Genomic DNA, 115343 nt, shown 5'->3' with positions numbered 1-115343 from the left:
AATGTAAGTGGAATCTTATCAGTTAACTGGAGCGAAGAAACCTATAGAAAGATGTCCACCACAGTGACTATCCTTGGATCAAAAGGGAAAATCATTTCTGATGCCAATGAGTTAAAACTATATCTAAAAGACGAGAATAAAGAAGACTATACAAAGGGATGGAATGTAAAATACATCACTGACTTAACGGAGCAGGTAAACTTCAATTTAAGAGGAGAAGAATATTCTGCGCAGATAGATTATTTCGTAGATGCAGTGATGAATAGAAAACCTAATACAATCAATACATTCCAACAAGCATGGGAAACCGATAAAGTGATCGAATTACTTAAACGACATAAATAACATGATAGATAGAATATTATTTGGAGACAACCAGTTTTTCGCAGTCAACCACATTTCAGATGAAAAATCACGTGCACAATCGATTCAATTTAAAAATGATGATGCCATTTTAAAAACGTTAGATCATGCTCGCGAAGCTGGATTAAGTACATTTATGTGTACCACACACGATAGAATTAGTAGTGTATGTGATGTAATAAGGAAAAATCCGATAAAATACGAAAACTATAAAATTTTCCCTTGCATGCCATATGCCCATAAGTATGCCAATGCCGTAACTGAATTAGGAATCACCGGAACGATTAAACAATATGTTCCTGGTAATTTGTTTGGATCTTTATTTAAAGGAGGCATGGCTGTCTTATCAAAGGATTATATTTCTCTTATCGAACTAATGATTGATGCAGAAATGAAAATGTTTAAGGGCATTAAAACACCGGTAATTTTCCTTCAAAATGTTATCACCGATTTATTAATTGGTCTTAAAGCCGATGAGATTCTGATGGCCTTCTACAATCACGTTAGGAAAAAACATAATGCCGAACCAGGCTTCATTACTATGAATATGCCAAAACTCTATGAAATCCTAGAGCGAAATGGAGTTGAAAATCCAATTATATGTTCATCTATTAACAAAGTTGGATTTAGGATGTCAGGAAAAGTTGAAGCATATGAAGAAGTTCTCCGGACTAAAAGGGGAAGGTTTATTGCCATGCAGGTTTTAGCCGGTGGTGCCATTCCACCTGAAGAAGCGATAGAATATATATGTAGCCTGCCGAACATAGAATCAGTACTTTTTGGGGCCTCTTCTAAAAGAAATATTGAAAGTACAGTTTCTTACATAAACAAATTTGATGAAAAACATCTAACAACTGCCATGGCTAGCTAATTAGCATATAATTCATTCGTTTTAAGAACAACAAAAGGGCTATTGCCCTTTTGTTGTTACTAATCGTTTTATCTTTTTAATCGGTGATCCAATTTCCCGTAATAAATGATAGGACTTAGATAGCTTAAATAATATAGATTTTTTAGAATCAGTTTGATAAATACCAATTCTTCTTAATGAGAATTCATGTTGTGATGGTGAATAAATAGACAGTCCAAACTTGTAACCTGCCTTCTTCAAGGCAGATTTAAACCTTTTAGGAATCTCTCCATAAGGATAAGCTATCGAATAAATAGGCTTTGACAAAATCCTTTCTAGAATTTTTTTTGACTGACTAATTTCATCAAATCCATTCTCTCCACTTATTTTAGACAACAAAATATGGTGATGACTGTGGCTTCCAATTTCCATTCCCAAATCCATAAGTGTTTTTATCTCCGATACGTCCATAATTGGTGTTTTTATGGTGCCATGTTCTTCAACATCCCATAAATTATATTTACCAATATATGCAGTTGGCACATAAAATACTGCCTTCATACCTCTTTTGAGCAATTCTGGAATCGCAAAATCGAAAAGTGATTTGGGGCAATCATCAAACGTAATTACAACCTTATTTCTCAATTGCCTGTCAGATAATCCTCTGGTAACGATTTCTTCAAATGTAGTAACCTCCAAATGCATTTTATCAATGCAATCAAGCATTTCAACAAATTTTCGAGGTGTTATAGACCACTTAGCAATGCTCTCATGAGGGTCATCTAGCACATAATGCAACATGATTACGGGGAAATACATTGAGCGTTATTCTATTTTAATAAATGTTTTAGCTAATTTAATTGTTCCCTCGTTAAAAAGCAAGATAAATGTTCCTGGTGGTAAATTAATTACATCTATTTCTGTTTCTAATATTCCCTTATTAACGATAATAGATTTTAATTTTTGTCCGCTTACAGATATTATAATGATTACCCCAACCGTAGTTACTTCTGGATGCTTTACATGCAGCATACTTTGCACTGGATTTGGATATAAAACTAAATCTTTTGATAAATTTAATGAAATCCCATTAAATTGAGGACTATTTACAATAGTACTCTCTTTCCTATTTACTCCAGCCACTATCTTAAAACGCCAATAACCACTTGGTCTTTGCAATTTGCCCACACTAATTTGAGAAGTATATGGTATGAAATCACCATAATTTTCACTATACACTATGTTTTCTGGAAATAGGTCATGGGTGGCAGTAAGGGTATTTGCAATATTGTCGGTAACAATTACTGGCGGCAGTGTTTCCTTAATTAATGTAAAAGCTGGACTGGATACTATATCGCTTTCCAACCTGTTTATTGAAGCCTCAATTTTAAACTTCCAGTATCCTTCAGCCCTGTTTATATCTCCAACGTTTATCACGCCGGTGTAGCTTTTATAATTTCCGCCATTTTCACTCACTAAAATATCATTGTTATAAAGGTCATGAGTTGCCACCAGGGTATTTAAAATATCATTAGCCAAAAGTTTAGGTACGCTTGGCTTATCAGGAATAGTGAAAACCGGACTACTTACAATAGGGCTTTCTACATTAGTTGCCGAAGCACTTATTTTAAATTTCCAGTAACCTTGAGCCCTATAAATGTTCCCAACATTAATTGTACCTGTGTAAGGCTGATAGCTGCCGTTATTTTCACTCACCACTATTTTAGTTGGATAGGTTGCATGACTGGCTATTAAAGTATTGGCAACATCATCGGCAAAAAGATCTGGTGAAGTAACCAATTCGGTTGGATAAAAGTTAGGACTCTTTACTACACTACTTTCAATTCTATAATCCCCTGCCCGTATCTTAAATTTCCAATACCCTTCTGGCCGGGCGACATTGCCCACTTGAATTGTTCCCGAGTACAATTGGTAACTCCCGCCATTTTCGCTTACCACGATATCCCCTGCATAGGTATCATGACTGGCTGATAAGGTATTGGCAACATCATCAGCGGAAAGAACAGGAACACTCGGTGTAATAACCGCTGTAAAAGCCGGACTGGAGACTACGGCACTTTCTGCTCGGTTAGCGCCAGACTTTACCTTAAATTTCCAATAGCCTGCCGCTCTGGAAACATTACCCACACTGATTATTCCGGTGTAGCTTTGATAGCTTCCGTCGTTCTCACTAAATACAATCTCAGATGAATATTGGTCGTGGGTGGCAGTAAGGGTATTGGCAATATCGTCAGCGGTAATCTTTGGAGATGTTGGTGTCCCGGTAACGCTAAAGGCTGGACTTGGAACCACGGCACTTTCACCATGGTTCGTACCCGTTCGGAGTTTGAATTTCCAATACCCTTCTGGCCGGGCGACATTGCCCACTTGAATTGTTCCCGAGTACAATTGGTAACTCCCGCCATTTTCGCTTACCACGATATCCCCTGCATAGGTATCATGACTGGCTGATAAGGTATTGGCAACATCATCAGCGGAAAGAACAGGAACACTCGGTGTAATAACCGCTGTAAAAGCCGGACTGGAGACTACGGCACTTTCAGCTCGGTTAGCGCCAGACTTTACCTTAAATTTCCAATAGCCTGCCGCTCTGGAAACATTACCCACATTGATTATTCCGGCGTAGCTTTGATAGCTTCCGTCGTTCTCACTAAATACAATCTCAGATGAATATTGGTCGTGGGTGGCAGTAAGGGTGTTGGCAATATCGTCAGCGTTTAAAATCGGGGTCGTAGGAGTAACTATAGTGGTGATCGTAAATGCGGGGCTTCCCACTTCATCACTTTCGTTTCTTTCCTTCGCTGCCTTTATTTTAAACTTCCAATAGCCTGCTGCTCTAGCAACCTCACCTACCTTTATTGTATCAGTATAGGCTTTAAACCCACCACCATTTTCACTGTAAACTATTTCTGACTGGAATTGACCATGCGTACTGATTAAAGTTTTCCTATCATTATCGCCAGTTACCACCGGAGGTGAAGGTGTTGAGGTTGGAGAAGTCTTAATTAACACAATAGATGAATATGATGGAATGCTAACAGATCCCGAATAGACTCTATTTTTATGATCTTTATACGAACCGGATAAATTAACGCTTTTGGTAGTTGGCGTTGCATTGTATTCAAATAAAATATAGTCATCCGGATTGTGGCTTGTTACGCTTGCTTCGTAAAATTCAATATTATCAAGCCAATAAGTAAAGTCATTATTTTGCGAACTAAAGGTGATACAAGCATTTGCTTCAGTTTTAGGAAAAGAAAATAAACACTCATATGTTTTTGATGTAGTAAGTACTTTTACTGTACTAACACTCGAAATTTCAGCATGTGGACTATTAAATTGTCGGATAAATGCAGAGATGTTTACTTCTTTATTCCCAACAACTTTAAATCGGAGAATGTATTTTTTAGATACGTCAACCGCCCCAAAATTTATTAAAAGAAAGGATGGACTTGGGCTAGTCAACTTCAGAGAACCTCCACTACCTAACTTATTTGTATTATCCCATCCTGATGTTGGTGATCCCGATGAAGCATAAAACATAACCCCGTTAGCATTAGTATCGAAATTACCGTTTTCAAGCTTATTGCCACCAACATAATTATTTAATTTAAACTGAGGCAAAATAACAGGACTCGGGCTAGTTGCACCATCCTGCTTAAAGCTATATTTCCAGCTTTCAAGATCATAGAGTTTGGAAGTATAAGATGATGATTGCGCAAATTGTTCAGTTTGGATAATATTCCCTTGATCGAAAGGACGAACATAAAAGTTATTGTCAAACTTACCCATGCCTGCAATATCTGCATCTTTGTTTGAAAATTTACCTATAAGCTGATCGGATGTTTTTGAAAAGAAAATATTTTCTGTAGAGGAAACATTGGTAATTGCTTCGCCTAGTTCATCATGTGCTAAAGCAAGTTGAACAGTATTATTAAAGACAGTGTTCGCACGTAAATTGATATCCCTCCCATTATGGATGAAAATTCCATGGTCGCTGATTTTCGAGATCGTATTGCTTTCCAGTAAAATTCCTGTAGCGTTATCATCAGCATAAAATCCCTTTGCCGGTGCAGATTTTGAATCAATAGCGACGTCACTCCCCTCTCGTGCTCCAATACCATTTAAAATAATGTTACCAATAACTTTTCTGTTTGAATATTTAGTATTTGCGCTACCCGTAAATGTATATATACCACTGCCATCATCTTTTAATAAACAAAAATTGTCAACTAAATTATTTTTTACAGTAATGGATTCTCCGGCAAAATATATACCTGTGTAACCAGTATTTAATACATTATTATATTCTACAAGCATATTATCTCCGCCAACATATACGCCCAGCCCTTTATGATCTCCATTCTGTCCTAATCCAGGAAAATTCATTGTATTAGAGATGGTATTATTTGAAACTTTTGAGTTGTGGCATTTTTCATTCAGATATACTCCATTGTTCTGAGCGCCTTTGATTATACATTTCTCAACCGTTGTGTATGTGGATTGGTATGCACTGATTGCGCTATTGCCTGAAGATTCAAGATTACAGTTTCGAATGACTATATTGCTTCCATAGCTTAAAGAAAAAGCATGGGCATTTGCGCCACTGAAGGTTAAATTTTCAAAAGTAAGATAACCGTTTTGTCCATTAGCTTTATTAGCATAAACGATATTATCAATTGTGCTTGCCTGCACTACGAAAGAAGAAGGTAAATTTGTTCCAAAATAAATATACATTTTCTTGGTAGCTGGGTTATAATACCATTCACCCATTGCATCAAGCGTACGCAAATCATTCTGAATAAAATATCCATATCCATCTGTTGGATAATAGTGTGTATCATTAGTCTGTATGTATGTAATTGTATTTCCTGATTGATTACTTATAATGTGCCTATCAATTATCCAGTGATTTTTCCTTATCACAATTTCTGCACCTTTCCAGTTAATCCCTGAAGTATTATTAGGATCTGTTATGGAATTGTTATGGTGTGATTTAATTGTTAGCCACCCTTTATTCGTTGCTGATGCATTAGGGTATCGGCCCATCTCCTGGGCTTGATTATTAAGAACCAAAACATTCACATTGCTACCTAACAAATTGTTCTGACTTTCATAAACTCCATTTCCAACAGGTTGCCACTCTGTAAGCGTAACAAATGCGGTAATGATGGGATTATTTCCGACACCAAATGCAGAGAAGATAATTGGGTTGCCTGCCGATCCATGGCCATTTACAATAATGGAACCATAAAACGTTTCTCCTCTCTTAAACATTACTGCATCGCCTGCCTTTAAACTGGGAAAAAAAACATTTAATTTTTCAATACTTTTCCAGGGAGTATTGGGGTTTTGGGCTTCGACAGCAGACCTGCGGTCATCTCCTGAAACGGATGAAAAATAATAAGTATCTGCAAAGCAAAAATGATAAGACAGCACAAACACCGCACCTAAAAAAGTTCTTAGGAAAAATAATTTGAGAGTACAGAAATTTACAAAATGATTTACGGGACGATTAATCATTTATAAAGGTTAAATTGTTTGATTTAGCTAAAACTAATAAAAATTAACCTTATGAACAGACACTTATGGGAATTTATTGCATTAGATATAAAAATTGTTTTAGAAATCCCTAAATAATACAATACAATGACATAATTGACATTATTGATAATAACCGCTTGATTTATTGTAAATTACACAACACCTTTTAGGAATTGTATTTAAAATAATACAATTATAACTAAATTTGAAAAGATTGTTTAGCAGCGAAACCGATCACTTGAGATATATTTTGCTCGAATTTGTCAATCGTAAAATATTCTTCAAACCGTAGCTTACCCTTTAGCCCCATCGCTTCGGCATGTTCCGGGTGTTCAGCAAAAAACACAATTTTTTCAGCAATAGCTTCAGGTGTATTCTTGGGAACTAAAAACCCGGTATTTCCGTCTGAGATTACATCAGGTATCCCGCCCTCATGGGTTGAGATAATTGGCAAGCTATGTTGCATAGCTTCCAGATTAACCAGACCAAATGTTTCATAATGATAAAATGTTGGAAAAATAAAAACATCGGCATGATTAAAAAAGTTGAGTTTCTCTGTTGCGTATTTTGGGCCATGAGCAAATACTTGCATCGAAAGATCATTTTCTTCAACAAACTTGTCGAACTCTTCAGGAGTGATATCGGTCCAGCCCCCCACAAAATTACATACAAACGGAATATTTCGATTCTTTAATAATACGCAAGCATGCAATAAATCGTAAACACCTTTTTCTATCATCATATTTGATAGATACAATAGTGAAATGGCATTAATGGAAGATTTTTCTTTAGGCTTTTTCTGTGTACATACAGTGCTTACAGGAATTCCATATGGGCAATAAAAAACATCGGTCTCCTTAACAAACCTTTGAATATCCGAATATAGATATTTTGACAATAATATAGACTTGGTACCTTTAAAAGCAAATCGGTATAAAGCATCATTAACTTTATTTTGCTTAGCTAGTGCGACACCTTTATTATGGAAATGGTATAGAATTTTTTTATTTGCAAGTTTAAGTAGTGCAACAACTATTAAATCTTTGTAAAAAGCTGGCCCACTTGCAGTAAGGGAAAGATAGCATAAATCATAATTTTTAGTAGAAATAAGTTTAAGTATTTTCCCTAGAATAGATAAAAACTTAAATGCTTTTCTAATACTCCCTTTTCCAGTTTGAGATAAAACTGTATTTGTAGCTAAGCTAATGTAATCGGTATTATGTTCACTGTTAATAATTTTACTCTCTTTGATATATGTATTGGCGATTGAGGCTCCGTGTATTGGTGGAGGTAAATGCAAAATAAATAAAACGTTAAGTTTTTTAGATTCAGTAACTAACATTTTCAAGAAATTATAGGGTTAGCTTGTGGTAATCTGTTTTTATCGCCTATAGCATAATTTACAGCATCAATAAGCCCATCAGCAGCTTGTTGATGATTATATTGTTTAACAAGGTTAATGGACTGATTGGAGAAGTTACTTAAAAGTTGCTGATCATGAAGTAAATTTAAAATATGACTGACCCAAGCACTTACATCATAAGGAAGCACATAGCCATTTCTATTATGAACAACCAGTTCTCCTGCTACCCCTGCATCCTTACTTGTAATAACCGGGGTACCACTCGCACATGCTTCATTCGCAACAATCCCCCAAACATCATCCATGGTGGTAAATAAAAACAATTTGGATTTTGCATAATATTCGAACAGAGCATTTTGATCAAGAAAACCTGCAAAGTGAAAATCTACATGATTATTCTCAAGTTTAGTCAAAAGTTGATCTTTTAATATACCGTCGCCTACAACAAGTACTTTCAGTTTCGGAAAAAGTTTATTTAAAGCAATGGCCACATCAGCAAAAAAAAGCGGCAATTTTCGCTCTGTTATCTGTCCAGAGTACATGATATGAAACTCCCTCTCCTGTAGTGGCTGGTATTTAAGTTTGGAGTTATCAACACATAAACAACTTCGAAAAATCTTTTCACTTGCTACGCCATAACTTTCATATAGTGCCACCGTGCCGTTTCCCGGGGCCATAAATGAGCTAGTAAGCTTATAGACAAACTTTCTGATTAATTTCTGAACAAATGATAAATGTAATTCCGAATCATAGGTACCATCATTGTATACAATGAGTTTTCTGCCATTAAGAATACACCATAATACACCATAAAGCATAGTGGGTTTAAATGCTGTGATAATTAATACCGAGGGTTTTGTTTTATTTAACAATTTCCAAACATTAGTATTATTATGCCTGAAAGTTTTCGCTACCTCGGCTAAAAAATACATGGGATAATTGCCGTAGGAGAGCTTCCAGTTGCGGTTTGGCTCTAACTTGGCACAATAAATAACATCGTAGGTAAAATCTGCCGATTCATGCACCAACTCATGCATTCTTTCTCGGTAGGGGCCAGGAACCTGCGTTAAATACGAAACATGAATTTTTGATTTTTTCATCTATATAAATAGGTTATACTTTGAACTTGTCCCAAATTACGGGGAAAAATGTTTTAAGCCACAGTTTAACAAATGTTTCCGGTAATGAAATAGGAAAAAATTTTCTTGTAAGATGAAGATATTCTTTATAAGCTAAGCCTTTCGGACTTTTTAAATACTTAATCCGTTCAGATAACGTTGTTTTTTGTGATTTCCAATTATTGCCATGATCATCTGTACAAATGCCTAGCACTCCCGGAGCCACATGTACTCCAAAACCTTTTCGCTTAGCGTATAGTGTATAGTCAAAATCAGCAATTCCATGACTGTACGCTTGAGAGAGTATGCCAATGCTTTTAACTATTTTATCTGGAACGAGCATAATATTTGCATTTCCTAGGTCGCAAGCTAATATCTCTTTTTCACTAAATACATCTGCATATTTAATTTTATACTTCGAGATAAGTTTTTTCCCACCGTATGAGATGGAATTATTTTCAAATTCAGAGGTGCTACCTATTAAAATTGACTGGAGGTTCTCATTAGCATAAATTTTGTCATAACTATCTAATAAAACTTGTATAGCATTTACATTTAGAACAGTATCATCATTTAAAAGAAGATAGAAATCAGCTCCCTTTTTCAAAGCTTCACTCCAGGAGTTGCGCATACCTCCTGCCCAAAATAATTTTCCATTTCCATGAAGAATGTGTGCATATGGCCAGATTTCTGCCACCGCCTCTGCAGTTCCATCTGATGAACAATCGTCTGTTAAGAAAATTTCGAACTGAACGTTGCTCTTAATCTCTTGTGCTAGCAGGCTTTTGATACAGGCGATTGTTTTCTCTTTTCGATTAAATGTGGCGAGTAATACTGCTATTTTCATATGCTTTTAAATTTTCAGTTGGTATGACAACAATTTTTTGAGATAATAGGTATATTAAGGAATTATAAATTGAGAGTAAAATCAAGATGAGCATAAAATAATTCGCATCTCTTATAAATTGAATTTTGAATTGATTAATCATAAAAAACATGAAAAGGAGGTTAAATCCAAGTAAAAAATCTATAAGGAAGAATTGGTGTTTTTTTAGCTTAAAATAGAGCTTAAAGCCACGATACATGCTGAAGAAAAACAATAACAGAAGCATGAGTGCCCCCAAATATCCCCATAATACTATTGCACTCATGTAAAGATTGTGATAATCCGGGATTTCATCTGGTCTAATTTTATCAAAATGAGATATCGTATACATCCTTCTATTTGTAAAGTAACCACTTCCAAGTAATCCGCTAGTCTTTTCAATTTTTTTAAATCCATATTCGAAAATCTCGCCACGATTCATGTCCTTACCACTCATTATACTTTTCAGCGATACGTGCTTCATATCAACTTCCTCACTTCTCTTGGTAAAAATGGAAAAATCAACAATGGTGTGAACTGAATTGATAACAAAAAACAAAGCTGCAACTGATGCCCCGATCAGCACAATTTTGATACTGAGCCTTCGATAGAGAAAAAGCATTGTAAGCAAAACAAGGAATGGCAATAGCAACATTGATGATCGTGTACCAGATAAAACAATAGCTAGTGCCCCTAAGCCACATAAACCTATTGAGAAAAGAAAAAATCTTTTACTCACCGCTCTAAACGAACCACTCATAACTCCTGGTAAGCAAATTGCGATGATTGAAATTGAATATTCAGCATAATACTCAAAATTACCCAACGTTCCGGCAGCCCTCGGTATGCCTAATTCCCATTCCGCATTTGGCCCAACGTTAGGAAAAAAGTCAACTGGAGAGACAAAGTAATCATAGCGTTGATTAATTGCATTAACGAACATATATAAAAAGAATATCCCTGTTATATATATAAACTGTATATATTTTTGGGCATCTAGATTAACTTTAGAACAGTAATAAAACAGAAAGAAAAAATTTAGAAAGCAAATGGTGGAAAAGATTTTTAAACCAGTTGGTATGCTCCCGCTAATTAAACTTAGAACCTGGATAATAACCAGTGCTATAAATAAAAAAATAGTACTCTTTTTAAGCATTACTCCGGTAAAAAACTCATTTCCATACCGCAATAGGTAACCAACCAATGCAATGGACGCTACAAAGTTAAATGTGCCGCCAATTTCATATCCATAAGTATAATGATTACAGATGAACAGTTGCATTAAGAAACCAAAGAAATCTTTTTTATATAGCGTGATAAAAAAAATTAAGGTAATTAAAGATAATGCAAGCAAAACAACAGGAATGGGAAATTTTGAATAGGTAAACTGGCCAATAACTGCGAGAGCGACTATTTTCAGCAAAATGGAGGACACAGATGAATTTTTAGTTTCCATAATCAGTTTATTTAAATTGTAATTTCTTGATACATCTGGGTATAAGCTTTTGCCTGTACCTGTATATTATAATTGTTTCCAATAGTTTGTGCAATCTGTTTTCTATTAAACATATTAAGTTCATTGGCACAACATAAAAGTGATTCTTTTAACCCTTTGGTTGACATTTCATCGGAGAGATAACCATTTTGTCCATTCACAATCAAATCTTTTAGTCCACCAATATTAAAACCTACCACAGGTGTTCCTGAAGCCAGACTTTCGAGCATAACATTTGGGAAATTATCTTCTCTGCTCGGTAAAAGATAGATATCTGCTGCACTATATATTTCACTAATTTCCTCTTCCGAATGAATGCTCCCCAGATATAAAACTTTTTTATTTCTTTGAGATTTCTTAATACGCCCTACAGCTACAAATTGAAATCTTGAAGAAACTTCATCATCCTCGATAAGTTCAAGAATATGCTTAAAACCTTTACGTATGCTTTTTACGGTTTCTGAAATAAATAAAACCGTGATTTTATTTGTATCTAATTTAAATTTAGCTTTTAAGGGCTGTTGCTTTTTGAAGTTGAAAACACTGCTATCTAAGCCATTAGGGATATGAAAATGTCTAAAACCCCTTAAAATCTCAGAAGATCGGGCCTCATTCATGAGCCATTTTGAGGGTGATACCACAATCATCTTCGATGAAGGCAAATTTGTTATCGAACCGAGTTTGCATAAGTATTGTACATGATTGATTGCAAAAAGGTGTGGATTTCTTATATTATCCTCTCTATAGTGAAATCCGCCTTGGAAAGCATTCATATCATGCTGCGTCCATACAATTGGTTTCTCCAATTTTTCGAAAAAAGTAGGATAGTCAACAAAATTCGGAATCCAATGTAAATTAACAACATCGCATTCTTTAACAAGAGGATGTTCGGCTAAATTAATGAATGAGGTTCTGGCAAAGGAAAAATATTCAAATTCACCATCAAAGCTTTTATATAAATTATCATTTCTATGCTCAAGCGTTTGCGGCAATCGCATTTTTTTTAGCACTCTCAAAAACAAAATAAAATACCTATTTTTCTTGGGGTACTCGAAAACGCCAGTAGTTTGAGTTCTCTTTTCAAGCACTAAAATTTTACTTTGCAAACCAATACCATTAAGCCCCTTATGCAATCTCAACGCCGCGGTGCCTGCGCCCCCGCTATCAGAAAAAGTAATATGTAAAATCTTTAAAGCCATTATGCCGGAGTACCGCGTGTTAATCTAAATATCATTTTCGAGATCGTTGAATCATATAAAAGTTTTAGCCTGCTACGTCCGTTAAGATAAAATGTGCGCCCATGATAACGGTCAAATTGGTAATCACAATGAAAAAATAGTGGATCAATCAATAATTCTTCAACATCCTCACGATCACGGTGATGAGCTGAGGTTTTTTCCTTAAAGTGTACACCTACATCCCCAATGTTGGTGACTAAATTTTTTATTGGAGTAATACACAAACCATTGTTCTTAAAAATGGCATATTGCCATTGATAATCCCAGGTATGCTTTCTCGACTGACTGTAAACACTACGAAACATATATTCCCATCTCTTGTAAAGAGGAAAATAGTTTTCTACAAGATTATTTAACAGGCCTGTTTTTTTGAAATCTGGCCAATCTTTCATCATAAAATCATATTTCTCCCATGATCTTTTCCATGTTGCCCAACCCCATATATGAGCATATCTGCTAAAAAAGTAACTCTCGTGGTTAACTTCAAACTCTTTATTCCAACGTGTACCTGCAATATGCATTACTCGTGTGTCCAAAGCATATTTGTAAAGAAGTTTGTTGCAAAACCCAAAAAACGACTGTGATGGCACGCAATCATCCTCTAGGATAATGAGTTGCTCTTCAGTCTCAAATGCCCAGCTTATGGCACCTGAAACTCCAAGCCCGCAGCCTTGATTAGTTTCCATAAATCTTGTGTACAAACTGCCTTCCCAATTTATTGATTTCACCATGTTTCTGGTTTCCATAATCAATTTATTATCATCCATTTCATTACTTTCCCTCGGACCATCAGAAAACACAAACAATTTCTCAGGATTGTATTTTACAATGGCCTCCAAAACTAATTTTGTAGTTTCAGGCCGGTTAAAAGTTATAAGCAATATGGGTGTTGACATCTTGGTTATTTTAAATTGATAAATTTGGTCGCAGTTTGATTACTCTAATAACAACGATTGATTGTAGAACGACCAGGAATACATATGTGATAATTGTAGCGAAGGCAACCCCAAGCTGATTAAAATATTTTCCACAGATTATGTAAGTGATGATACAGAAACAGGCAGTGACAGAATTAATGTATAAATGTTTTTTAGTTTCTTGGAGCGCATTTATAATTGCATCTAAGAACGAAAATATAATCATTAAACCACTGGTTAAAGCAAGTACATTAGCATATTTCACAGCATTAAGGTATTTACCAGCTGTTAAATATTTTATTATATATGGAGAAACTATCCAAAACGCAATAAAACTTATTATGATTAAGCTAATTAAACTTATAGCAGTAATTTTAAGCGATCTAAAATTACCTTGTACAGTATTTTTATAAATATTTGGTTCAAATGTTTGGTAAAAAGGAAAAAGCCCAACATACAGGTAACTTGCTATACCTTTTCCAATGTTGTACAAACCCATTTCTGCACTATTGTTCATACTTTCTAAAACCATATTGTCAAAACTCCCTAGCGGTAATAGTAAAAAAGAGGCAGGAAATAATGGTAAAATGATTTTAAAAGCTTTCTTAAGCACCCCCCATTCAATTTTAATTCTTTGCCCTTTTAAAATGATATGAAGAGATACGGCAAAAAACAACAATTCAATAATAAACGCTCCCAAAAACCTGCCAGTAAGTCCCATTTGGGCATACACTACAAAATAAATGGAAGCAAAAGTAGATAAAACTCGGTAACCGGCTACCAGAAACACAAATGCTATAGGTCGATTAGATAAGCGGTAATTAACTTGTATAAACCCTTTGTAGGTCCCGAAAACGCCTCCAGCGAGGCTTAATATTGCAAAAGGATAAAAAGGGATTTGTGAATGTGATAATTGAAAATATAAATATAAACCTAAATATGATATTGGAAAGAAAAGTACGTTCCACAATATATTGAATAAAGTGAGTGTAGATAATATCTCTTTCCTTCGTTCTTCGGTTTCCCTAAAGTAAATAGACATATAATAGGTCTGAAACAACAAACCGTAAAAACACAATATAAATGTTGATAGGGAATTGAAGTATCCAAAATATCCAAATTCTTGAGCAGATAAATGTCTTGCAAAAATTGGCGAAGTAAATATAGAAACACTGAAATTTATTATAGGAACCAGTAGATATAAGCCTGTAGACCTCATTTTAACCCAAAGCTGATTCTTTCTGGTCAAAGCCTTCAATGCTACAAATTTACGAATCATAATATCCATCCTAAGCTGAAGTATTTTTAAGAGACAATATTTCTAGTTTAGATTTGTTCATTCTCCCAGCCCTATCAGAAAAACTACTTTGATCCGAACCCCAAATTTCACTACAACGTCCAAGGCAGTGTAGATCTATTAGCGCAGATCTAATTCCTTCAGCTGAATTTCTATCACGATTTGTTATTCCTGTAATAATATGAGAATTAAAATGTTCTTGCAGATAGTTAACAACATCTTTAGCATCAGTTGAGAGGTAAAATTTGGCGTTTGGATATGAATTTAGTCTTTCATTAATTTTAGTTATAAAAAGATGAATGGGTGAATTACTAATCGCATCCACATGGTCTGTTCTTCTAATATGAATTCCAATATCACATTGGTGATCATCTATAATTTTATTGCCAAGCTTTTGCACTTCAGAATCAATTTCAATCATAAAATTTGTCAGGTTAGGATAAAATTCATAACAGGATTTAATATAAATTCCATTGGCACTTTCAGCAATAGCATCCAACGAAAACCCAACCTTAATTAAATTATTTTTATGTCGATTCAAAAGCATCTCCATTTCAGTATCGAAAAAATATCTAGCTTGGTGATATATTTTAAGCCAATATTTAAACCCATTCAAAATGCGCCTTTTAACTTTCGAGATAAAACCTGTTCCCTGATAATCCAATTGAATAACCTTTACACTACTAATTGGACGAAAGCAATCGAAAAAATCTGCATTAAGAAAAACATTTTTTTCCCATATAATTATTAATTTTCTATTATGGAATTTGCTGTAATTTACAGCCGATTCTATTGCACGCATTCTATTTGCTATTCCACCAAGGGGTTCTAGTATCAAGTATTTCATGTTAATCTCACTACCTTGAATTGCTATGCATTTTAATCTATCTAAAATCTACTTTTGAAATCACCAAAAACTGGCTTCAGGAAGCTAGAGCTATTATTACTATAATATGAATCATCATACTGATAACCATATCCGTATTTTACCCGCTGTAAAGAATTAAAAACAATACCTATATTGTTTATCTGGCTTTGATTTTGTAATTGCTTTAGAAACTGAAGCTCCTTTTTATCTGTATAGCCCTGTCTTACCACATATAGTGTCAAGTCACTTAATCTAGACAATATGATGGCATCAGGCACCAAGTGTGCGGGTGGACTATCAATAATAATATCGTCAAAATCCTCTTTTAACTTATCAATCAATTTGGCAAGTTCTCGTTTTTCAAGTAATTCGGAAGGATTATCGACAATACTACCGCAGCTAATTAAACTGAGATTACTATTTTTATCAACCTGCTGAATAATATCAGCGATGTTTGCTTTACCGTTTAAGTATTCGCTTAAACCCTTGTGCGTAGCGCTAAGACCAAAATATTCAGCAACTTTAGGTTTTCTCATATCTAACTCAAGTATCACTGTCTTTTTGAAAGCTAAAGACAAGGCCTTGCTAATGTTAGCGCTGATAAAACTTTTCCCTTCTTTCGATACACTTGAAGTTACCAATGTGACTCTTCCGGTTTCTCTCTTACCGTGTAGATAGTGAAGTTTTATTCTTAAAGCCCGTAATTCTTCACTTATGGCATTTTGTTTATTAGAACTAATCGTTGTCGATTCTGCTGACTTCTCGTATGGAAGTTCACCTACAACCGGAATCTCCACTACGTCAGAAATATCCTGAGCCGAGATTATTTTTGTTGATAAAGCACCTCTTCCATAAATAACGCCAATAGGTAAACCTAAACCAAAAACAAACGCTATGGCGTAAGTTAATGCTTTAGGGTCTTTTGGTTCTTCAGAATAAGCATTATCCACTATTCGATTATTTGATAAATTCGAGGCGTATTTAACTGCAACCTCTTCTCTTTTTTGAAGAAGATAGGTATACGTATTTTCCTTACTGGATTGCTGCCTCTTAATGTTTACAAACTGGCGTTCATCAGTCGGAATGTCTCTGATAGAAGATTCAAATTTGTTGTTATAGGATTGTAGTTTATTTCGGGTATCAAGCAAATTACTTTTGATATTTTTAACACTTTCCTTAATCATGGCCCTTGTTGTTTTAATCTGTCTGTTAATTGGATCAAACTCGGGATTACTTTCAGGCATGTCTGCAGCCATTTTATCATGAGTTAATTGCAGGTTTGCTAATTTTTCGATTGAACTAGATAAAGCAGCATCACTGATACCAATCGCAGATGGAATTTTATTACTGTTCGCTCCTGAATTAACGTAACTTTCAATTCCATTAATGACACTTAACTGTAGATTCGCTTCGTTAAGTTTGGCATCATTTGCCTGCAAATTCTCCAAACTGATTTTTGTTTGAGAACTGATGTCGGTTAATCCTTTACTACTTTTAAAGTTTTCGATACCAGATTCTGCCGTTGACAGATCGCCATTTAAAGAGGCAAGCCGTTGATCGAGAAAGTCTAAAGTATTTTTTAACTCTCTGTTTTTCTCATCAGATGAAGAAGCATAATAGCCTGAAATCAAACCATTCAAAATATCTCTTCCCCGTTTATCATTGATATCAGAAACGGTTAAATCGATAGCAGTTCCTAACTTGCTTGACAAACTTGCATCTATGGATTGCTGGAGTTCTAAAGTTTTTGTTTCTGGTTCAGAAATAGCCATAAATAAAATCTTATCTTTCGATTGAAGGATATTTCGTGATGGAATCAGCTTCCATGTACCAAACGAGTTTGTAAAAACCTCGTTAAAACTTGCAATCTTGGTAGATTTATCTGGTAGGTAAAGGGTAAATGATTTGGCATCTATTATCCTAATCTTTACACCTTCATTATCTAATTTTCCAGTTTTCTTTAGAAGTACAAATTTAACAGGAGCGTCTTTGTACATATCAAGAGTGGCTAAGCCATCACTGTTACTAAATAAGCCATCCTTTCTGTAATATGTTACCCAGAGTCCTAAATCATTCACAATTTCATTTACCAATTGTCTTGACTTTAAGACTTTAATTTCATTATCTATTAATTGGGCATTATTGGTTAATCCTATATCATCAAGTGGTTGTCCCTTCGAATTTGTCGACTTGCTATCATCTTTGACAATTAATGTCGCCTTAATATCGTAAACTGGCTTGTAACGTTTTAAATAAACGAACGCTAAGGCAATAGTAAATACTAATGCAATTAGAAATAATGGCCAGTGAAACAAATACCTTCCCAAAATTTCTTTCCAGTTTTCATCACTCTTTTTTGTTTCTCCTATTATATAGGTTGTAAACTGTGCCTGTTGAGTACTCATAGGGTTTATCTATAAATATTTGAGAGAACAATAGCTATAATTGATAGGCCAGATAATACTAGTGTCGCAGTTCTATAGCCACGATCTACTGTGGCGTATTTAGTACGATCTGGCTGCACATATATTTCATCATTATTGCGAACGTAGTAATATGGCGATTCAAATATTTTCTTTGAGGTGAGGTCAATAGGAATAAACTGTCGTTTACCGTCTTCTTCTCTAACCAAAATAACCGTTTTACGCATGGCTGTAATATTTAAATCGCCGGCCATACTTAATGCTTGGGTAATTGTTGTGCGTTCGTTTTGCAAACTATATACATTCGGACGCTCTACATCTCCATATACACTTACTTTAAAATTGAGTATTCTCACATTAACAACAGGGTCATTATAGTATTTCAAAAGCATCACATTTAACTTTTCCTGAAGTTCAGTAGTGGTCAATCCCTCAACCTTTACGCTACCAATTACAGGTAAGTGAACATTCCCTTTAGTATCAACCTGATAACCAGGAATTGCATTTTGCTGATTGTTAGGCTCATAACTAAATATCGAGGAAGATTCTGGTGTTCTACTACTTACCTTGATGGCTAAAATATCTGTAGGCCTGATGGTTAAAGGAGAAAAGTTTTTAACATCTTCGATTATCGGCTTACTACGATCGAGGTCTTGATAATACGGGATATTCTTATATGAACCACACGAGTTCAATATTAATAAACTGGCAATCAAAAAATAATAATTCTTATTCATTGTGGTTTTGAGATAAATACAGGTAATGACACTGAGGGTTTAAATTAACGATACGAAAATGCTGTATTCCCTATTTTAAAGCAATAGCCCCATAGGGCTATGCCTAATATTCAACAGTTAAAATGTATTATATATAATACAAACTTAACACCATATGCCAATTTTATTTTAATATTAGTATGATTGAAAGGCTGACAATAAAAACTTTAAGAAGTTAATAAAACACCATTCTAATTGCTTTTATTAACGTTTAAATAATGATTATCAGAATTCGATTTCCGACTAGGTGATGAAAATATTGTAAATTTGGATGATTATAATTCTTCACAGCTAAAAATTTCAATTCGTTCTCATACAGGAGAAAGAAGAAAATATATTTTTGCAGCGTCGGGTTTTAACATATATTTGTCTTATCTAATTTTAATGTTAAGAACGCAGCTCCATTGATTTAATTCCCCTATCCTTTAAAACTACGATCGATCTATTTTTCCGGGCTTCTAGGGTATCATTATCTATGACCTGTAAGTTTTACAAATTAATATGGATTAAGCTATGATTTAAGATTGTTTTACATACAAGTATTTAGCTGGCACAACTTCATCAAGAATAATTAGAAAGACTTATAGCGGCGATCTATGAGAGCAGGAATCTTAATTAATTGTACTATCATTTTAAGTAGAATTAAAGAGATTTCCTTTAAATGAGTATCAATTAGAAATTGATAATTGAATGATAATACGACTAATGTTGAAAGTTAAGTTTAAACTATGAATGTGCTATTCTACCATCGTTTTCTGAAACGTACAGATGCTGCCGCAGTACCTCGACACTTTTTTTATGGAGTACTGGATCTTGAAAAATTCGATATTAATGTATCCTTCATTGAAGATGCCACTATAGGAAATCGCATATTTCTTGCTATTAAACTTGCTTTTAGAATACTATTCTTAGATGAATCATATGATATCATTTACGGATCTACGCCACATGGACTGGAATTACTAGTGTTCCTTAGGGCATTATGCTTATTCAACAAGCCTATTGTAGTCTGGCAACATCGAGCCTTAAAAGCTTCCACTAATCCGATCAAAAGTTTGTTTCTTAAATTCTATTATAGCGGATTTGATAAATTTATTATGTTCAGCGAACTCCACATTCAAAAAACACTGTCTCATAAAAGTACCTCAAAAAATAAGTTGGTACAGATGCATTGGGGTCCTGATACAAAATATTTCGACCGAATTATTGCTGAAACCAATATTGATAACAACAGTCATTACTTCTGCTCTACTGGCAGAGAAAACAGAGATTTTCCTACGTTAATTCAGGGTTTTGCAGGTTTAGAAAATAGTATGCTTAGAATTTATACAACCAAGCAACATGGCAAAATGAACAACGAAAAACTTTTACTGGATTATGGAGATAAGTATAAAAATGTAGAGGTTTATATAATCGAAAATACACCCAACCTTAACCGATTTTTATCTCAGGAAGTATATAAAAGCAAGTGTGCCGTAATTTCCTGCCATGAACATAATTATACCGTTGGGCTTACCTCTTTATTAGAAGCCATGGCCTTAGGAAAAGCAGTAATTACTTCCGACAACCCTTATTTCCCAATTGATGTAGAGAAAGAAGGCATAGGTATCAAAGTTCCCTATGGCAACTCAAACGCATGGAAAAAAGCCGTTGATTTCATTTCACAAAATCCGGAAATTTGCCATGAAATGGGGAAAAAGGCACGAAAATTTATTGATGAGAAATGCAACTCAGACATATTATCTTATACAGTTGCCAAATGCCTAAATGATGTGGCCAAAAGAAATATTTAATTTAAATATTACGAACTCCTAGCGTAACATATTACTTAAGTTTTAGAAACAAAGTCTAACGGTTAATAATATAATCCTTCCTTTTGCTATAAAAGCCTACAGCAAATTGCTTTGATGTGCCTAAAAATCCCTCATCGTAGATTGGCAGAATAGGTGTATTTACCGCTGAACATTTATCAATCTTGATGAGATAGTCTAAAAGGGCTATTGTCCTACCCTCAGATATAGGATAATTTAGTGCTGCGCTCTAATGTTCACGAAGCCAGTCAGTATCACTCATTTATCCTTTCTTATTATCTGTTAAAAAAGGTGGTTCTAACTAATAATATAATAAGCCGATTTCTCAGCGCAGCATAACAATTTGAAAATAAGCATTGCTGCACTGTTTGCCCATTTGGTAAGTTTAGCGTGAGAGCGATTAACTAAGAATTAAGAAAAATAAATTTATGAAAGCAGTTATTATGGCTGGTGGGTTAGGAACCCGAATCAGCGAAGAAAGTGGCATTAGGCCAAAGCCTATGGTTGAGATTGGTGGTAAACCAATTCTGTGGCACATTATGAAAATCTACTCATGCCACGGAATTAATGATTTTGTTGTTTGCTGTGGTTATAAGGGACATGTAATCAAAGAATATTTTGCCAATTATTGTTTAAACAATTCTGATGTAACTTTCAATATGAAAGCAAATTCCATGGAAATTCATAAGAATGAAACCGAGCCTTGGAACGTTACACTGGTAAATACTGGTCATAACTCCATGACGGGGGGAAGATTAAAAAGAGTAGAAAAGTATCTTGATAATGAAACATTTTGTATGACATACGGTGATGGTTTAAGCGATGTGGACATTACAAAATCCATTGCCGCTCACCAGGCAAGCGGAAAACATGCAACCTTAACTGCCGTTCAGCAACCAGGCCGATTTGGTGTTTTTAATCTTGGTGAAGGCGAAAATACAGTACATTCATTTCAAGAAAAACCTGATGGCTCTGAAATGCCCTGGATAAATGGTGGTTTTTTTATTCTCGAGCCTGAAGTATTCAATTATATCGAAGATGATAATTCGGTATGGGAGAAAGAAGCAATGGAAAATCTGGCTAAAGATGGTCAATTGAACGCATATAAACATACGGGCTTTTGGCAACCAATGGATACCCTAAGAGATAAGACCTATTTAGAAGATCTTTGGCAACAGGGAAATGCGCCGTGGCATTGGGAATCGTTGATGCACAATATCGCAATTAACAAAATTATCTTTTAATCGCTCTTAATAAATCACATTCGTTGATGAAAATACTAATCACAGGAAACATGGGCTACATAGGCCCGGAAGTTACCGCAAATCTTCGTAGAAACCATCCCCAAGCTACACTGATTGGCTATGACATGGGTTATTTTGCTTCTTCACTCACACACAGTCCATTTCTTCCGGAAAACCAACTCAATCAGCAAATATTTGGAGATGTAAGATTTTTTGACCCGGAAGTTCTTAATGGTGTAGATAAAGTGATTTATCTGGCCGCTATTTCGAATGATGCTATGGGCAATCGTTATGAGCAGGTAACCTATGATATCAATTATAAAGCTGCGATCAATATTGCACAATTGGCAAAAAAAGCAGGAGCAAAGTCTTTTGTATTTGCTTCAAGCTGCAGCATGTATGGAAAAGCCGATGGTGAAGCAAAAACCGAACAATCTCGGCTCAATCCACTAACGGCTTATGCTAAATCAAAAGTTTACGCCGAACGCGACCTTGAAGAGCTTGCCAACGAATACTTTACTATAACCTGTTTGAGATTTGCCACTGCATGTGGTATGAGTACCCGCCTTCGCCTCGATCTAGTTTTAAATGATTTTGTGGCCGGCGCAGTAAGTAGTGGAAAAATTAAAATACTAAGTGATGGAAGCCCTTGGAGGCCTTTAATTCATATCAAAGATATGGCAAGAGCAATCAATTGGGCTATTTCCAGGAAAGCATCAGCCGACAACCAGTTTTTGGCCATTAATGCTGGAAGTAGTCGTTGGAATTATCAAGTAATTGACTTAGCAAAAGCAGTATCGTTAGCTATTCCAGGTGTAAAAATTGATCTCAATGAAAATGCTACTCCTGATGAACGATCTTACAAGGTAGACTTTTCATTATTCGAATCGCTTGCTCCAGATGCTCAGCCAGTTTGCAATCTTAACGACACTATAAAAGAACTTTACAATGGCTTGATTGGGATGGAATTTGACAACATTAACTTCCATAATTCTCCATTCATGCGATTGAGGATTCTCAATGCCCTGCAGGAAAAAAATCTCCTCAATGAAGACTTAGAATGGACCTTTAAGTTCGCTCAGGTTGAAGAAACTGAATCAATTAATTAATAGTAATCTCATAATGAACTTTACCGAAACTAAATTAAAAGGAGCCTATATTATCGATATAAGCCCGATGCAGGATGATAGAGGCTTTTTTTCAAGATCATATTGTAGCGACGAATTCAAAGCATTCAACCTTAATACCAATGCAGTACAAACTAACATCAGCTACAACATTAAGAAGGGTACGCTGAGGGGATTGCATATGCAAAAAGCACCCTTCGAAGAAACAAAATTAGTAAGATGTACGCGTGGCGCTATCTATGATGTAATTGTTGATATGCGTGAAAACTCTGAAACTTATAAACAATGGATTGGAGTTGATCTTACTGCCGACAACTATCGAATGCTCTATGTACCTGAAGGGTTTGCACATGGCTTTATAACTTTGGAAGATCATACTGATGTGACTTATCAAGTAACTCAGTTTTATACACCGGGATTCGAGCAGTGTTTTCGTTGGGATGACTCGGCTTTTGACATTCATTGGCCAATTGAACCGCAAGTGATATCGGCCAAAGACCAATCCCACGCACTGATGAGTGAAGGTATAAATGAAACCAAAAATGGATAATCAAATCTAAATAACTCAATATGATCATTGTTGATAATGCCCTGGCAAAGCTAGCGGCTCAAAATAAATCCATTAAAGTTGGCTTAGTAGGAGCTGGCTTCATGGGTAAGGGTATAGCGTTGCAAATATGCAAATATGTACCAGGCATGGAATTAGTTGCCATAGCAAACCGTAACCTGGATAAGGCAAAGTTTGCATACAATCAAGCAGGAATTGAAGAAAGCCAAGAGGTAGTATCTACAGCGCAACTGGATAAAAATATCCTGAACGGATTATACAGTGTAACTACAGACCCTACCTTACTTTGTAAAGCAGCTGGAATAGATGCAATAATTGAGGTTACCGGAGCCGTTGAATATGCTGCAAAAGTAGCCATGTGCGCTATAGAAAATAAAAAACATATTATTTTAATGGACGCTGAATTGGATGGCACAGTTGGCCCAATTTTAAAAGTATATGCAGACAAGGCAGGAGTCATTGTAACAAATGCAGATGGAGATCAACCAGGAGTGATGATGAATTTATTTCGATTTGTTAAAACCCTTGGTGTTAAACCAGTATTAATCGGAAACATAAAGGGATTACACGATCCATATCGTAACCCTGAAACCCAAAAAGGCTTTGCCGAAAAATGGGGTCAAAATCCAGTAATGGTAACTTCTTTTGCAGATGGAAGTAAGATTTCATTTGAACAGGCAATTGTAGCTAATGGTACAGGTATGCGTGTTGCTAAACGAGGCATGATTGGGCCCACCGTACCTTCCGGAACACCTCTTAAAGATGTTTTAGAAAAATATCCTCTTGAAGAACTTACAAATGGCCCAGGTGTTGTTGATTACATTGTTGGTGCTGAGCCTTCTCCAGGAGTTTTCGTTCTGGGAACGCATGACGATCCTATTCAGCAGCATTATCTGAACCTCTACAAACTGGGAGAAGGTCCGCTCTATCTCTTTTACACTCCGTACCATCTTTGCCATTTTGAAGTTCCGCAAACTGTAGCGAGAGCAGTACTGTTTAACGATGCAGCATTAACGCCATTAGATAAACCATACGTGGAAGTGGTAGCAACAGCCAAAATTGATTTAAAAGCGGGCGAGATATTAGACGGCATTGGTGAATTTATGACATATGGCCTCTGTGAGAATGCCGATATTACCCAGATGGAAAATTTACTGCCAATAGGAATTGCAGAAAACTGTATCCTAAAACGCAATATAACCAAAGACCAGGTATTAACGTACGATGATGTTATTCTTCCAGAAGGTCGATTGATTGATCAGTTGCGAAAAGAACAAGTGGAGTTTTTTAATATTGCCGCAAAAATGAGTGCAATACAGACAGACGTAGTTGTGAATTCAATCTAATTTTTAAAAACAGGTATAATAGTGATGGATAAGCTGAAGACGAGTAACGAACGCAGCTTATCCTTATTAAAGCACATTATTTCAATTAACACGACCATAGATTTAGAAAAATCGGTGTTGATAGATAGCCAAATAACGGGGGTGTGAATAAAGTAATACTAAAAGGCTTACAGCAGTAACAAGAATTGTTCTGGAAAATGTAATTACTGCAAACCGAGTATTATTAGTTAAAATTGAGACAAAATTAATAGACAAATTCCGAATCTAATTACATCATAGCTGATACTCCTTTATGACGAAAGCCTACTTAATAATGGCCCACAAAAACCCAAGACAGCTGTTCAGATTAGTCACAAGATTAAACGATGGATCATCACACTTTTTTATTCACATCGATAGTAAAGCTGACCTAAGCACTTTTGAAGAACTCAACAACCTTGATAACTTAACTTATCTACAGCGCTACAATGCTCGTTGGGGTAGATATGGAATTGTAATGCCACTTTTAGCCGGATTAAAAAAAACCCAAACACATGATTTTGTATTTGATAGAATTATTGTGCTGAGCGGACAAGATTATCCCATCAAAAGTAATAAGACGATTAATAAAGTATTATCTGAATCACCAAGTTCGATATATATTGATTTTACCCCTCTTCCAGACTTTGAACGGTGGCCAGGAGCAGATCGCGGAGGACTTTATAGAATAGATAAATACTATTTCGGTGATAGGTGGCACGAGAGAATATCATCAAGAGCACTCAATTTAATGGCCAGCTATGTTAAAGTTTTTAGAAGAAAAAAGCCATTGCAAATGATTGGCTACGCCGGTTCAGCCTGGATGGTTTTGGATATGGAGGCCGCAAAATATATTTTAAACTTTCATGAAAACCACCCGGAGTATTTAAAATTTCACAAAGATACTTTTGTTGCCGATGAAGTATTTATACATATGATTATTGGCAATTCAAAAAATGAAACACTTCATTCCAGGATAAGCAATGCTAACCAGCATTTTATGATTTGGGAAACACCTGAAAGTGCTCATCCGAAACTATTCAGCATTGCCGATTTTGAAAAAATAGCAGTCTCAAAACATTTATTTGCCAGAAAATTTGATGATACGATTGATAGTTTAATTCTTGACAAAATTGATAGTGATCTTTTAAGAAAGTCATCTATTGATCCTGAGATATGGTTATTGTAAATCAGTTTAAAAGCAATTTCTGCAATTGACAGTACATATCAACTTAGTCCAATAGCTTAAATCAGAATGGTTTTAAAAATCCACTAAGGCAATATAGGCTTTTCAAACCTAAACAATTACTCTAGTGGATTTAAAGCATACATCATATAAAAAAGCCTATGAAACTTTTTTAAGTGAAATTTCAACCCTTCTGTTTTTTTGTCTTCCAGATTCCGTTTTATTGGACGCTATTGGTACTGTACTCCCAAAGGGCGTGGTAACAATACGATCAGATTTAACACCTTTACTTACTAGATAATCTTTAACACTTAAAGCACGTTTGTCAGAAAGCACCCAGTTGTATTTATAGGCACCAATGCCGTCAGCATGTCCTCTCAAAGAAACAACATAGTTTTCACTCTTTACCGCACTTGCTAAATCATCAAGCTTTTTGAAATAGGCAGATCTTACTGCAGGCTTATCAAAATCATATTCCAGATTTCTAGTTAATTCGGCTAATGTTTTAGCGTCATATTTGTTTTTGTTTTTAGCTTTGCTAATGTCTCCATCTGCATTAACGCTGACAAATAAAAACAGCATAATCAGAGTACCAAAGAATTTCTTTTTCATAATAATTGAATTTATTGTAGATAAATCTAACTATTTGATAATGATAAAGTTTCATTTAGCACTAACAGTTGTGATGTTGTAAACCTAATAACAAAATGTGTAAACAATATCGAATATTTCTACTATTCTTTAACAGTATTGTTATATTGAATAAGATTTGTAAAACCACTCAATTCCGTTATAGCACCATAAATTTCATTATTTGTGATAATACAGCGATCGGGCCTACCACCCAGATCACTTATGGCTAAGATCTTCCTATCTGCAACATTCCGATTATTGTTTCCCTTTACAAATAACTTGTTAATTGTAGTATTATCTGTCCGAATAATAAATCCGAAGTCCATTCCAGTTCCATTAGCTGTACCCGCTCCATATTCAATACGATTATCAGAAGTCCAGACCATTTGTTTAGCTTCTCCTGATTTGTATTTTGTATAACTAAAAAATGCGAATCGGTCAATAGCGGTCTTCTTATCGAAGATAAACTGGTTAAAGGAGATTCGGATTTCGTAATATAGGGCTCCGGATTCTAGGGAAATGGCCTTTGAAATAATATCATGAAATTTATTGTTGTCAATAGAAACCTTGCCTTGGTAATCACCAAAAATATGAATACCTTTCTCACAATTTTCAATTAAATTTTTATCCACGTTAGCGGCGGCTAAGTTTATTTTAGGCGCATCAAAGGTGAAATTTAAGATGATTCCTGTAGCCAAAGGATTATTGCGTAAAACATTATTCGAAACTTCAACACCATAATTTCCTCTGACTTCGATGGCATAAACTCTGCTATCCGTAACTTCATTATTCTTAACCACAGTAGTGACTCCAACAGCAGAAATTCCAATTCCTTCAAGTGCCTGAGCAACATCTATTCCTGTGCCGGCCAATTGGTTTCCATCAATGATCGTTCCTACGGTATTGCCCCAGTCTTCAATTCCCATTCTTCCAGCTTCTGAAATTAAATTATTCGTAATTTGAGCACCTAGAATTTCGTCTTCACTATTATTACCATTACCGGTTATTGCATTTGAATAAGAATGATTAATGATGTTTTGTTCCACAATGGTAGAATCTGCACCATTTTCCGCATATTTAATACCCAAAGAATAGATATTGTTTTTTCGGATAATGTTTCGTTTTGACTGACCACCACTTACCCAGACAGCTTCCATTCCAATAACGGAATATGGTAATTTAAAATTAAAGAAACAATTCTCTACCACAACATCTTTACTATTTAAGATAAATATGCATGCGTTGTTCCACTTACTGAATTTAAAATCAAGACTTTCACTTTTGAACTGCACATTTTTGATCAGAACATGATCACTTGATGAAGCAGAGAAAAAGCGGCCATTATAAAGAAGCGTATTCCGCATGGCCCGGCTGGCAATAATAATGGTGCCTTCCTGACCAATAAGCTGTACTCTTGAAGGTAATATGATGGTTTCGGAAATCAGATAAATGCCTGCCTTCAGATAAATCACTGCTGAATCATTGACTAATTTCTGTAGCCCTTTTGTATCATCGCCTAGACCATCGCCATTGAGACCATAAGACTGAAATCTATCCTCTAGCGTGTTAGAACCTATTTTTAAGGTCTCTTGAGGATGCAATTCTGGTTTTGTGCAATTGAATAGGCACAAGCCGAACCAAAAAATTATAAAAATCCGGGACATATTTTTATTAACTTTATGAACAATTTGTTTAAGCGCAAATTGAGAAATGGAACGATATATTTTTGCGTGGGAAAACTAACTCAGTAAAAAGAACGTATACCATTATACATGTCCCGTCATTTAATTTGTTAAATCCCTAGATTAAAGTTACGACTTTTTTCTAAGTATTTGATTTTAAACAAATTATTAATTAAAAATTTAGTAAAATGACAGGAAAAATTTTCGGAGTTAGTAATATCTTATTTAGGATATTACTATTATTTGTGACCTTATACTTGAGTTCATGCGCAAGCTCAAAAAAAACAGTTTATTTTATTGATCAACAGGATGCAGTGCTAAAAGCAAGCAATCTGTCATCAAAAAACTTAGTACAACCAAATGATATTCTCAGCATTGCTGTAACCAGTCTTAACCCTGCTGCTACAGAGGTTTTTAACAAACCAAACAATTCCTTTGTAAGTACTTCAGGCGTAAACGGAGCAACACTTCAATCTCCTGGATATTTAGTAAATAATGATGGGAATATCCAGTTTCCAATTTTAGGCCAGATGAAAATCAGTGGCCTCTCTACAAATGAGATTCGCGAAAAAATTACAAAGGAATTAGTAGATAAAAAACTACTTGTAGATCCTATCGTAATAGTCCGCCAACTAAACTTCAAAGTATCTGTTTTAGGAGAAGTAGCCAGACCATCTGTAGTGAATGTTCCAAATGAAAAAATTTCGCTTCTTGAAGCCCTTGGGCAAGCTGGAGACATTACCATTTATGGAAGGAAAGATAATGTAATGATAGTAAGAGAAGAAGATGGTATCAAAAAAATTAAAAGAATAAATCTTAATTCTAGCGAAATTTTTAGCTCTGACTATTATTATCTTAAATCAAATGATATTGTTTATGTGGAAGCGAACAAAGCAAAAGTTTCCAGTTCTACCCGCAGCTCTACTCTTATCCCTATTTTATTAAGTGCTCTATCATTTGGAGCAATTATTATTGATCGTATAGCAAGATAATTATGAACATTATTAGAAAAACAGATGAAACTTCAGGCAATAAAGATGCTGGAGGGCATTTCATATTTAGGTTACTTCCGTACTGGCCCTTGTTTTTATTATTGCTGGTGGTGTCGTTAGCAAGCGCCTGGGTATATCTTCAAGTCACACCACAACTGTTCAGTGCTGAAGCGAAAATTCTCATTAATGAAAGAAAGGGCGCAGAAGAAACTAGTATTCAAGATCCAATGTCATCAACCCTTTCTAAAAAGAAAAGTGTTGACAATGAAAGGGAAGTAATCGTATCTAGCCCAATCATTAATCAGGTGGTGGCCGATTTATCGCTATATGCCAGCGTATACCAAAATAGTTTTCTTGCAAGTAGAATAATGTACGAAGATGCTCCGGTAAAAATAGCAGCGCTTGATCCCAAAGGAATTAAACCGACCAAATCAAAAATTGAATTTACTTACTCCCATTCAGGGATCCTGATAGATCATAAAACATATGCCTTCGATAAGTGGCATCAGCTGCCATATGGAACTTTAATGTTTCGTAAAAATATTAATGCCAGACCATCTGATCAATCCAAGTTTGCTTTTACACTGACCTCGCCATCTAAAGTTGCATCTAAAATAGCTGGCGGACTAAAAGTGGCAGAGGCCAACAAACTTTCTACAATTTTGGTGGTATCAATTTTAGATGAAAACCCTAAACGTGCCGAGGATATTTTGAATGGGGTATTGTTGGTTTACAACAAACACGCCATTGATCAATACAATCTTCTTGCGGCGAACACGCAAAATTTTATCAATAGTCGGTTAATGACCGTTGAAAAGGAATTGCTTGATATTGAAAATAAATTGCAAAAATATAAATCCAATAACGGAGCAATCGATGTAGGTACACAAGGTAAGTTATACTTGGAAAATGTAAGTATAAACGATCAAAAAATTGGCGAAATCAACATGCAATTATCTGTACTCGATCAGGTAGAAAATTATGTCCGTTCGAGAGATCTCACTGGTGGAATTGTTCCTTCAACGGCAGGTATAAATGATCCGGGACTTACTCAAATGGTCAAGGACATCTACGAGCTACAGTTAAATGCGGAAAGTTTAAGAAAAACAACAGGCGAAAATAATCCTGCAATGGTAGCGTATAATGATCAAATTAATAAAATTAAACCTCAAATCCTACAAAACCTCCGTAATCAGCGGAATAGTCTTTCTGCCAGCAGAAATAATCTTTCAGGTACCACAAGCACGTATTCTTCAGCCTTACAATCCATGCCGGAAACGGAGCGCAATTTAGTAGATATCCAAAGGCAACAACAGATTAAAAGTGGCATTTATACTTTTCTGCTTCAGAAAAAAGAAGAAACAGCACTATCCTATATCGCCAATGGCTCTGACAGCCAAATTGTTAGCCAGGCAGAATCATCACAGTTTCCGGTAAGCCCGAAGAGAAAAATGATCTACCTTGCAGCCATCTTTGGGGCGGGTATATTAGGAATTGCTTTTGTGACTGCAAAAGACAAAATGAGACGAAATGTGATGTTCCAGCATGAAATACAATCATTAACAAAACTACCGGTTATTGCAGAGATTAGTACCAATTCATCTGCAAAGCAAATTGTTATTGGCAGTAACCAACGCACTTTAATTGCTGAACAGTTCAGGAGCCTTAGAACTACCTTGCACTATATTGGTATGGGCAAGCAAAACAAAAGATTAATGATTACGTCTGCTATTTCAGGGGAAGGTAAAAGCTTTGTAGCATCTAACTTAGCTGTATCCTTGGCCATGACAGGCAAAAGAGTTGCCTTATTGGATTTCGACTTGAATAACCCATCACTTCACCATAAATTTGGCGTTAAACAGCGTACTGGAATTTCAGAATATTTACAAGGTAAGGCATCAATGGAAGATATTTTCAGCAATTCAATTGTCAATGAAAATCTTTCCCTTTTTCTTACAGGAAAACTACCGGTTGACCCTGCAGAATTGATTTTAAATGGGAAGGTAGAAGAACTGTTCTCAAACCTGGCGGAGCAGTTTGATTATCTTATTATTGATGTTCCTCCTATTGGCCCTGTTTCTGATGCGTACTCTATTGCCCCAATGTGTGATGCCACCCTTTTTGTGATACGTCATGCATATACACCAAAAGTCTTCATTGAACGTATTGACGATAATATTAAATTAAATAACCTGCCAAATCCAGCAATTGTATTTAATGCAGTATCTCAACGTGGTTACGGTAAAAACAACTATGGTTATGGCTATGGAACGGGAATGGTTTATGGCGGAAGTTATGATCAGAAATTAATAGAATAACGATTAAATGAACAAGAAAATACTAAAGTGGAATTTCATCTTTCAGTATGGTTACGTAATAACGAATATCATCAATGCATTCATTTTATTGCCACTATATCTACATAAAATAGATAGTGGAACCCTTGGACTTTGGCTGGCTACTGGCAACATACTGGCATGGATGACGCTTGCCGATCCGGGTGTAGGTGATGTTCTCCAGCAAAAAATAGCCCAGCTTTACGGGCAAAACATGCATGGAGAAGTAAATAAGACTATTGGATCAGGCATATTAACTTCTTCCGCTATTTTTGCACTTTCCATAATTGCAGGTATTGTATTTTACTTGTTAATTGGCACGATCATAAATAAAGATGTATCGAAATATGACGGTTTACAAGTAGCATTAATGGTATCAATAATTGCTACAGGCTTATCATTACTGTCTTTCAGCCTTTCGGGGATTAACCAAGGACTTCAAAACCCTGTTCACGTTGCAATCGCATCAATCTCCGGCAACATTGTTTTCCTGGCTACAAATATCCTATTTTTATTCCTGGGCTATGGTGTGATTTCAATAGCGATTGCAAACATGCTGAGGGCACTATATATCAACATCTATAATTACACAGCTTTAAAAATTATATTAAACAAGCTTCAGCTTTTTATAGACTTTGACGTTAGCCATCTCAAAAAATTTGTAAAGATATTTTCATTTACATCAATTTCACGCATTATAGGCGGATTTTCTGCCTCTTTAGATATGATTGTGCTGGCTCGGTTTGTTGCGCCAACAATGATAACGCTTTTTGAAATCAATAAAAGGCCAATACAAATGTCGCAAACGTTAATTGGAAGACATTCGGTTGCCCTCATGCCCCTTATCTCGCATGCTAAAGGTAAAGGAGACGATACACAAATAAAATCATTGATCAGCACCCAGTTTAAATATTATTATTATGCTGCAATATTTATCGGATTGGTATTCTGCATCAATTATCATACGCTAATTACCTTATGGACAGGACACGACAAGTACATCGGAGATAAAATTATCTTTTTATTAATCGGAAATTTTTTCTTTGCCCAAATCGGTTATTTTATGGCCAACATGGGTTACGCCTTAGGAGACATTAAGATGAATAGCTATATTAATATTTGTAAAGGCATAATTTCTGGCATCCTATTCTATTTCGCTGGTAAATTTTATGGCATTATTGGTTTAATAGCCGTAATGCTTATGGTAAGTATAATGGTTGATTTTACCTTCTTTTCTTATCGGCTAAACAAACTCGGATATTTGAGCAAGCATTTGATTGCGAAGATTTTAAAAAATTGGGCTGTAATTATTCCGGTTTCCATAGTAGCCGGGTGGTTAATTAATGAATTAACCATGCTCTTCATTCCGGCAGAAATGAAGTTGATCAGCCTGTTGGTTAATGGCCTTGGTTTTACATTTTTTTATCTGGCATTAGTGCTCATCAAAGATTCAGAAATGCGTGAACAATTATGGAACCTATTTCCAATAAGAATAACTAAAAAAGTTTCAAGAGAGAAAATTACAATTAAAACTTAAGAGAATGGCAAAATTTGTAGTCATGTTACGGGTAAAGGACGGCATGTTTTTCGCAGAAGAATGGCTGGCATGCTTTGAAAAAATCGCGGATGAAATTGTGGTATTGGACAACGGTTCAACTGATGGTACATATGAGAAGTTAAAATCCCATCCTAAAGTTGTAGATATCATTCAAACAGAAGGATACAATGAAGGACGTGATAAAAACCTTTTATATCAAAGGGTAAGGTTAAGAAAACCTGATTGGTGCCTTTGGATCGATATTGATGAAATATTCGAACCCGAACTTACCAGGGCACATTTTGATGAGTTGATGAACAGTAAAGTCTTCACAAAATTCGCGTTCCGTCGCTTTCATTTCATGGATCGTGAGCATTTTGCAGGATCATTATATCGTCTAAATTATTCGGCAGGGCATGATAGGATTATGTGGCGTGAAAACCCTAGCGGGTATTTTCAAAATCTTATTATCGATTCACCAAATGTGAAAGGAATTAAAGGGCTAAAATACAATACTAATTTCAGGCTAAAGCATCTTGGCTATATTAACAAAGAGCTGGTAGATAAAAAAGCAGATATTTACAGGCAAATTATTCCCGAAAAAGAAGATATCTTTCAAAGCATGTACTTAAAAGGCGAAAGGCCTATCAAGTGGATTGACGAGAGACACCATGTAAAAACGGTTATGCTTAATCAGGTACTTAATATGCTTCAAATGACCCATATCATTCCTAAAGTAATTCGAAAGATAAAAAGTGCATTTTAATGGGTTACGTAATAAGGATATTTAACTATGAATTTGAAGTAAAAGAACTTTTTTTGCTGTTTTTTTCTTTTTTTCTGATGGAAAATATTTTTTCGTGGTTGGTTTTACCTAATTCAGTAATCATTTTGCTGTACGAAAAAATAATGAGTTTACTAATTTATGCGCTTCTTTTGGTCAGTTTTCATAAACTCAGAAAAAGTGAGCAAATCTATTTGGGCGTCATAAGCTTTTTCGTTGTTAGATTAGTATTTGAATCTTTGCTCGATTATGGCACTATATTTCAACAATTAACGCTATATACGATATTGTTCCCTGCAATATTCATTGTGTTTGTACGGGCTTTATGCCGTTCATACGACCTTGATATACTTGAATTCCTGGCAAAATTCTATCTGGCGGTTTACGTGATTTTCATGATCATTTACGGACGTGGTTTTTCTTTTAGCTTAAATAGTGTAGAAATGGATGATTACGGCCCATTTTCCGGTGATAGCCGCATTATTCATGCCCGTAGTATCTTTATGATGATTTTGCCATTATTGTGGTTCTTGAACAGATATTTAAAAGAAAGAGCTACAAGCGCACTTTTATGGTTTCTTTTTTGCGTCATTGTCATCGTTATTCACCAGCATAGATCTGTTTGGGCAAGCAGTCTTTTCTCGCTTGGAATTTATTTTTTTATTGTGGTAAGAAATCGAATTATCTCTTTATCAAAAACCCTGAAAATATTTTTCTCTGCAGCTTTAGCAATTCTGTTGCTAGCTTTTGTGGTATCCCAATTGTTTCCGGATATGTTAACGTTCTTTGGTGAAAGATTTAGTGAAATACTGGATCCTACCCGGGAAGATGGAACCGGGAAATTCAGGGCAGATCAAAGAAGGGTGTATTTCCCAATGGTTTTAGAACGTCCATTTTTTGGATGGACATTCGAAGGCTTTGAAATGAAAAATCCTTTAGTAGACTGGTGGCCAGAGAAAACGGGACAACACTTTCATGAAGGTTTTATGGAGATGTTATTCTACCATGGTTTTTTAGGTTTAATCTTAAAGTACTTTTATCTACTTTACTTGGGGTTTAAAGCGTTCTTTCGCAACCTTGATGAAAAGTCGGGGATCTTAATTGCTTTTACGCTTGCTGGTTTAATTTTCTCATTCAGCTATGTGCTACCATTAATTTTTTGGGGAGTTGTTGGCATTTGCCTGTACTATCTTGAAAGAACGGAACTTTCTTTACAAACAAAAAATGCTCAAAATATTCAAATTAATATAACACCAAAACCAGATCAAAAAACAATCGAATTAATTAATCATAATTAAAGAAAAATATGAATTTTATATGTACTTGGATTTGTGTCGATGCCATTGGAGAAGAAAGCATCTATCCCCAAACAGGCGAAAAATCATCCGGTTTAAAACATCAAAATATTTACTGGCGTTGTATACTCCTGTTTTTTGCTACAAGCAAACGATTTAACAAAACTCAAAAACATATTCTTTTTAGCAATACTCATGTTTTTCCTGTAATAGATGGAAAAGAAATCAGGGCGTCATTGCAGGAGCTAGGTGTTGAAATCATTTATACCGAATTTAACTATAAAACGCCTAAGGGATATTTTAATATGTTTCAAAACCAGTTTTTTGAGTTTTCCATACTTGAATACATTACCAAAAACAATATTAACCCTAATGATCAGTATTTAATATTAGATTCAGATTGCGTTTTTTCAAAAAATATTGATGAGCTTTTTGAAATTGCATCCCCAAATGGCTTTATTTCTTTTGAAGACGATTGCAGCACTGATCTGGTTATTCATGGTTTGAGCAGGAAAGACATGAAAGAACTTTACCAGGAACTATCAGATAAAAAAGTCGACGAAATCCCGGGTTATCACTACGGCGAATTTTTTCTGGCCAATGTTAAAAACATCAATACCATATTTAATGATTTTAAGGCTTTATGGCCGGAACTGCTACGAAGACATGAGGCTGGATTACCAAAGTTTAATGAGGAAGCACAAACACTAAGCTACATTTACTATAAAAATAACTTTATGGCCAGCCCACGTAAAGACCTTCTGAAACGATTCTGGACCAATCCAGTATTTTATCGGAATGTGGGAGAGCAGGACACGGGAGTTGCCATTTGGCATCTCCCATCTGAAAAAACATTCGGATTGGCTGATTTGTACAAGTTGCTGATTTTAAACCAAAATAATTATGGTTTAAGTCTCTCTGAGGCACAATTTACCACCATGTTAAGGAGCACATTAGGTATCCCCAAACTCACTATTTCAAAATTTACTAAATATTATGCGGTAAGTTATTATAGGGCTGCAAAGAAAAAATTAAAAAAAATGATCTGCGCCTGATTGTAATAGCCATGATCTAATTCTATAGGTCAGGTCTGCCTTCTCTGTTGGAAAGAGCAGAATAAAATTTATCAGGGTTTCATTGAACATAAACTTTACAAAATGGAAAATTCTTTAGTCATTGGCGTATTTTGCTACAACAGAGTATCAAAACTTAAAAGGTGTATTGAAGCCTTACTCAAAAATCCGGAGTGTGCCAATTTGGATATTATCTTTTTCAGTGATGGGGCAAAAGATGCATCAGGTCAGAAATCGATTAAAGAAGTAAGAGATTATATAGATCAACTAAAAGGCTTTAAATCGGTCATTAAGCATTATAGAGAATATAATTACAGTACCGGCCCAAACTTCAGAACCGGACTAACTTTTTTAAGTGAAAACTATGAGCGCTTTATTATTGTAGAAGATGACCTCATTGTTAGCCCAAATTATATTAAATATCTAACTGATGCATTAGAATTTTATAAAAATGATCACACTGTATTTTGTGTAACCGCCTATGTTTTCCCCATTAAAAAAGGTGAATATCATTACGATAGCATTGTATATAAACGGTTCTGTTCTTACGGATGGGGCGGATGGGCCAACCGTTTTCCAGATGTGATCTGGGATAACCAGGCACTCGAATTACTAATGAATACCTCCCCGGGATTCAAAAAGCGCCTCAATGCCGAGGGGGCCGATCTGATACGGATGCTTCGTAAACAAATATCTGGCAAAATTTCAACTTGGGACATCCAGATGCAAACACATGTAGCGGAAAACCGATTAAAAGTAATTTATCCAACATTATCTAAAGTATCTAACATTGGATTTGATGAAGAATCGACAAATACTTCCGGAGTCAATTACCTGATTACCCCGATTGATGACGGCAGCAATCGTGATTTTAAATTTTGCCCTCCAAACATTATTAGCCCGAAACTTCAGGCACAGATCAAAAGCCCTTATGATTTCTCTACTTTGGTTATCCGCAAATTGAAGAATGATTTCCTTAAGTTCACCAATAATATACGAAAGGCAGACTAATGAGGATATTAATCGTCCATACCTATTACAAACAGCATGGAGGGGAAGATGCTGTTGTTCAAAATGAAATGGCACTGCTCCAAAACGATGGCCACGAAGTAGAACTTATTGATTTCAGTAACGCATCAGCTACATTGTTAAAGGTATTGCTTATGCCATTTAACCCATATTCTTATCTTAAGATGCTTAAAAAAATTAAGTCTTTTAAGCCTGATATTGTTCACGTTCACAATCTCCATTATGCCGCAACTCCATCTGTATTATATGCAGCAAAAAAAATGCAGGTACCCATCGTCATGACTATTCACAACTACCGCCTATTGTGTCCTTCTGGAAGCCTGTTTTTTAAGAATAAATTATTTTTGAAATCATTGAATGAATCCTTTCCATGGTCTGCTGTTCGGGAGGGTGTATACCAGCAATCGAAAGTTATAACCTTCTGGCTGGCTATTTCGAATTATTTGCATCGAAAAATAGGTACCTGGAGGTTGGTAAACGCCATGATCTTTTTAGGTGAGCATAGCGAAAAAATTTTTGAGCAGAGTGGTTTAATACATGCAAGTACCAAAACATTTCTGAAGCCAAATTTTACCAACCAAAAAAAATCCGCAGCGGCGAATAGCGCAGGAGAATACTATCTGTTCATCGGTCGTCTAAGTGAAGAAAAAGGTATTAAAACGCTGTTGAAGGCATTTGAACATTGCCCGGAAGTGTTAAAAATTGCAGGAACAGGCCCCTTAAGAGATTTTGTTTCGGAAGCTGGAACACATTTTGTTAATGTTGAATACCTCGATCATCTTTCAAAAACTGAAATTGAGGAAATGCTTGTTGGGTCCAAGGCACTTATTTTCCCTTCAGAATGGTATGAAACCTTTGGAATGGTAATGATTGAAGCGTTCTCTTTGGCAAAACCAGTAATTGCCGCAGATCTTGGTAACATTCCATCAATTGTTAAAGATCAAGTAAACGGCCTTACCTTTTCTCCGGGGAATGTGCTTGAACTACAAAGAAAGCTATATGAGTTTGAAAACATGGATAGCCAGGCTAAACAAAACTTAGCAGCAGGGGCACTATTTTCCTATCATCAATATTATGCTCCTGAAGTTAATCTGAAACAACTGATTCATATCTATTCTGATACGCTGGCCAGCAAAAATACTTAAGCTAAATAGCTTTTTATTATCGAACAGTCGTAGTAGTACTAAGCGGCAAATTTAAGCTTAAATATGTGGTAAACATAAATGGGGCCATAATAAAGATACCTTCTCCACATCTTTCTGGGGTTACTTAGCAAACGGCCCAGCCATTCTAACTTATAACGAATAAAAAAATCGCTCGGACGTTTAACGGTTTGTGAGTAAAAATCGAATACAGCACCAATCGCACATATCACCTTCGCATCTATTTGAGATTTAAATTGCCACGACCACTTTTCTTGTTTGGGTGCTGTTAATCCAATAAACAAAGCATCAGCACCAAAATCATTTATGGCAGCAATCATTTTATTATTGTCTTCTTCATTAAAAACACTCTTAAATGGCGGCGAATAATACCCTACAACTACATTTGGATATTCATGTTGAATACGAGCCTTTATTTTTTCAAGTGTTTCATTTATAGCACCTAAGTAAAAGCACCGACCATTTTTATGATTTAAAGAAGTTAAAATATGCTGATGAAGATCAGCCCCAGAAATTTTATTGATTTTTCTGCCGCTAAGAATTCGCTCTGCAAGTACAACACCCTCTCCATCAGGTAATAATATATCAGATTCCACAAGGGCATTCCGGAACTCTTTATCTTCGTTTGCCACGCAGTAAGAATATTGATTTATAGTATTAATGACTGTTTTCGATTCAAGCGATAACTCATTCAACGTTCCGGTATACAAATTGTAATTCATGCCTTTACGAGATTGACTAAAATAATTACCCATAATTTAAGATCAATAATATATAAATTTCTCTACACAACTCATATATTGTATTTACGTTTTTATTGACCCAATGGTTTTCCCTAACCCACTCATTATCTTATTATAATTATAATTTAACATTTATGTATTATTAAAATCGAGAAATCCCATATCAAAATCAACTGGCTGTAACTTAAAAAGCCATAATTAATTTGGGAAATTCATTAGATAAATCACTTCATGTTAAAAAATTTTGTGTACAATTCTCAACAAATGTCAAGTTTATACTTCTAAATAAATTGTACTACTTCATCAAACATCAATCATTTAAGGAAGCAGAAATCTTCAGGGAAAAATATCCAAAGCAATTTGCAGAAAGACATATACTATTTTGATATTCTGTTGCCATGCAATGATTAAAATGCATTTTCTTCTCCACCAAGTGCATTTGTTACAGTTTTGATGATAATTTGTACATCTTTAATTAAGGTCCAGTTTTCCATATATGAAATGTCATGTTTAACACGTCCTATCATTTGAGCGTGTTCTTTTGTTTCGCCTCTGAAGCCGTTCACCTGCGCTTGCCCCGTAATTCCGGGTTTTAAAAACTGCCTCACCATATATTTATCTACAACCTGCCGATATTCTTCAGTATGTTTGAGCATATGAGGCCGGGGCCCTACCACACTCATATCGCCAAACAAAACATTAAAAAACTGTGGTAGCTCATCAATACTGGTTTTTCTCATAAAAGCCCCAATTTTCGTAACTCTTGGGTCGTTACGTTCTGCCTGTTTAATATCACTGTTCAAATTAACCCGCATGCTTCTAAATTTAAAACAATAAAAAGGCTCATTATCTCGTCCCGAACGCAGTTGTTTAAAGATTGGATTTCCCCTGGATTCAATTAAAATCAAAATCATCAGTACTGGAAATAACCAGGAAAGAATAAACAATATTACTGCCAAGCTGAAAACTATATCAAAGCATCTTTTAACAATTCTATTTCTTAGCCTGCTTAATGGCTCTTTTCTGTTTATTAGTATAGGTATTCCATCGTAGTAATTTTTCAATTTGTAATTTGACATCCTCAGGGATATTTGCTCCCTTTGGTAGTTCATAAAAGAAGTAACGAATCTTACACGAACGCAATGCTGATCTGCTAATTCAACAATTTCGTCCAGAGCACTATCCTGTTCCGGAAACTCAGTAATGTACACTTCATCCAAATGATTAACAATCGCATATTTTATCGAATCGCGTGATGATGCTTCATCGAATGCGCTATTTGCAAATTGGTCACGTTGGTAATGATATGACCCTGTAAAGTTTACGGTCAAAGGGTTGGTTAAAAAGAACTTTTCAAGTCGGCTTCCTAAATCATTTTGACCAATGATGGCAATGTTTTTTTTGAAAAGATTCATCTTTACATAATACCTTTCGAAAATATGGGTGGCTAAACGTATTGCTACAAGTACAAAAATCTCCACTCCAAAAATCAAAAGTATTCGCCATGTGATGTACACTGTAGGCGTTAGGTGATTAACTACTACTGAAAGTAGCATAACCTGCATTAAAAAAGTGAGAAAAACTTTTCGGTAGAGCAGCTGCTGTTTTTGAACATTTTTGAAAGTATAAGTGCTGTTTACTATTGCCCCCGTCAACCATGACAGGTTAATGATCACTAAGAATTGTGCAGCCCCACCTATATCAGTTTGTTTTAAAAATCCTGAAAAATAAAAGAATGCAAAGGAACTGTTAATTGCCAAAGCATCTATTATAACCAATAAAGAAATTAGTATAAAAACATGACGACTTTTCATAATATCTGGACCTGTATAATGTGTATTGAACCTTAAAAATAATTTTAAGGTAACTTTGGAACGGAACATAAATTGACAGATTTTATGCCTGACAATCAATAGCCCCAAAGGACTACAACCTAAATAGAGACCACTATACGTAATGTATTAGGTAAAAGTATAAACCGAAGTATTCATGTTATAATGGTTGAACTTGTTGAGCGCTTCAACTTTATTCTGAACGTGCAACCGCTTATAGATATTTTTGCAATGATTTTTTACTGTGTTTGGGCTAATAGCGAGTTGATCAGAGATTTCTTTATACAGCAAGCCTTTACTCAATAAAGATAATACTTCAAGCTCACGCTCGGTTAGGCCCAGTTTACCTTGCTTCTCATGTTGTTTTCCGCTAAGTAAACCAATAACTCTTTTTGCGATGTATGGACTCATTGGCGCTCCACCCTCAGAGAGATCAATAATAGCGGCATGAATTTCTTCCAAACTTGAGCCTTTCAGGATATAACCTGATGCACCTGATTTAAGTGCATTAAAAACATTTTCATCATTTTGGTAACTTGTACACATCAGGAACTGAGTGAAAGCTAGATAAGGCTTTGATTGCCTTACAAAATCAATTCCGGATAGCTTATGCAACTTGATATCAACAAGTGCTATGTCTGGCTTGTCCAAGTGCATTTTTTGAAGCGCTTCCTCAGCGGAAGCATAAACACCCTTCAGCGTAAATAAAGGATTTACTTTAATAACTTTAACTAGAAGATTACGATATTGTTCGTGATCTTCAACAATGGAAACTGAAATCATAAAAACATTAATAGGGAGTAATTAATAAACAACTAAACTCTATTATATGTTAGCGTTAATTAATAGGCTAAATATTCAACTTGGCCAACGTAAACGAATAATAGAGACAACTTTATCTTAGGACTCCGGGACTGCCCTTACAACAATGCTAATATACAAAGGTTATTAAATGATATTAAATTCTGTTATGTCCTTTTAAATCACCATTTTAGTGTTCTATAAATACATGAGATTAAATATTAAACAGACTAAATAAGCGAAAAATAATAATACAAATTAATGTATAAATAAATATTAAATTGTAATAATTAAACTACAAATTCATAATAAATAATGAGACTCAAATTACACTATTTAATTCATAAATCACACTTAATTCTATTTGACTACAACGACTACCGTCATGCGCTATGGATTTCATTATTTGCATTAGTTTTATTAATGGCCTATGCCTTGCGGATGATTTACATCAATCAGCGATTGAAACAGATAGAGAAAAATGAGTATATCGAACAGAGTAAGGCGATCAAACTAGAAAGACAAAGAATCAGTAGCGAACTGCATGACGAACTTGGATCTGGTTTATCAGCGATAAAATTATATTCTGAATTGGCCAGTAAAAAAAGAAGCGAAATTCATGAGTTTAGGGAACTAAATGAGATGATAAAAGATATTTCTACAAAAATTAATGACATAATTTGGACAACAAGTACCGAAAATGATCAATTAGATAGCGTAATTTTCTTCATTCAGGAACAATTATCAAAACTATTTCGATATTCAGATATCAAATTCAGTTCAGCACTCCCTGAATATATCCCTCAATTAAAAACTAAAAGCGAAAGCAGACGTGATTTATACTTATTAGCTAAGGAAATAGCACATAATGCACTAAAACATTCAGAAGCTGATATAATATCTTTGAATATTTCCATTTTCAAAGAAAATATCACTATCGTAATTAAAGATAACGGGAATGGTTTCGATCCATTGAAGGTGGGAAATGTTGGCATGGGGCTCAAAAATATTAACACGCGTGTAAAGCGATTGAATGGCACCTTGACAATTGAAAATTACAAAGGCACCAAAATATCAGTAAGCATCCCGATATTGAATAATTTTTACAAAGAGGTTAGTAATGGGGAAATAAATAAACCAACAAAATGGTGGAGAATGAATTAATTTGCAGGTGTTGAGCCATCTGGTTCGCCACACTCGGTTATTGGATATCTATAAATCATTTTCAGAATGACTGCTGGGTTTCCTCCGATAACGCAATAGCTCTCAACATCTTTGGTAACCACAGATCCTGCACCGATAACTACATGATCACCAATTCTAATATCACCTAATATAGTGGCGTTTACGCCAATATCAACATTGTTGCCGATTATCGGCGATGGTCCAGATGAGCCATCTTCCAAAATTTTACACCCAATGGTGGTAAGATGGCGTAAGGTGCAGTTTTCTCCAATATTCGCCATACCATTGATCACTGAACCATGCCCGTAAACCAGTTTAAGTCCTTTCCCAATGTTTACTTTCGAGCTGATTTCGATATTAAAAATCCAACCAATTATAAATTTATACAGTAAAAGATACCAAAAGAACAAAATTTTTAAAAACAGATGCTGCTCGATAAGAGACGCACACCTGAAAAAAGTCATAATCGCTTTACCTTTAGCGTTATGATGGTTACTTCGCCAATCCTGGAAAATATTATTGCTTTTAATGGTCATTTACCCGAAAAATTGTGCATTTACTGTGTTAATATTTGAATAGAGGGTGCACCGAGATGAAAGAATATAATTTAGGTGATCGGCATACTGATCAATAACAATAGGACAATGATAAATGTCTGCCGTTTTTCTATTATTACTTTCTATAACCTTTCTATAATCTATTATTTTATCTGTTACTAACGACAATTGCTTTGAAACGTCCGACGAACTTGTAAAATAGAACGCATCATTACCCAAAACATCACGATTGGCACTGCTTCCATAAGCAGAAGGTATACAGTTTGCAGCCATCGCATCATATAGCAAGTAGGTAGGCTCATCCCGCCCATAATAGCAGATGTCTGAAAAATAACGCAATCGATTGAGGACATGCTTGTCATAAATGCTACCGAGAAATTCGATAACAGCGCAATCCCTGTATTTTTCTTGCAAGTAACTACCAAAACGTGTAGTATGATTACCCACTACAAGGAACCTATTTCCAGAAGATGACATCACGAAGCCATCTAGTATCATTTCAATGTGATCTTGTTTCTCCAGGCTACCAATATATAAGCTATAGGAATAGGGTTGAAGATAATGTTTATCTAAACTGGCTTTCTCCTCTAAACTTAGGGTGTCCACTCCCGGAGGAATAAACTTCACCCGCTTTTTATATCTGCTTCTGAGATACGAGCAGCTGAGGTTAGAATCTGAAATTATAGAATGGCTATAACGAACGGCCAATTTTTCAGCCAATTCGAGAAATTTCGAAGTTAACTTATTGTATTTTTTATTTCTCCACTCAATGGTCGAAATATTAGAGACCAACAGCACATTTTTAGGAAGCATCCAGGACCAAATTCCGCTGGAAGGACCGTACTGGATAACTAGATCACAAGGTCTATTTCTAAGATCTTTAAAACAAAAATAATCATAAAAAAAGTTGCTAACAGAGCCCAGTTTATATTCAGGGTCGTAAACATGAATTAATTCGATTCCCCGCCAGTGAGATTTTTGATAAGGGTGATTGTGTGCACAATATATGGTTACATCATGCCCCCTATCTGCTAATCCCCGAGCAACAAGTTGAGCCCCCTTCTCGAATCCCCGGTAAAAGTCAGGTATCCCCCTTGTACCTACAATTACAATCTTCATCTGATTACGGCTTGAATAATTTCGATTTTTAAATCACTATTTAACATATAACATGCTAAAATTTAATACTATAAAATTATCTCAACATTTGTGCTGCATCAATAGCCCTTAAAGACTAGCTTTGTTGAGGAATTTAGGTGACAAAATCTTATCAAGATCCAACTACTAAGCGCTGGGTAAAAGCTACCAGGCAAGACAGCTACACCCCTGCTTGTCCATCATAAAATTGTTTCTGCGATATAAATGTTAAATAAAAAGCCCATACAAAAATGTACGGGCTAAATATATTGTCTTGAATAGGTTTTTGTCGAATCTAAATGTAAATAGCGTTCAATTAGTGTAACTCTATCTGCGACCCAATATTCTTTTGCATATAATTTTATTAAAGTTTTATATCATGGTTATTTACCTTTTCCTGCAACCATCACTTTAACCGTTTCCATGATTACGCCCATATCCGTACGTAATTTTAATTTACCCAAATAGATCAGGTCAAACTCCATCCTTTCAATCATCTGATCAACATTCTCTGCATAACCATAACGAACCTGGCCAATGGAAGTAATGCCCGGTTTGATACTCAATAGATGATTATATTGAGGAGCACGTTCGATAATCTGTTCGATAAAATGTTGCCGCTCTGGTCTTGGACCAACTACCGACATATCACCTTTAAAAACATTATAAAACTGGGGTAATTCATCCAAACGTGTCTTACGCATAATTAAGCTCCATTTTGTAATTCTCGGATCATTATCCTTCGAAAGCTGTGGCCCCATGCTTTCCGCATCAATATACATACTTCTAAACTTGTAGATGAAAAAGGGTTTTCCATTACGGCCAATACGCTGCTGCTTGTAGAATACCGGTCCCTTTGACGAAGCTTTAGTGATTACGGTAATCAAAGCAAAAACCGGCGCACCACAAAACATCACAACCGAAGCAAAACCCAAATCAAAGCCTCGTTTCAATAAACGAATCTTTAAACTTTCCACCCGATGGGGCAACATTCTAAATACCGGAAATTCTTCATAGTTTTCTACTACCGTTTCCTGAACATTCAAGTCCAGATCGGAAACAATTTTCACGGTGATTTCGTGATCCTTTAAGAATTGCAAAACATCCAAACGGTTTTTTAAGGCATTGAGGTTGCAGATGTAAATCTCATCTACTTTTCGCCTGGCAATCAGCATTTCTACATCACCTAAACTATAACCTAGAATTCCCGATTCTGATATGTAACCACAAATGTCATAACCATATTCAGGATGTTTGGCAAAGGATTGTTTCAGCCTTTGTGCTACAACTTTATCTCCTATGATGAGAACTTTACGGTGATTGTAACCTTTCTTTCGGATATAGTCCAGTACCAAAAAGATAATTGACCGAAAGGCAATAACTAATACAACAAAAACAATAAAATGTGCAATTAATACAAAACGAGATACATCAAATATTCCAGAAATGTACAGTATACAAAACAATGCCGCCAGATAATAAATCACAGTCATTAGGAACCTGTTGATATTATTAGACAAAACCAAAGGTCGATGGATTACACTAACCTTGGTTAATGCAGATAGAATCAGCCAGCTAATATTGGCCACTAAAAAAAATACCCCTGCATAGCTATAATTTCTAAAATCCGTACCCAGATGATACAAACTGGTAATAATCAGCGAAAAATTCAGGATTAAAAAATCACCAAGATAGACAGTTGGTGTAAGGTGTTTAGAGTAGCGGTGTTTCATAAGCGAAGAATTACCAGAGCGAAATAGACAATTTTAATTTCCCAATAAGCAAAAGTAGTGCCTAAAAGTTTAATTTATGTTAAATTTGCATAAAAGTACAAAAAAAATTATCCTGAGCCTTAGATATTTAACTTTTTACCTCTAATAGCAAAAAAAAGTTATTTACGATAAATCTTTTCCAAATAAGTTTACCATTGCTGTCACTTCCGATTTTATTTCCTGTTCATGGTTTTTTGGGTAAATCAGTAAAGCCTTTCCATCATCCACAACAATGAAATTATTTAAACCTCTAATCACTGCTGCTTTTCCAGCTGGAAGATGGATAATGCAATCAGAACTTTCTTTTAGATTAATCTTATCACAATTGATGGCGTTATTCTCTTCATCTTTTTCAACTACCTCATGTAAAGATGCCCAGGTGCCTAAATCAGACCAACCAATATCCGCAGGGATCGTGTAAACGTTGATCGCCCGTTCTAAAATAGCATAGTCAATTGAAATGTTTTCACTTTTTGGATACTGTTCCCTAATAAAATCCGCCTCTTTATCAGTGTTTAAAACAGGCAATCCATTGGCAAATATCTCAGCAATGTTAGCTGCATGTAGTTCAAATGCTTTGATCAGAGATTTTACCGACCATATAAAAATACCAGCATTCCAAACATAATCGCCACTCGCCAAATATTCTTCAGCTTTTTCGAGTACTGGTTTTTCTTTAAACGCATTTACTTTTTTGATCTCAGTCCCTAATCCTAGTTCCTTACTTTCTTTTCCTTGCTCATCCGCAAACTCTATATATCCGTAACCCGTATCCGGCCTGGTTGGAGTAATGCCAAGGGTAAGCAAGGCATCATGCTTGGCACTGAAATCAAGTGCCATCTCTATTTTGTTTAAGAAAATGTCCTCCCTTAAAATAAGATGGTCAGAGGGGGCGACTACCAGATTTGCCTCCGGATTAATTTTACCAATTTTATAAGCGGCATAAGCGATACATGGCGCAGTATTGTTTCTACTCGGCTCCAATAAAATGTTATCTGTAATCACCTTTGGAAGCTGTTCTTTGACAATATTTGCGTAGCTATCATTTGTTAATATATAAATATTTTCTTTAGGGGCAATTTTTTCAAAACGTTCGTATGTTAACTGCAGTAGTGATTTACCAATACCAAGAATGTCGATAAATTGCTTAGGAAATTGATTTCGGCTTTTTGGCCAAAAGCGGGAACCTACCCCCCCAGCCATGATTAGAATATAGGTGTTATTTTTTGCTGTCATTTTGGTAAATAATGTTTGGAATTCCATTTATAAGTTGATAAGTAAAAATGTGGGTACCCTTATCTTCGTAAGGAGTTGACAATTTTCCTACTGTAATCATTTTTTATCCCAATATTTTCTATGCATAGAAAATGCTTTTATTAGATTATGATTAAGGCTATGATGCATCATTCCCAATTTATAGCCCATAAATTTTGCTCCAATTGTCATACACATCTTTGGGAAAACTAATAGATTATGTTTTAGAACATACTTTAGTTCGGATTTTAAATATCTGAAACCTTCTCCACCTGCAGAGCCAAACTCATCAAGCAACCACTTATTGGTGGAGTGAAAAACGCCAATATCAAAATATCTTTTAAATTCCTCTTTAACAGTGTAATCATGAGAATGGTAAACTTCAGATTCAGCTACATAAGCAATTTTCCATTCCTTTAAAAGCATTTGTCCACCAACAATTACATCCTCAGCAAATATCGTATGCTTTTGGAAACCACCCACAGCTTCTAATGCAATTCGCCTATACGCAGCAAAAGAATTAGAACATGACGCCGTTTTGATGCCCAGTTCCGACTTATCACTCAATTGTTTTAATCTTGATTTTGAACTGTAGTTAAACAATCTAGCATGGGTTTCGAGCACCTTGGCGCCCGTATGTGGAAGTTGACGACCATAGGCAAGTCCAACACTAGGGTCATCAAAGGACTTAACTAAATTAGCAATTGAAAATTCTCCTTTAAGGATACAATCTTGGGTGAGGTAGATTAAAATGTCGCAATCAGCTGCCGCCTCTGCCAATAGCTGTCTTGCATAGCCATGGTCAAAATCTGACTTATTTATCTTTAAAACTTCGAAACCGTTTTCTTCAGCTAATAATGTAGTATTGTCTACAGAGCCAGAATCGATTATAATCTTTTTTTTAATTGAGATTTCCTGTTTATCAATACTTTTTAATAAATCTTTCCATCTTTTTCCAGCGTTTAGTGTTGGTATCAATATAGCAATTTGATCCATATTAAGATTTTATTTTCAATTTAATTAAATTATATATCAAATTTAAACGATTTTTAATTTGATTTTTGAGTGGAAGTGTTGTTGTAAGCGTTCCAGACGCGTTAGTATTATGTCTGATGTAATACATTAATGGGGTTTGTATAAAAGAAACTGATCCTTTAACTTCTGCTACAAGCCCTATCCACCAGTCATGCATATGCAACCCTTTAGGAAATGGCAGTGCATAAGTCAAAACTTTTCGATTGATAGATATACAGCATCCGATATAACTGTTTCTAATAATATTGTGTACGATGCCACTGTTAGATCCTCTGGCTTTAAAAAACGATGAATGCATAATTTCTAAATCTGCGTCAACTACAATTGCATTTGAAATGACTAGGTCATGTTTGGCGTGCATTTTCAAATGCTCTGCTACTTTCGTATCGAACCAAATATCATCTTGATCACACAAAAAAATTACATCACCGTTGGCCTGCTGCAAGGCGAATTCAAAATTACGTGCGGGATTTTTAAACTTGTTGCCTGCAAATACTTTTATTCTATTATCATTAAAAGCGCTTATAATCCTTAAGGTATCATCAGTAGAAGAATCGTCAGATATTATAATTTCATCTGAAGCTGATAATTGCGGGATTATACTACCCAATTGCCTTTTTACGAAATGAGCTCCGTTGAAGGTAGCTATACAGATTGATACAGATAAATTATCACTCATTTTTTATTATGAATTTGTTGAGTAGAAGAATGAATGGAATTTGAAATATTATTGGGAGATAAAACCAAAAGTTTATGAAAAAAGAAAAGCTAGCACAAAAAAACAGTACAACATATATTCCTATCGCTTGAAAATTTTTCCTTTTCATTGCTATTTCATATGCTTTGACAGTCAAATACACTACAACAAGCGTAATTATCAACACGCCCCAAAAGCCAAAGTCTATAAAAATCGGCTGAATGTAGGAAGAAATAGTAAAGTTAACGACTTCAAGAGAGGATAAATCATCTGATGGATTTCCTCTTAAAAAGCTAGGCAAAAGACTGTTAAGTGAAGATAGATCGAATAACGCATAGTGTCCACTTGTTACAATGTTGTCAAGGTTTAACACATTAAAGAAAAAATAGGAATAGATCCAGATAAAACTATTTGGCAACCAATAAAATTCAGGCTTTAATCCCATAATCTCTCTAATATCCCCACTTCTCGATTCACCCAAAATGCCAAAGCCGATCAACAGAATAATTATATATGTTGCAAGTTTAAAATTATTTATAGGTTTTGCGCATATAGAGTGAAGAATCGCAATCTCTACAATCAGCGATATAATATTCTGCCTAGTCATACAAAGCAAAAAGATGACGAAAATTGACAAAATTACATATAGATATTTTTTTCTTTTTTCATGAATAAAAATATAATAGCTTAAAACTCCAAACGCATTTGCATAAGCGTAAAAAAGACCATTTAGCCCTTTAATTCCATAGTCAAAGTAGTTACTGTCACCAGAAATAATAAGTCTAATAAATGGTAAAAACCCACTAAATGCGAAGTTCACTAAAAACAATGCGTAGCAAACGATAAGAGCTAGATTGTATTTATACTGTTTAAATCGTTTTAAACTTCTGATTTCAAACCTTTTCTGGATACTTCTATTTGGCAGGAAGATTAGTGACATTGCCAGTGGTAAAGTTATCAGCTGAATTGTTATTGGATCTAATTCCCTATTGTAATGTGTAATCGGCAAAAGCTGAAATAGATATAGCAAAATCCATGGCGCCAAAAATGCAAAATTTGGCTTGTAATATTTAATTTTATTGTAAGCCATGTAAAAAAAACACAGAAACAAGATAATATAAGTAAACTTATGATCATAGATTACAGTGATAAGTATCAGTAATAATAGTGCAAATAGCTTTATGATCCTATTCATAAATAATTAAGCAATAATTTTTTCCCACATAAGTTCCATTTCCCTTGCCTGCTGAATTGTTCTAGTTCTTAGAATATCAGACAAATTTTGCAGTGATATATTATCATCTAGCAATTCAAGAATTTGATCCTTCACTTTATCAGGATTCTTTCTATTGAAAATAAGATAGGCCAAATCGCTTAAATATTCTAAGCCAAAAAGTGATTCAGATGTGCATAGAATTGGTATACCTAAACTTAAAGCTTTTAATACCTTAATTTTAATTCCTGACCCATAGATTATTGGTGAAATAAATAATGATGATTTTAGTAATATGTCATCGAGCTTGTTGTCTGGAACAAAACCTAAAAAATTTAAATTACTTTTATTTATATAATCGGGATTGTTTCTTAAAATACTCGAACAATTCCCGATAATATTTATAATAATATTGGAATTTACCAATCTTGGCTGTAGTTCTTCAACAATCCATTGAATTGCATCATAATTCGGAAAATAATTACTCCCACCCATGAACGTTATAATTTTTTGAGAATTAGCCTCCCATAGCCGAGGATCAACAGGCAATGATTCAGATATGTTGTCTATTACTAGCGTAGGATATCGATTTTGCAAAAAAAGCTTATCTTGCAAAGAGAGTGTGATAATCTTATTTGATCGTTTAAAAATCTCCTCTTCAACACGCTTGGTTTTTAGATATTCTAAATAAAAGAAAAATCTCTTGATCAGATTTTTCTCCGACCTAAATTGATCAAAAAGAACATTTGCTTCAACGTTGTGGGCTACATAAACTATTTGAGCTTTTTTTTTCTTAAACAAAGCAAATGACGAGAAGTGATCACAAATTAGACAGTCATAATTGTTACTCAGCGATTCAATGTAAGTCTGTGCCTCACTATTAATTCTTACCGAAAAAGCTCTGGGGTATTTAAATCGAAAAAATAAAAATATCGCGGAAAAAAATCCTTTTAATCCTTTTACATGTCTATACTTTCTAGGAAAAACCTTTACTGAAGATAAATTTTCAGCAATCTCAACAGGTACCATTCTTGGCTTCTGATCAACATTTAACATTACTGCGTCAACGTCAAAGGTTTCACTAAGAACCCTAATATGATTAGAAAAAGCAACCTGTCCACCGGTTTCTTGTGGATAAGGAACTTCTGGGCATAGATAGAGAATTCTCTTTTTTATTTTCCTCATAATAATTAATTACTAAATAAGTAATAACTAACTTTAGTCGTTGCTCAAGATTTTTGAAATTTTCTTTGCTACATTGACCCAAGTATATCTTTCAATTGCCCATTTCTGCGCCTTTTCGCCTTTTTGCCTTGTTGCCTCAGGATTAGACAATATTGTATCCAATGCTTCTGCTATTTTCATTGAATCTACAATGTCTACTCCTATTCCAAATTCCCCATAGTTACAAATCTCAGGAAAAGCGTTCCTGTTTAATCCAATAATAGGCATTTTACAAAGCATAGCCTCTATATATACAAGACCCCAAGGTTCAAATAATGCAGGCATTACAAAAACTGTACAGGCATTAAAAAGACCTTGCAATTCATCAAGTGGTAGAAAACCATAGGTTTTAATTTTGGAATGTGATATTTGAGAACTGTAATCATTTTGACCAACGATATTAAGCTCGGCATCAGGAAATTTTCTCAACAAGCGCTCAAAGGCATCTAACACTAGATACCCTCCTTTGTCTTCAAATCTTCCCTTAGCAACAAAGAGGATTTTCTTGTTTGTATAATCCTTTTCGCCAAAATATGGCTTAATAATACCTGTTCCAGTACCTACCACAGTAATTTTGTCCGGAGCTTGATTATAGTGATGAATCAAATTTTTTTTGACATACTCGCTAACTGTGAAAATATGTGCTGACTGATCAAAAGAAATCCGTTCAAGTCTTTCAATCACTTTTACACTTGATTGTGAAATCAGGTTAATATTGGTGGAGTTATTGGCCCACAAATCCCAGGTCGCATCAATCATTAAAAAATGACGATTTTTTTTGAAGGATAGGTTATTGGTTTTAGGCAAACTCAAAGTACTAAAATGAAGAAGATTTACGGATTTTGTCGAATTTAAAAATAGATTTCCGCTATATGCAGCAATATTTCGCCAATAAGTAAAACGAAATGGCATCATCATGTGATGTCTACCACCGAAAAATTTTACTTTATAATACAATCTTAAAACCTGTTTTATAGTTTTAAATAATAGATTGTTGTCTAAAGCCTCAAAAGCTCTTTCTAGTATTCCTAGATCTTCAAGCGCTTTGGTAACATTTTTAGTTGTACCCGACCAGGTACGTCCGTCCCTCGGATCACCAAATGCTGATATAACATTAACTTTCATAATTATTTAATCGAAAACCTTAAAATACTATTAATGAAGTGATTCTTAAAAACTAAATGATTAAGAAACAAAAGACTAAGCATATAAACTGTAAAAGAAATGGCAAGCAAGTATAAATGATCGAAATCGCCTCTCAGAATGAACCAAGTGCATATTGTAATAGCCAAACTCGAGCAAATAAGTTTTATTAATTGATAGTCGACTCGTATACATATTGTTTTTTTTGCGTAGAGAAAGATTACTATACAAACGCTTAATTCGGCAACTACACATGCGATCGATGACCCAAGATAACTTAAAACAGGTATTAGCAGAAAATTCAACATAATGCTTACAATGAATCCAACAATGGTAGCATATAGTATTTTGCGCTCTTGCCCTATCGCTAACAAGTATTGAGTACCAAACACGTTACAAATGCCAATTATTAAGGGTACAATTCCTAAAATTTGTAATGCAGATGCTGCCTTAAGGTATTTTGTTCCTGAAATCATGGTTAGTATTGTATTTGAAAAAAGAATTGTAAAAACAAAAAAAGGAATTCCTAACATCGCTACAATACTTATCGATTTTTTCATAAGTTCTTGAGTCTTTAACGTTTCTTTATTAGCAAAAAAGGTTGACATTCTAGGAATTAAAACTAGTCCAATTCCTCCCATTACGGTCCAAAAAATTTTTACAATTTTCAAAGGAATATTATAAAAACTTACCTCTTGAGAACCAGTAAAACTCCCTAGTATTATAGTGTCCATAATTGTGTATAAACTTATTGCAATATTTATACTAAAGAGAATCCACAAGGGTTTTAAATGTCGTAATATCTTACGTTCTAACTTGTAGTGATAGAAAGCTTTCGTAAAAAAGTTTAAAGAGTTCAAAACTGCATTTGCGGTGACTGTCAAGATTAGTATGAAATAATATATTTTATAATCGTTAATTTGTTTAACGAAAAATAAAATTGTTAATACACTAAGCAACTTTATAATCAAAGATCTAGCAGTTATATACCCAAAATTCTCTACTCCTTGGTAATACCATTCTATAAGAAACGCATTAGAAATTATCCCTACACAACCAATTTCAACCAATGTTCCAAATCCTGACAATTTCGGAAAAAATAAGAATAGCGTATAAAACAGTAAACAACAGATTAGGGCTAAACAGAACTGGATTAAAATCAAGTCAACTACAAGATTTGATGTTTCCTGTTTATTAGCTTTTATTTTTGCAATTTCTCTAACGCCATAGTATGGAATGCCAATTGCAGAAAAAAGAATGAAGTATTGAGTAAATGAGTCAACATAAAATACTTTACCTATACTTTCAGCGCTTAGGGTACGAGTAATATAAGGTAAAGTGATGAGTGGGAAAACAATTGTGGAAGCAGTTAATAAAAAGTTACTGATGAGATTTTTCTTCAGACTCATTGCATTTTCTCTCTACTTATTTTATAAGCTAAATCAATACTACTTTTAATGCAAACATCCATGTTGTAATATTGCCATTCTCCAAACCTGCCAAGAGTGTATAATCCAATTTCAGCCAAGTAGTTTTTAATTATACTCGTTGCCGAATCGTAATTTTCATCAAATACGACATATGCGTGATCAGAAACATTATAGTCGACTGGTCTTTTTAGGAACTTATCTTTCTTACCGTTCTCAATCATTTCGTCTCTGGATTTTTCCCCCACTACTTCAGACATTGAGTAGTTTCGCTTTGGTTTGAAGAAACTGCCGATGTGAATGTATCTGTGAAAAAAATTATATGATTCTGGAATATAAGTCCATGTTCGATCCGTTTCTTCCGTTTCCCAAAACATGGTAGTTACTTTATTGTAGCGTAATTTATCTGCTGCATCTATGATTGCCTGGGGCGTATTTGCTATCAAACGAGGAAATAAATTTAAGGGTAATGTACTAATTACTAAGTCATATTCTTTTTCACCGTTTATAATCCATTTTCCGTTCCGTTGTTCAACAGACTTTACATTAAAATCAGTTATTATCTTTAGACCTTCTGCTAACTTATCAATAAACGTATTTTGATTATTGCTATCTGGGTAATAAAAGCTTGAATGAGGCATTTTATCACTCTCATTACTTATTAGCCCTTTAAAAAATGACTCCTTGTTAGGAATTGGTAGCTTACCGTCCACCCATGCAGGACTCATTTCATTTGGCGGTCTATTCCAAATTTTGGAATTATAAGGTATAAAGTATGTTTCTGCTAAAGTCTTTCCAAATTTTTTTCTAAACCAATCTTCTAAATTTTCATAAACATGGTCATCCTCTGCACTAAGAAAATCTTTAGTAATATCAATCGCTAATTCGGGTGCAAAACTGTGAATTTGCTTAATGGCGTACTCAATTGGGTAAGAAATTTCTTCTCCTTTTAATTTAATTACAGCATTTCGTTGAACTTGATGCCAATTTTCTTTAGGTAATACTTCTTTGAAAACAAAATCCATCACATCGGGATATTTTGAATTAAAGCAGTGACCACCAACTGTGTGATAAGCTACACCCTCAACAGTTTTTGTTCTCGCAATCCCTCCATGTATCGAATGACGCTCAAGTAGTTCAACTTCATGCTCCTTAGATAGCAATTTACCAACACTTAAACCAGAAATACCGGCTCCTAATATACCTATCTTCATAAGTTAATTCTTCTTTCTTTTAAAATCTTCATATGCTATCCTTAGACCAGATTCCAAACTAGTTGAAAAAACCCAGCCAAAACCGCTAAGTTTGGAAACATCCATTAATTTTCTTGGCGTGCCGTCAGGTTTACTTAGATCAAATTCAATTCCTCCGTGGAAACCAACAATTTCCCTAATTTTGTAAGCAAGTTCTTTTATGCTTAGATCTTCTCCACAACCAACATTTACCAACCCAGCTTCATTATAGTTTTGCATTAAAAAAACACAGGCTTCGGCTAAATCATCAGCAAATAAAAATTCTCTTTTTGGACTTCCTGAGCCCCAAATCTTTACACTTCCTAAGTTTTGCTCTTTGGCTTCGTGAAAACGTCTGATTAAGGCCGGCAAAACATGAGAATTTTCCGGATGATAATTATCATTTAAACCATAAAGGTTGGTTGGCATTACAGATATATAGTTGCACCCATATTGGTCTCTATAAGCATCACACATCTTAATTCCAGCAATCTTTGCGACTGCATAGGGCTCATTTGTTGGCTCTAAGTCACCTGTTAAGAGATATGTCTCTTTTAATGGCTGTGAAGCCATCTTAGGATAAATGCACGAAGAGCCTAAAAACATCAATTTTTTTACGTTTACTTTCCTTGAAGATTCGATGACATTACTTTGAATCATTAGATTCTCATAAATAAAATCTGCACGATAAGTATTGTTTGCAACTATGCCGCCAACTTTTGCCGCAGCTAAGAATACATACTCGGGTTTTTCTGATTCAAAAAATTCTCTAACAGCAGCCTGATCCCTTAAATCAACCTCGGAAGAAGTGCGAAAGACAAGATTTGTAAACCCCTCGTTTTGCAACTTTCTAAGTATTGCGGACCCAACCATACCTCGGTGCCCTGCAATGTATACTTTTGCATTTTTATCTTGCAAATACGATTCCGACATTATTCGTATTGATTTTTAATAGTGTAACCATGCGATTTTAACAGCGATTCTTTTTTAAAATGATCTACATCAACCGTCACCATTTCTTTAACTAAGGCAGCGAGATCATACTTAGGTTCCCAACCTAATTTCGTTTTTGACTTAGAAGGATCACCTATTAACAGATCCACTTCCGTAGGTCGAAAATAAGTGGGGTCAACACCCACCACTTCAGTCCCAACCCCCACTTGAAATTCAGGATTGTTGCAAGAAGCAACATAACCTTTTTCATTAACGCCTTCTCCTCTAAAATCAATGGTAATACCTACTTCAGCGAAAGCCATACGAACAAACTCTCTAACTTTGGTAGTTACTCCGGTCGCAATAACATAGTCTTCTGGCACATCTTGTTGAAGGATTCGCCACATGGCTTCTACATAATCTTTAGCATGCCCCCAATCGCGTTCAGCCTCTAAGTTTCCTAGAAACAATTTATCCTGCAAACCCTGCGCTATTTTGGCAACCGCACGAGTAATTTTACGGGTTACGAAAGTTTCACCTCGTAAAGGACTTTCATGATTGAATAATATTCCATTACAGGCAAACATGCCATAAGCCTCACGGTAATTTTTAGTAATCCAAAAACCGTAAATCTTTGCCACGCCATATGGGGATCGTGGATAAAAAGGAGAATTTTCGTCATAAAATCCTTTACTATTTTTATTTTCTGGCATTCCTCCATATAATTCAGAGGTAGACGCTTGATAGATTCTCGTCTTTTTAACCAACCCTAATATTCTTACAGCTTCTAAAAGCCTCAATGTGCCTAGTGCATCAACGTTGCCAACATATTCTGGAGAGTCGAAAGATACCTTTACATGACTCATAGCGCCCAAATTATAAATTTCATCAGGCTGTACTTCTTGCACGATCCTAATCAAATTGGTAGAATCAGATAAATCACCATAGTGTAACTTAAACTTAATATTTGAATCATGCGGATCTTGATACAAATGATCAATACGATCCGTGTTAAACAAAGAACTTCTTCTTTTAATGCCATGAACCATATAACCTTTCTCAAGTAATAATTCAACAAGATAAGCTCCGTCTTGTCCTGTAATCCCTGTAATTAATGCAACTTTCATTATTATGCTATTATTTAAATATGTTCTTAATTTTCAAAACCCAAGACTGTTTTATCTGTTGCCCATAATTACCATATCCATAACCGTAACCATACAATTTAGTATTAATGTCATTTACTACAATGGCTAAATTTTTTATTTTCTCATCCTTATATAGCTCATCCACAATAGATAACTGTTGCTTATTAGTAATTTTTTGCCTAACAACATAAAGGGTCAAGTTGGCATATGGAGCTAAAAGTTGCGCATCAGTAATAATTCCGATCGGCGGAGCATCCATGATAATGTAATCAAACTGTTGTTTCAGTTTCTCAATCAATCCAGGTGTATGCTCACTCAGTAAAGTTTCTGCAGGATTAGGGGGAAGAGGACCTGATGAAATAATATAGAGGTTTTTGTTAACGGTCAAAGGCTTAATAATATTTTCAACTTTAACTGTAGAATCAATCGTATAGTTACTAAAACCTATTTGATTCTTGACACCTAATTTTGCAGACAGTCCGGGTTTTCTTAAGTCGAGCTCCATTAACAAAACCTTCTTACCAGCTAATGCCAATATATTTCCCAAATTAATTGCTGTAAAAGACTTGCCTTCACCACTCATACTGGAGGTCAGTAAGATTATTTTCTCGTTATCATTTTTCAGATAGAAAGATAAATTGGTTCTTAATGCTCTAAACTGCTCAGATATCGCAGACCTACTTTGATTAGCTACAACCATATTATCTGTTTCCACATTATGGCCAATTTCACCCACAATCGGTACATTTGTAAGTTTTGTAATATCTTCTTTAGATGAGATAGTTGTTTTCAACAAATCTACAATGATAATTACTGCTGCTGGTATCAGCAATCCCATTAATAATCCAATAAAATAAACGATATTTTTCTTTGGACTAATGGGATTGTTGTTCGCTTTTGGTGGATCAATTATTTTAGCAACCGATATATTCGATGTTTTCGATATTGCGGTTTCTTCAGCCTTTTGCATTAAGAAAATATACAACTCCTGTTTGATATCTCGATTTCTTGCTAACTTTAAATAATTTTTTTCTATTTGCGGAACACCACTAATCTTACCTTCCGCATTTTGCAGTTGGCTTCTAAGCTTATCTCTTGTTATGATGTAGGAATTTTTTGTACTTCGTATATTTGATAATATGCCTAATCTGGTTTCAAGAATTTGGTTATCAATGTTTTTGATAACCGGACTTTCATCTGTTAAACTTAATAGCTGTCTGTCTCTTTCTAATAATAATGCATTATATTGGTTCATTAGGTCTGAAAAAACCATATCTTGTGGCAAAATTGACGTTGGAAATACACGTTTATTTTTCGATGCATCCATCATGTACTTTTCAAGATCATTCATGATTTCGACCTGGCTTTCAGCTTTGGCTAACTGTGTGGAAAACTCCCCGTATTTTGCACAAGCACTTTGCCTTGCTCAGTCATGTCTGCTAACTGATTTTTCTGCTTGAAACTCTCTACATCGTTTTCAACATCACCAAGTTCTGAAGCTATTCTATTTATACGTTCTTTGATAAATTTACTCGTACTATCTGCGATAGCATTTTTATCACTTAGGTTAGTAGCAACGTATTGAAATATAAGTTTATTGAGAATATCCTCTCCTTTTTTTGGCAACGGGTAGATCAGCCCTAGATCAATAACCGAAACTTGCTTATTGGCCACGCCAACATTGAACTGCTTCATCAATGCAGCAACACGATCATCAATAGAACAAATATTAACAAATATAGTCTTATCGGTTAACAACTTATCCGTTGGCATTATGGATATTGCTCCGATATTTTTTACGAAGAAAGTTTGCCCCCACGTAACTTTTTTTTCAAACTTCTTCCCTTTAACACTAAGTTGCGAAGCGGATATTTTAGTTATTTCAAGATTTGTATTTTTTATGGTATCCAACTCTTTATTGATGATGATCTTAATTGGCGCTTGATAAACCTCTTGGGTCATTAATTGCATTTTATTGAAGTAGGTTACGTTTAACTCCATATCCCTAACAACCTGTGCCATTAAAAAACGTGTTTTTAAAACCTCGGCTTCATTGTCAACCGAACTTTTACCCCCCATTAAACTACCAAGATCCATTAGAGCACTAGCTTGTTTATTTATACTACCGCCTTTGTCATCGTCATTTACCAATAATTTAGCATTTATTTGATATAGTGGTGAGGTGTAATTAACATAAATGTAGGCTGCCAATAGGCCAGTAAAGGTAAATATGGTAAGCCAATGCCATGATGATACTAGTTTATCAAATATGGATTTTAAGTTAATTGTTTCTTCTGAGGCAACGATATATTGATCGCTATTTTGTTGAACTTTATTCATTTATTAGGAACGACTATTTAAAGTTAGATATAGCAAGTACTATCACAGAAATTACAGAGGCGATCACCCCAATTGTTTGAATTTGAGCCGAGTTAGAAGCTGATACCTTTCTTTTATTTGGTTCAACATACACGACATCATTTTGCCTCAAATAGTAAAATGGACTGTTAAAAATATTTGAAGAGTTTAAATCTAGCCTTGCAAATTCTTTTTTACCCTCATTGTCACGAACAATAAGTACATTCTCTCTTCTTCCATAGATAGTTAAATCACCAGCTAAACTTAAGGCATCAAGAATAGAAACCTTCTCATTTGGAAGGGTGTAGGTAGATGGTGCATTGACTTCCCCTAATACACTCACTTTAAAATTAGCAAAACGCAATTGTACTGTTGGTTCCTTAAAAAATATACTTACCTTTTCTCTAACCAATTCTCGGGCTTGATAAGTGGTTAAGCCAGCAACTTTAATTTTACCTATTAGTGCCAATTCAACCTCTCCATTTTTATCCACCAAAAAACCAGTACTTTGCTGTTGAACGCTAGTTGTAGCTGAATTGCCACCTAAAAGCGGGGCTGATGCAGCTTGATTTACCACAGCTCCACTCTGAGGGTTAAGTGTGAATATGCTAATACTTAGGATATCGTCAGTTTGAATAATCGGCTCTGTGAAAATTACTGCACTATCTAACTTCGCCTTATTGATTGTTTGGATGTCTTGAAAATAAGCTATTTTTTTATTGCTCACACATGAAGCCATGAAAACCGACAGCATGAAAAGAAAACAGTTAAATTGTATCTTCTTTTGGATTATTAATTTATTCATAGGTTTATATTCTGCAGGCATAAGAATCTACCAGCCTGCAAACTTAATCATTTTAAAGTAAATTATTTATATGTTTGATTGAATAGATACACTAGTCCCAATTTTGCATGTAGATTATTGGCATCTTGTTTAAACCAATTCCAATAATCCCCGGCAGGGATACTATCCTGCCATTGGTACTGATAATTCAATGACTTAATGTAGGTAAGTTGAGCATTAATAACAAAACTCTTGTGATTCCATGACAGATTTCCGCCTACAGAGAGATCAACCCAATGTCTGTTGATGTATTGTCTTCGGTCTGCTGAAGCAAATGAAAAATCATAGAAGAGGTCATTATTATTAACTTTGCGCTCGAATTGAATGCCGATTCGTTTTAAACCTTTTACCCAGCTCACATCAAGCGTTTGCAGATTACTGCCAGGTCCAATTCCCGCACCGAGCACCTGCCCCTGGTGGGTGTATCCATCCAATACTTGCCCATGAACATACCAGGTTGGATAATCTCGTAATTGTCCAGTTGTAGTCCTTTCTAGTTGCGTCAGCTCCAAACCAATCTGAATATATTCGTCCAGCTTTTTGAGGGGTACTAATTTTCTAACCCCCAAGATGTACGCCCGTGTATGCTCAGGTTCCACGGCAAGATCTCTCAAATCGTAGGAGTGGTCATTACGGCCATATTGAAAATACACTTCTGCTTTACTCTCGGTAAACACATACTTAGTAAAAAATGATATATACTGGTCTCGTTCCGCAGCATCCTCGCTATAAGTACCTTCAGGAGTAACATAGCCAACCTTATCAACTTTTGAAAATATTGGAAAATAATCTCCAAATCTCCTACCCATTTTAGATCGGTTCACAATAAATGTACGATCAAAGCCTAGAAACATTCCCGGAACCCATTTCGGTTGATATGTGAGTACTATCCCAGATATGTATCGCCAATCGTAACCCTTATCCAGAAGTTCATTTCTAACGGCCTGTGGAACGGTTAAATCGTTTTTCAAACTAACTCCCGACTGCTCTAAACGACCACCTATTACTTGCGCCTCAAAAGAGCCAATATAGGTTTTAATGGGCTTTGTTGTATTTAAGGTTAAATGTCTAAAGCCGGATGCATTGTTACTCATCAAGAGCGAGTTTCGCATGCCGGGTCCCCACCATAAATTTTCATTCGAAAAACCAGCAGATATCGGGCCGACATTCAGGCGTACACTGCTTTGACCCAGGCTAAATTTACTATAATTTCCATCCTGAAATCGATCAGGTAAATCTATTCTGTTAAAATAAGAACCTGTTACGGGTGAATTCCAATACACACCATTTGGCGCATCTGCCAAGCGCTGAAAACCTTTATTTTCTGCGAAAACATATTCTGGCCGGAACTGGATACTCAAAGGCCCGATCTTGGCGTAAATACCCGCTGAAAGCTGGGTTTGATAGCCCCTGGCCTGTACCATCGATCCATCATTCATGCCATAAGGATGGTGTGAATTAAATTGATGTTGCCAGGAAACAGGTAGGGCATAAATCTGTGTATGGAGTTTTGGGTTATTATATAATAACTTACGAAACTTCAAAAGCGAGTAATTGGTATCAGGATCTAGCGTCAGACTATTCCGGTCAGACATAAACATGGGCCTAATCATATAAGAAGTGTTGGAACTGTCTTTACCTAAAAGCTGCTGCCGACGGTAGGCATCTTCTACATTTTCCAATAAACCGACGGGTAAAGTTTGCGCTAAAGCACAAAAATTCAGAGAGAGCAATAACAGGGAAAGGTAGACAACCTTCATAAAGTATGTGATATAAGTAAAGAGATACAAACGTTAAAAAGTTCCCGAAGGTATGCAAAGTTTTTGCTGTGGGGAAAATTTTTTCAATTTTTATACGCTTTTCTTCATAACCTCATGGAATATAATAATATTTTTTTCATAACATTTAATTATTTAAAATTTTAAGCTCCTAATAAATAAAACTCGCAAAATTTGAGGTTTTGAGCGATATATTCTGTTTATTTGGCGTAAAATCAGAAATTGCATACCAAGCTTGAGCAGATTAAAGTTGAATACCCCCATTATCATGTTGCATCATATTGCCAATCAACCTCACTCGAGTTTGGAGAAATGGTGTATAAGTCATGAAAAATTTCTCGAATTATTAAACTGCATCGAACAAAAGGGCTTACAAACCACTACCTTTCAGGAGATTGTTGAGCGAAAATTAAATAGAAGCGATTTAGCCAACAAAGTCATCATTAGTTTTGATGATTGCCCGGCAACCCTATTCGATTTCGCCATACCAGAATTGATTAAAAGAGGCATGAAAGCAGTATTTTATATGCCCACCGAACACATAGATGGAGTAAATACCTGGGATATTAAAGAGTATGGCATGATCAGTGTAGAATTAATGAATGTCACACAATTAAAAAAACTGGTTGCCCTGGGAATGGAAGTGGGTAGCCATGGAGAGAAACATATCAAATTAGATACGGTAACCTACAATGTTGCTTATGCAGATATCGTTAACTCAAAATATACCTTAGAAAAATTATTAGAACATCCTACTTATTCATTTGCTTATCCTTATGGCAAGGTGCCAATGCAACACGAGCAAATGCTAAAAAAAGCAGGTTATAAATTTGGTTTATCTATCTATACATCTTTAGAAAGTAATTTCACCCTACGTAGATTTGCCATCAACGAGGGTGATGATCGCAATGCCATTAACCTAAAATTAAGCAAAAGGTATCAAATGATGCGTTCTTTATATGACCCTTTATTCCTGTTGTTAAATAAACTTTTAAGTAAAGCTTTTTGAAATTTTCTAGTCGAACGGCGAAATTGGAATAGTCATAAATATAAGGGATTTGTTCGTAGGTTCTCGTAGAGAACAACATTTCATGTTGGAGAGATCTATGCTAGAATTTGATATTGAAGAAATCTACAGCATAAAGTTAAGGCTGCGGAGGCGGAGAAAAGGCCGCTTCCGCAGTCAAGTAAAAAGATAAAGTGATGGATTGATTTTTAGGCCATAAGAACAACATGCTGTTGCAGTGTCATCTCTCCTATTGCTATGTTCGTAATAACGGATTTGTGATGCGCCACAACAAGCGTAGTTCAATACTTATGCGCATCTCCAAGTGGCTAACATTCAAATCGAAATGACCGAAATTTTAGGGCTTAAATATACAAATCCGCCATTTCTGCCCATTCTCATTCGTTACTTCCTCCCAATCCAGGAAATTATACTTATCAGCATATCGTTTCCAGAGCTGCGCATGCTCTTCAAAATAAAACATAGAGATGATGGCATGTCCACCCGGCTTTAAAGTACTTTTGAGATAAGCATCCAGCTGCTCAACAGGTTTTTTGAAATAATAAACACATTCGTTAAAAATTACCACATCAAACTTTTCTTTCGGCGTGTTTTGGTTAAAGTCCATTTGCTCGAAACGGAATGGTGGAAATGTTCTTCGGGCTTCGGCTACCGCATTTTCAGAAATATCAAAACCGAGGTAATCATCCGGACCTTTAATCTCTGATTTTAGATAGTGAAATAGCACCCCTTGTCCGCAACCTGCATCTAACACGCTACCACCACCATATTGCTTATAGAACTTTACAATACTTTTATAGTGTAAGGATTCTGTTTCTGAATAAAGGTAATCCCAAGCGCCATTTTTAAATTGCTCTTCCCAAACGCCTCTACCCACCGGGCTTCCGATTCCAAAGCGGTACAAGAACTTTCTGAATAATCGTTGTTTGATATAGTAAAAAATTTTTTCTGCGGTAACCATAGTTTTATGATAAAGGATGTATTGAATTAATCTGTTTGCTTTTTTGAAAGAGTGGTAGCTTAAAAATCACGGTAAAGATTTCTAAAGGTACTTCTCAAACCAAAGCTGATCATTCCGGTGTTTTGTGTAGCTACTGATGAAGATTCTTTTCTGATAATCCCACCAATTTCTGCCCTTAGATTATACTTTGGATTGATGAGATACGACACTTTGGCTTCTGTAAAAAACAAATTGGTTTTGATGCCCTGACCGATAAAATTTCCATAATTGCTGACATGAGTGCTGTAGTCGAGGAAAATATTTTTACCATAATTTAAACCAGCAGGATCTAAACCATAATTGGCATATATCATTTGCCCCTGGAAATCGAAACGTTTGTAGCTATAGTTCAATAAACCTAAAAATTCCCTGAAGTTTGCACCAAAGGGGTGTGCCAACGGCTGGTTCATCGCAGCATAATTGGAAACACGATCGAAATGTGCATAGGTGTACGGACGGGCAGTGTTAAACTCTGCCAGATAGTTTAAACCAGGCACTTTAAACAAATCTGATCCGCGAAAACCAAGCTGAACGGCCCACTTGTTAGCCCAGTAGCCGTTGTTAGCAAAAAACTCTTTTGCGGTAAACTCATCGAACATAAACTGACCATAAAGTGCGGTTTTATCCAGCACCTCATATTTTAAATTAATACCCAAACGCATTTTATCTGGTGAACTGGTATTGGCACTTTCAACCGAGCGCAGGAAGATGAACGGATGAATATAATTGAAGTCGAAACCTCGTTTTCCCTCCACCTGTGCATCAGCCCAGGTAACAGCCTGAAAAAAGCCGGCAGAAAAGCGTTTCGTAACGTTCCAATCTAAATAATGTGCGGCCATCCATTTTCCCCGGTCTCCTAAACGGCGATCGGTGGTAAATTTCTCCGCACCTGGATCAAGCATGTAGGCAAAAATGGTTTGATATTGAACATTGCCTAGGGAAGCCCTTAACCGAAGAAATGAATAATTGGCAGCCACATCAGAAAGCAACATCGAGCGATAACCATCTCCGATAAAGTTTTTATCGTATCCTAAAGCGATGTTCAGGTGTTTATTTGCGGTGTAAGACAGCAACGCGGTAGCGTACGACCAATCTTTTGTCTTATCGCCCAACTTACCCGTCATTTCACTAGGCACCACTTCGTTGGTATTTATAAAATCAGTAACGTAATTGGCAAAAACGCCCTGATTTTCATAGGCACTGGCATAGAATGAAAATTTTTCGCCTACATCACCGCCGATTTGAAAACCACGTGTATTTAACCAAGTGGTTTTACGCTCAGTGGTTTCCCTCCCAATTTGAAAATCTGGTAAAAAGTCGATATATACCTTGTAATCCTCGCCCTTAAGGTTAATCAGGTGCTCATCTGTTAATTTTCGTCGAACCCAACTTCTTTTATTGAGTGAGTCAACACCCAGTTGCATTAAACCTCGGTAGCGCTTAACTAATACGCTGTCATCTGCATAATAACCTTTTATCGAACTGTGAAAACGGGAATTTTGATCATATACCGAATGATTTAATTTTTGATAAAACTGAAAAGAATAAGGGATGTTTTGGTTTGGCGTTTGGGAAAGTGCCGCTCCTGTTGAAAAGAAAGTTAAGCTAAGTGCAAATAAAATCTTAAACCGGATATTGTTTTTCTTCATCTGCATTGTCGAGTTCTTCATAAATAGAATTATTGCTTTTGTATTCCTGTACCAGCTCCTTCATCAACACCACTACCTGCCTGTTGTCGTTGGCTTTAGCACAGTTTATTAATTTGTAAATGTGTTGTTCCACATCATTGAAGATATACTCCCGCACCTTCCCTATCATAATTTTGTGGTGATGGGTTGGCATCGTGTTTTCATTGTCATTTAAGAGTTCTTCAAACAATTTTTCCCCTGGCCGTAATCCGCTATACTGAATCTTAATATCCTGATTAGGAATTAATCCGGCTAAACGAATCATTTTCTTTGCGAGCTCCACAATTTTAACAGATTTACCCATGTCAAAGATAAAGATCTCCCCACCCTTTCCCATGTTTCCCGCCTCCAGCACTAACCTGCAGGCTTCAGGAATGGTCATGAAATACCGGGTAATTTCAGGATGGGTAACCGTAACCGGGCCTCCTTTCTCAATTTGTTGCTTAAACCGTGGAATAACCGAGCCATTGGAGCCCAAAACATTTCCAAACCGGGTGGTAATAAACTTGGTAATCGGTTTTATATTTAAATCGTTGATATAACTTAAGCCATTACTGAAAATATAGCTTGGATTACTTAAGGTATTGTTGAGCGATTGGACATATATTTCGGCAATGCGCTTGGAAGCTCCCATGATATTTGTGGGGTTAACTGCCTTATCAGTAGAAATCATCACAAATTTACGTACACCGAATTTAATTGATAAATCTGCGATAACTTTGGTACCCATCACATTGGTTTTAATGGCTTCGCAGGGGTTATCTTCCATTAATGGTACATGTTTATAGGCTGCGGCATGATAGACAAAATGAGGTTTGTAGGTTTCGAAAATATGTTCCATTCGCCTGATGTCGCGAACATCGCCTACGGCCGCATGGTAATTGTAATTCTGGCTCGATTCTTCTAACTCCAGGTAAAGATCGTGTAAAGCGGTTTCAGATTGATCGTTAAGGATAATCAAGCTCGGTTCAAATTTAAGCAGCTGACGCACAATTTCACTTCCTATTGAACCGGCAGCACCTGTAATTAAAATTCTTTTATTTTTAATCTGGCTTTTGATTCCTTCTACATCGATCTCAATCGTTTTCCTGTTGAGTAAATCCTCTATGTTTAAATTCTGTATTTGCGACGATTGCAGTTTGCCATCAATCCAAACGTTAGAAGGTGGAATATTGAGTACGACTACATCATGCTCTAAACAAGCATCAACAATGTCATTTTTTACCTCTATCGGAATACTGAAAGACCCAAAAATCAATTCATCAACTTCTTTTTTAGCAATAAGGCTTTTTAATTCCCTGGCATCTAATATCCTTACCCCATCAATGGTTTTACCAACTTTTCTAAGGTCATCATCCACAAAAGCAATGATATTTTTGTTAATCCTGTTATCGTGATCAAAGGTTCTCTTTGTAGCAATACCTGCTTCTCCTGCCCCATAAATAATCACCCGCATCTTATCGAGATTCAGGTTTTTAACATAAGTGAAAAAATACTTCACTAAAATGCGATAGGTAATGAGCAATACAAAACTAACCAGACCATAAATCACCACGATGATGTTTGACGTGAGCTGGTAGTTCCAGAATGCGGTAATCGAGATATTGATCACGAAGCCAGCTGCAGCACTGAGTACCACAGCAAATAATATTCGAAAAGTATCCTGAGCGCTGGTGTACCGAATGATTCCGGTGTAAGATTTTACATTAAAAAATACGATTACATTGATAATAGCAATCACCAATGCGGTGCGGCTAAAGAAAATTAGATTAAGATCGGTAATATCGAAGTTATATCTGATAAAATAGGCTATTCCCAGAGAAATGGTGCATATCATCAAATCGATAATAAAAATTAGCCAACGGGGCACTATATTGATTTTACTAAACACCAAATTTTCAATTATTACCTTTGTGCAAACCCTTAACCAGTTCTGTCTTACCCTGAACAACTAATCGAAAAGCAACAAAAAACGTACCTGTAATTGTTAAAATTAGTGCAAGATAGGATATTTTGTTAATATTGAGGAAAATTAAACAAAGGTTAATTGCCAATTGAATCAAACAATAATAAACCGTAACCTGTAAATGTGAAATATTTCGCTCGTTTGCTAAAAATTGGTAAAAATGAGTACGATGTGCCTCAAAAATATTTTCCTTCCTTAAAATCCTGAAAAACATGGTACTCACTACGTCTAAACCGTACACCATAAGCAATAAAATATAGTTTAGGTTATTGCTAAATATGATGAGTTTTAAGATAAAAAACAGAATGATAAATGCTATACTTACACTACCTACATCACCTGCAAAACACCTTGCCAATCTTCTGAAGTTAAAAAAGTTAAATACTAAAACCGCTGCAATGGTAGCAATGACAATCATGTTATCTATAAAATGAAAATGATTGATGTTGATATACAAGAGTGACAGCAAGGTTAACAAACTATATCCACCAGTTATCCCGTTAATTCCGTCCATAAAATTGATGGCATTGATCCCTCCTATTACAAACAGGAGCGCAAGGCCTACAATATACCATGGAAAAATATAAAGGTTTAACTGATAAAAAAGTAATGCCACCGCTAATAAATGGATGGAGAATCGCAACCTAAAATCCTGATTTTTCAGATCATCGAGAAAGCTGATGGCGCTGATGAAAAGCAAGCCAGTCATAAACCAGGCATACTGATAGCCAGAAAACGCAAATTCGAGTAGTAGCGCAATTGGAAATATAATTCCGCCACCCCTAATCGTATGTTCTGCATGAGAGCTTCTCTCATTTGGTGCATCAATGATATTATATCGATCTGCTGTTTGGAGATAGAGGTACATAATTCCAAAAAGCAAAATGGTAAAAAAAACAATGGAGATATAAATCATATAATCAGATTATCAACTACCGACTTTGGGTTCCAGTCAATTTGATGTCTGGCTCTATGATTGGAAAAAGTCAAGGTTTTAGTCATTTTACTTAGCTTTTTACTAGTGATGGGAAAATTCCCTCCGAAAAGATCTCCGAACAGCGCAAACGTTTTAACAAAACCATAAGGCAAACTTAGCGAACTTCTTTTATTAATTTGTTGCGATATGGCTGATGATAAAGCGCTGAAACTGGGATGCACACCGTCTGTAAGGTTGTAAACACCTCCAATGGTAAAAATCTGCTCAATAAATTTCGCCACATCATCTACCATAACCATGCTCCTTTGCGCTTCACCATTACCAATGTTAAAGTAATACCCTTTTTTTATGGCCATGATCATACTGCGAAGATTTCCGGGTGGGTTTTGACCAGCTAATAAGGGCAGGCGTAAGATGGTGCAGATGACCTTGTTCTCCTTGCACCACGCCCTAATTAATTCTTCGGCAGCTATTTTACTTTTACCGTAAGGGTCTTGTGCCAATAAGGGAAAATCCTCATTGATAAGAAGACCTTCGTCTAAACCGTAAACGGAAACAGAGCTGATAAACACAAAATATTTTGGCAAGCCACATTTTTCGAGCCCGGTGAGTAAATTCATTGTACCAGTTACATTTACCTGGTTAAATACAGCTTTCTCTGCTTCTGTTTCGGGCACTACATGTGCCTTTCCCGCTGCATGAATAACCAGCTCGCAAACTGGCAGTACGGGGATCTCCATTGCAAGGTCGGCAACAACATCACCAGCTGATCTGCCTAACTTTATTAATTGGTATTGGGCAAAATAGTTGGAAATTGCTTTTCCCAGAAAACCAAAAGCACCTGTTAAGATTATCCTCATTTTAGAAACTGCGTTAATCTTTTAATAATTCTTTTGGGCATTAACAAATAGGGTGCCTTTAAATGATTTTTTTTCCAGGCAGCGAGTATCTCCAGATTTCCATTGATGATATTTTTCATACTCACATTGGTTGCACCACCTAAGCGCATACGTACAAACAAACGGTTGATGTATTTGCTTTTAAATTGGTGCAGTTTGAACAAACGCAACATAAATTCATAATCTGCAGCCAAACGCATGTTTAAATCAAAAAGACCAACCTCCTGGTAAACCGTCTTTTTAATAAACAATGATGGATGTGGTGGTACATGACCATCTTCAAAAAAATCAGAATAGTAGCTTTCTGAAGTCCATTTACGAACCACCTGATTTAAATCGTCACTTTTCACGTAAACCAAATCGCCGTAAACGAGTGCTAAATCAAGATCACTTGAAAAAGCGTCCATTACCGTAGAAACAACCTGGTTATTTTCATAGACATCATCTGAATTTAAAATGCCGATTACATCACCAGTGCACAATTTAATTCCTTTATTCATAGCATCATAAATCCCAGCATCCTGTTCCGAAACCACCTGATGAATGGCAGAACCATATTCCTTTATGATATCCAGTGTTCCATCTGTAGAGGCACCATCTATTATAATATACTCGATGTTCGGGTAAAGTTGCGCTAAAACAGATTCAATTGCACTTTTTACCGTATTTCGATTATTAAATACTACTGTGATAATGGAGATTTTCATGGTACTAAAGCTTGATATACCTGCAACGTTTCCTGATAACATTGTTCCCAGGAAAATTTTTTAGATTGCTCCAGGCCCTTTACCCGCAGTAATGCTTCATTCCCGGAAATGCTGTAAATCGCTTGCCTGAAAGCATCAATATCCAACTCATTTACTAATAATCCGGCATCGCCAGCAACTTCTGGTATCGACGATCGATTTAATGCCACAAAGGGTGTTCCGGTTTTCATTACTTCAAGCAAAGGTATACCAAATCCCTCGTAAGAGGAAGGATAAACTAAAGCAAAAGCCTGGTTATAGAGCAGGTTTAATTCTTGATTTTCGATATGGGTAAAAACTTTCCATCGGCCACTGAGCTTGTGGTTAAGTGATTGTCCTTCTGATTTTGATAATGCAGCACCCACGATGTACAAATCGAATTCCGGCAATGTTTGTAATAGTTGAACGGCAAAATTAAAATTTTTATAATAAGCCCTTGAGCCTATAAACAGAAGGTATGGTCGTTGCGTAAAAGATTGCGCTGCAACCGGGAAAAACGCGTCAGAAACGCCGTTGTAAATTACAGTGATGCGCTCTTCTTTTAGGGAAGGATGGAATTTTAACAGATCTCTCCTGGTATTTTCAGACACGACAATGATTTGATCGGCAGCCTCAATTGCTTTGTTTTTTTGTAATACATGTAAATACCTCCTTAATCCACCATAAAACCGTTCATGCACAAAATCATGAATCGTGACTATAGATTTTGCCTGGGGGTGGTTGGTGAAGCGGTTGTAGCTGGAATGAAAAATAAAAGGCTCATGATGATTTTTGAGAAAAAGCTTTTTAAATCGCTCCACTAAAACGAGCTTCTTACGCTGTACAATCAATTTTTCTGATGGAATATTCAACTCCAACCTCGAAATATTCTGATTGGTATATTCCGTAAAACTAATATCAAAATTATCTCTTAAAAATCTGGAGATCAGTGATGTCCAGTAAGAAGAAATTCCTCCGGCATTTTGCAGACTGTAAATAATATTATCATAATGGATTTTCATTCCGCCTTCCCTTCATTAAAGCTTTCTACCACACGGCTTCTCAACGAATATAAGGTATAAAAATAGATCAGGTTTTTCCCAAGGCCTATTTTAAAAATTTTGTGCTGAATCATTTTGCTAACCAGCGCTAAAAACCCACGCCGGTAACTCTCCAAAAAATCATGAACAATATGATACTGCTGCTGGTTAAGCGCTTTTCTGTATCGACAAAAGAAAGAATTTACTAAATTATAGTTGTCAGTCAATGGTTTGAGCATCGCATCGCTGTGCTTAAAATATCGGTTAAACCGACTGGCAAAAGTCATTTTGTTTACGTTGCCACTGACGTTATTTTGATGCTGCCGATATAATATCAGGTTTTCATTAAGCAGAATATTTTTGCCAAAGGCGGAAATGACCAGCGCAATATAATAATCGTGGTTTACAGATGATGCAGGAATGTGTTTCACTCTTTGCACAGCAGCCGGGTTGAGCATGATGGTGCAGCCCCAGGCGTAATTCTCATTGATTAGCAAAGGCAAATTTAAAGTTGCAGGCAAAGGCAAATTTACATTAATGGGTTGATCATTGGCATCGATGAAGCTTAAATTAGAATATAAAAGCAACGGCATTTTAGCGCCAAATATTTTTTCCTTTTCCAACATCACCTCATAAGTCCGTTCCAGCTTTTTTTCCAGCCATATGTCATCTTGATCGGCAAACAAAACATAATCTTTCTTATTTTCAAAAGCCCAGTCAAAAAGCTGTGAAAAATTGCGACAAGCCGAACCGTGGATGTTGCCGTAGTGAATTAAGGTGATGCGGGCATCACGGCTGCAAAAATTCTGAATCATTTCAAGTGTCCCATCAGTTGATCCATCATCTCTGATGATCAGTTCCCAGTATGGATAGCTCTGCCCGATGATGCTATTTATTTGTCTTTCCAAATATGCTGCACCATTATATGTTGCCATTAAAATGGTTAAAACGACTTGGTCCTGCATATTACTTTATGGCAATGCGATTAATGATAAAAAAGAAGGCGACAAAAAACATGTGGAAGAAATTGGTAAAGGCACACATGAAAATACAAAAGATAAACAGTGACCACTCTACAATATAATATTCCCCATTTTTTGCCAGGTAATTTTTGAAAGAATTCATCGCAAACAGACCATACATAAAGTTCAAACCAATAACCCCAATCCACCTGAAATCTAAAAATGGGTCTACAAGATAGGTGCCAAGTTTTGTGTAAGAACTGTACAAAGGAGGATAAATCGCATTTTTATCAACCGGTATGATCGTTAACACTGGTCTTGCACTATATAAGCCATACGATACATAGTCATCTCGCAAAGCATCACTCACAATACCATTACCTGATGTTAAGTTAACGGCACCATATAGCGAAAGGTAGGTTTCGATGATATTGGTTGGTTTGGTGATATCACCATAATCTCTTAAAAAGTCATTAACCGACATGGAATTAGATTCTTCGGAGGAGCCTCCCCTTAATTGACCTAGAACGATAAAAATAACGGTACACACAACGCCAATGGAAAAAAACTTAAGCAATGGAATGGTTTTATAATAGCTATAGGCGATAAGCATAGAAAAGAAAAACAATACAATGATTTGTCTGCTAAAAAAATTAAGAATGATAAAGCCACAAACCGCAGTGAGTAACAAGAACTGCCAGAACCGAAGCGTTTTTCTTTTAAAAAGAATGTAAAACATGGCCGGCAAAACCGAATTGACAATGATAAAATTATGTAAGGGCGTTACCTCATTTTCATTAAGTTCTTGATAAACTTCGGCATTGGCCAGGTTAAAAACCGGAAGATAGCCGAGTTGCCCAACCTCTAAAATAAAAACGCCGATTCCTGCTACAAAAACCAGGAGTAAAAAAGCCAAACTCAACCGTTGGCTCAACGGTGGGAGGTAACTTTTGAAACTGAAGGTAAATGTTTTCATCGCCACCAAGCCTCCTGCGATGAAAAAAGCAATACTCAACACAATGATCAGAATGTAATGATAATCGTAATCAATTTGCCTGTCAGAAATGATTAAAAATGAAAAACCTGCAATATAAATGAATAAACTATAGAGCGTAAATGGATTGATAATCTGATTAAAGCGAATAATTGAAAAGACTGTGATGGTTTCAGCCAGTAGGAGAAATCCTGTAAAAGGCAAAATTTCATCCATTGTACTTCCCCAGGAAAGGTATCGGTAAACCAGGAAGGCATCTAAAAAGAGCAATGCCCCGACAATCAGTATGAGAACATAAGGTTTATTAATCATTTACCGAACACTTTTATATAAGCGGGTACCCAGCTTAAATATACCCTTGCCCAATAATGGCGAAGCTTTAACCGGATTTTTTACAAATTTACTTAAAATATAACTTAACCCGGTAAATGCATTAAGTGATCTGATTTGATGAAGCGCCAAAAGATTCAGGTTTAACGCTTTCAAATCTATGAGCTGATCAGCCACATCCGATTGATTAAGTGCCTGTTCCATGTATTGACGAACCACCACCTCGCCCTCAAACATTTTTTGATGATTAGTCATTGCGCTGGTAGGGTGCACACGGATCAAAACGAAAGATCGTTCATCTTTATCATATAAAAAATTCGGACTTAACATGGCAATATTAAACCACAATAACCAATCTTCGTTATTTTGCAGTGCCGGATTAAACATTCCAGCCCGAACAAGCAACGCTCTTTTAACAATAGGACTGCTAATGGTTAGGATATTATTTTGGATTAAGCGCTGCCATAATTGATTACCATTTAAGCTTTCTTCTGCCAAAAAATTGTTGGGATATTTTTCTACATACTGTACCAGAGGAAAAGTGCCACTAAAAAATATCGATTTTGAAAAAACAAGATCTGCTTCCATTTTTTCCGCGATATGCATTTGAACAGCCAGTTTATCCTCACTTAACAGATCATCTGCATCTAAGAATTGAACATATTCGCCGCTGGCTAATTCAATTCCTGTATTCTTTGCTGCTGAAGTACCCCCATTTTTAACAGGATGATATTTAAATTTATACTGAGGGTTTCCCTTAATGAATTGATTAACTACTTCTGCAGTATTGTCCGTTGAGCCATCATCAACAATAATACATTCCCAATTTCGGTACGTTTGCTTGATCACACTTTGCAAAGTTTCATTAATCAGATGCCCGTAATTAAAAGAAGGTATAATGATGCTTACCAATCTGCTCATATCATTTCCTCAATTTTCTGCTTCATGATTATCCAGCGGTTTTTCCATTGATGATTGGCAATAACCGCCTGATAGTTTTTTTCAATAAGAGGTTGATATTGCGCATAGTTTTCTAGAATTTCCAGAATTTGTGTATCAGCCCTTGGCATATCAATAGCAACAATGGGATTGTAGCCAAACAATTCTTCCATATCTGTAGGCAATAAGCCTACAATTAAACATTTAGAAGCCATAGCCTGGAGATATCTTAAAGTCATGGAAGAAATGTATTCAGATCGCTCGGGATTGGTAATGTTGGATGGCACACAAATTACAATTTTTGAAGAAGCCAGCGCCTGGGTAAAAGCAGGTTTGTCTGCAAACAGAAAATACTTATCCGGTGTACGAAAAATATGATTTTTACCTCGATCTGCCAATGCACCCTTTATCAGTTCATGATATTCATCATACATCCTGCCGAACTCGAGTACATCAATATTTCTGTCGTGGTAAGCATTAAATTTATAATCATCGATTTGAAGCGCCTCTGGGATCCATAGGGCTTTACATTTAATGTGTTTGTATTGTTCAGTAAATATTTCGTAAACCTGTTTTGAGGAAAAAAAAATACATTTAATATTGAAAAAATCAAGCAAAGGAAATATCCAACGATGAAATCTCGGCCAAACATCGTACATGTATATAAAATTTAACCTTGAGGTAAAGGCATGAGGAATAAGAAACCTAAAGTCACCGCTAATCATCGAAACAAAATTAACCCCACCAAGATTTTTAAGCTTTGGCCTTAACTTAAATAACGCAGGAATGCCAGTTAGTTTCCGAACCAGGAAAGATTTAAAACGAGAATGTTTAATGAATATGCGTTGGACTTTAAAACCACTGCTGTTATCTTCTATTGTAGCGTAAAGTTCATCAATACAATCAAGAAAATATTCTTCATCTTTAGATTGCAGCAAGCGAAGTTTTACTCCCATAGATTACAAATGTGCACAATTTTATAAAATTTAACCAACCTTTATATCGTAGCCAAAATTATTTATGTGCGGAAGCCAAAAATTCAAGTTGTATTTCCACCAGGCATGGCATCCAAATGGCAACTGCTCATTGTTCAATTGATATAAAATTTCTGGGTTTACTTCAAAACTAAACTTTAAGGCTTCTGTAGGTCTGGGAACTTTAAAGTCAGGAAAATTATCAGGAATAACTTCAGCCCAAAACAAATCTTCATTAATAATCGGTTGATATGGGTAACCAGAATAGGTGAAGACCAGCTGATGTTTAATGTATCGATAAAAATTAATGTAAAATGGCCGGTTGGCATCTTCAAAAGTGCGGGTATATTGTAGTTTTTTAAATTTGGTTACAATATCATAGCATTTAAGGACATTCCTTAAACAAAACCCCCCGTTGCCCTGACTTACCATTCCACTTTGAGCACTAGCATCGGTATGTCCCTCAAAAAGAGGCGCCCCAATGGTATCGTATCCTTGCTTACACCAATAAAGTAGTTCATCTTTAAATACGAAAGCATCTAACTGATGGATGAGCATAAAATCATAACTAACAAAGCTTTGGTAAAAACCAGTATACTTCATCAACCTGTTATATGCCATAATATCAGTAAAAAACTGATCATCAAAAGTTCTATATTTTGCTTGTCCACGAATAACATATGGATGCTTCGATATGAAGTTTTCTAAACCTTTAGGTAACACGAAATAAATGGGGTGACTTCCAAGAATGCGAAAGCATTGATCCATTGCAACTTGCTCAAAAGAGCTGATTACATCGGAATATATCGGAATGACTATACAAACTTTCATACTAAACTTTTTGCAGGAACTTTAATGGGCCAAATCCACTTAATGCCTCGATAATTGTTTTATTTCTCCATACGAATAATTGCATTATGGCATAAACCACACCAGAAATCAATACAGTAAGAAGAATAACAAGAACTGGAATTTCAACCAATTTTAACACCAGGAATTTAACTATAAAAAATAGCAGGGAGCTTATCACCGCCTGTACCAGTTGAATGACGGGAAATGTTAATTTGAACAACTTAAAAGAGAAATAAAATAAAACCAGCGTAACACTTGCCTCAGTAGCTAATGAACTGATTGCAGCACCGTTTTGTTTTAAAGTAGGGATAAGCATAAAGTTTAAGCCCAGGCTTACTACCACACCAAAAAGTGAAGCGTATAATATTTTCCTTTCCTGATGCAGGGGAAGTAAAATCTGATGGGCGAACACCTGTGCCATGCCTACAAAACAAACAATAAAACACAGGATCTGCAATGAGGTAACCGCAGGCAGATATTTCGCTCCGGCGAAAAGCATAATAATTTCTTCTGACAGGCAAAGCGTACCAATGGCGATAGGAATACTTAGAAAAACAACAAAACTCATCGATTTAAGCAACAGCGATTTTGCCTCATCCCAGTTCTTATCCCTGAAAGCAATGGTTAATCTTGGCAATAAAACGGCAGATAACACCCCGATTACGGCAAGTGAGATTTTACTAATCCGCATGGATGCAGCATAATAACCAACATGTACATCATTTGTTAAAAAGCCCAAAATAATGGTATCAAAAACCAAATAAATGGTGGTGATAATACTATTAGAAAAAATGATGAAAAGTGGCTTGAGGTGTTTTCTAAGTGATAAATTATAAAACGAAATGCCAATTAACTTGCTAAGGGCATACATATTGGCCAGGGCAGCAATCATGGTTGCAATAAGATTTAAGGCATAGTAAATATTTTTATCGGCTGGTGAATGAACCAGGAAAAATAGGAGGGCAATGGTAAAAAGCCTGATCAATACCGTTCTTAGAGCGATATATTTAAATTTCCCAATACCTTGAAAAAACCATTCTGCAATGAATACATTCCCTAGCAAAATGCCCATCCCGATTTGGTAAAGCCCAAAATTATTAAGTAGCCTGGCACTGGATAAACTAATCACCAGCAAAATGCCTACAGATAAAATTGAAGTGATGAGGTGTATTAAAATCAGTTCGGAAAAAACTTTACTCAAGGCAACATGGTCATCTTTTACTTTTGCAATTTCCCGAACGCCGTATAGCGGGATCCCCAATGCAGAAAAAATCAGAAAATAGGTGATGAAATTATCAGCAAAACTAACCGTTCCCATACCTTCCGGCCCTAAAACCCGCGAAGCGTAGGGAAAGGTAACAAGCGGAAATAATATTTGAGAAACAGACAGTAAGGTATTAAAAGCAATATTTTTCCTGAGGGTGGACATGCTTTATCTAATCATGGATAAAAAACCTCTTCTCACCAACAAAAAAATTGACATTAAAAAGCCTGCCAGAAAAAAGCCTGCAACCATCCCCTGCGTTTTAGTAGTGACTACTTTGTTCAAAGGCAAAATAGGCGAATCGATCATTTGGATGAGCGGCATCTCCTTTCGCTGCGAAACTTTTGACATTTCCAGGTTCTTAACCAGCTCTGTAAGAATAGCTGTATTCGCCTGTGCGTCCACTTGTCTTCTTTGCGATGGTACTTTTAATATTTGACGGGCCGGATTAGCATTTGGATTGGCATCAGTAAGTCTGGCCATCCCAGCAAGTGCACCATTTAATTCTCTCTTAACAGAATCGGTTTGATGTTGCAAAATTTCTACATTTTGAACCGACTTTTTTGTTTTGGTAAGCAAATAAAACTCATTTACTTTCTTAACCATCTCATCATTGAATGCTTTAGAGAACGCTTCGTCTTTTGAGGTGACCTGAACTTTTAAAATGCTAAGTTTTTTATCGGGTTTAGTTACAACCAGGTTGCTTCTGCTAATTTCTTTCACCACTTCACCGAGTACGCTATCCTGAGCACGAATTAAGCGATCATCCTTATACACTTTGAAATCGATGTTTTTTAAAATAGGGTGCGTTGCCCATTTGGCTCTTAATCCATTAAAATCAACATATCGGTCAATAAGCAATTGTTTTTTATGATCAATAGCAACCTCAGTTAATAATGTCTGCTGAATCATCGTTCGAGATTTATAGAGTTCGATTAAATTATCGCCTTGAAATACGCCTCCATTACCTCCGCCTCCAATATCAATACCTACCATTGATGCTAATCCAGCCATCTGGCCTAAACCAGTTCCACTATTCGCATCCTCTAATGCGAAAGTACTCACCGCAACATATTTAGGCTTTTTATAGGATGCATATAAGTAGCCTAAGGCTATACCCAATACGCAACCGATCAGGATGATCAACCATTTAGACTTCAGATAAGATAGCCATTCAGTAACCTTAATGGCGAGTTCCTTTAATGTAATTTCTCTGCTAATTGTATCAGACATAACTTACCGTAACAAAGTAACAATAATAGCCGCTAATGAAGCCACAGCTGTTGATATTCCAATAAATGCAGTAGCATTTAATTTTTCACGTTCTGCTCGTTTTGGAACAAAAATTTCCGATCCTGGTTTTACCTGAGGAAAATTATTAAAGAATAAAAATTTTCGGTTTGCAGCCACGGATCCATTGGAATAAACAATAAATGCACCTTTCTTGTAAGCATTATAACTAAACCCACCTGAACCACTGATGTAGGCAGTAAAACTTTTACCTTTGGTGTAAACAATGCTATTTGGTTTCAACACTTCTCCGGTTACCCGAATGGTTTGAAGCTCTTTTGGCACCCTGATCACATCATCATTCTCTACAATTAAATCATACCGGGATTGTGGTTTAGCCATAATTTTTTTAAGATCAATCCCAACTAAATCACTCCTTAATACCTGAAGATCTTTATCAAGACTGGTCGTATCGCGGGCACCCGATTGCTTCAAACGTTGTAAATTCATCAGCTTTTCACGGTCTTCTCTTACACTTTCCAAACTGTCTAATCTTAAATCTCGTCCATTTCTGCGTAAAGAGGCACCATCCGGATAAGCTAACGGACTTAATCCTCCTGCTCTTTTAATGACATCAGAAATACGTTCGTCTTTTTTGATGATCGTATATACACCCGGGTATAAAACTTCACCTTCAATTCTAATCTGGCGTTGAACGTGATAACTTTCCGATCCCCGGATGGAGACGATATCAAAAGGCTTTAAGGTGAATCCACCTTGTTGTAGTTTAAGATCCGGATCTACATTCACCGTAAAAACTTCGGCTGTTTGTGCAGACGCTGAGGTAGCATCACTGTTTTTTATTCTCCTTGAAATTTCGATGCGGTTGGGTGTTGCGCCTTCTTTGAACCCTCCGGAAAGCTGAATCAGCGATTCTAAACTCATTCCATCCGCATACTCAAAAGTGCCTGGCTGTCTTACTTCACCCTGAATAGTTACCCTAAACTCTTCCCGCAGTTCAAATATGGATTTGATTACCACCCGATCTTCACGTTGCAACTTAATATCAGCTTCAGTACCTGCCAAAATTTTCCCCAAATCGAATGAAAGTAACGCAAGGCTATTATCCGCATTTAAACGCGTAATATATCCTCGATTTAAAAATGCATCTTCCTTTACACCATCGGCCTTTAAAATCAAACTTTTGAGCGTGAGCTGCTCATCCAGTTCATATTGCCCCGGACGGAAAACTGCCCCAGAAATCTCTACACGATTAGCAAAACGGTCAAGAATTTTTTCGACTACAAAGCTGTCGCCATTTCTGGGCTGGTAGGTTGAAAATTCAGCACTGGGAATATCAGTGATTTTACGCTCACGGCTCGTGTTTTGCAATACTTTGATTTGCGCTGAATAGGCATCACTTGAAAAGCCACCGGCAAACCGCAACGCATCAGCAAGGGTTTCCGAATCTTTAATTTCAAAAAAAGCAGGCCTTTTGACTTCGCCTGATAACTCTATCCTGGTTTTATAAACAGGAATATTGACAACATCCTGGTCTTGAAGTCTGATGTTTCCTTTTTGTATTCCGTTTAAAAGAAAATCGTAAATATCCACAGTGTTAATCACTTTGTTTCCTCTAATAATTTGGATGTTACGGTAAGTACCGTTGGTATTTGGGCCGCCTGCCGCACTCAATACATTAAACAAAGACGAAAGTGAAGATACCGTATATGAACCCGGTTTTACGGCCTCACCAACAACTGTAACTGTAATACTTCTGATGTTACCAAGCGTAACGGAAACTGAAGTTTTCCCTGATCTCAAAGCCGGATATGTGGAAGATAGTGCTGATCTAATTTTGGAAGTTGCTTGGTCAATGCTTAAACCCGCTACAGAAATTAGACCAACATATTGTACCCTGATAGTGCCATCAGGACTAACCTTCGATTTGTAGCTTACCTCATTGTCGCCTGTAATATCAATTAGTAATTCATCATCTGGACCTACGATATAGCCTTTGGGAGTAGCCATTCTTAAATTGGGTTCAAAAGTTTGAGTGCTTAACCCAAAAAGTTCTTCTCCAAACACTTTTAGCTTACTTGGGGTAATGGTATTGGCCAGCGCTTTTGTCGATAATACCGAGTTAATGCGTTTTAGCGAATCAATTTTACTCTGTGAATTATTTACCCTTGAGCGGTTAATATCAGTGAACGGTTTCGTTAAGGTTGGTTCAGATCCGGAATTGTTATTCTCTGTGCCATCCTGTTTCCTGATTTTCTCGACCCTAACCCTCAGTTTTTCAATTTCAGATTGCTTCATCCCCTGTGCCAATGCCAATTGTTCCAACTGTGCGTCATTATAACCAATCGATTCAGCACGTTGCATCAATTCCCTTATTTTTGCATCGCTCAATTCATCAACCTTTACATCGGCATAATTGGTTTGAGCGTGAAGAGAAGCAGCGGCAATGATTAAAATGAAAAAAAACAGCGTTATCTTAAGTAGATTTTTAAACTTCATATGTAGGTAGTTTATGAAAATTGCGCCAGTTGGCAGATCAAAGCGACGAATCATTCATTATTTTGCTTGTATAAACTGCTAAAATACAAAATTATTTCATTGGACAGGTGAACAGCTTAGATTAGCGATTAAGATTTAATAATCTGTCGCTAAACAAAACATGGGAATCGATTTAAACAAATAGTTCTTTATTTTTGAAAGGATAAGAACCAATTAGTTCATGAAGTTTGCCGGATTCAACTGCATTTTGTAATGTACCCAGGTGTTTATCATGATGCAAATCTGTTCCAGCTAAATCATACATCTTTTCTTTAAGCAAGTATTCAGCTAGCTGTTTAACTTCCTTTCCATAGTATCCGACGATAGAAAGCAAATTCAGCTGGAACAAACAACCTTTTTCTTTGAAAAGTTTTAGCTTTGATTGATCTTTAAAATAAAATATGTATCGTTCAGGATGTGCTAGAATTGGTTTATAGCCCTTAATCTCTACGTTAAAAATCTGCTGAACAATATTTGGACTTTCATTCAAATAAGACATCTCAATTAAGAGAAATTTATCCTGAAGTGAGCACAGTTTTGAATCCAAATTAAAATCCTGGTCAACCATATATTCTGCTGCCGACTCTAACTTAAAAGATATTGCGGCATCATCAATAGCAGATTGCAGTGATTGTCTTGCAGTAGAGATGCTTTCAAAATTGTTAGGATAAAGTTCTTTATAGATATGTGGCGTGGCAATAGAGTGATTGAAACCCAGCGCTGCTAATGACTTCACAAATCTTAGACTGGTAGCTATATCGGGAGAGCCATCATCAATCCCAGGTAGAATATGCGAATGCATATCAATCCCTAACCAGGAGATATCTGTGATTTTATTCCGTTTTTTAAAAAAATTAAACATCAATGTTAGCGATTAGAAATGTTGGTGATACACATTCAAAATTTGAATAACGCTGGATTACTCAAAATAGTTCAATGTTTTATAACCACCTTGTTTTAAATACTCATCCTTTTTCATCAGGTTTAAATCAGATAAGATCATGTCTTTAACCAACAATGGCAGGTCATATTTAGGTTCCCATCCCAACTGCGTTTTAGATTTAGTAGGATCTCCCAGTAATAAATCAACTTCAGTCGGCCTGAAGTATTTTTCATCAACCCTAACCACAGTTTGGCCTGGTTTAAGGTTTTCCGTTTTTAAGCTTAACTGTGAAACAATATCCTGATCAACGTCAATGATAACGCCTTTCTCATTTTGATCTTTGCCACTAAACTCTATTGCTATGCCTAATTCAGCAAAACTCATTCTAACAAAATCTCGTACTGTTGTAGTGATTCCTGTTGCGATGACAAAATCTTCCGGTTTTTCTTGCTGTAAAATTAACCACATCGCTTCAATATAATCTTTCGCATGACCCCAGTCTCGCTGTGCAGAGAGGTTACCTAAATAAAGACAACTTTGTAAGCCTAACGCGATTTTTGTGGCTGCCCTTGTAATTTTTCTGGTGACAAATGTTTCTCCACGTAAAGGGCTTTCGTGATTAAAAAGTATGCCATTACAGGCAAACATATTGTAGGCTTCTCGGTAGTTTACTGTAATCCAATAGGCATACATTTTAGCTGCAGCATATGGCGAACGGGGGTAGAAAGGAGTAGTTTCACTCTGTGGCACAGCCTGGACCAAACCATATAATTCTGAGGTAGATGCCTGATAAACTTTCGTTTTTTGCGACAAGCCCAATATTCTAACTGCTTCTAAAAGTCTTAACGTCCCTATTCCGTCGGCATTTGCGGTATACTCCGGCATTTCGAAACTGACCTGCACATGGCTCATTGCTGCCAGGTTGTAAATTTCATCTGGCTGCACCTCCTGGATAATTCTAATTAGGTTTGTTGAATCAGTTAAATCACCATAATGCAGTTTAAATTTAACGTTGCTTTCATGTTGATCTTGATAAAGATGATCAATCCGATCTGTATTAAATGAGGACGCACGACGCTTTAAACCATGAACAAAATATCCTTTTTTTAATAAAAATTCTGCCAGATATGCACCATCCTGTCCGGTCACACCCGTAATCAAAGCAACTTTCATAAACTATCCTAAAATTGATTTGCAAACATACAGAATAATTTATTTGATAAACAAAAGACTTAAGATTAAACAAACATCTCCTGCTAATGAAGCCATCTCCAGTCCTGGCATTTTTATTATTTTAAGCAGAAAAAAGGGAAAATGGATAATTTTTGTATTATTTCGCCATACGTTGCAGGGTAGGGCACCTTTACTATTCTTTATTTAAAGTCTGGCATCTACCAAATCGCGGCTGATGAACGATTTTGTGTCAAAGATAATAGCGCCTTGCTTTCTAAATCTGTCAAAATCGATTGCTAAAAATTTCTGATGAGCAACCGCCAATATCACAGCATGGTAGTCGGAAAATTCTTCTGTTCCAATGAGATCGATACCATAGTCCTGCTTAACCTGATGGCGATCGGCCCAGGGATCATGCACATCGACTTCAATGTTAAAAGCCTCTAGTTCATCAATGATATCTACAACCCTGGTATTTCGGGTATCCGGACAATTTTCCTTAAAAGCAAATCCTAAAATTAATACTCTTGCCTCGTTCACGATACCGCTTTTAGCCACAATCATTTTGATCACCTTATTGGCCACAAACATGCCCATATTATCATTAACCCTCCTTCCAGACAGGATAACCTCTGGTTTGTAGCCCAAAACTTCAGATTTGTGCGCCAGATAATAGGGATCGACGCCGATACAATGTCCACCAACTAAACCAGGTTTGTAATTGAGAAAATTCCACTTCGTAGATGCGGCAGCCAACACATCTGAGGTATCAATACCCATTTTATCAAAAATCAGGGCCAGCTCATTTACAAAGGAGATATTGACATCTCGCTGTGCATTTTCAATGGCCTTAGACGCTTCAGCCACTTTAATGCTTGGCGCCAGATGTGTACCTGCGGTAATAATTGACGCATATAACTGATCGATTTCCAATGAGATCTGCGGATTAGAACCCGATGTTACTTTCTTAATCTTGGTTAAGGTATTGATTTTATCGCCAGGATTAATACGCTCCGGAGAATAGCCACAATAGAAATCAATATTATATTTTAAACCTGAATATTTTTCAAGAACTGGAACGCAATCCTCCTCCGTACAACCCGGATATACCGTTGATTCGTAGATTACAATATCTCCTTTTTTGATCACCTCCCCCAACATCCTGCTTGCAGCAAGCAGAGGTTCCAGGTCGGGTCTTTTCAGCTGATCTATTGGCGTAGGAACAGTGACGATAAAGACTTGCGCATTTTTAATATCACTTAAATCTGCACTCAATTTTAGACCATTCAAACCTTTTGAATGAAGCACTATTTTCAGATCATCCAGGTTGGCTTCATTGGTTCCATCACGCAGGTTATTTAAAGCGGCTACACGTGTTGCCTTGATATCATACCCAATTACTTTATATTTCTTTGCAAACTCAATGGCTAAGGGTAACCCGACATAGCCCAAACCGATTACCGCAATTATTTTATCTTCATTCATGATATGATGTTGTGCCGGTAAAGATATAGAAATTAAAAAAATCGCAATCTGCAATATGAACCCACAAGTTAAATTACTAAAATTTGGAATATCATGCATAATTTATAAACGCTTCATATCTAACACCTGGCAAAGCTGATTTTACATCAATGCTAAAAAACTCAGCTTGGGAAAAATTAAATGTTATAAATTACATGATATCATGGTTATTAGTTAATTTTGATTATTCCAAAAGGACACATCAATCCGGTTTGCAAATGCAAATTTCTCGATCATCAAATCCTTATCAAGTCCAACTCAAGTCCGTGTGCAGTCCATGTTTCGGCTTTGCCTGCCTGTCCCCTACTTCTACAATGCTTCGGGTACACTTCGGTAATGCTTCGAGGAAGCTTAACTTTCACCAGTGACCACCTAAAGTCTGGAGAAAGTGATTGGGTGTAGAAATGGTGATGCCGAGGTAAAGTATTGTTTTCAATACCCAAACAAGAGGTGAATCTGTCTGCTTATCTCCGCTAGTTCGTGTCGGATAATAGAGAATGCCTAGCGCAATGGTATGATCTCAATATACATTCAAAAAAAAATCCCGACTTTCATCGGGATTTCATATTTATTTGATCAGCTTCAACAGATAACTACCGTATCCACTTTTTACAAGTGGCGTGGCAATCGCCCGTAGTTGTTCGGAAGTGATGAAACCCATCCGATAAGAAATCTCCTCTATACAGCCAATTTTTAATCCCTGGCGTTCCTCAATGATTTGAACAAACTCTCCAGCCTGCATTAATGAAGCAAAAGTTCCCGTATCTAACCAGGCTGTACCACGACTCAACACACCAACTTTTAAAGTTCCTCTTTCCAGGTAAACTTTATTGATATCTGTAATTTCGTATTCGCCACGTGGAGATGGCTTGATATTTTTAGCGATTTCAACCACTTCGTTATCATAGAAATATAATCCAGGAACCGCGTAATCTGATTTAGGCTGTGTTGGCTTTTCTTCAATAGAGATGGCATTTTTATGCTCATCAAATTCTACTACGCCGTAACGTTCCGGATCGACAACCTGATAAGCAAACACAACGCCACCTTCAGGATCGGCACTAGCTTGTAAAAGTTTAGCCATCCCATCTCCATGGAAAATATTGTCGCCTAAAACTAAAGCTACCTTATCTTTTCCAATAAATTCCTCACCAATTACAAAGGCTTGTGCCAAACCATTTGGCTCTGCCTGTACCGCATAAGTAAATTTACAACCCAGCGAACTACCATCGCCCAATAATTTTTCGAAATTAGGGAGGTCATGTGGTGTCGAAATAATTAAGATTTCTTTAATCCCCGCCAACATCAATGTCGAAAGCGGATAATAAATCATCGGTTTATCATAAACCGGCATCATTTGTTTGCTGCAAGCAAGTGTTAATGGATGTAAACGTGTTCCACTTCCTCCGGCTAATATTATACCTTTCATTTAGATTTCAGATTTGAGATGTTAGATTTAAGATTTTCAAGATCTATCACCGGTTTTGTCGTTAATTAATTTTCTTTCAGCTTCTCAATACACTGAACTAAGCTATCTCTCCAGTATGGAATAGCCAAACCAAATGTATTTTTAATTTTTGATTTATCCATCACCGAAAATGCAGGACGAATAGCTTTTGTAGGATAAGCTGATCCCGGAATTGGGTTTGCTTTTACCTGGGTAGCACTGATATCGAATATGGCCTGAGCAAAATCAAACCAAGAGGTTACGCCTTCATTGCTATAATGATAAATACCGTATGATGTTGACCCTGATGCAATCACATCAAAGATTGCGTTAGCTAAATCAATGGCATAAGTTGGTGTACCCACCTGATCAGCAATGATATTTAACTCATCTCTTTCAGCGCCAAGCTTAAGCATGGTCTTCACAAAATTATTGGCATATTCAGAATATAACCAGCTGGTGCGAATAATGAAGTGTTCCTTCAATAAAGCAATAACAGCTTTCTCCCCATCTAATTTAGTTTGGCCATAAACGTTAATTGGCTTTGCCTCATCATTTTCCGTTAATAGCTTTACGAGATTGCCTTCAAACACAAAATCTGTAGAAACATGAACCAAAATAGCTTGGTTTGATGCACAAGCTAGGGCTAGATTCGCCGCCCCTGTTTCATTCACTGCTTTAGCCAGTTCAACTTCATCTTCTGCTTTATCTACCGCAGTATAAGCAGCACAGTTGATGACAAAAGCTGGTTGCTCCTTTTGTAATAAAGATTCTAAACCAGGCTGATCCAAAATATTGGCCTCAGCTTCTGCCGGAAAGACAATATTGGTAATCGCTCTTCGCTCTGCTACGATCTTCAGGCATTGACCCAACTGACCGCCAGCACCAATAATTAATATTTTACCCATGTTGTAATTCAGCAAAAGGTTTTAATAAAAGATCTTTGTCGGAAACAGACGCTTTATCTCCGGGAATTAACCAGTCGATATTTAAATCAGCATCATTGTAAATCACACCCGTTTCTGAGGCCTTATTAAAGAAGTTGTCGCATTTATAAAGAAACTCTGCAGTTTCACTTAACACCGAAAAGCCATGCACAAATCCTCTTGGAATGTATAATTGTAATTTATTCTCTGCACTTAGCCGTACTGCAACATGTTTGCCATAGGTAGGTGAGCCTGGACGAACATCCACTGCTACATCTAAAACTTCCCCTTTAGTTACACGGACTAACTTCGCTTGCGCAAATGCACCCGTTTGAGCATGCAAACCTCTGATGACACCGTAGGAAGAATAGGATTGGTTATCCTGAACAAAATTACCCGACAATCCTGTTTTCTCTTCGAAAGTTTGTTTATTGAAGCTTTCAAAAAAATATCCCCTTGGATCTTCAAAAACTCTCGGTTTAATAATGATACAGTCTTTTAAACCCGTCTGTTCGATTTCCATTATTTATTGCTGTATTGTTTTTCGTAATAAGACTGATAATTACCTGAAGTTACATTGTTTAACCAATCTTCATTCTGAAGATACCAGTCAACCGTTTTGGCTAAACCTTCTTCAAACTGTAAACTTGGCACCCAATCCAATTGATTTTGCAGCTTAGAAGAATCAATAGCATAACGCAAATCATGGCCTGCACGATCAGTTACATAAGTGATTAATTTAGCTGATTCACCTGCTTCACGACCCAATTTCTGGTCCATGATGGTGCACAACAAATTGATTAAATCAATGTTTTTCCACTCATTATGTCCACCGATGTTATAGGTGTCACCGGTTTTAGAGTTGTGGAAAATCACATCAATGGCACGGGCATGGTCTTCCACCCATAACCAATCGCGTACATTTTCACCCTTACCATAAACAGGCACAGGTTTATTATTTTTAATATTATTGATGGCCAACGGGATCAGTTTCTCTGGGAAGTGATGAGAGCCATAATTGTTAGAACAGTTCGAAATCACACAGTCCATTCCATAAGTATCGTGATATGCCCTTACAAAATGATCAGAACTTGCCTTTGATGCAGAATATGGACTATGCGGATCATAAGAAGTGGTTTCGGTAAACATTCCTTCTTCGCCTAAAGCACCATATACCTCATCGGTACTTACGTGATAGAAACGTTTTTGATCATAACTACCTTTCCAGTATTCGCGTGCAGCATTTAATAAATTTACTGTTCCAATGACGTTGGTCATCACGAAAGCTGTCGGATCAGCGATGGAGCGATCTACATGACTTTCTGCTGCCAAATGAATTACCGCATCAAAGTTTTCACTTTTAAATAATTCCATGATTGCAACCGCATCAGTGATATCTTCTTTAACAAACTTATAATTTGGTTTATTTTCGATATCCGTTAAGTTTGCCAGATTACCTGCATAGGTTAAAGCATCAAGGTTAACAATTTCGTAATTTGGGTAATTATTTACAAAACGGCGGACTACGTGAGAGCCGATAAAGCCTGCCCCACCAGTAATTAGAATTTTTTTCACAGTCATTAAATGATTTTCAGTCGGCTAAAATAAGATAGTTTATGGAAACAAACAACTAAATGACGCTATATGACTAACTTAACTCCTCGCTTAGGGGTTTCGAATGAATAATATAGATGCCCATTTGGTGAAACAGAGGCTTACACTGAATTATTTATATAAAGTAATAATAAGAAATTTTAAAAAGCGGAATAATTAGTTAGTTTAGCAAAAACTTAAAATCGTCCCGATATTTAATGAGAAGATTAGGCTGTCTGATAGTGCTGATTGGAGGAATCATTTGCTTTGCATTTGTGATGTACCTCCTGTTTAGATAAATATACCATTTAAAACGTCAGATTTATTCCGTATTTTATAGACATCTAAAACCCTTTTATATAAATATAATAACGCAGAAACGCTGTCACAGTATGCCGCTCTCCTATCCATATCAACGTCGTAGTTTAACGCATGATGAAGGCATTTTAAGGCATGTGTAACTTGATGAAAAACGCCAATGGATCCGTACTTTTAAATAAATGATATTTAAAAAAAGTGGATAGTAACGGATTACCATGATGAAATACTTGGTTTACATCGCTGCTACAGAACTTTCCAATTCTTTGTACCAATCTTCACCATACTTTCTGATCAGCGGTCCTTTTAAGAAACTATACACCGGGACTTTTAATTCTCGTCCAAACGTACAAGCATCATGGCAAATATGCCAGCGATCATAGTTCAACACCTCGAATTCAGGATATTTGGTGATGCGGATGGGATACAAATGGCAGGATATTGGTTTTTGCCAGTCTACAATTCCCTGCTCATATGCTTTTTCAATGGCACATTTGGTAATGCCGCCTTCAAATAACACATAAGCACATTCTTTATTTTTATCTACGCAAGGGGTCGTTAAGTCACCATCTTCGTCTACCACGTAAACGCCTTGTTCCTCAATAGCCTTAATGCCCTTTTCGTGAAGCAAATGTTTGATCTTTGGATAGATTTCTTCCAACACCGCAGTTTCATCATGATCCAATGGTGCACCAGAATCACCTTCCACACAGCAGATTCCTTTGCATTTGCTTAAATTACATACAAAGTTTTCTTTTAAAACATCCTCGTGCACGAGCACTTGTTCCACTTCTATCATCATTATTCTTTTGCTAACGCATATTTTAAGCCTGCGGCTGATTTTAACTCCATGGTTACTGCACCCACCAAGATTTCAACCTGTGCTTTTACCGGCACACGGTTTCCATCATCTGTCACCCAAAGATACAAACGACTATCCTTTTTAAAAATACGCCCTGGTTTAATGGACGGACTGAATTTTAAGCACCGGATATTTCCCAATTTACTTTTGATGGTTTCTTTCCCTACGTATTCAATTTCCAACGCCGAAACCTCATCCTGGAGAAAATAATTCAATTTAAAGCTATCCCCTACTTTGAGTTTTGATATGTCTAAACTCCGGGCAAAATAATAAGCAGATACTAAATCAAATGTCTGATTGGTTGGGGTATTAAAGTTGCCCCGGTTTGAAACAATTTTCTTAGCGTCCTGGTTAAAACGGGCTTTATCCTGTCTTTTATAACTGGCTTCTCGTATGTTCTCCTGATAAAAATAAGGCAATAAATCTTTCTTGTCGATATAGGAATCATAGTGATCTCTGATTTTGTAGAATACATCGAAAGTGCCTGAAGTTTGCGCATCAACAGTTAACTTATAGGTGGGTTTATTATCAAATACCAGATCAGAATTGGTTACTTTGATTGTTGCCTCCGCGGCAGTGATAAATCCATACCTTAACTTATATTGTAAAGTCTCCCCTTCCTGAAAAACCGCTTCTTTCTTGAGCGGTAATTCCTGGGCATGAACGCCAGTTACACCGATGGTCAGGATAAATAATAGAATTAATTTTTTCATTTGTTTGTGTGTTTCGTTTGTGTACGGAAACTATAACGAATAAATAGCTTCAACGTCATATAACCTTACGAAATATATGCAAAAAGCAAACCAAACTAAATTATTTTATTTCTGAGCTAAATCACTCCCTCCCTTTCAGGGGAGGGCTGGGGTGGGGTATCTTTTCTTTTATATACAGGAACAGTTGAACATGGCTCTCCAAACATAATACTTTTCACCACTGGCGTGAGTAAGTTAGTCACTTCTACATAAGCAGAAACCGGAATATCGATATCGCCACAACCCTTCACCACCACACGCTCATCTGCATAATCTTGTGGATTTATTTTAGCCAATGCTTTGGTGAACATCACCGCATCAAGTGTAGCTAAATCACCGAATACTACTTCGTTCGCCACAGGCTGTAATTTATTTGCCAAAAGCATGTAGGCCCAGGTGGGAACAATTGCATCCGCCGAGCAGATGATGGCTACGTTTTTATCCTGATATTGAGCCCAGTCGTGCTCCTTGATAAATGCCCTGAAATCTTTTTCCCGCAACATCAGTCCGTGGAAAAGATTATCCTTAATATCATAAAGCACTCTTTCTCCTTTATGATAAAAATCCTCCAGGTTTAAAGTGATTAAACCACTATTCGCTACTTTATTGATGATATTTTCCTGAATCTCCATGGCTATAAATAAAAAAACCGTTCCGGTTAAACATCGGAACGGTTGCAAATTTACGGAATTTCTGATTAATAGAATTTCACACGATTGTCTTTTATAGTGGCATTATCAATCAATGCCTGGAAAGCCGCCTGACCTGAACGCTGCCCTAAGCTTAACAACATGCTCTCTTTTTGTTTGAACATGTTCGCAATTGGTGCCGGATTAGTGAATCCATCTACAGTGAATACATACACCCCACGCTCACCTGCTACTGGTGCAGAAACTTTACCTGGCTGTGCACCAAATACGCTACCCACTAATTTATTTTCTTGTGCCACACCTGGAATTACCGGGTTAGCAAAAACAATATTTTGAACTGGATTAACCGGAGCGCCAACTTTAGATGCAATTTGATCTAAACTGCCTTTGCCGGCACCATTTAATTTATCCTTTAATAATTTTGCTTTAACAGCATTAAGAACCAATGGTTGAATTTCTTTTTTCACAGCTTCTAAAGGTAAAACACCTTTTGGATTAACAGCAGTTAAACGAGCCACTACATATTCATTCGTCATGGTGTAGATTTCAGGCAATACATCACCTTGATCCGCAGCATAGGCATCCTGAATTAACTTACGAGGATTATCTAATCCTGCCGCAAAACCTTGAGTTGCACCAATTTTATCGGCAACTGAAACTTTTAATCCTTTTTCCTGAGCGTACTTGGCGAAATCTTTGCCTTTAACTTCGTTAAGGAAATTACTTGCGGCCTTATAAGCTGCTTGTTGTGTTTTGCTGCTTGCCCCTAATGCTTTCTCGATATAAGCAAGTTTTGCAACTTTCGAATTACCCATCTGTCTTTCGATGCTCATGATATGGTATCCGAACTGAGATTTCACTACTTTTAAATCTCCTGCTTTTCCATTGAAAGCAGCATTTTCGAATTCAGGAACCATTTGACCACGAGTGAAAGATGGCAGTGAACCACCTTGGTCTTTTGATCCATCAACACTGTAAGTTTTAGCAAGCTCCGCAAAGTTGCCACCTTTTGAAATCAAGCCTCTTAGAGAGTCAGCTAATTTAGCTGCTTTATCGTCTCCACCAACTTTAGCTGGATCAATTAAAATGTGTTTCACTTTAACTGAATCTGGAGAAAAACGGGTATCGATAACTTTAATTAATTTATAAGAGTTTCCGGTTAATTTCGGACCGTAAAAACTTCCAGCTGGCAAAGCAAAAACTGCTGAGTCTAAAGCCGGATCACCTAGTTTACCTTTTGATAAATAAGTATAAGGCACTTTCACATCAGAATTGATGGCTGCGAAAAGTGAATCGTTTTTAGAAACTTGGAAATCAGCTGCAATTTTTTCAATTTGCGCTTTAACAGCTGCCGAATCTGCAACAGTTGGGCGAATGCTGAATGACACATAATCAAAAGAACGTGATTCCTGAGGGTTATTAAAACGAGCTTTATTTTCATCATAATAAGCCGAATAATCTGCGTCAGTTAATTTTACCGAAGCATCAGCAACGGTGCTGTAATCTAAGCCAACATATTTGAAATTCGCCAGTTTATTACGATTGTTATATTCATCTGTAGCCTCTAACGAAGTTACATAAACCGAGTTACGGATTAAGTTTGAATATTTAGATTGTAACGATTGGTTTTTGATTTCTTGTTGCAACATGTTTGACTGTTGCAAAGCCTGCGCATCTTTTGATTTTAAGAAGTTCATCAAAGTAGCACGGTCTACTTGCCCCGTTTGTGGGTTTGAAAAGTATTGTTTGATTAATGGACTTGGGTTTTGACCTTGTAATAAATCGAACAACTCATCTTCAGAAACGGTTAAACCTAAACGTTCATATTCCTTATTCAATAATACACCAGCCAATTCAGCATTCCAGGCCTGGTCTACTGCCATTGCTGTCATTTGAGGATTTAAGCTTCCGCCGAATTGTTGTTTATACTGGTTTAAACTTTGATCTACTTTTGGTTGAAAATCATCAATACTGATATCATTTCCATCAACCGTACCCACTACCTTTTGATTGGCCGACCAAAAAGGCTTACCCACGTTAATTGCATCGCCTACTAAAAATGCAACAATTGCAAAACCGATTGCAAAGACCAAGATATAGCCAGCACGGTTACGCAAAAATGTCATTAATCCCATATTGTACTTTAAATTTATTTAGTTTTTTTTAAGAGGGCGCAAGATACAAATTTGCCACAAAAAAGAAAACACAAAATTTTATTTATCAAGTGTTTAATTTTTAAGCAAATAGAACTGCTGAAATTAGCGTTTAAGCGGACGATAGAATGAGCAAATGGCGAATGAAATGCAGAGATATTAACGCACATGCGATCATTCAAAATTCGATACTGGTTAAGGAGCAATGCCTTCCTTCATATTTAAATCACCGCTTCCTGTTTCCATTGAATAGGTACTAAAATCCTGCGGCGCTACGAAATTAATTCCATTACCCTCGCTACCATCAGCACCTTTAACATAAACCCTTTGGGTGGAATAAAAGATTTTTTTGATCTCATCCCATATCAATTCCTGGGAGGAGAAAGTATCGCCTTTGCTATTTTTAACAACAACGTTTTTCCTAAACTCCGTTTTTTTATCCTGATCCTTGCGGATGGCGTAATCGCACACCAGATTACCATCAATGGTTCCGTTAGGATTAAAGAAATCGATATTGACGCCCTTTGGCATTTCCTGATACACCGCACCTTCTGATGGTGTGATCTTATCCATAATGGGTGCATTACCTTTTGCTTTTACCCGGGCAGAATCGCTGTAAACAACTTCTACACCAATTGTTCGATCTCTGGTAAAGGTAATTTTATTAATGGCTACTGAATTTGCTTTTTTTAGGTCATCATCTCCACAGGATGTCAAAAAGATTGACCACCCGAGCATCGAACCATATAAAAAAGTTTTCAGTTTCATTAATCTACCCTGTATTTACGGAACCAGGTATCATTCAGTGTAAACCCTAAATGGAAGTTAATGTATTGTTCTTTTACCAGGTTATTATTTAGCGTTCCCCTTTGGCCTACCTCGGTAGTGAAGTTAATTTTATAAAATGCTGATCCGGCATTTGCACTTGGCAATGGGAAACCAAAACCGAGTGAAGCACCCATTTGTTTAATATCCTGATTATTGATCTGAATATAAGTTTTATCGTAGCTGAAGCCCAAACGATAGTCAACACGTTTCATATAACTGTTGTATGAGGTGGCGTCTGGCGTCCATTGCCCGCCTAATGATGCTCCCCAGCTATCCTGCAAACCTGAATTGATATTGTTGATGCTGGTTGCAGCCCATTTGCTCATTCTAAAATCAGCACCTATTAACCATTTATCACTTTGTTTAATGGAGATACCAAAATTATGCGTTAAAGGCAAAGTTAAATTCGATTTACCATTATCAACAGAGCTCAACGTATCAAGCGCAGTGTTTTCGTTTCCGTTTGCATCTCTGCTATATTGAGTGGCATAGAAAGTTTGCGTAGAATTCAGCTTACCAGAATTGCTTCCTGAATAACCCAGTGTCATTGAAGTTTTCTTGCCAATATTGAAATCATACTGAATACCGTATGAATAATTTAGTCCACCTACACTATTTTTATTTTGCAGTTTTGCATTGATGGCACCGGCAGAAGCATACTCAGTAGCTCGGGTAGTTAACAGATTTCCAAAGATATACTCCGCATTTGCGCCGATTCTTAAATGATCGCCAATGCGGTAACCATAGCCAATATAAGCTTTTGATAAACCGCCTTCTCCTTCATACAGCTGATCTACATTTGTAGTATCAATTTTAACTGTATTTCTGTAAGTGTAGCCTAGATCAGAATAAGGAAGAATACCAAAACTTAAGGCCGATCTTCTGCTAACAGGTACGGCAAAGGCCAGGTGACTGAAAGTAGAGTTGAAACTCGTTTCAGTTAAGTTATTTCTTGATAAACTGGTTAAACCTGCACTCATCCCTACATCAATAGTGGTTAATGTAACTGCTGAATAGGATGCCGGATTTTGCATGTTGATGTTATTGAATCCGGTTACTGAATTTACGGCTGTAGATATACCGCCCATTGCCCTAAATTGTGGTAGCAAAGAGCCTTTTATATTTCCAAGTCCAAATCTTGAATATGGAGAGGAAGTGGTCACTTGTGCCTGGGCACCTAAACCACAAACTAGAACGAGTATGGCTGCAATATAATTTATTCTTCTGTACATTTTAATCTGCAATAGCTTCATTTAATCCTTTTAATACGATATAGGGATCTTGTATAATTTGAGGGGCAAAGATGCTGTTTTGTAATTGCTTAAACAAAAAATTAGCATCACCACCTGTTATAATCACCTTTAAGGCACTTTCTTTTGTATTATTTATGGCGATAAAGCCTTCAATTTCATTTACGATCCCGCGTAAAACGCCGTTTTTAATGGCAGTCTGCGTATCTTCCCCATCAGGTATAGCCTCGCCCGGATTCCATTCTACCGAAGGCAACCTTCCGGTAAATTCATGCACCGCTTTAAACCGCATCGCAATTCCAGGACTAATACTCCCTCCAAAATACATTTGTTTGCCGGTGAGCAAATCATAAGTGATACAGGTTCCGGCATCAATTACCAAACAAGCATTTTTTGGAAACAGACTATTTGCACCTAAAATACCGGCCCATCGATCTAAACCCAATGTAGCGGGTGTTTTATATTTGTTTTCAACGCCTTTAGTTAACGCGGCAGTAAAACGGGTGTATTGAGTATGTTTTTTTAAGTATTCTTCCAGTTGATTTATTTCCTGGTTTACGCTACTGATAATTGATTTTTTCGGAGAAAATTTTTCAACTAACTGCGCCAAATCCAATATACCCACCTTGGCTAACCGTTGATGATGAACAACTTCCTTCCCCGCAAAAACAGCTACCTTTGCTGAAGAGTTACCAATATCAATGCTTAAACTGTGCATTTATGTTATTTAACGCAAAACAAATTTGTTTGATATACTTTCTATCCTGGTGATGCAACATATAAACTAAAAAAAGCATTCCTCGCAAAACCCAGCCACAAAGCTATTAATCTTTGTTAAGTATTGTTCTAGTATTTTGTTAAAAAAGGTTAAACAAAAAGAAAGTATTGGATAGATAATACAAACAATACGAAGAGTGTTTCATAAAACCAACGTTTTTTCGCATTGCTGAAATAATAAGCCAACAATACCGACCCGGGAGGTACGCAGAGCAAAAAATGCCAGGTTCTAAAGTTGGGTTTAAGGTAAAAACTGGCCCCTGCTATGATGAACATGAAAAACAGCAATTGAAATCCCTTGCGGGTGCTGATGAAACTTCTGAAAAAGTTTTCCCTCAACTGCAATGAGGCCAGCACGATAATGATGGCAACCGGAATAAGTACCAGATAATCATTATAGTTTACTTTGAAAACGGATGGAAACTTGTTGCCAAGTGGTTTCCATATTTGGTAGAACGAAGATAAATTATCGTTCCAATAGTAAAACACAGCCAGGAAGAAAAAAACTGTAATAAAGCCAACTAATCCTGCAATCCATTCCCTCCAGTCGAACGACCTGAATAATAATAACGCTAAAAAAATCATCAATAGCATCGCCATAAACGGGAAGTAAATGAGCGTACCGACACCAATGATCATTCCAATATCAAATACGGTAGTAATGGAATTGGCACTCTTACCAAGTTTTAGGAATTTATCAATCACCCAAATCAGCAAAAAGTTACAAATTAATGCCGGACTCAAAATCATAAAAGGCATAAACAGGCTCATCCCGGTGATGTACATCAATGCAGGCAGGAAGCTTGGCTTGGTCAGTAAATTATGATTGTTGATGATGTTATTAAAGATCAAAGCCTGTGCAAAAACGACCACCGCAGCTAGAAATATGTTTGTAGCAGCCGTAAAAGCATTATCCAAATCAATATTGATCAGCAATCGGGCAAATGGTTCTAAGAAATCGAAGTTAAGTTGCGCAGGTGTTTCATGAAAAATCGCTATACGCATGAAAAATGTGTAAGCTAAGAGGAACAGTAAGTTTATTGGATTTAGCTGTCGAAACTGATTAATCATGCTTTTTTAAAGTGTAGGCAAAGTAAAGATAAAAACCTGAAAGAAAAAAAGCCTAGGTCAAAGAACAGCAGATAATGATGAAAGAGCAAGGATGAAGGAGCAAAGAATAAGGAGCAAAGAACAAGGAGCAAAGACTTATGCAGCAACAATATGAACTAGTTGCTACATAGTCTATGAAATTGAGCTAGTTACGCTTAGGGCCTGGCGTATTTTTTTACCATGTCATCGATAATCTGGGCTGTTTCATCAGGAAAGTCGAACTCATGCTTTTGAGGATTATTAATCCACTCTTTTACGATCGGCAACCAGTTTTTTGTACTTCCCCATATCACGGGGAGGCCAAATTGTTTGAGTGCATAGGCATTACATTGTTGTTCAAACTGAAAGCGCATTGGTGCAACCAATAATTTTTTCTTTAAATAAAGTGCTTCTGCCGGACCTTCAAAGCCACCGCCGGTAAATAAACCTTCGCAAGTGGCTAAACTTTTATTAAACCTCTCATTGTTAACCGGCTCCACAAATACATTTTCATAGACGTAAGCTTCTTTACTGTGCTTAGAAAATACCTGCCACTTAATTTCGGGAATTTGGGAAAGCAACTTCACCAGCCTTTTATCATCAACTGCTGGGAGGTAAACTGTATAATGACCGAGATTTTCGCTTCTTAGCGATCTAATCTCAGCCCTGATCACCGGTGTATGGATAAAAGTATCGTACCGATCAAAATGAAAACCAATATGATGTTTCGTTGGTGCATAGCGACTCAAAATTAGCTTTCCCCAATCTAATGTTCTTGGTCTTGGAACTTTTTTTGATTTAAAAGCAGCCTGGTGACTTAACGACACACATTCAATACCCTGTAATTTACAAGCCCATGCACTTACAGGCTCAAAATCATTTACAATGAGGTTATATTGTTTAAGGTCGAGTTGTTTCATATCTTTCCTGAAACGGAAAAGATTCATGCTCAGCCAGGTTTTAAAATGATCCACCCCGCCCTTTTTTCCAAAAATAAAGCTGAAGCCATGTAATTGATATTTCACCGGTTGGCTTAATTTTACATCAGCCTGCGTACCACTAACTAAAATATCGAGTTCGCCATATTTTTGAAGTAAAGGAATAATTTCACGAGCTCTGCTAATATGACCATTTCCGGTCCCCTGAATTGCGTACAGTATTTTCATTTGTGCCGAATATCCAAAAATTATTGAGCAATTTCATACTTAATGTGCTGTAAAAGTATGTTTACATCAAGCTTGCTTTTCAAATCTTCAGCATCAGAAAGAATTCCTTCATCCAATTCATCTTTAATAAAATCGAGATGATCATATTTAAAAACCGACCAACTTTGATCTTGATATTCCAAAGCGGTTAAACTTTCTACCCAATCGCCGCTATTCAGATAAGTTACCTGTCCTTCATCTGAAGTAATCTGGCGTTTCTCCGCCTGGTGGATATGGCCACAGACTACATAGTGGTAACCTTTTTCAATAGCCAGTTCTCCGGCAGTTTGTTCGAAACTATTGATAAATTTCACTGCATCTTTAAATTTAGCTTTTATCTTTTTCGAAAAACTCATTTTCTCTTTACCAAAGGCAGTTAAAACCCAGTTTACAAAACTATTTATCAGGATTAGCGTATCATAACCCACTGCCCCCATTTTGGCCAGCCATTTGGAATGCTGCATGGTTACATCGAAAACATCGCCATGAAAAAACCATGCTTTCTTTCCATCTAATTCCAGAATTAATTTGTTTTGGAGATGAAAACTTCCCATTTCCATTCCATCGAATTTCCGGAGCATTTCGTCATGATTGCCTGTGAGATAATAAACCTGAACACCTTCAGAAACAAACTTCATCAACTTACGGATCACTTTCATGTGCGAATCAGGCCAGTAACTCTTGCTAAATTGCCAGATGTCAATAATATCGCCATTCAAAATCACTGTTTTAGGCCGAATACTTTTGAGATATTTTAGCAATTCTTTAGCGTGGCAGCCATAGGTGCCCAAGTGTACGTCGGAGATTACCACTACATCAATGTTTCTTTTGTCCATAACCGGGAAATTTAGGGGGAAAGAATATGTTACCGCTTAATGAAAGCAGTTTAGAAAAATTAAAAATTATTTTACCACTCTTCTTCCTCATCGAGTTTAACCTCAAAAGGACTAAAGAAATAAAGTACCACAATTAATAAACATACGGCGAAGAATGTCTCTAACATATCATCTGATTTTACCTGACAAAGGTAAGACACTGTTTATCAAACAAATGTTACGGCACTGTTAAATTATTCTGCCAAATGATAAAGGATGTTAAATTGGAGGTTTGACCGTATATTACTTCAGTTGGCTCGGCAAATTGAAATAAACAGAAACCAAAAAAGTCATTCAATGAAATGGAACATCGCCCAGCTTCATCGAATGACTTATATTTCTGGCTTATAAAAGTTAAGCAAATTAAGCTTTAACAGCTTTCTTTTTTTTCTTATTTTCTGAATAAAAGCCGAAACCTAATCCAGCTAACAATAAAATTGAACCGGCCAGCGAGATTTTTTCTCCGGCATAATATGATGTTGGGTGGAAGATAAATTCCAGTTTATGGTTACCACCTTCCAGCTGAGCAGCACGTAAAATATAATCCGCTCTAAAATATGGTTTTTCAACACCATCGATATACATTTTCCAGCCCTTGTTGTAATAAACCTCTGAGAAAACAGCAATCACATCTTTGGCTGAAGAATACTCGTAGGTTAAATGATCAGGTGTATAATTGGTTAACTTAATAAAGCCTTCCACACCAGTACCCAATCGTTTGGTATCAATTAATGATTTGTATTGCTCATCAACAATAGCTTCCTTCTTTGCATCGAAACTACTGATGGCTTTCATTTCCTCATCGGCGTTTTTAGCATATTGAACACTTTGGACAAACCAGGCATTACCTGCAGCAGTTGCATTGCGTTGCATTTTATAAGAGCCATTTTGAGGGTCTTGTGTAATGATATATTTCGCATTTAACATATCCAGCACATCCTGATTGATGCTTTTGGTTAACTGATGATCAACCAGCTCCTGAAAGCGCTTTAACCTTGCCGAGTGGAAACCACCAACAGTTTTATGGAAAAAAGATGTTTCTGCACTTTTGAATGGATCTCCTAATGATAAATCGAAAACCCTGAAGTTTGGATCTTTATCTGCAGAAATGAAATTATCTACGTCTCTTGGCTGATAATGACTCGCCAGATCAGATTTACTCACAAAGTTCTGGTTGTTTAAATAACGGCGATCAACCTGCCATAAATCTACCAAAATAAACAAAGCCAATAAGCCAAAGGCCAATTGCATATTCATTTTTTTAGTGATGAATGCCCACGTTAAGCCAAAACCAATGGCAATAAAAAGTACCGTACGCCATGCATCAGCACGTGCAAGCGCTACGCGATCGGCAACCACACCATTAATAATTTCGATAGCAGCGCCTCTGTTATTTTGTAACGTTTGAGCAAGGGCATCTAAAACCTGTGGCTGGTTGGATTGTGTAAAGCTGAAGAATGCAGTTGGCATGATGGCCACAATTAAAGATAAACCACCGGTAATACCTGCAGACCATGTTAATCTCTTCACCAGATATTTCTGATCGTATTTTCCTTCCTGAGCTTCCTTAATGGCCAAAATAGCTAATAAAGGCACTAGCAAACCAACCACAGCTAAAATAGATTCAACTGCTCTGAATTTGTTATACATTGGAAGGTAATCAAAGAAAATATCAGAAATCAGCGGTAAGTTTTGCCCGAACGAAAGAAATAACAACAACACACTACTGCTCAGAATCCACCATTTCCAGCGATGCTGCACAATGAATAATCCGAATACAAAAAGCAAACAAATGATTGCCCCAAAATAATATGGTCCTGAAGTACCTGGTTTATTTCCCCAGTATTGATTTGTACCTAAATTTTGAGCCACATATCCAATAGCTTGTCTTGGATCGACACCCTGAAGGTTTTTCTCAACCGCTTTATAGGTATTGCTTTCTGGCTTAATCATTTCATCGATACTGCTCGCACCACCATATAAATTCGGAATTAAGAAAGTAAAACTTTCTCCAACACCCTGGCTCCATTGGTACGCATATTCTTTATCAAGGCCATTTGCAGGTTCTGCCTTATCGGTTGTTAAATTTGATTTTCCGCGAATGGTTTCTTTACCATATTCATAGGTTGTCCATAGCGTACCTGCGTTTACTAAAACTGCCAATACAATACCCGCAACAACATATGCAATAGATTTACCAAAAACACTCAGTTGTTTAGCTTTAAAAGCATGGTAAAATTCGATACAGGCTAAAATAAACAGAGCGATAAACAAATAGTAGGTCATTTGAATATGGTTCGATCTGATTTCCAAAGCCATAAATAAAGCAAGTAAACTCGCTCCAACCAGATATCTTCCTCTTAAAACTAAAATGATTGAGGCTAAAATTGGCGCAAAGAAACCAATAGCCAGTGCTTTATTACTGTGCCCAGCGGCGATGATGATAAAGTTGTATGAGGTAAATGCAAATGCAATTGCACCCGCAGCAGCCAGCCACGGATTGATTTTAAGCACACAAAATAGTAAATAGGCACCTATTAAATACAAAATTACCGTACCAACCGGATCAGGAAAAATACCTTTAATTACATCGATTCCATAGGTAGTGATATTTAATGGATATTGCACCCAGATTTGGTAAGCCGGCATCCCGCCAAACATCTGGTTAGTCCAAAGCGGACCTTTTCCAGTGGCGGCCTTTACATCCATAATTTCTTTCTGCATGGCTTTTGCCTGCAAAACATCGCCTTGCTGTGGCGCTTTACCCTGCAAAACAGGACTGAAGTAGGCAAAAGTAATGACTACAAAAAATGCAATAATGGCCAGGTGGATGCCATTTTTATTAAACCAGTTATTCATTAAGGTTTGTTTAAGTTTAAACGAACGTCAAAAATAAAAAATTGGGCGGTATAAAAAAGGAATAAATTAAATGTGAGACGAATAAAAAATTAGATTGAAGCCTGGTTCATCTAAACTTAACTCATTTAAGATGTATTTCTTACTAAAAACGAATACCAACCATTCAACTAAACTTTCAAATAAAATAAACTTTCAATAATTTTTGAAAGTTTAAAAATGTTGTTATATTTGTTTATGGAATTAGCAGCAGCAAAACTTAAATTTATCGAAGCGTGGGGCAAGTTAGGTTCTGAGTGGGGAATTAACCGAACCATGGCTCAGGTTCATGCTTTGTTATTGATTTCTCCTGAAGCTTTAACTACCGAAGAAATTATGGAAACCTTAAGCATTTCCAGAGGGAATGCTAACATGACGCTTCGCGATCTGATTGGTTGGGGTTTGATTGAAAAACAACATAAGGCAGGAGAAAGAAAAGAATATTTTTTTGCTGATAAAGACGTTTGGAATATCGCAAGGCAGGTAGCCAAAGAACGGAAAAAACGAGAGCTCGAACCCGTATTAAAGGTTCTCAATGAGCTTTCTACCGTAACCGGAGATGAGAAAGATCCAGCATTTAAAACTTTTAAAAAATCTGTTGCAGACATTAATAAATTGGCGGGTAATGTTGATAAAACATTAGAAACCATGTTAAAAGCTGAAGAGAGCTGGTTTTGGGGATCAGTGCTGAAAGTGTTTAAGTAGTATGGATGACTCATCCATGAAACAAATACCTTTACCTAAGCCTTAACCGGCTTAATTTTTTAAACCAAACTTTCATATTTTACTGAAAGTATAAATATTTAAATAAAATGAAAACGCTAAATAACCATGTTATCCTGTACGATGAGGAATGCCCAATGTGTGAAGTGTATACAAAAGCATTTGTTAAAACCGGCATGTTAGCTGTAAACGGAAGGGAATCTTATCAACATACGCCAGCTCAAATTTGCCCACTAGTTGATCAGCAACGAGCTGCCAATGAAATTGCTTTGGTAAATACAGAAAGTGGAGAAGTTACCTACGGCATTAAAAGTTTGTTCAAAATTATCGGCCATGTTATCCCTTTTTTAAAACCGCTCTTTGCATTTAGGCCATTTATTTGGCTGATGACTAAAATCTATGCGTTCATATCTTACAACAGGAAAGTAATCATCCCGGCAGTTACCAAACCAAATGCCGTTCAGCCCAGCTTTAAGTTAAATTACCGCATTGCTTACCTGTTATTCACCTGGTTTCTAACGGCTTTCATGCTAACGAAATATGCATGCCTACTTACCGATTTCGTTCCATTGGGTGGAAAGTATAGAGAGTACTTTATCTGTGGCGGACAGATTGTTTTCCAAGGTTTCCTCATCGCCATTTATAAAAAAGAAGAACTTTGGGATTACCTGGGACATATGATGACGATTTCATTTGCAGGCTCGCTGATGCTTATCGCTGGGTTGGTGATTAATCTACTCTTTAACTTAAATCCAATTTTTTATATAATATACTTTTTAATGGTTGCCGGGCTGATGTTCCTGGAGCATATCCGCAGAAGTAAAATACTAAAATTGGGCTGGTTGATGAGTATTACCTGGGTACTTTACCGGTTAATTGTTTTGGCTTTAATCTTTACCGCATAGAAATCATGGCTTACAAAAAAATTATACTCGCAGGAGGAAACGGATATTTAGGTGGAATACTGGCAAAACATTTTTCAGCACTGGCAAAAGAAGTGGTCATTCTTGCCAGAAAACCACAGCCAGTAAATGGAAATATTAAAACCATTTTATGGAACGGAAAAACTGAAGATGTATGGGCAAAGGAATTAGAAGATGCTGATTTACTGGTAAATCTCTGCGGTAAAAATGTAAACTGCAGGTATACCAAAAAGAACCGGGAAGAGATCATCAACTCCAGAGTTGTTCCTACAAGACTGCTGGCTATTGTCATTAATAAGCTTATAGCGCCTCCAAAATTATGGATCAACATTACCTCTGCAACCATTTACCGCCATGCGGAAGATCAGCCACAGGATGAATATACCGGAGAAATTGGTTACGGCTTTTCTATAGATGTTTGTAAAGTTTGGGAAAATACATTTTTTGAAAATGACACACCCAAAACGAGGAAAATTGCCTTAAGGATGGGTATCGTACTTGGGAAAAATGACGGTGCGTTTCCAAGATTACTGAATTTAGTAAAGTTTGGCTTAGGCGGAAAGCAAGGCGATGGCAAGCAGTATGTAAACTGGGTGCACGAGCAAGATGCGATTAGAGCGATAGAGTGGCTTTTAAAAAACGAAAAGATTGATGGCATTGTAAATTGTACCGCCCCAAATTCAGTAACCAATAAAGTTTTAATGGATAACATCAGAAAAATTTACGGGATACCATTTGGATTACCAACACCCGCCTGGCTTTTGAGCATTGGTGCAATGATTATCGGAACCGAGACGGAATTAATTTTAAAAAGCAGATGGGTTAAACCAGCAGTTTTATTGGAGAGTGGATTTGAGTTTCAATATGGTAAAATTGAGCATGCGATTCATGATATCATCAGCCTAAGCATTTAGCCTGATGAATTTAATACCATGAATAATTTTAGTTTGTATTGCTTGAACAATATATAAGATGTCAATCATTATTTTAAAAACATTAGTAAATGCACCCATTGAGCAATGCTTTGATTTAGCCCGAAGTATTGATTTGCATGTGCATTCCATGAAAAATGAAAATGAGGAAGCAATAGCTGGATGTACTTCCGGACTGATTGGCATCAATGAAACCGTTACATGGAAAGCAAAACACCTTGGATTTTATTTCACCATGACGAGCAGGATATCGGAGATGAAAATACCGGTTTATTTTATCGATGAAATGGTGAAAGGTCCGTTTAAAAGGCTTCGTCATCAACATATATTTGCACCAAAAGGCCAGAAAACAGAAATGACAGACATTTTTGAATTCAGTGCTCCTTTTGGTTGGCTTGGAGTAATCGTGGAAAAAATATTTTTAAAAAGCTACATGAAAAGACTGTTACTGAACCGCAATAAGACAATTCAAGAGGAGGCAAATAAATATTAACTTAAGTAAAAAATATATTGCTAACAAAAAGCCCCGACATTCGTCAGGGCTTTGCTTTTTTTATTTAACTTCTTCGTAATCTACGAAGTCGCCAAGTTTATCCGTTTTGCTTTGATCGGGTTTTGGAGGCATGTAATCTATAGAAATAGCGCCTTCCGGTTTTGATCGTCTTTGTTGCTGCTGCCCCTGTCCGGTTGCCTGCTGTTGCATTTTGCTGGCCAGGTTATTAAACAGCATAGGCAATATCAATCGAATCAACATTCTGATGATCCAGAGGACTAATATTGCAATGAAAATGAATTTAATAAATGCCATTCTTTAATTACTGTTGTTACAAATATAGACGTCCCAAAATTTATTTTGTTACTTTTTTCGCCTTTAATTGCATTGTTATTACATTTATACTACGCCAAAAGGCCTTGTTAAGTTTTATTCTTCAACGATTTCAGCTACCCTTCCAACCTGTCCATCTTCCAGCCTTACTTTTATTCCACGCGAATGAAAGGCCGCAGATGTAAGTAAATTTTGTACCACTCCATAAGTAATATTACCAGATCGCTGGTCCTTTTTAAGGATAATTCCAACTTCTAAACCTGGATAAACATCTTTTCTGTTTTGACCGTTCATGATTATTTTTTGAGCTTCAAAACTCCGAATAAATTTTCAATTTCGGTAAAATGAATCTAAAAAGGCTACTTCGCAAACTTCTCGTTAAACATTTTCTCTAAAGCAAACATCTCGTCACGCAATTTTGCAGCTTGTAAGAAATCCATTTCTTTCGCCGCTTTCTGCATATCTTTCTTGGTGTTATCAATCGCCTTCTGCAATTCTGCTTTGCCCATGTACTGAACAATCGGATCCGCAGCAATGCTAATCTCTGCATTTTCAATGTATGCTCTGGCCTTATTATCGGTCGCTTTCTGTGAGAAATCCAATACCGAAGTCTGCTCTAAAATGGCTTCGCGAGATTTTCCTACCGTTTTTGGTACGATGCCATTTTCCAAATTGTAAGCAATTTGTATATCACGACGACGGTTGGTTTCAGAAATTGTTTTTTCCATACTTTCAGTAATGCCATCAGCATACATGATTACACGGCCGCGATCATTACGGGCAGCACGCCCAATGGTTTGAATCAACGATTTTTCGGAACGTAGGAAACCTTCTTTATCAGCATCGAGAATCGCTACCAAGGTTACTTCAGGTAAATCCAATCCTTCACGCAACAAGTTAATCCCCACCAAAACATCAAATTCTCCAAGCCTTAAACCGCGGAGAATCTCCACCCTTTCCAGCGTTTTGATTTCAGAGTGAATGTATCTCGTTTTGATATTTAACCGATCAAGATATTTTGTTAACTCTTCAGCCATTCGTTTGGTTAAAGTTGTAACCAGGATACGTCCGCCATCTTTGATGGTTAAATCTATTTCATCCAACAAATCATCCACCTGATTAATGGCTGGCCTAATTTCAATAACCGGATCAAGTAAACCCGTTGGACGAATTACCTGTTCAACCACTACACCTTCCGACTTTTCAAGTTCATATTCTGCAGGTGTTGCACTAACATAAATGGTTTGTGGCGCCAAAGCTTCAAACTCATTAAAATTCAATGGCCTGTTATCTAGCGCAGCTGGCAAACGGAAACCATATTCTACCAGTGATAATTTTCGCGATCTATCCCCGCCATACATCGCTCGAATCTGCGGAACGGTTACATGGCTTTCATCAATCACCATCAGATAATCATCGGGAAAATAATCCAGCAAACAGAATGGACGCATCCCAGGCTGCCTGCCATCAAAGAAACGGGAGTAGTTTTCGATACCAGAACAATACCCTAATTCTTTCATCATCTCGATATCGAAATTGGTTCGTTCTTCTAACCTTTTTGCTTCCAGCAGATGCCTGTCGGCAATCAGTTGATTTTTCCGAATCTCTAATTCTTCCTGAATGCCCCAGATAGATTGATTGAAACGATCTTTAGGCGTAACGAAAAGATTAGCTGGATAAATGGCCATATCTTCTAATTTCTCCAAGGTTTTGCCTGAAACTGGGTCAATGGCTGAAAGCTCTTCGATGTCATCGCCAAAAAAAGAAATGCGATAAGCATGGTCTAAGTAGGCGGGATAAATATCAACCGTATCACCCTTCACCCTAAAAGTTCCGCGTTTAAATTCAGTTGTGGTACGGGAATACAGAATTTCTACTAAACTATGTAGAAAAGCATTTCTTGAAATCCTTAAACCTACGCCAAAACGAAAAACCATCCTTGAAAAATCTTCAGGGTTTCCCATACCATAAATGCAAGAAATGGACGAAACCACAATGATATCTCTCCGACCACTCATTAGCGATGAAGTGGTGCGTAAACGAAGCTTTTCAATTTCTTCGTTAATGCTTAAATCCTTTTCGATATAAGTATTGCTTGAAGCGATGAAAGCTTCGGGCTGGTAATAATCGTAATAAGAAACAAAGTAATTAACCGAATTTTCGGGAAAGAAATTTTTAAACTCTCCGTATAGCTGCGCTGCTAGGGTTTTATTGTGACTCAGGATTAAGGTTGGCTTTTGTGTTTGCTCGATAACGTTGGCAACGGTAAAGGTTTTTCCTGATCCGGTTACCCCTAGCAATGTTTGATAATGTTCATTGGCATTTACACCATCAACCAATTGTTTTATGGCAGATGGCTGATCGCCGGTTGGTTTGTATTCTGAAGTGATTTTGAATTTCATCGTTAATCAAATATACGAGTTTAGGGTTTAAAGAGTAAACAGGAGAAAGTCAGGAAAGTTGGAACAAAAAATCCTCGCTGAGATTTCAACGAGGATTAAATAATTTTAATGATTGCCAATGCGAAACTGACAATCAGATATGGCTAATTTAACTATTTACTTCCAGCCACTTTCATTGGGTTTGAGCCAACCGACTGTCCCCTAACTGCTGAAGCCATTTTCATTTTGTAAACTTTAAACTTGCTTTCTTTTGCTTTTCCGCCCCATCCGTTATTGCTGGTATCAATATCAGCGGTTTCGCGTAATGGATCGACCAGAATAGATTCAACTTCTTTATCTTTCACATAGAATTTAGAAGTTTTTAATTCGTTATGTCTCCAGATTTGAGCAGGAATACGATCAATTTCTTTTGTTCCATCTTTGTAAGTAAACTCTACAATAATCGGCATCACTAAACCACCTCTGTTACTAAAGCTTAATTCGTAAAGGAATTTATTGGCGTATTTACCCTGATCAGTTTCCGGCACCACTTCATACGGCATAGACATTTCTGTTTTTGTTGTTTTAGTCGTATCAACAGTTACCAATCCTCTGTCGTATTTGTAATAAAAATCCTGAGCCGCTGTGTTTTTATCTACATAGAAACTGATTTTTTTGTCTTCACGGTTTCTGATTTTCGAAATATCATCAAAAGCATTTAACGCAGGTTTATCAACTTTTACCATTCTTGATCTGGCGGCCGGTACATCTTTAGGGAAATCAGCTTTGGCAAATTTCACGCTATCTAATGCAATATCACATGGATCGGTTCCATAAAACCAACCTCTCCAAAACCAATCTAAATCCTCGCCACTGGCATCTTCCATGGTGCGGAATAAATCTGCCGGTTCAGGGTGTTTGAAAGCCCATCTTCTTGAATATTCTTTAAATGCGTAATCAAAAAGCTCTCTTCCCATAATGGTTTCACGGAGAATATTTAAACCTGTTGCTGGTTTAGAATAAGCATTCGGACCAAAACGAGCAATATTCTCTGAGTTAGTCATAATCGGTTCCAACTCATCTTTTGGCAATTTCATGTAATCAACAATGGTATAAGCGGGCCCTTTTTTGCTTGGAAATTTATTATCCCAAAGTTCCTCGGTTAAGTACTCTACGAAAGAATTTAAACCTTCATCCATCCAGGTCCACTGGCGCTCATCGCTATTCACAATCATCGGGAAAAAGTTGTGCCCCACCTCGTGAATGATTACGCCCAACATTCCGTTTTTAGTACTTTCGCTATAAGTTCCATCAGCATCTGTACGGCCATAATTGAAACAAATCATCGGGTATTCCATACCGTTTGCCGCTTCGATACTTTGCGCTACCGGATATGGATAAGGGATAGTAAAATCTGAATAAGTTTTGATGGTATGCGCTACCGCACGTGTAGAGAATTTGCTGTATAAATGATAGGCTTCTTTACCATAAAAACTCATACACATCACCGTATTGTTATTGGCTTGTATTTTTTGAGGCATGGCATCCCAAATAAATTTACGGGAAGAAGTCCAGGCGAAATCTCGAACATTGTTTGCATTGAAAACCCAGGTTTTTTTAGCGGTTGATTTCTTTCCTTCAGCGGCAGTTGCTTCGGCCAATGTTTGAATTTCTACAGGTGCAGTAGCTGTTTTTGCAGCATTGTATCTGCTCATTTGCGTTGGTGTTAATACAGCGCTATAATTGATGCACTCTCCTGTTGAACCTACTAAGTGATCAGCCGGAACAGTCATTTGCACTTTGAAATCGCCAAACGTTAACGCGAACTCTCCCCTACCGGTAAACTGATGATTTTGCCAGCCTTGAAAATCGCTGTACACACATAACCGCGGATACCATTGCGTCATCGTGAAAAGGTAGTTCCCATCTGCAGGGAAAAACTCATAACCACCTCGACCACCAATACTCATCCGATCAGAGATTTTATAGTTCCAGTTGATGTTGAAGATGAATTTTTGGCCAGTTCTTAAGGCTACAGGTAAATCAACACGCATCATGGTTTTGTTTACGGTATACTTTAAGTTTTTACCGGCTGCATCAGTCAGTTTGGTAATGTTGATCCCCAGGCCATTATCGGTTTTAACGCTTAATTGATCTAAGTTTTGCGTGGTTCCACCAGCAGGCATTTTAGTAGCATCCTGATAGTTTGCATTTTTACTGGTACTGTGCTCATTCTCATCCAGCTGCAACCAAATATAAGTAAGCGGGTCTGGGGAGTTATTGGTATAGGTAACCGTTTCCGAACCTGTTAACAATAAATTTTTCTCATCCAGTTCGCATTTGATATTGTAATCAGCACGTTGCTGCCAGTATTTTACACCCGGCGCACCGCTGGCTGTACGTTGCTCGTTTGGCGTAGGTAAAATGGTACCCAATTGCTCAAACTTGTTCCCATGGTTGCTTCCAGGATTATTCTGAATGTTTTGTGCCATGACTAAACCACCTGAAAAAAGTAGTAAGCCGGTTAATGTAAACAGTTTATTCATTGTTCTTATTCTTTAAAAAGGAATTCGTTCTATAGCCATTTTTAAAGCCAGGCTAAATACGGCTGCCGAAATAAACAACACCCAGCTCAGGCGTTTAATTTGGGTATAATTAAAAATAATAAAAGTGATAATCAAAATAATTAAAACCATAAAAACCTGCCCGGCTTCCAACCCCACATTGAAGCCAAACAAACCCCAACCAATGTTTTGATCTTTTGCCAGCATCATCCTGATGGAATTTGCAAAACCCATTCCATGGATTAATCCAAAACCTAAAGCCAAAAAGTAATTTACCTTGACTGATTTCATGGAGAAATTTCTTCTAAACAAATTACTCACGGCGGTAATTACAATTGTACAGGGAATTAAAAATTCCACCCATTTACTATCAAACCTAATGACATCCATCACACTTAAAAGCAACGTTAAGGAATGCCCAATAGTAAAAGCAGTTACCAAAATCAACACCTGTTTTAAATTGGTGTAGCTGTATATTGCTACCAGTGCCAAAATAAACAATTGATGATCTAAAGCATCGGTACTGATAATATGCTCCCAGCCCAGCTTAAAGTAGAAAATAAAATCCTGTAACGGCATGAAATACGGTAAAATAAAAACGGGATGTGATTTTTAATGCTTAAAATTAAATTAATAATTTCAAAAACCGATAATTTAACACTAAGATCATTCAATTTACTCAAAATGTTACTGTTTTTCCGGAAGAGTGCAGCCGAAAAATCAAATATTGTTCTTCAGTTTGTTCAAATCGAGTGGAGCTTGAGGTGTTATGAAAATATTGTAGAAAATTAAATCGTAGCTTTGTTTGTTGATGCCTTCCAATTCAATAAATATCTGATGAAAAAAGTAAGATTTTTAATAGGGTTACTTTTCTGCATTTGCTTTACTGTTTCAGCAGGAATAAAACATCCTTTGCATGTAAGCACTACTGAAGTAAGTTTTAATCAAAAGGATAAAACTTTGGAAATCAGTTGTCGAATTTTCTCAGACGATTTTGAATCTATTTTAGCAAAAAACTATAAACAGAAAACGGATCTTTCTAATCCTGCGCTCAAAAATGCGATGGATGAGATGGTGAAAAAATACATCAATTCCCATCTGCAGATTAAAGCAAACGGCAAAGCTGTTGCAATGAAATACATCGGCTTTGAAATAGATCATGAAGCCACGAACATTTATCTCGAAGTAGAAAAAATTTCGAGTTTAAAAGCGGTGGAAGTTACGAATACCATTCTTTACGATCTGTTTGATGATCAGATGAGTATCGTGCATCTGGTGAAAGCGCAAACACGTAAAAGCACTAAAATCCTATATCCTGATAAGAAGTTTGCCACAAACTTTTAAATGTAATTTTTGTATTAGATATTAAATTGGTGTTAAAATACTACTAGTTTTAATATCCCGTTAACAAAAAGATCAATTACCGGGAAAATTGTTAATAATCTTAGTTATACATTACCTACTGTTTAAATAAGTTATGCATTTAATTATTTTCTCCTCTGTTTTAACTCCAAGAATAAAATATATCTTCAATTTTATTTTTAAAGAAATTCTCAAGACCGAAATAGAGTTTACCGGAAATGCAGAATATTTTGCGCAAAGCAAGCAGGTTAAAATCAGTTATGGTGAAAAAGCCTTAGGTGATGAACTTTTCTTCAAAAGCAGCCCTATTCTTTTTTCCAACAAACTCGATGACATTAATATCAAAACAACGTTATTTGGAGAATACCAGGTTCCCTTTCCGGTAGAAAATTCTTTATTTCCATTTGATGTATTTGCAGCTTCATTTTTTATTGTAACCCGTTATGAGGAATATCTTCATCAGAAAAAAACAGACGAAGATTTCGAAGCGAAAAAGAGCTATCAGTTTAAATGGAAAATTTTAGAAAGGCCAATTATTGATGAATGGGCAATGTTGATCAAAAATATGATCCGCAAAAAACATCCGGAATTTAAGTTTTACGAGAAACGTTTTATTAATCAGCCAAGCATTAATTTTAACATTACCCCAAACATACCCGATGGTTTCTTAGGCCGGACGAAATTTTTATTCAGCTCGGTTTTTAACAAAGAAAATAACTTTTTGAGTTCAAAATTCGATCAGCTCACTGGTATTGGTGTAAGTAGCGAGGCTGTACTAAGCGATTTAAATTTGGTATTGGAGAAAAAGCAGACGGATCCGATATTTTTTATCAACTTTCCAAATGTTCCTGATGATTACATTAAAGCAAATGGTATTTCGAAAAATCTATCATCAAAAAATGTAGGTTTACTAAGGCCATGCGCCAGCGATAAGGAGAAAATCGATGAAATTAAAACAGGCTTAGCAAAACTTAAAAAAATACTGCCAGACCAAATTAATGTGAGCAGTCAGCAGTTGGAAATTTTAAAATTTCCGATCTGCTATTTAAATTTATTGAACTCAGGCATCACAACCGACTATTCTATGGGTTACCCTAACCGGGCTGGTTTTCGTGCTGGAACCTGCACCCCATTTAACTGGTACGATCTTCAGCTGGAAAAAGTAACACCTTTGCTTGTTTATTCGTATTGCCTGAACGACACTACACTTCAGCATCTTTCTAACGGAACCATTTTTAATTCGATAAAAGAGTATGTAGATACAGTTAAATTTGTAAATGGTTATTTTCTGAGCAACTGGCAACTCCGCAGCCTTTCAGATCATTTAAAATACAAAAAACTAAAGCTTGCCTTTATTGAAATGAATAATTACGCAGGAAACTAAGGTTTACTTTTAACCAGGATCAACCGCCCAATATTTACACGATTTTTAGCTTTGTCGTTTTTAAAATGTAAGGTGACGGTGTTCCTAAACTCATTGATATCGAGATCGCACAGAAACATTTTCTTTTTGACCTCTTTTTGTGTGCTATAGAATGAGATGGGTTCACTAATTTTAGTTTGGCGTTGCCAGAAGGTAATTTCTGCACCATCGGCAGCTGTTTCTAAATCAGCATAAAGCTTATACTTTCCGTTTGGAATTTCCTGTAAGTCTACGCGAATTTGCGCACCATTTTTTCCGATGAAGTTATTTCCATCAATAGTAGCCTGACCATTGAAACTCAAATTCATGAGCTGGGGATAAATCATCATGGTATCAGGAACAAAAACC

The 115343-nt window shown here is 36.3% G+C and carries 97 protein-coding genes (2 of these 97 only partly in view); 24 read left to right on the top strand and 73 right to left on the bottom strand.

The window, feature by feature from the left end; genetic code table 11:
• Positions 1–345 carry the 3' portion of a Gfo/Idh/MocA family protein gene (locus EA772_RS07590; protein WP_010599405.1) on the top strand. The gene continues 660 nt to the left of window position 1, outside the view, so only the last 345 of its 1005 coding nucleotides appear in the window; its start codon lies beyond the left edge, outside the window; it ends in the stop codon at positions 343–345.
• A gap of 1 nt (position 346) precedes the next feature.
• The gene (locus tag EA772_RS07585; protein WP_116168535.1) at positions 347–1234 is read left to right on the top strand and encodes a hypothetical protein; all 888 of its coding nucleotides are present in this window, start codon (positions 347–349) and stop codon (positions 1232–1234) included.
• 39 nt (positions 1235–1273) lie between these two features.
• Here the strand turns inward: EA772_RS07585 and EA772_RS07580 are convergent, their stop codons facing one another.
• From EA772_RS07580 to EA772_RS07525, 12 genes are all read right to left on the bottom strand, one after another.
• Positions 1274–2032 carry a polysaccharide deacetylase family protein gene (locus tag EA772_RS07580; RefSeq protein ID WP_116168536.1) on the bottom strand — a complete coding sequence of 253 codons (759 nt, stop codon included), beginning with the start codon at positions 2030–2032 and terminating at the stop codon, positions 1274–1276.
• A gap of 6 nt (positions 2033–2038) precedes the next feature.
• On the bottom strand, positions 2039–6757 hold the full coding sequence (locus EA772_RS07575; RefSeq protein WP_124912261.1) for a right-handed parallel beta-helix repeat-containing protein: 4719 nt from the start codon (positions 6755–6757) through the stop codon (positions 2039–2041).
• Between the two features lie 220 nt (positions 6758–6977).
• Entirely contained in the window at positions 6978–8120 is a 1143-nt protein-coding gene (locus EA772_RS07570) for a glycosyltransferase family 4 protein (RefSeq protein ID WP_010599401.1), read from the bottom strand.
• A 2-nt stretch (positions 8121–8122) separates the two neighbouring features.
• Positions 8123–9241, bottom strand: a complete 1119-nt coding sequence (locus EA772_RS07565) for a glycosyltransferase family 4 protein (protein WP_124912259.1) — start codon at positions 9239–9241, stop codon at positions 8123–8125.
• Between the two features lie 13 nt (positions 9242–9254).
• Complete coding sequence (locus EA772_RS07560) at positions 9255–10106, bottom strand: glycosyltransferase family 2 protein (protein ID WP_124912257.1); 852 nt, start codon at positions 10104–10106, stop codon at positions 9255–9257.
• Entirely contained in the window at positions 10075–11580 is a 1506-nt protein-coding gene (locus tag EA772_RS07555; RefSeq protein WP_124912255.1) for an O-antigen ligase family protein, read from the bottom strand. The genes EA772_RS07560 and EA772_RS07555 overlap by 32 nt, the downstream gene beginning before the upstream one ends.
• 11 nt (positions 11581–11591) lie before the next feature.
• Positions 11592–12818: a glycosyltransferase gene (locus EA772_RS07550; protein ID WP_124912253.1), complete on the bottom strand. Its 1227-nt coding sequence runs from the start codon at positions 12816–12818 to the stop codon at positions 11592–11594.
• Entirely contained in the window at positions 12818–13753 is a 936-nt protein-coding gene (locus EA772_RS07545) for a hypothetical protein (RefSeq protein WP_124912251.1), read from the bottom strand. The genes EA772_RS07550 and EA772_RS07545 overlap by 1 nt, the downstream gene beginning before the upstream one ends.
• A 10-nt stretch (positions 13754–13763) precedes the next feature.
• The gene (locus EA772_RS07540) at positions 13764–15062 is read right to left on the bottom strand and encodes a lipopolysaccharide biosynthesis protein (protein WP_124912249.1); all 1299 of its coding nucleotides are present in this window, start codon (positions 15060–15062) and stop codon (positions 13764–13766) included.
• Position 15063: 1 nt separating this feature from the next.
• Positions 15064–15918 carry a hypothetical protein gene (locus tag EA772_RS07535; RefSeq protein WP_124912247.1) on the bottom strand — a complete coding sequence of 285 codons (855 nt, stop codon included), beginning with the start codon at positions 15916–15918 and terminating at the stop codon, positions 15064–15066.
• A 41-nt stretch (positions 15919–15959) separates the two neighbouring features.
• Positions 15960–18344 (bottom strand): tyrosine-protein kinase family protein, encoded by a 2385-nt coding sequence (locus tag EA772_RS07530; RefSeq protein ID WP_124912245.1) that lies wholly within the window; start codon positions 18342–18344, stop codon positions 15960–15962.
• Positions 18345–18349: 5 nt separating this feature from the next.
• Positions 18350–19099 (bottom strand): polysaccharide biosynthesis/export family protein, encoded by a 750-nt coding sequence (locus tag EA772_RS07525; RefSeq protein WP_124912243.1) that lies wholly within the window; start codon positions 19097–19099, stop codon positions 18350–18352.
• 767 nt (positions 19100–19866) lie between these two features.
• Between EA772_RS07525 and EA772_RS07520 the strand changes: the two genes are divergently transcribed.
• The 6 genes from EA772_RS07520 (at position 19867) to EA772_RS07495 (ending at position 26441) form a co-directional block, all read left to right on the top strand.
• Positions 19867–20931 carry a glycosyltransferase gene (locus tag EA772_RS07520; RefSeq protein ID WP_124912241.1) on the top strand — a complete coding sequence of 355 codons (1065 nt, stop codon included), beginning with the start codon at positions 19867–19869 and terminating at the stop codon, positions 20929–20931.
• A gap of 446 nt (positions 20932–21377) precedes the next feature.
• Positions 21378–22193 (top strand): glucose-1-phosphate cytidylyltransferase, encoded by an 816-nt coding sequence (gene rfbF / locus EA772_RS07515; protein ID WP_124912239.1) that lies wholly within the window; start codon positions 21378–21380, stop codon positions 22191–22193.
• Between the two features lie 26 nt (positions 22194–22219).
• Positions 22220–23302 (top strand): NAD(P)-dependent oxidoreductase, encoded by a 1083-nt coding sequence (locus EA772_RS07510; protein WP_124912237.1) that lies wholly within the window; start codon positions 22220–22222, stop codon positions 23300–23302.
• A 13-nt stretch (positions 23303–23315) separates the two neighbouring features.
• Positions 23316–23870: a dTDP-4-dehydrorhamnose 3,5-epimerase gene (gene rfbC, locus EA772_RS07505; RefSeq protein WP_010599389.1), complete on the top strand. Its 555-nt coding sequence runs from the start codon at positions 23316–23318 to the stop codon at positions 23868–23870.
• Positions 23871–23890: 20 nt separating this feature from the next.
• Positions 23891–25234 (top strand): NAD(P)H-dependent oxidoreductase, encoded by a 1344-nt coding sequence (locus EA772_RS07500; RefSeq protein WP_124912235.1) that lies wholly within the window; start codon positions 23891–23893, stop codon positions 25232–25234.
• Positions 25235–25547: 313 nt separating this feature from the next.
• Positions 25548–26441, top strand: coding sequence for a beta-1,6-N-acetylglucosaminyltransferase (locus EA772_RS07495; protein ID WP_168187497.1), 894 nt, complete (start codon positions 25548–25550; stop codon positions 26439–26441).
• A gap of 156 nt (positions 26442–26597) precedes the next feature.
• Here the strand turns inward: EA772_RS07495 and EA772_RS07490 are convergent, their stop codons facing one another.
• Both EA772_RS07490 and EA772_RS07485 read right to left on the bottom strand, forming a co-directional pair.
• A complete protein-coding gene (locus EA772_RS07490) occupies positions 26598–27050 on the bottom strand; it encodes an OmpA family protein (protein WP_010599386.1) in 453 nt (150 codons plus the stop codon).
• 122 nt (positions 27051–27172) lie between these two features.
• Positions 27173–28672 carry a right-handed parallel beta-helix repeat-containing protein gene (locus EA772_RS07485; protein ID WP_168187496.1) on the bottom strand — a complete coding sequence of 500 codons (1500 nt, stop codon included), beginning with the start codon at positions 28670–28672 and terminating at the stop codon, positions 27173–27175.
• Between the two features lie 269 nt (positions 28673–28941).
• On the opposite strand from EA772_RS07485, the gene EA772_RS07480 reads away from it, so the two are divergent.
• The 8 genes from EA772_RS07480 (at position 28942) to EA772_RS07445 (ending at position 38944) form a co-directional block, all read left to right on the top strand.
• Positions 28942–29745: a polysaccharide biosynthesis/export family protein gene (locus EA772_RS07480; RefSeq protein ID WP_124912229.1), complete on the top strand. Its 804-nt coding sequence runs from the start codon at positions 28942–28944 to the stop codon at positions 29743–29745.
• 2 nt (positions 29746–29747) lie between these two features.
• Positions 29748–32063, top strand: a complete 2316-nt coding sequence (locus EA772_RS07475) for a tyrosine-protein kinase (RefSeq protein WP_124912227.1) — start codon at positions 29748–29750, stop codon at positions 32061–32063.
• A 7-nt stretch (positions 32064–32070) separates the two neighbouring features.
• Positions 32071–33618, top strand: coding sequence for a lipopolysaccharide biosynthesis protein (locus tag EA772_RS07470; RefSeq protein WP_124912225.1), 1548 nt, complete (start codon positions 32071–32073; stop codon positions 33616–33618).
• 4 nt (positions 33619–33622) lie between these two features.
• Positions 33623–34384: a glycosyltransferase family 2 protein gene (locus EA772_RS07465; RefSeq protein WP_124912223.1), complete on the top strand. Its 762-nt coding sequence runs from the start codon at positions 33623–33625 to the stop codon at positions 34382–34384.
• 143 nt (positions 34385–34527) lie between these two features.
• Complete coding sequence (locus EA772_RS07460; RefSeq protein WP_246834067.1) at positions 34528–35700, top strand: O-antigen ligase; 1173 nt, start codon at positions 34528–34530, stop codon at positions 35698–35700.
• An 8-nt stretch (positions 35701–35708) separates the two neighbouring features.
• On the top strand, positions 35709–36752 hold the full coding sequence (locus EA772_RS07455) for a hypothetical protein (RefSeq protein ID WP_124912221.1): 1044 nt from the start codon (positions 35709–35711) through the stop codon (positions 36750–36752).
• A gap of 24 nt (positions 36753–36776) precedes the next feature.
• The gene (locus EA772_RS07450; RefSeq protein WP_371683168.1) at positions 36777–37781 is read left to right on the top strand and encodes a glycosyltransferase; all 1005 of its coding nucleotides are present in this window, start codon (positions 36777–36779) and stop codon (positions 37779–37781) included.
• Positions 37781–38944, top strand: a complete 1164-nt coding sequence (locus tag EA772_RS07445) for a glycosyltransferase (protein ID WP_124912217.1) — start codon at positions 37781–37783, stop codon at positions 38942–38944. Before EA772_RS07450 ends, EA772_RS07445 begins: the two co-directional genes overlap by 1 nt.
• Positions 38945–38982: 38 nt before the next feature.
• On the opposite strand, the gene EA772_RS07440 is transcribed toward EA772_RS07445, so the two are convergent.
• From EA772_RS07440 to EA772_RS07430, 3 genes are all read right to left on the bottom strand, one after another.
• On the bottom strand, positions 38983–39717 hold the full coding sequence (locus EA772_RS07440; protein ID WP_124912215.1) for a WecB/TagA/CpsF family glycosyltransferase: 735 nt from the start codon (positions 39715–39717) through the stop codon (positions 38983–38985).
• 395 nt (positions 39718–40112) lie between these two features.
• Positions 40113–41588: an exopolysaccharide biosynthesis polyprenyl glycosylphosphotransferase gene (locus EA772_RS07435; RefSeq protein ID WP_124912213.1), complete on the bottom strand. Its 1476-nt coding sequence runs from the start codon at positions 41586–41588 to the stop codon at positions 40113–40115.
• A gap of 78 nt (positions 41589–41666) precedes the next feature.
• Positions 41667–42320, bottom strand: coding sequence for a response regulator transcription factor (locus EA772_RS07430; protein WP_124912211.1), 654 nt, complete (start codon positions 42318–42320; stop codon positions 41667–41669).
• 333 nt (positions 42321–42653) lie between these two features.
• On the opposite strand from EA772_RS07430, the gene EA772_RS07425 reads away from it, so the two are divergent.
• Complete coding sequence (locus tag EA772_RS07425; RefSeq protein ID WP_124912209.1) at positions 42654–43502, top strand: sensor histidine kinase; 849 nt, start codon at positions 42654–42656, stop codon at positions 43500–43502.
• On the opposite strand, the gene EA772_RS07420 is transcribed toward EA772_RS07425, so the two are convergent.
• The 17 genes from EA772_RS07420 to EA772_RS07340 form a co-directional block, all read right to left on the bottom strand.
• On the bottom strand, positions 43499–44059 hold the full coding sequence (locus EA772_RS07420) for a serine O-acetyltransferase (RefSeq protein WP_124912207.1): 561 nt from the start codon (positions 44057–44059) through the stop codon (positions 43499–43501). The two genes, EA772_RS07425 and EA772_RS07420, sit on opposite strands and share 4 nt — an antisense overlap.
• The gene (locus EA772_RS07415) at positions 44060–45199 is read right to left on the bottom strand and encodes a glycosyltransferase (protein WP_124912205.1); all 1140 of its coding nucleotides are present in this window, start codon (positions 45197–45199) and stop codon (positions 44060–44062) included.
• A gap of 401 nt (positions 45200–45600) precedes the next feature.
• Positions 45601–46950, bottom strand: coding sequence for a sugar transferase (locus tag EA772_RS07410; protein WP_124912203.1), 1350 nt, complete (start codon positions 46948–46950; stop codon positions 45601–45603).
• A gap of 162 nt (positions 46951–47112) precedes the next feature.
• Positions 47113–48252, bottom strand: a complete 1140-nt coding sequence (locus EA772_RS07405) for a mannose-1-phosphate guanylyltransferase (RefSeq protein ID WP_246834066.1) — start codon at positions 48250–48252, stop codon at positions 47113–47115.
• 69 nt (positions 48253–48321) lie between these two features.
• The gene (locus tag EA772_RS07400) at positions 48322–49239 is read right to left on the bottom strand and encodes a glycosyltransferase family 2 protein (protein ID WP_124912201.1); all 918 of its coding nucleotides are present in this window, start codon (positions 49237–49239) and stop codon (positions 48322–48324) included.
• Between the two features lies 1 nt (position 49240).
• Positions 49241–49957: a glycosyltransferase family 2 protein gene (locus tag EA772_RS07395; protein ID WP_124912199.1), complete on the bottom strand. Its 717-nt coding sequence runs from the start codon at positions 49955–49957 to the stop codon at positions 49241–49243.
• Positions 49950–51065, bottom strand: a complete 1116-nt coding sequence (locus EA772_RS07390) for an O-antigen polymerase (protein ID WP_168187495.1) — start codon at positions 51063–51065, stop codon at positions 49950–49952. The genes EA772_RS07395 and EA772_RS07390 overlap by 8 nt, the downstream gene beginning before the upstream one ends.
• A gap of 111 nt (positions 51066–51176) precedes the next feature.
• Positions 51177–52373 (bottom strand): glycosyltransferase, encoded by a 1197-nt coding sequence (locus EA772_RS07385; RefSeq protein ID WP_124912195.1) that lies wholly within the window; start codon positions 52371–52373, stop codon positions 51177–51179.
• A gap of 33 nt (positions 52374–52406) precedes the next feature.
• Positions 52407–53537, bottom strand: a complete 1131-nt coding sequence (locus EA772_RS07380) for a glycosyltransferase family 4 protein (RefSeq protein WP_124912193.1) — start codon at positions 53535–53537, stop codon at positions 52407–52409.
• Positions 53538–53539: 2 nt separating this feature from the next.
• Positions 53540–54964: a flippase gene (locus EA772_RS07375; protein ID WP_124912191.1), complete on the bottom strand. Its 1425-nt coding sequence runs from the start codon at positions 54962–54964 to the stop codon at positions 53540–53542.
• Positions 54961–56196, bottom strand: a complete 1236-nt coding sequence (locus EA772_RS07370) for an NAD(P)/FAD-dependent oxidoreductase (protein ID WP_124912189.1) — start codon at positions 56194–56196, stop codon at positions 54961–54963. The genes EA772_RS07375 and EA772_RS07370 overlap by 4 nt, the downstream gene beginning before the upstream one ends.
• A 3-nt stretch (positions 56197–56199) precedes the next feature.
• Positions 56200–57147, bottom strand: coding sequence for a GDP-L-fucose synthase (locus EA772_RS07365; RefSeq protein ID WP_124912187.1), 948 nt, complete (start codon positions 57145–57147; stop codon positions 56200–56202).
• Positions 57147–58274 carry a GDP-mannose 4,6-dehydratase gene (gene gmd / locus EA772_RS07360; RefSeq protein WP_124912185.1) on the bottom strand — a complete coding sequence of 376 codons (1128 nt, stop codon included), beginning with the start codon at positions 58272–58274 and terminating at the stop codon, positions 57147–57149. Before gmd (EA772_RS07360) ends, EA772_RS07365 begins: the two co-directional genes overlap by 1 nt.
• 10 nt (positions 58275–58284) lie before the next feature.
• Positions 58285–59646, bottom strand: a complete 1362-nt coding sequence (locus tag EA772_RS07355) for a tyrosine-protein kinase family protein (RefSeq protein ID WP_124912183.1) — start codon at positions 59644–59646, stop codon at positions 58285–58287.
• A gap of 26 nt (positions 59647–59672) precedes the next feature.
• Positions 59673–60635: a Wzz/FepE/Etk N-terminal domain-containing protein gene (locus EA772_RS07350; RefSeq protein ID WP_124912181.1), complete on the bottom strand. Its 963-nt coding sequence runs from the start codon at positions 60633–60635 to the stop codon at positions 59673–59675.
• Positions 60636–60648: 13 nt separating this feature from the next.
• The gene (locus tag EA772_RS07345; protein WP_124912179.1) at positions 60649–61458 is read right to left on the bottom strand and encodes a polysaccharide biosynthesis/export family protein; all 810 of its coding nucleotides are present in this window, start codon (positions 61456–61458) and stop codon (positions 60649–60651) included.
• Between the two features lie 62 nt (positions 61459–61520).
• Positions 61521–63257 (bottom strand): capsule assembly Wzi family protein, encoded by a 1737-nt coding sequence (locus EA772_RS07340; protein WP_124912177.1) that lies wholly within the window; start codon positions 63255–63257, stop codon positions 61521–61523.
• A 253-nt stretch (positions 63258–63510) separates the two neighbouring features.
• Between EA772_RS07340 and EA772_RS07335 the strand changes: the two genes are divergently transcribed.
• Positions 63511–64284 (top strand): polysaccharide deacetylase family protein, encoded by a 774-nt coding sequence (locus EA772_RS07335; protein WP_210405083.1) that lies wholly within the window; start codon positions 63511–63513, stop codon positions 64282–64284.
• Between the two features lie 355 nt (positions 64285–64639).
• On the opposite strand, the gene EA772_RS07330 is transcribed toward EA772_RS07335, so the two are convergent.
• From EA772_RS07330 to EA772_RS07170, 33 genes are all read right to left on the bottom strand, one after another.
• Positions 64640–65263 (bottom strand): trans-aconitate 2-methyltransferase, encoded by a 624-nt coding sequence (locus EA772_RS07330; RefSeq protein WP_124912173.1) that lies wholly within the window; start codon positions 65261–65263, stop codon positions 64640–64642.
• 59 nt (positions 65264–65322) lie between these two features.
• Entirely contained in the window at positions 65323–66972 is a 1650-nt protein-coding gene (locus EA772_RS07325; RefSeq protein WP_246834065.1) for a gliding motility protein RemB, read from the bottom strand.
• Entirely contained in the window at positions 66926–68827 is a 1902-nt protein-coding gene (locus tag EA772_RS07320) for a nucleoside-diphosphate sugar epimerase/dehydratase (protein ID WP_124912171.1), read from the bottom strand. Before EA772_RS07320 ends, EA772_RS07325 begins: the two co-directional genes overlap by 47 nt.
• A gap of 61 nt (positions 68828–68888) precedes the next feature.
• Positions 68889–69872 carry a glycosyltransferase family 4 protein gene (locus EA772_RS07315; protein WP_124912169.1) on the bottom strand — a complete coding sequence of 328 codons (984 nt, stop codon included), beginning with the start codon at positions 69870–69872 and terminating at the stop codon, positions 68889–68891.
• A complete protein-coding gene (locus EA772_RS07310; RefSeq protein WP_124912167.1) occupies positions 69869–70753 on the bottom strand; it encodes an NAD(P)-dependent oxidoreductase in 885 nt (294 codons plus the stop codon). The genes EA772_RS07315 and EA772_RS07310 overlap by 4 nt, the downstream gene beginning before the upstream one ends.
• Entirely contained in the window at positions 70750–71499 is a 750-nt protein-coding gene (locus EA772_RS07305) for a glycosyltransferase family 2 protein (protein WP_124912165.1), read from the bottom strand. Before EA772_RS07305 ends, EA772_RS07310 begins: the two co-directional genes overlap by 4 nt.
• A complete protein-coding gene (locus EA772_RS07300) occupies positions 71496–72539 on the bottom strand; it encodes a glycosyltransferase family 1 protein (protein ID WP_124912163.1) in 1044 nt (347 codons plus the stop codon). The genes EA772_RS07305 and EA772_RS07300 overlap by 4 nt, the downstream gene beginning before the upstream one ends.
• Positions 72536–73492 carry a glycosyltransferase family 2 protein gene (locus tag EA772_RS07295; protein ID WP_168187494.1) on the bottom strand — a complete coding sequence of 319 codons (957 nt, stop codon included), beginning with the start codon at positions 73490–73492 and terminating at the stop codon, positions 72536–72538. The genes EA772_RS07300 and EA772_RS07295 overlap by 4 nt, the downstream gene beginning before the upstream one ends.
• Positions 73493–73523: 31 nt before the next feature.
• Positions 73524–74825, bottom strand: coding sequence for an O-antigen polymerase (locus EA772_RS07290; protein ID WP_124912159.1), 1302 nt, complete (start codon positions 74823–74825; stop codon positions 73524–73526).
• Complete coding sequence (locus EA772_RS07285) at positions 74826–75764, bottom strand: glycosyltransferase family A protein (RefSeq protein WP_124912157.1); 939 nt, start codon at positions 75762–75764, stop codon at positions 74826–74828.
• Positions 75761–76738: a glycosyltransferase gene (locus EA772_RS07280; RefSeq protein WP_124912155.1), complete on the bottom strand. Its 978-nt coding sequence runs from the start codon at positions 76736–76738 to the stop codon at positions 75761–75763. The genes EA772_RS07285 and EA772_RS07280 overlap by 4 nt, the downstream gene beginning before the upstream one ends.
• A gap of 30 nt (positions 76739–76768) precedes the next feature.
• Positions 76769–77587 carry a DUF5672 family protein gene (locus tag EA772_RS07275; protein ID WP_124912153.1) on the bottom strand — a complete coding sequence of 273 codons (819 nt, stop codon included), beginning with the start codon at positions 77585–77587 and terminating at the stop codon, positions 76769–76771.
• Position 77588: 1 nt separating this feature from the next.
• A complete protein-coding gene (locus EA772_RS07270) occupies positions 77589–79037 on the bottom strand; it encodes a flippase (protein WP_124912151.1) in 1449 nt (482 codons plus the stop codon).
• A gap of 3 nt (positions 79038–79040) precedes the next feature.
• Positions 79041–80105 carry a lipopolysaccharide biosynthesis protein gene (locus EA772_RS07265; protein ID WP_124912149.1) on the bottom strand — a complete coding sequence of 355 codons (1065 nt, stop codon included), beginning with the start codon at positions 80103–80105 and terminating at the stop codon, positions 79041–79043.
• Between the two features lie 3 nt (positions 80106–80108).
• Positions 80109–82622 (bottom strand): SLBB domain-containing protein, encoded by a 2514-nt coding sequence (locus tag EA772_RS07260; RefSeq protein ID WP_124912147.1) that lies wholly within the window; start codon positions 82620–82622, stop codon positions 80109–80111.
• A 172-nt stretch (positions 82623–82794) separates the two neighbouring features.
• On the bottom strand, positions 82795–83523 hold the full coding sequence (locus tag EA772_RS07255; protein ID WP_124912145.1) for a tyrosine-protein phosphatase: 729 nt from the start codon (positions 83521–83523) through the stop codon (positions 82795–82797).
• Positions 83524–83580: 57 nt separating this feature from the next.
• On the bottom strand, positions 83581–84717 hold the full coding sequence (gmd, locus tag EA772_RS07250; protein WP_124912143.1) for a GDP-mannose 4,6-dehydratase: 1137 nt from the start codon (positions 84715–84717) through the stop codon (positions 83581–83583).
• A 204-nt stretch (positions 84718–84921) separates the two neighbouring features.
• Positions 84922–86202: a nucleotide sugar dehydrogenase gene (locus EA772_RS07245; RefSeq protein ID WP_124912141.1), complete on the bottom strand. Its 1281-nt coding sequence runs from the start codon at positions 86200–86202 to the stop codon at positions 84922–84924.
• 607 nt (positions 86203–86809) lie between these two features.
• A complete protein-coding gene (rfbA, locus tag EA772_RS07240) occupies positions 86810–87670 on the bottom strand; it encodes a glucose-1-phosphate thymidylyltransferase RfbA (protein WP_124912139.1) in 861 nt (286 codons plus the stop codon).
• Positions 87671–87735: 65 nt separating this feature from the next.
• Positions 87736–88596, bottom strand: a complete 861-nt coding sequence (rfbD, locus tag EA772_RS07235; protein WP_124912137.1) for a dTDP-4-dehydrorhamnose reductase — start codon at positions 88594–88596, stop codon at positions 87736–87738.
• Complete coding sequence (rfbC, locus tag EA772_RS07230) at positions 88589–89137, bottom strand: dTDP-4-dehydrorhamnose 3,5-epimerase (RefSeq protein ID WP_124912135.1); 549 nt, start codon at positions 89135–89137, stop codon at positions 88589–88591. The genes rfbD and rfbC (EA772_RS07230) overlap by 8 nt, the downstream gene beginning before the upstream one ends.
• Positions 89137–90189 (bottom strand): dTDP-glucose 4,6-dehydratase, encoded by a 1053-nt coding sequence (gene rfbB / locus EA772_RS07225; protein ID WP_116169394.1) that lies wholly within the window; start codon positions 90187–90189, stop codon positions 89137–89139. Before rfbB ends, rfbC (EA772_RS07230) begins: the two co-directional genes overlap by 1 nt.
• Before the next feature lie 571 nt (positions 90190–90760).
• Positions 90761–91324 carry a DUF3109 family protein gene (locus EA772_RS07220; protein ID WP_116169395.1) on the bottom strand — a complete coding sequence of 188 codons (564 nt, stop codon included), beginning with the start codon at positions 91322–91324 and terminating at the stop codon, positions 90761–90763.
• Between the two features lie 2 nt (positions 91325–91326).
• Positions 91327–92100, bottom strand: coding sequence for a DUF3108 domain-containing protein (locus tag EA772_RS07215; protein ID WP_124912133.1), 774 nt, complete (start codon positions 92098–92100; stop codon positions 91327–91329).
• 116 nt (positions 92101–92216) lie between these two features.
• Positions 92217–92771 carry a DUF2480 family protein gene (locus EA772_RS07210; RefSeq protein ID WP_124912131.1) on the bottom strand — a complete coding sequence of 185 codons (555 nt, stop codon included), beginning with the start codon at positions 92769–92771 and terminating at the stop codon, positions 92217–92219.
• Positions 92772–92836: 65 nt separating this feature from the next.
• Entirely contained in the window at positions 92837–94924 is a 2088-nt protein-coding gene (locus EA772_RS07205) for a SurA N-terminal domain-containing protein (protein ID WP_124912129.1), read from the bottom strand.
• A 213-nt stretch (positions 94925–95137) separates the two neighbouring features.
• Entirely contained in the window at positions 95138–95710 is a 573-nt protein-coding gene (locus tag EA772_RS07200; RefSeq protein ID WP_124912127.1) for a hypothetical protein, read from the bottom strand.
• Complete coding sequence (locus EA772_RS07195) at positions 95710–97002, bottom strand: outer membrane protein transport protein (protein ID WP_246834064.1); 1293 nt, start codon at positions 97000–97002, stop codon at positions 95710–95712. Before EA772_RS07195 ends, EA772_RS07200 begins: the two co-directional genes overlap by 1 nt.
• 1 nt (position 97003) lies before the next feature.
• Positions 97004–97738 carry a type III pantothenate kinase gene (locus EA772_RS07190; protein WP_124912123.1) on the bottom strand — a complete coding sequence of 245 codons (735 nt, stop codon included), beginning with the start codon at positions 97736–97738 and terminating at the stop codon, positions 97004–97006.
• A 149-nt stretch (positions 97739–97887) separates the two neighbouring features.
• Positions 97888–98802 (bottom strand): DUF6427 family protein, encoded by a 915-nt coding sequence (locus tag EA772_RS07185; protein ID WP_238533713.1) that lies wholly within the window; start codon positions 98800–98802, stop codon positions 97888–97890.
• Positions 98803–99062: 260 nt separating this feature from the next.
• Positions 99063–100052: a glycosyltransferase family protein gene (locus tag EA772_RS07180; protein WP_124912121.1), complete on the bottom strand. Its 990-nt coding sequence runs from the start codon at positions 100050–100052 to the stop codon at positions 99063–99065.
• A gap of 20 nt (positions 100053–100072) precedes the next feature.
• Positions 100073–100927, bottom strand: a complete 855-nt coding sequence (locus EA772_RS07175; RefSeq protein ID WP_124912118.1) for a UDP-2,3-diacylglucosamine diphosphatase — start codon at positions 100925–100927, stop codon at positions 100073–100075.
• A gap of 402 nt (positions 100928–101329) precedes the next feature.
• Positions 101330–103825 carry a hypothetical protein gene (locus tag EA772_RS07170; RefSeq protein ID WP_124912116.1) on the bottom strand — a complete coding sequence of 832 codons (2496 nt, stop codon included), beginning with the start codon at positions 103823–103825 and terminating at the stop codon, positions 101330–101332.
• Between the two features lie 234 nt (positions 103826–104059).
• On the opposite strand from EA772_RS07170, the gene EA772_RS07165 reads away from it, so the two are divergent.
• The 4 genes from EA772_RS07165 to EA772_RS07150 all read left to right on the top strand — a co-directional run bounded on the left by EA772_RS07165 (position 104060) and on the right by EA772_RS07150 (position 106932).
• Complete coding sequence (locus EA772_RS07165) at positions 104060–104566, top strand: GbsR/MarR family transcriptional regulator (protein ID WP_010599689.1); 507 nt, start codon at positions 104060–104062, stop codon at positions 104564–104566.
• 107 nt (positions 104567–104673) lie between these two features.
• Positions 104674–105489, top strand: coding sequence for a DUF393 domain-containing protein (locus EA772_RS07160; RefSeq protein ID WP_124912114.1), 816 nt, complete (start codon positions 104674–104676; stop codon positions 105487–105489).
• Between the two features lie 5 nt (positions 105490–105494).
• The gene (locus EA772_RS07155; protein WP_124912113.1) at positions 105495–106421 is read left to right on the top strand and encodes a TIGR01777 family oxidoreductase; all 927 of its coding nucleotides are present in this window, start codon (positions 105495–105497) and stop codon (positions 106419–106421) included.
• A 148-nt stretch (positions 106422–106569) separates the two neighbouring features.
• Positions 106570–106932: an SRPBCC family protein gene (locus EA772_RS07150; RefSeq protein WP_246834063.1), complete on the top strand. Its 363-nt coding sequence runs from the start codon at positions 106570–106572 to the stop codon at positions 106930–106932.
• Positions 106933–106992: 60 nt separating this feature from the next.
• Here the strand turns inward: EA772_RS07150 and EA772_RS07145 are convergent, their stop codons facing one another.
• From EA772_RS07145 to EA772_RS07125, 5 genes are all read right to left on the bottom strand, one after another.
• Positions 106993–107247: a DUF4834 family protein gene (locus EA772_RS07145; RefSeq protein WP_010599693.1), complete on the bottom strand. Its 255-nt coding sequence runs from the start codon at positions 107245–107247 to the stop codon at positions 106993–106995.
• Positions 107248–107361: 114 nt separating this feature from the next.
• Positions 107362–107559, bottom strand: coding sequence for a YwbE family protein (locus EA772_RS07140; protein WP_124912109.1), 198 nt, complete (start codon positions 107557–107559; stop codon positions 107362–107364).
• Between the two features lie 65 nt (positions 107560–107624).
• The gene (gene uvrB / locus EA772_RS07135) at positions 107625–109667 is read right to left on the bottom strand and encodes an excinuclease ABC subunit UvrB (RefSeq protein WP_124912107.1); all 2043 of its coding nucleotides are present in this window, start codon (positions 109665–109667) and stop codon (positions 107625–107627) included.
• 152 nt (positions 109668–109819) lie between these two features.
• Positions 109820–112192 carry a M1 family metallopeptidase gene (locus EA772_RS07130; RefSeq protein ID WP_124912105.1) on the bottom strand — a complete coding sequence of 791 codons (2373 nt, stop codon included), beginning with the start codon at positions 112190–112192 and terminating at the stop codon, positions 109820–109822.
• Positions 112193–112204: 12 nt separating this feature from the next.
• Positions 112205–112789: a HupE/UreJ family protein gene (locus EA772_RS07125; protein ID WP_124912103.1), complete on the bottom strand. Its 585-nt coding sequence runs from the start codon at positions 112787–112789 to the stop codon at positions 112205–112207.
• A gap of 258 nt (positions 112790–113047) precedes the next feature.
• Here EA772_RS07125 and EA772_RS07120 point away from each other — a divergent pair, with 258 nt between their 5' ends.
• Positions 113048–113554: a DUF6702 family protein gene (locus EA772_RS07120; RefSeq protein ID WP_124912101.1), complete on the top strand. Its 507-nt coding sequence runs from the start codon at positions 113048–113050 to the stop codon at positions 113552–113554.
• A gap of 133 nt (positions 113555–113687) precedes the next feature.
• Positions 113688–114956, top strand: coding sequence for a hypothetical protein (locus tag EA772_RS07115; protein WP_124912099.1), 1269 nt, complete (start codon positions 113688–113690; stop codon positions 114954–114956).
• Here EA772_RS07115 and EA772_RS07110 read toward each other — a convergent pair.
• Positions 114953–115343, bottom strand: partial view of a glycoside hydrolase family 172 protein gene (locus tag EA772_RS07110; RefSeq protein ID WP_168187493.1) — the final stretch only. Its footprint extends 1493 nt past the window's final position; only the last 391 of its 1884 coding nucleotides appear in the window; its start codon lies off the right edge, out of view; its stop codon occupies positions 114953–114955. The two genes, EA772_RS07115 and EA772_RS07110, sit on opposite strands and share 4 nt — an antisense overlap.

Source organism: Pedobacter sp. G11 (genome assembly GCF_003860265.1).
Taxonomy (GTDB): Bacteria; Bacteroidota; Bacteroidia; order Sphingobacteriales; family Sphingobacteriaceae; genus Pedobacter; species Pedobacter agri.
This window is presented reverse-complemented; position numbering and strand designations above follow the sequence as displayed.

What these genes read in the sequence shown, in the direction of transcription:
- EA772_RS07585 (WP_116168535.1), top strand. Translation starts at nt 347, where the DNA reads ATGATAGATAGAATATTATTTGGAGACAACCAGTTTTTCGCAGTCAAC.
- EA772_RS07580 (WP_116168536.1), bottom strand. Translation starts at nt 2,032, where the DNA reads ATGTATTTCCCCGTAATCATGTTGCATTATGTGCTAGATGACCCTCAT.
- EA772_RS07575 (WP_124912261.1), bottom strand. Translation starts at nt 6,757, where the DNA reads ATGATTAATCGTCCCGTAAATCATTTTGTAAATTTCTGTACTCTCAAA.
- EA772_RS07570 (WP_010599401.1), bottom strand. Translation starts at nt 8,120, where the DNA reads ATGTTAGTTACTGAATCTAAAAAACTTAACGTTTTATTTATTTTGCAT.
- EA772_RS07565 (WP_124912259.1), bottom strand. Translation starts at nt 9,241, where the DNA reads ATGAAAAAATCAAAAATTCATGTTTCGTATTTAACGCAGGTTCCTGGC.
- EA772_RS07560 (WP_124912257.1), bottom strand. Translation starts at nt 10,106, where the DNA reads ATGAAAATAGCAGTATTACTCGCCACATTTAATCGAAAAGAGAAAACA.
- EA772_RS07555 (WP_124912255.1), bottom strand. Translation starts at nt 11,580, where the DNA reads ATGGAAACTAAAAATTCATCTGTGTCCTCCATTTTGCTGAAAATAGTC.
- EA772_RS07550 (WP_124912253.1), bottom strand. Translation starts at nt 12,818, where the DNA reads ATGGCTTTAAAGATTTTACATATTACTTTTTCTGATAGCGGGGGCGCA.
- EA772_RS07545 (WP_124912251.1), bottom strand. Translation starts at nt 13,753, where the DNA reads ATGTCAACACCCATATTGCTTATAACTTTTAACCGGCCTGAAACTACA.
- EA772_RS07540 (WP_124912249.1), bottom strand. Translation starts at nt 15,062, where the DNA reads ATGGATATTATGATTCGTAAATTTGTAGCATTGAAGGCTTTGACCAGA.
- EA772_RS07535 (WP_124912247.1), bottom strand. Translation starts at nt 15,918, where the DNA reads ATGAAATACTTGATACTAGAACCCCTTGGTGGAATAGCAAATAGAATG.
- EA772_RS07530 (WP_124912245.1), bottom strand. Translation starts at nt 18,344, where the DNA reads ATGAGTACTCAACAGGCACAGTTTACAACCTATATAATAGGAGAAACA.
- EA772_RS07525 (WP_124912243.1), bottom strand. Translation starts at nt 19,099, where the DNA reads ATGAATAAGAATTATTATTTTTTGATTGCCAGTTTATTAATATTGAAC.
- EA772_RS07520 (WP_124912241.1), top strand. Translation starts at nt 19,867, where the DNA reads ATGAATGTGCTATTCTACCATCGTTTTCTGAAACGTACAGATGCTGCC.
- rfbF (WP_124912239.1), top strand. Translation starts at nt 21,378, where the DNA reads ATGAAAGCAGTTATTATGGCTGGTGGGTTAGGAACCCGAATCAGCGAA.
- EA772_RS07510 (WP_124912237.1), top strand. Translation starts at nt 22,220, where the DNA reads ATGAAAATACTAATCACAGGAAACATGGGCTACATAGGCCCGGAAGTT.
- rfbC (WP_010599389.1), top strand. Translation starts at nt 23,316, where the DNA reads ATGAACTTTACCGAAACTAAATTAAAAGGAGCCTATATTATCGATATA.
- EA772_RS07500 (WP_124912235.1), top strand. Translation starts at nt 23,891, where the DNA reads ATGATCATTGTTGATAATGCCCTGGCAAAGCTAGCGGCTCAAAATAAA.
- EA772_RS07495 (WP_168187497.1), top strand. Translation starts at nt 25,548, where the DNA reads ATGGCCCACAAAAACCCAAGACAGCTGTTCAGATTAGTCACAAGATTA.
- EA772_RS07490 (WP_010599386.1), bottom strand. Translation starts at nt 27,050, where the DNA reads ATGAAAAAGAAATTCTTTGGTACTCTGATTATGCTGTTTTTATTTGTC.
- EA772_RS07480 (WP_124912229.1), top strand. Translation starts at nt 28,942, where the DNA reads ATGACAGGAAAAATTTTCGGAGTTAGTAATATCTTATTTAGGATATTA.
- EA772_RS07475 (WP_124912227.1), top strand. Translation starts at nt 29,748, where the DNA reads ATGAACATTATTAGAAAAACAGATGAAACTTCAGGCAATAAAGATGCT.
- EA772_RS07470 (WP_124912225.1), top strand. Translation starts at nt 32,071, where the DNA reads ATGAACAAGAAAATACTAAAGTGGAATTTCATCTTTCAGTATGGTTAC.
- EA772_RS07465 (WP_124912223.1), top strand. Translation starts at nt 33,623, where the DNA reads ATGGCAAAATTTGTAGTCATGTTACGGGTAAAGGACGGCATGTTTTTC.
- EA772_RS07460 (WP_246834067.1), top strand. Translation starts at nt 34,528, where the DNA reads ATGAGTTTACTAATTTATGCGCTTCTTTTGGTCAGTTTTCATAAACTC.
- EA772_RS07455 (WP_124912221.1), top strand. Translation starts at nt 35,709, where the DNA reads ATGAATTTTATATGTACTTGGATTTGTGTCGATGCCATTGGAGAAGAA.
- EA772_RS07445 (WP_124912217.1), top strand. Translation starts at nt 37,781, where the DNA reads ATGAGGATATTAATCGTCCATACCTATTACAAACAGCATGGAGGGGAA.
- EA772_RS07440 (WP_124912215.1), bottom strand. Translation starts at nt 39,717, where the DNA reads ATGGGTAATTATTTTAGTCAATCTCGTAAAGGCATGAATTACAATTTG.
- EA772_RS07435 (WP_124912213.1), bottom strand. Translation starts at nt 41,588, where the DNA reads ATGTTCCGTTCCAAAGTTACCTTAAAATTATTTTTAAGGTTCAATACA.
- EA772_RS07430 (WP_124912211.1), bottom strand. Translation starts at nt 42,320, where the DNA reads ATGATTTCAGTTTCCATTGTTGAAGATCACGAACAATATCGTAATCTT.
- EA772_RS07425 (WP_124912209.1), top strand. Translation starts at nt 42,654, where the DNA reads ATGAGACTCAAATTACACTATTTAATTCATAAATCACACTTAATTCTA.
- EA772_RS07420 (WP_124912207.1), bottom strand. Translation starts at nt 44,059, where the DNA reads ATGACCATTAAAAGCAATAATATTTTCCAGGATTGGCGAAGTAACCAT.
- EA772_RS07415 (WP_124912205.1), bottom strand. Translation starts at nt 45,199, where the DNA reads ATGAAGATTGTAATTGTAGGTACAAGGGGGATACCTGACTTTTACCGG.
- EA772_RS07410 (WP_124912203.1), bottom strand. Translation starts at nt 46,950, where the DNA reads ATGAAACACCGCTACTCTAAACACCTTACACCAACTGTCTATCTTGGT.
- EA772_RS07405 (WP_246834066.1), bottom strand. Translation starts at nt 48,252, where the DNA reads ATGGAATTCCAAACATTATTTACCAAAATGACAGCAAAAAATAACACC.
- EA772_RS07400 (WP_124912201.1), bottom strand. Translation starts at nt 49,239, where the DNA reads ATGGATCAAATTGCTATATTGATACCAACACTAAACGCTGGAAAAAGA.
- EA772_RS07395 (WP_124912199.1), bottom strand. Translation starts at nt 49,957, where the DNA reads ATGAGTGATAATTTATCTGTATCAATCTGTATAGCTACCTTCAACGGA.
- EA772_RS07390 (WP_168187495.1), bottom strand. Translation starts at nt 51,065, where the DNA reads ATGGCTTACAATAAAATTAAATATTACAAGCCAAATTTTGCATTTTTG.
- EA772_RS07385 (WP_124912195.1), bottom strand. Translation starts at nt 52,373, where the DNA reads ATGAGGAAAATAAAAAAGAGAATTCTCTATCTATGCCCAGAAGTTCCT.
- EA772_RS07380 (WP_124912193.1), bottom strand. Translation starts at nt 53,537, where the DNA reads ATGAAAGTTAATGTTATATCAGCATTTGGTGATCCGAGGGACGGACGT.
- EA772_RS07375 (WP_124912191.1), bottom strand. Translation starts at nt 54,964, where the DNA reads ATGAGTCTGAAGAAAAATCTCATCAGTAACTTTTTATTAACTGCTTCC.
- EA772_RS07370 (WP_124912189.1), bottom strand. Translation starts at nt 56,196, where the DNA reads ATGAAGATAGGTATATTAGGAGCCGGTATTTCTGGTTTAAGTGTTGGT.
- EA772_RS07365 (WP_124912187.1), bottom strand. Translation starts at nt 57,147, where the DNA reads ATGTCGGAATCGTATTTGCAAGATAAAAATGCAAAAGTATACATTGCA.
- gmd (WP_124912185.1), bottom strand. Translation starts at nt 58,274, where the DNA reads ATGAAAGTTGCATTAATTACAGGGATTACAGGACAAGACGGAGCTTAT.
- EA772_RS07355 (WP_124912183.1), bottom strand. Translation starts at nt 59,646, where the DNA reads ATGAATGATCTTGAAAAGTACATGATGGATGCATCGAAAAATAAACGT.
- EA772_RS07350 (WP_124912181.1), bottom strand. Translation starts at nt 60,635, where the DNA reads ATGAATAAAGTTCAACAAAATAGCGATCAATATATCGTTGCCTCAGAA.
- EA772_RS07345 (WP_124912179.1), bottom strand. Translation starts at nt 61,458, where the DNA reads ATGAATAAATTAATAATCCAAAAGAAGATACAATTTAACTGTTTTCTT.
- EA772_RS07340 (WP_124912177.1), bottom strand. Translation starts at nt 63,257, where the DNA reads ATGAAGGTTGTCTACCTTTCCCTGTTATTGCTCTCTCTGAATTTTTGT.
- EA772_RS07330 (WP_124912173.1), bottom strand. Translation starts at nt 65,263, where the DNA reads ATGGTTACCGCAGAAAAAATTTTTTACTATATCAAACAACGATTATTC.
- EA772_RS07325 (WP_246834065.1), bottom strand. Translation starts at nt 66,972, where the DNA reads ATGAAGAACTCGACAATGCAGATGAAGAAAAACAATATCCGGTTTAAG.
- EA772_RS07320 (WP_124912171.1), bottom strand. Translation starts at nt 68,827, where the DNA reads ATGATATGCACCATTTCTCTGGGAATAGCCTATTTTATCAGATATAAC.
- EA772_RS07315 (WP_124912169.1), bottom strand. Translation starts at nt 69,872, where the DNA reads ATGATTTATATCTCCATTGTTTTTTTTACCATTTTGCTTTTTGGAATT.
- EA772_RS07310 (WP_124912167.1), bottom strand. Translation starts at nt 70,753, where the DNA reads ATGAGGATAATCTTAACAGGTGCTTTTGGTTTTCTGGGAAAAGCAATT.
- EA772_RS07305 (WP_124912165.1), bottom strand. Translation starts at nt 71,499, where the DNA reads ATGAAAATCTCCATTATCACAGTAGTATTTAATAATCGAAATACGGTA.
- EA772_RS07300 (WP_124912163.1), bottom strand. Translation starts at nt 72,539, where the DNA reads ATGAAAATCCATTATGATAATATTATTTACAGTCTGCAAAATGCCGGA.
- EA772_RS07295 (WP_168187494.1), bottom strand. Translation starts at nt 73,492, where the DNA reads ATGGCAACATATAATGGTGCAGCATATTTGGAAAGACAAATAAATAGC.
- EA772_RS07290 (WP_124912159.1), bottom strand. Translation starts at nt 74,825, where the DNA reads ATGATTAATAAACCTTATGTTCTCATACTGATTGTCGGGGCATTGCTC.
- EA772_RS07285 (WP_124912157.1), bottom strand. Translation starts at nt 75,764, where the DNA reads ATGAGCAGATTGGTAAGCATCATTATACCTTCTTTTAATTACGGGCAT.
- EA772_RS07280 (WP_124912155.1), bottom strand. Translation starts at nt 76,738, where the DNA reads ATGGGAGTAAAACTTCGCTTGCTGCAATCTAAAGATGAAGAATATTTT.
- EA772_RS07275 (WP_124912153.1), bottom strand. Translation starts at nt 77,587, where the DNA reads ATGAAAGTTTGTATAGTCATTCCGATATATTCCGATGTAATCAGCTCT.
- EA772_RS07270 (WP_124912151.1), bottom strand. Translation starts at nt 79,037, where the DNA reads ATGTCCACCCTCAGGAAAAATATTGCTTTTAATACCTTACTGTCTGTT.
- EA772_RS07265 (WP_124912149.1), bottom strand. Translation starts at nt 80,105, where the DNA reads ATGTCTGATACAATTAGCAGAGAAATTACATTAAAGGAACTCGCCATT.
- EA772_RS07260 (WP_124912147.1), bottom strand. Translation starts at nt 82,622, where the DNA reads ATGAAGTTTAAAAATCTACTTAAGATAACGCTGTTTTTTTTCATTTTA.
- EA772_RS07255 (WP_124912145.1), bottom strand. Translation starts at nt 83,523, where the DNA reads ATGTTTAATTTTTTTAAAAAACGGAATAAAATCACAGATATCTCCTGG.
- gmd (WP_124912143.1), bottom strand. Translation starts at nt 84,717, where the DNA reads ATGAAAGTTGCTTTGATTACGGGTGTGACCGGACAGGATGGTGCATAT.
- EA772_RS07245 (WP_124912141.1), bottom strand. Translation starts at nt 86,202, where the DNA reads ATGAATGAAGATAAAATAATTGCGGTAATCGGTTTGGGCTATGTCGGG.
- rfbA (WP_124912139.1), bottom strand. Translation starts at nt 87,670, where the DNA reads ATGAAAGGTATAATATTAGCCGGAGGAAGTGGAACACGTTTACATCCA.
- rfbD (WP_124912137.1), bottom strand. Translation starts at nt 88,596, where the DNA reads ATGGGTAAAATATTAATTATTGGTGCTGGCGGTCAGTTGGGTCAATGC.
- rfbC (WP_124912135.1), bottom strand. Translation starts at nt 89,137, where the DNA reads ATGGAAATCGAACAGACGGGTTTAAAAGACTGTATCATTATTAAACCG.
- EA772_RS07220 (WP_116169395.1), bottom strand. Translation starts at nt 91,324, where the DNA reads ATGATAGAAGTGGAACAAGTGCTCGTGCACGAGGATGTTTTAAAAGAA.
- EA772_RS07215 (WP_124912133.1), bottom strand. Translation starts at nt 92,100, where the DNA reads ATGAAAAAATTAATTCTATTATTTATCCTGACCATCGGTGTAACTGGC.
- EA772_RS07210 (WP_124912131.1), bottom strand. Translation starts at nt 92,771, where the DNA reads ATGGAGATTCAGGAAAATATCATCAATAAAGTAGCGAATAGTGGTTTA.
- EA772_RS07205 (WP_124912129.1), bottom strand. Translation starts at nt 94,924, where the DNA reads ATGGGATTAATGACATTTTTGCGTAACCGTGCTGGCTATATCTTGGTC.
- EA772_RS07200 (WP_124912127.1), bottom strand. Translation starts at nt 95,710, where the DNA reads ATGAAACTGAAAACTTTTTTATATGGTTCGATGCTCGGGTGGTCAATC.
- EA772_RS07195 (WP_246834064.1), bottom strand. Translation starts at nt 97,002, where the DNA reads ATGTACAGAAGAATAAATTATATTGCAGCCATACTCGTTCTAGTTTGT.
- EA772_RS07190 (WP_124912123.1), bottom strand. Translation starts at nt 97,738, where the DNA reads ATGCACAGTTTAAGCATTGATATTGGTAACTCTTCAGCAAAGGTAGCT.
- EA772_RS07185 (WP_238533713.1), bottom strand. Translation starts at nt 98,802, where the DNA reads ATGCGTATAGCGATTTTTCATGAAACACCTGCGCAACTTAACTTCGAT.
- EA772_RS07180 (WP_124912121.1), bottom strand. Translation starts at nt 100,052, where the DNA reads ATGAAAATACTGTACGCAATTCAGGGGACCGGAAATGGTCATATTAGC.
- EA772_RS07175 (WP_124912118.1), bottom strand. Translation starts at nt 100,927, where the DNA reads ATGGACAAAAGAAACATTGATGTAGTGGTAATCTCCGACGTACACTTG.
- EA772_RS07170 (WP_124912116.1), bottom strand. Translation starts at nt 103,825, where the DNA reads ATGAATAACTGGTTTAATAAAAATGGCATCCACCTGGCCATTATTGCA.
- EA772_RS07165 (WP_010599689.1), top strand. Translation starts at nt 104,060, where the DNA reads ATGGAATTAGCAGCAGCAAAACTTAAATTTATCGAAGCGTGGGGCAAG.
- EA772_RS07160 (WP_124912114.1), top strand. Translation starts at nt 104,674, where the DNA reads ATGAAAACGCTAAATAACCATGTTATCCTGTACGATGAGGAATGCCCA.
- EA772_RS07155 (WP_124912113.1), top strand. Translation starts at nt 105,495, where the DNA reads ATGGCTTACAAAAAAATTATACTCGCAGGAGGAAACGGATATTTAGGT.
- EA772_RS07150 (WP_246834063.1), top strand. Translation starts at nt 106,570, where the DNA reads ATGAAAAATGAAAATGAGGAAGCAATAGCTGGATGTACTTCCGGACTG.
- EA772_RS07145 (WP_010599693.1), bottom strand. Translation starts at nt 107,247, where the DNA reads ATGGCATTTATTAAATTCATTTTCATTGCAATATTAGTCCTCTGGATC.
- EA772_RS07140 (WP_124912109.1), bottom strand. Translation starts at nt 107,559, where the DNA reads ATGAACGGTCAAAACAGAAAAGATGTTTATCCAGGTTTAGAAGTTGGA.
- uvrB (WP_124912107.1), bottom strand. Translation starts at nt 109,667, where the DNA reads ATGAAATTCAAAATCACTTCAGAATACAAACCAACCGGCGATCAGCCA.
- EA772_RS07130 (WP_124912105.1), bottom strand. Translation starts at nt 112,192, where the DNA reads ATGAATAAACTGTTTACATTAACCGGCTTACTACTTTTTTCAGGTGGT.
- EA772_RS07125 (WP_124912103.1), bottom strand. Translation starts at nt 112,789, where the DNA reads ATGCCGTTACAGGATTTTATTTTCTACTTTAAGCTGGGCTGGGAGCAT.
- EA772_RS07120 (WP_124912101.1), top strand. Translation starts at nt 113,048, where the DNA reads ATGAAAAAAGTAAGATTTTTAATAGGGTTACTTTTCTGCATTTGCTTT.
- EA772_RS07115 (WP_124912099.1), top strand. Translation starts at nt 113,688, where the DNA reads ATGCATTTAATTATTTTCTCCTCTGTTTTAACTCCAAGAATAAAATAT.